Here is a 115,343-nt window from a genome sequence, read left to right as displayed (position 1 = left end):
CATCAGGCGATTGCCTTCGCGCCATGAGTGCCATGCCCGGCTGGGACGCCAGAAGCGCTTGAGCCAGTGACTGAAGCTTTTGATGTTGTAACGCTTGATGACCAGAGTACGACCACTGACGTCGACACGACCGACACTGGCAGCGCCCCCTGTCTTGTACAGATGGCCCTTGTCGAGCAAGTCATCAGCCTGATCCAGTATCGGCAGCATCGCAGGTGCTTGCTCGCGACGAATGGCGCGAAATACCGAAGCGTTGTCATCGACACTGAACAGACTGCAATCGCGCACGGTCTTGCTCATGAAGTCCTTGAGCCGCCAGCTGCGAACCTTGTCGATCTGCTTTTGCAGCGCCTCCATCGGCAAACCGTGTTCGGCGTTGCTCAACAGATAATGCACCAGCAACTCTTCAGTGAAGGGCTCGAAAGACCTGGGCAACTGAGCAAAGAACACGCCCAGGTTTTCCAGCACCTTCTGCCGGGACAGCGGTTTGCCAGCCTGCTCGGCGCGGATGCCTGCACCGTCAATCAGGTACAACTGTCCTTTGTGGCGCAACAGGTTGTCCAGATGCAGATCTTCCTGCCACAAGCCTTTTGCGTGTTGCCGGGCAATAGCTGACAGCGCCTCGCCGAGCACGGCTTGCTGCGCGTCTGCCAGCGGTGGCAAATCCTGAACGGCGCTCCAGGCATCGCCCAGGCTTGACGCCTGCTCCAGAAACTCGAACAGCAGCCAGCCGCCCTCGCCATCCTGCAAACCGTCGGCCAGTAACAGCGGTGTGGTCAGGCCCTGTCCGGAAAGCAGACGCACCCCGGCCAATTCACGCTGAAAATGGCGGGCCGCCTTGTCGCCAACCAGCAGTTTTGCCAGAACCGGCCTGCCTCGCCAGACGCCTGCGCCTACATAGCGTTGCCCCGGCAATACCCGCAGCAGCGTCAACAGTTGCAGTTGCGCCGAACCGGCAGCATCGGCCAGCGTCAGGCTCATCGGTAACTCGGGGGTACGTCCGGCATTCTTGAGTTCAGACAAGCGCATCAACGGGTCTCTTTATCATCGCGGTGTTGAAGGTCTCGTTTGTGAGCGCTGCGCTTGCCCAGACGCGCACTCCAGGCGTCGACCAGCAAACTGTCCGGGGTGGCTTGCAGGTAAGCGGCCAGCAGCTCGCGCCGCTCGGTGTCATTCCACATCGGCGCACGGCGCAGCAGCGGCTCCAGGTCACGGGCAAGGTCGCGCTTGCCGAAAATCACCGGACGGGTTTTCTCCAGATCGATCAGTTGCGCCTGATACCCCCTGCCCACTGCCTGAAGAAAAATATGCTTGGGATAGAAGCAGCCATGAACCTGCCCGGCACCGTGCAGCGTGCGGGCCAACTGGCCGCAAGCGTGAAGTATTGCCAGACGCCGCGGGCTATCCATCTGGCCCCACTGTTGTAACAGCTCGTCGAGATCGGTCCAGCCGTCCAGCGCGCGCGTCATGAGGATCGCACGGTGTTCGCCGTCAACCTTGCGCTCGCCATAAAACACCGCTTGCAGCGCCGGGATACCAAGCTTGCGATAACGGCTGATGTTGCGAAACTCGCGCGAGAAGGACGGCTCGCCAAACGGATGGTGCAACGTGTGAGTCAGATAATTGCTCTGACGCTTGAGGTAAAAACCCTGACCGTCCAGGTCGAGGCGGAACACGCTGCTCCAGCCGCCACGCCCGGTGTTGGGCTCATCGACCGCATCAAGCCTGATATTCCAAAGCGATTCAAAATCAGCCAGATTGTGACGCGCCAGTAAAGGCTGATCGGCACTGGCAATAAAAACGCTCATTCACGGCCCTCGAAAAAGCTGACGATATGTCGAATACGTTTTTTGTCGGAGGCGTTCAAACGCGTTCGTTGACGGTACTGCAAGTAAAAGCGCAGGCGTTGGGTCGCCGACAAGTGATACTTGGCGACTTTGTCCAGGCACGCCAGATCCTTGGTGATCCGATAGCGCAGCATGAAGCTCCACCAGAATGCGCCATTGGGGCAATCGATGAAAAACAGGTGGCCTTCGTTATCCACTAACAGGTTGCGCCATTTCAAATCGTTATGTGTGAAATGGTTGTCGTGCATGGTCCGGGTAGAGGCCGCCAACTGCCGGCTGATAGCGTCGACCCAGCTCCGGTCGGCCAGCCGCGAATCCTTGCGCTGAGCCAGCGCAGACAAGTCTTCGGTGTTCGGCAAACCGCGCGTGATCAGTGCGCCGCGATCATACGCTGCGCCCTTGCGCTCCAGCCCCCAGGCCACGACCTCGGCCGTGGGGATGCCCCATTTGGCGAAGCGTTTGAGGTTCTGCCATTCGGACTTGACCCTGGGTTTGCCCATATAGCGACGCAGGCCTTTGCCCGCACCCACGTAGCGTTTGACGTAGTAGTAAACTCCGGAACGCTCCACGCGGATAACGTCGGAAAGCGGATCGCGGGTCAACTGCTGGCCCTGGAGGGCAAACACGGCATCCAGACTGCCGAAATCCTGCTCCAGAAAAGCGTATTCGGGTTCGAGCTTCCAGCCCGCCATCAGAGCGCGTCTCCGTAGCGCACTTTGCGCTGATACAACTTGTCGGCCTTTTTATCCAGCCAGCTCAGCAGCGCGGCTTCCTTGAGCAGTATTTCGCGCAGTGGCTGCTGGAAATAATCCTTGAGAAAACGCAGTTTGTCGCGCTTGGTCAGACCGATATCCAACGCTGAAAAGTACAGCGCGGCCAGGTCCTTGTTGCGCCAGCGCGGCGTGATCGCCCTGCGCGTCTGGGCGCGGTGCAGATCGATGACCGACAACCTGAAATCGTCGGCGGTGACCGGTGTGTCGGTGTGCAACAGAAAGTGACAGATGTAACAGTCGCGATGGTTGACTCCGGCACGGTGCATCATCCCGACCAATCGGGCGACTTCAGCAATGAACGCCCTCTTCAGGCGAGGTTCGGGCGGTTCGTTGCGCCAGTTGAGGCTGACGTCTTCCAGGCTGGTCGTAGGGGCCAGCTCTTCGGTGACGATAAACGAGTGCTGCGCGGCAGGGTTGCTGCCACGCTCGCCATAGGCCACCGCGGTCATGGTGGGCACACCGACCTGATGAAGACGCTCGATGGCGTCCCATTCCTTGCCCGCACCCAGCACCGGCAGCTTGGCGGTCGCCAGGTTCTTGGCAATCTCGGCCCAGCCGATGCCACGGTGGATCTTGACGAAGTAGCCACGCCCGTTGACCTCGGTGCGCAGCGTGCGGCGTCCTTCCAGCTCGCGGTAGACCTCGCCACTCAGACCTTCGACCTCGGCGAACGCATCGCGTCCGGCCCACAGGCTCTTGAACGGTTCAGCCAGGAACAGCTTCATCAATAGTGCTCCGCCAGAATCACATCCGCAGCGCGTTGCGGCATGCTGTAAAGGTCCGCTGTGTCAGCAAAGGCCAGGCCATTGCGGCCCCAGGCACTGCGCGCAGCATCGTCCTGAAGCATGTCCGACAGGTAGCGGTTGAGTTGCGCCTGATCGAACGGTTCGTCCAGCACCCGACCGCTATCAGCCTCGGCAATGTAATGGGCGTACCCGCAAACCGCGCTGACCAGCACGGGCAAACCGGCGACCAGTGCTTCGAGCAGAACGGTGCCGGTGTTTTCGTTGTAGGCCGGATGGATCAGCAGGTCGGCGCCCAGCAGAAAACGCGGAATATCACTGCGCCCTTTCATGAACGTCACCTGATCGCCCAGTCCCAGCGTCGTGCTCTGCAGCTGGAATACTTTGGGGTCGTCCTGACCGATTACAAACAGGCGTGTGCGTTTTTTGAGTTCTGCAGGCAGGGCCGCCAGCGCTTTCAGGCTGCGATCCACGCCCTTGGTCTTGAAACCGGAGCCGATCTGCACCAATAACAGGTCATTTTCGGCAAGCCCGAACTCCTTGCGAAAGCCCGCGCGGATGTCAGGGGCGTCCGGCGGGGCACGGCGATCCGGAGAAATACCAGGTGGCAGCAAGTGAAAGCGCGACAACGGTGTGTCGTAATACTTGATGAACAGCGGCTGCTGCACTTCGGAAATCATCAGCACCTGGGTTTTCGAGTCTCTGGCGAACACGGCGCGCTCATAATCGGCGAAGTGGCGGTAACGCCCCCACTTGCGGTACAGCGGGCTGCGCAGGTTCTGCGCCTTGTCCTCGAAGCAGCCGTCAGCGGCGTAATACACATCCAGCCCGGGCATCTTGTTGAAACCGATCAGGCGGTCCACCGGGCGTTTGGCCAGGTCTGCCTCCATCCACGCGCTGAGCTTTTCGTTGCGTCGATGATTGAAGAACGCCTTGACCGGTGCCACCAGCACTTCAAAACCGGGAGGCACATCGCCCTCCCAGATAAGGGTGTAGACGCGGATCTGATGGCCACGCTGCTGGCACTCAAGCGCAATGCGCATGAAATCGCGCTGCAGGCCACCGAACGGGAAGTATTTGTAGAGTACGAAAGCCAGTTGCATCAGCCAGGTTCCTTTGCCAGCAACAGCGCGCCCAGTTGGCTCGCTACTCGCTCGGGATTCAAGCGAGTGAAGCACATCGGCCACTCGCGTTTCAGGTCGAACCGGCGCTGATCGTCAACGGTCGGTTGGTACGTGCATTTCTTCTGCAGGCAGGGCGTGCAGCCCGGATAGTCGCTGGCCAGATGCACCTGCGACTTGCCATAGGCACCGGTGAGGCCGGGATTGGTCGGGCCGAACAGGGAAATGGTCGGGACGTCCAGTGCGGCTGCCAGATGCCCGATCCCGGTGTCCACCGCAACACAGGCCCGCGCACTGGCCAGTACCCGCGCAACACCTGCCAGATTCAGTCTGGGCAGCACATGCGCGCTGCTCAGCCCCTCGGCAATGCGCTCGGCGCGGGCCTTCTCGGCCGGGTTACCCCACGGCAGTTGCACTTGCAGACCGCGCGCCGCCATCAGCTCGGCCAGTTGTCGCCAATACAGTTCGGGCCAGTGCTTGGTGTCCCAGGTCGTGCCATGCAGGAACAGTACAAACGGAGCCCGCAACCTGTCATCCGGCGCCACCATAGGCTTCAGGCCATAGTCCCCTGTCCCGGACGGCTGTGGATAACCCAATGCCTGGGCGAACAACTGACGCAGCCGCTCGACCGCATGCTGTCCGCGCGCTACCGGGAACGTGCGGTCATAAAACCGGCTGGCGACCGGCTCGCGCGCCGACGCGCGGTCCAGGCCGGCAACGGGGGCGTCAATGTAACGCGTCAGCCAGGCACTCTTGAACAGGCCCTGAGCATCAATCACCAGGTCATAGCGCTGTTCGCGCACCTGCTGTTTGAAGCGTTGCCACTCACCGGACCTGACTGTCTGCCAGAGGTTCTTGCGCCAGCGGCGGATCGCCACGGGGATCACCCGGTCGACTGCCGGATGCCAGGCGGGAATCTCGGCGAAACCTTCCTCTACCACCCAGTCGAAGCGGATCCCGGGCAGCGCCCGTTGCGCATCGGTCAGCGCGGGCAAGGCGTGGATAACGTCACCCAGCGAAGACGTCTTGATCAGCAGTACCCGCAAAATCAGGCAACCTCCACCGGCGTACTGTTCAGACGGTTCAGCGCCTGAATCACAGCGTCCGGCTCAAGCAGACGCATGCAGTTGTAATGACCGAAACGGCAGGTGCGTTCAAAGCACGGGCTGCATTCGATGCCCAGCCGGACCACTTCGACCTCGTCGGCCAGCGGCGGCGTGAAGTCTGGCGAGGTCGAACCATAGACGGCCACCAGCGGGCGGTTCAGGGCGGCGGCCACATGCATCAGGCCGGAGTCGTTGGACACCACGGCATCGGCACACGAGAGCAGATCAATGGCCTCGGCCAGCGAAGTTTCGCCACTGAGGTTGACGGACTCCTCGCGCAGACCGGGAATCAACTCCTGTCGAATGCTCTCACCTACCGGATGGTCCTTTTTCGAGCCGAACAGCCAGATCTGCCAGCCTTCGCGAATACTGGCGTCAGCGACCTGTGCGTAATGCTCGGCAGGCCAACGCTTGGATTCGCCAAACTCCGCACCGGGGCATAGCGCCAATACCGGACGATCCAGGCTCAGACCAAATTTACTCAAGGCCGCCTCACGGGTCGTCGGGTCGATACACAGACCGGGACGGGGATAAGGACGCGGCAGTTCGCTGCCTTTTTCGAAAGCCAGGGCCATGAACCGTTCGATCATCAACGGATAGCGTTGCTTGTCGAGGGTGCGCACGTCATTGAGCAGACCGTAACGGAACTCGCCACGCCAGCCGGTACGTTTCGGGACACCGGCGAAAAACGGTACCAGCGCGGATTTCAACGAGTTGGGCAGCAGGATAGCCTGATCGTATTGGCCAGCCAGGGACTTGCCGATCCGGCGACGGGTTGCCAGTTCCAGCGCACCGTGGCCCAGCGGAAAACTGAGCGCAGCACGGACCTGCGGCATGCGCTCCAGTATCGGACGACTCCATTCCGGGGCCAGCACGTCGATTTCGCACTCGGGATGACGCTGTTTCAGACACTGGAACAGCGTTTGTGCCATCACCATGTCACCGACCCAGCTCGGCCCAACGATCAGAATTTTCATGTTCTATCCAAAAACGACCAGAAACGATCAGGGAGGCCGATCAGACTGCGTGACATTCCCACACAACCTGTCGCCTCCCTGTCATAGCTTTATAGAGTGTTGCATCGAAATATGGCGTTACCGTGAGGCTCAGCTCAACCCCATCTGCGTCCAGATCCGCATCACCTCACGCCGCTGGGCATGAAACTGATCGCCGCTGACCACGCCCGCCTGCTTCTGCAACGCCTGACGGTGCGCCGCCGAACGATACGCCTTATAGGCCTCGCGCAGCAGGCTGGCGTCGGTGTCAGGCAACAGCCCGGCCTCTTCCAGCCCTTCGAGAATCCGGATGTTGTCGGTGTATTGCAGCAGCGCAGGGTGCTCTCTGGACCACGCCAAGGCGGCGTATTGCACCATAAATTCGATATCGACGATACCTCCGGCGTCCTGCTTGAGGTCGAATGGCATCGCTGCCTCAAAGGCATTGACCGCCCGCCCGGCCGCAGTCACGCGGGTACCGAGGTTATCGCGCATTTTGGCGCGCATCTCGCTGACGTCGGCACGCAGTGTGTCCAGATCGCGCTCGCGCCCCAGAACATCGGCACGGACCTTCTCGAACTGCTCACCCACATCCCGACTGCCGGTCATCACCCGGGCGCGAACCAGCGCCTGATGCTCCCAGGTCCACGCTTCATTGGCCTGATAACGGGCGAAGGCTCCCAGAGAACTCACCAGCAACCCGGATGCGCCCGATGGCCGCAGGCGCATGTCTACATCGTACAACTGACCAGAGTTGGTCTGTGTGGTCAGCAAATGGATCACTCGCTGCCCCAGCCGGGTGAAAAACTGAGCACTGTCGATCGGCTTGGCGCCGTCGGTCTCGGCCTGCAGGTCGCCGTCATGAATGAACACCAGATCCAGATCGGAACCGTGTCCCAACTCGATGCCGCCGACCTTGCCGTAACCGACGATCACGAACCCCGGATCGCACAATGTGCCGTCCGGACGCAAGGGCGTGCCATGACGGGCCACGCTGTAGCGCCAGGCCAACGCCAGCACCTGATCCAGAATCGCCTCCGCCAGCCAGGTCAGGTAATCGCTGACCTTCATCAACGGCAGGCTGCCGGATATCTCGGACGCCGCGACCCGAAGGCTGTGGGCCAGTTTGAAATGCCGCAAGGCTTCCATTTGCTGCTCGAGGTCGTCCTCGGGGATACGAATCAGCCGCTCACGCAGTTCAGCCGCCAGCTCCGGTGCCAACGGCGGATTGAACAGACGACCTTCATTGAGCAGTTCATCGAGCAGCAACGGAAAGCGTGCGATCTGCTCCGCAATCCACGGACTGGCGGCGCACAGGGTGAGCAGTTGCCGCAATGCATCGGGGTTTTCGGTCAGCAGCACCAGATACGCCGAGCGCCGCGCGACCGCGTCTACCAGCGGCAGCACACGTTCCAGCACCAGATCGGGCTTCTCATGCTCCACCGCCTGAGCCAGCAGCCGGGGAATAAACGCATCCAGCCGTTCACGACTGAGACGTTGCATCGAACGCAGATTGGGGCTGCTGCGCAGGCCGGCCAGATTCTTCAGGGCTTTTTCGGCATCGACGAAACCGGCCTGCAACAGCTGACGACCAGCGGCTTCTTCGTCTTGGGACTCTTCCCACAAGGGCAGCCACTCACCACCGACCACAACGTCGCCGTCTTCATCTTGCTCGTCGTCCGGATCGGCGTCGGGGTCAGAAATGACCTGACGGAAATGCCAGGCAACCCGGCCACGCCAGTACATCAGTCGCTCATGAAAGGCAGCCCAGTCGGCAAACCCCATGATCAGGGCAATACGCGCCTGATCCTGTTCGTTGTCGGGAAGCATCTGCGTCTGGCGGTCGGCAATAGCCTGAATGGCATGTTCGGTGTACCGCAGAAATTCGTAGCCCTCGCGTAACTCTTCAGTCACGGCCGAAGGCAGATAGCCCTGTCCTTCAAGGGTTTTCAGCACTTTGAACAGCGGCCGCTGTTGCAGGCTCAGATCGCGGCCACCGTGAATCAGTTGAAAGGCCTGGGCGATGAATTCCACCTCGCGGATCCCGCCCGCACCGAGCTTGATATTTTCAGCCATGCCCTTGCGTTTGACTTCCTGCTGAATCAACTGCTTCATGGTGCGCAGCGCTTCAATGGCCGAGAAGTCCAGGTAGCGGCGATACACAAACGGGCGCAGCATCGCCAGCAACTCGGCACCGGCGGTCTGATCACCGCCGACCACACGCGCCTTGATCATCGCGTAGCGTTCCCAGTCCCGCCCCTGATCCTGATAGTACTGTTCCAGTGCATTGAAGCTGAGCACCAGCGCACCGGACGAGCCATAGGGCCGCAGACGCATGTCGACACGAAACACGAAGCCGTCTACAGTCACGGGGTCCAGCGCCTTGATCAGACGCTGCCCCAGGCGAATGAAAAACTCCTGGTTGTCCAGCGCGCGCTTGGTGCCTACCGTCTCACCGCCTTCCGGGTAAGCGAAGATCAGGTCAATGTCCGACGAAAGGTTCAGTTCGACCGCACCAAGCTTGCCCATGCCCAGAATGACCATATGCTGCGGCTGCCCGGAGTGACGACCGGTCGGTGTACCGAACTGCTGGCAATGCCGTGGGTACAGCCATTGGTAGGCCAGGTCGATTGACGCATCGGCCATTTCCGACAGGTCGCGGCAGGTTTCGATCAGGTTCGCCTGACGGGTCAGATCACGCCAGATAATCCGTACTTGCTGGCGTACGCGCTGTCGACGTAGATTACGCCCCAATTCGTCGTCGCTGGCAGCGCTCGACAAGGCATCGGCAATCTGGCTGCGCATCTGACCGGCCGAGAAGCTACGCTCCAGCTCGCCCGAATCGGCCAATTGCAGGAGCATCTGCGGGTCGCGGCAGATTTGTTCGGTTACAAAATCACTGGCGGCGCAGACCCGGTCGAACGCTGTAAGGCGCGCCTCCGGCCAGGCCTCGAAAGACGCCAGCGCGTCCTCCGACAAGGCAGAGAGCGCGGCCTGAAACGTCTGGCGGGCGCGGGCAATCAATGGCAGCAGAATGGCCGGAAATTCAGCCAGTAAAGGTAGGCTCATGGTCTATCCTTGATCGGCGTGCAAACGCCCGTCCGTCACGACGGCAAGACGCGTCTGCCAGCACCGTTTGTCGAACAAAGGTTATAAATTGCTGGAAAAATCAAATTAGAAGCATAAAAATCCGCTTTTTCCCTGCAAGATATTCAATAGCGATCAACAGTAACGTTTTAACTCACAAGACAACAGGAGCGATTGGGTCGCTTCTCTGTAGTTTTACTACTGGGTCCGATACTCGGAGGGCTGAAATCGTCGTCGATTTGTAGTAAAACTACACGCCGCCGGATCCCACCCTCCGGTAATCCAAGAATTTATGTCGTCTGCCCACAAGGCCAGTCGCAAACTCAGGCAACCGATTCTGGAAGCCTTTCCGCCCTGGAGCAAGCCATGCAAGACCTCGATCCCGTCGAAACCCAGGAATGGCTGGACGCCCTGGAATCGGTTCTCGACAAAGAAGGCGAAGACCGCGCTCACTACCTGATGACCCGTTTGGGCGAGCTGGCCACCCGTAGTGGTTCGCAACTGCCGTACGCCATCACCACGCCATACCGCAACACGATTCCCGTCACCCACGAAGCACGCATGCCTGGCGACCTGTTCATGGAACGCCGCATTCGCTCGCTGGTGCGCTGGAACGCATTGGCCATGGTCGTCAAAACCAACCTGAACGACCCGGATCTGGGCGGCCACATCTCCAGCTTCGCCTCCAGCGCGACGCTGTACGACATCGGTTTCAACTACTTCTTCCAGGCCCCGACCGACGAACACGGCGGCGACCTGATCTACTTCCAGGGTCACGCATCGCCAGGCGTCTACGCCCGTGCGTTCCTTGAAGGCCGCATTACCGAAGACCAGATGAACAACTTCCGTCAGGAAGTCGACGGCAACGGCCTGTCGTCTTACCCACACCCGTGGCTGATGAAGGATTTCTGGCAATTCCCGACGGTGTCCATGGGTCTCGGCCCGATCCAGGCGATCTACCAGGCACGCTTCATGAAGTACCTGGAGCACCGTGGTTACATCCCGGAAGGCAAGCAGAAAGTCTGGTGCTTCCTGGGTGACGGCGAGACCGACGAACCGGAATCCCTGGGCGCCATTGCGCTGGCCGGTCGCGAGAAGCTCGACAACCTGATCTTCGTCGTCAACTGCAACCTGCAGCGCCTGGACGGCCCGGTTCGCGGCAACGCCAAGATCATCCAGGAACTGGAAGGCGTGTTCCGTGGTGCTCAATGGAACGTCACCAAAGTCATCTGGGGCCGTTTCTGGGACCCGCTGCTAGCCAAGGACGTCGACGGTATCCTGCAACGCCGCATGGACGAAGTCATCGACGGCGAATACCAGAACTACAAGGCCAAGGACGGCGCGTTCGTCCGCGAGCACTTCTTCAACTCGCCTGAACTCAAGGCGATGGTTGCCGATCTGTCCGACGACGAGATCTGGAAACTCAACCGTGGCGGGCACGACCCGTACAAGGTCTATGCGGCCTACCACGAAGCCGTCAACCACAAGGGTCAACCGACCGTGGTTCTGGCCAAGACCATCAAGGGTTATGGCACCGGTGCTGGCGAAGCGAAAAACACTGCGCACAACACCAAGAAGGTCGATGTCGACAGCCTGCGTCACTTCCGTGACCGTTTCGACATCCCGGTCAAGGATTCCGAACTCGAAGCCCTGCCGTTCTACAAGCCGGAAGAAGGCAGCGCCGAAGCCCGCTACCTTAGCGAGCGTCGTGCCGCGCTGGGTGGTTTCGTGCCTCAGCGTCGTGCACAGAGCTTCAGCCTGCCGACACCGCCACTCGACACCCTCAAGGCCATCCTTGACGGTTCGGGCGACCGTGAAATCTCCACCACCATGGCTTTCGTGCGCATCCTGGCGCAGCTGGTCAAGGACAAGGAAGTCGGTCAGCGCATCGTTCCGATCATTCCGGACGAGGCCCGTACCTTCGGTATGGAAGGCATGTTCCGCCAACTGGGCATCTACTCGTCGGTCGGCCAGCTCTATGAGCCAGTCGACAAAGAACAGGTGATGTTCTACCGCGAAGACAAGAAGGGCCAGATTCTCGAAGAAGGCATCAACGAAGCGGGGGCCATGTCCTCCTTCATCGCTGCCGGTACTTCGTACAGCAACCACAACCAGCCGATGATTCCGTTCTACATCTTCTACTCGATGTTCGGTTTCCAGCGTATCGGCGATTTGGCATGGGCCGCCGGCGACAGCCGCACCCGTGGCTTCCTGGTCGGCGGCACGGCCGGTCGTACCACGCTGAACGGCGAAGGTCTGCAGCACGAAGACGGCCATAGCCATATTCTGGCATCGACCATCCCGAACTGCCGTACCTTCGACCCGACTTACGGTTACGAGCTGGCGGTCATCATTCGTGAAGGCATGCGTCTGATGTTCGAAGAGCAGCAGGACGTTTTCTACTACCTGACCGTGATGAACGAGTCCTATGCCCAGCCAGCCATGCCGGCCGGCGTGGAAGAAGGCATCATCAAGGGCATGTACCTGCTCGAAGAAGACACCAGGGAAGCGGCGCACCACGTCCAGTTGCTGGGCTCGGGCACCATCCTGCGTGAAGTTCGCGAAGCGGCGAAGATTCTCCGTGACGAGTTCAACATCGGTGCTGACGTCTGGAGCGTTACCAGCTTCAACGAACTGCGTCGCGACGGTCTGGCGGTAGAGCGCAACAACCGCCTGCACCCTGGCCAGAAGCCCGAACTGAGCTATGTTGAGCAGTGCCTGAACGCTCGCAAGGGCCCGGTCATTGCATCGACCGATTACATGAAGCTGTTCGCTGACCAGATTCGCCAGTGGGTTCCAACCAAGGAATACAAAGTCCTCGGCACCGACGGTTTCGGCCGTAGCGACAGCCGCAAGAAGCTGCGTCACTTCTTTGAAGTCGATCGCCACTTCGTGGTGCTGGCAGCCCTGGAAGCCTTGGCTGATCGTGGCGATATCGAACCTAAAGTCGTGGCGGAAGCCATCGCGAAGTTCGGCATCGATCCTGAAAAACGCAATCCGCTGGACTGCTAAGAGTCTGCTTCAAGAGCGCCGATCAGGGCGTAACAGCCGAGGATGCGGAATTTACCGAGCGTAAATGAGCATCCAACGCTGTTTCGTTGTAACTGAACCGGCGTATTCGTGAGTGAACAGGTTCTCCTAAGGAGAGACATAGTGAGTGAGTTAATTCGTGTACCCGACATCGGCAACGGTGAAGGCGAAGTCATTGAATTGATGGTCAAGGTCGGTGATCGCATCGAGGCCGACCAAAGCATTCTGACGCTGGAATCGGACAAGGCGAGCATGGAAATCCCGGCTCCCAAGGCCGGCGTCATCAAAACCATGAAGGTCAAGCTGGGCGATCGTCTGAAAGAAGGCGACGAACTGTTCGAGCTGGAAGTGGAAGGCGAAGCGGCTGCCGCTCCTGCCCCTGCTGCCGAACCCGCTGCTGCCCCTGCCGCAGCCGAAAAGCCGGCCGATGCCGCACCGGCACCTGCCGCCGCTGCTGCGCCCGCTCCAGCCGCCAGCGCCAGCGTTCAGGACATCCACGTGCCGGACATCGGCTCGTCAGGCAAGGCCAAGATCATCGAGCTGATGGTCAAGGTCGGTGACAGCATCCAGGCCGATCAGTCGCTGATCACCCTGGAGTCCGACAAGGCCAGCATGGAGATCCCGTCTCCGGCAGCAGGTGTTGTCGAGAGCATTGAAGTCAAGCTGGACCAGGAAGTCGGCACCGGCGACCTGATCCTCAAACTGAAAGTCGAAGGCGCTGCGCCTGCCGCTGCTCCGGCGCCTGCTGCCAGCGCTCCGGCTGCTGCTCCGGCCAAGGCTGAGGCGGCATCTGCTCCGGCTGCCGCACCGGCTCCCAAGGCAGAAGCTGCACCAGCCCCAGCTGCACCGGCAAAAGACGGTGCCAAAGTTCACGCCGGCCCGGCCGTTCGTCAGTTGGCCCGCGAGTTCGGCGTCGAGCTGAGCGCCGTCAGCGCCACCGGCCCACACGGCCGCGTGCTGAAAGAAGACGTTCAGGTTTACGTCAAAACCATGATGCAGAAGGCCAAGGAAGCTCCAGCTGGCGGCGCAAGCGGCGGCTCGGGCATCCCGCCGATCCCGGAAGTCGATTTCAGCCGTTTCGGCGAGATCGAAGAAGTACCGATGACGCGTCTGATGCAACTCGGCGCTTCCGGCCTGCACCGCAGCTGGCTGAACATTCCGCACGTCACACAATTCGACCAGGCCGACATTACCGACCTGGAAGCTTTCCGTGTTGCGCAGAAAGGCGCTGCCGAGAAGGCTGGCGTCAAGCTGACCGTGCTGCCGTTGCTGCTCAAGTCCTGCGCGCATCTGCTCAAGGAACTGCCGGACTTCAACGCCTCGCTGGCACCAAGCGGCAAGGCTGTGATCCGCAAGAAGTACGTGCACATCGGCTTCGCCGTGGACACCCCGGATGGCCTGCTGGTCCCGGTTATCCGCGACGTCGATCAGAAGAGCCTTTTGCAACTGGCCGCCGAAGCCGCCGCACTGGCTGAAAAGGCGCGAAACAAGAAGCTGACTGCAAACGACATGCAGGGTGCCTGCTTCACCATCTCCAGCCTCGGCCACATTGGCGGCACCGGCTTTACACCGATCGTCAACGCGCCGGAAGTGGCGATCCTGGGTGTTTCCAAGGCAACCATCCAGCCAGTCTGGGACGGCAAAGCCTTCCAGCCGAAACTGATGCTGCCGCTGTCGCTGTCCTACGATCACCGCGTGATCAATGGTGCAGCCGCTGCCCGCTTCACCAAGCGCTTGAGCGAATTGCTGGCGGACATCCGTACAATTCTGCTGTAAGCCACCAGGCAAGCCCGTCACAGCGACGGGCCTTGCTGTACACCTTTGCGAGCTGCCACGCTCGAACCTCAACCCCGCCCACCAGCGGGGATTTTTTTGCCCTGGATTACGTAGCGCGGCGCAAACGTGTGACGCAGAGCGTCACGAAAGGCATTCCCACGCTGAAGCGTGAGGAACGACAGGTGTTCTCCCGCACACCTATCGTACCGACGCTCCAGCGTCGGTACGCCGCTCTGGACGCTCTGCGTCCGATCTCGTCCTTATCGTCAGTGTGAGGTCTGACTGGCGGGTGATACACTACGCGACATTTTTGTTTTGCAGGTCCACTGTCGTGACTAACACCGCTTTCAATTCTCTGCCTCTGTCTGCTGCCATGCTGGCTAACCTGGAGTCGCTTGGTTACGCCGAGATGACACCGATTCAGGCACAGAGCCTGCCGGTGATTCTCAAGGGCATGGACCTGATCGCCCAAGCCAAGACCGGTAGCGGCAAGACCGCTGCGTTCGGCATCGGTCTGCTCAACCCGATCAACCCGCGTTTCTTCGGATGTCAGGCACTGGTCATGTGCCCGACCCGCGAACTGGCCGATCAGGTAGCCAAGGAAATCCGTCGTCTGGCGCGCTCGGAAGACAACATCAAGGTGCTGACACTCTGCGGCGGCGTGTCGTTCGGCCCGCAGATCGGCTCGCTGGAGCACGGCGCGCACATCATCGTCGGCACGCCGGGCCGTATTCAGCAACACTTGCGCAAGGGTTCGCTGGTGCTGGACGGCCTGAACACACTGATCCTCGATGAGGCCGACCGCATGCTGGACATGGGCTTCTACGACGCCATCGCCGACATCATTGAGCAGACGCCGCAGCGCCGCCAGACCTTGCTGTTCTCGGCGACCTATCCGGTGGGCATCAAACAACTGTCATCAAAATTCATGCGTGATCCACAGACCGTAAAGGTCGAAGCACTGCACGCCGACAGTCAGATCGAACAGATTTTCTACGAGATCTCTCCGGAACAGCGTCTGGAAGCGGTGGTCAGGGTGCTTGGTCATTTCCGCCCGACGTCCTGCGTTGCGTTCTGCTTTACCAAGCAGCAGGTTCAGGAAGTGGTCGATCATCTCACCGCCAAAGGCATGTCTGCTGTCGGCCTGCATGGTGACCTGGAACAGCGTGATCGTGATCAGGTACTGGCGATGTTCGCCAACCGCAGCACCTCGGTACTGGTTGCCACCGACGTGGCAGCACGCGGCCTGGATATCGACGCGCTGGACATGGTGATCAACGTCGAACTGGCGCGCGATTCGGAAATTCACATTCACCGTGTAGGCCGTACCGGTCGCGCAGGCGAGAAAGGCATCGCGGTCAGCCTCGTGGCTCCGTCGGAAAGCCAGCGCGCCCGCGCCATCGAAGAATTGCAGAAAGCCCCGCTGAACTGGCAGCAGTACGACAACCTGAGCATCAAGGAAGGCGGCAAGCTGCTGCCTGCCATGACCACCCTGTGCATCGGTTCGGGTCGCAAGGACAAACTGCGTCCAGGCGACATCCTCGGTGCGCTGACCGGTGAAGCGGGCATTCCGGGTACTCAGGTGGGCAAGATCGCCATCTTCGACTTCCAGGCCTATGTCGCCGTCGAACGCAGCATGGCCAAACAGGCCCTGGAGCGCTTGAACAACGGCAAGATCAAAGGCAAGTCGTTGCGCGTGCGGATTTTGTAAAGTTTATCGTTGACCCTGATAGTCCCTACACTCCGCGCCGAGCGTCATATACAGGCCCAGAAGGTCCTGAAAACGCGCTTTTCAGGCCTCTGCCCGTAGGGCGTGGGAGCGAACTTATTCGCGAAGACGGTAGTTCAGACGATAAATCTTCGGAGAACATACCGGCCCTTTCGCGAACAAGTTCGCTCCCACGGCCTTCGGCCAGAATCAAAAACAGGCTTGTATATAGCTTAGCGAGGAGCATGGGAACGATCATGACCTACAGATCGAGGAACCACGCTGTGCCCGTTACTGACGTTGTAATCATTGGCGCTGGCGCCGCAGGTCTGATGTGTGCGTTTACCGCGGCCGCTCGCGGGCGAAAGGTGATGCTGATCGATCACGCCAACAAGCCAGGCAAGAAAATCCTCATGTCCGGCGGCGGGCGCTGCAATTTCACCAATATGTACACCGAGCCGGCCAACTTCCTGTCGCAGAACCCGCACTTCTGCAAATCGGCCCTGGCCCGCTATACCCAATGGGATTTCATCGAGATGGTCGCCAGACATGGCGTGCCTTATCACGAGAAGAAACTCGGCCAGCTGTTCTGTGACAACAAGTCCAGCGACATTCTGGAGATGCTGCTGGAGGAATGCCGTCAGGCCGGTGCAAACCTGCACATGGACACCTCCGTACAGCAGATCGAAAAGACCGAGTCCGGCTATAGCCTGCAAACCACGCTGGGCACCCTGCACTGCCAGTCGCTGGTCATCGCCACGGGCGGGCTGTCGATCCCGACGCTGGGCGCGACCGGTTTCGGCTATCAGGTCGGCAAACAGTTCGGTCACACACTGCTGCCCACACGCGCCGGGCTGGTGCCGTTTACCATCACCGATCAGCTCAAGGAACTGTGCACCGAGCTTTCAGGCACGTCGGTGGATTGTCTGGTCAGTTGCAATGACACCAGCTTCCGCGAAAACATTCTGTTCACGCATCGCGGCCTCAGCGGCCCGGCGGTTCTACAGATCTCTTCGTTCTGGCAGCCCGGTGACACCGTGGAAATCAACCTGCGGCCCGATCACGATGTGCCCGCCTGGCTCAGCCAGCAGCAGGCAGAGCGTCCAAACAGCGAACTGAAAACCCTGCTGGGCGAGATATTCACCAAGAAAATGGCCAATTTGATTGCCGAGCACTGGTTTGTGTCGAAACCCTTGAAGCAGTACACCCACGCCGAACTGGCCGATATCGCTGAAAAGCTGTCGGGCTGGCAGGTCGTACCGGCGGGCACCGAGGGCTACCGCACCGCCGAAGTGACCTTGGGCGGTATTGATACCCGTGAAGTGTCGTCCAAGACCATGGAATCGCTGAAATCCCCCGGCCTTTATTTCGTTGGCGAAGTGCTCGACGTGAGCGGTCATCTGGGCGGTTTCAACTTCCAGTGGGCCTGGGCATCGGCCTATGCGGCCGCGCAGTACGTGTGACGTGGTACGCGCGGCGTAACATCACGACACTGCAAACCGGTATAAATTGTGCGAAGCGGATGTACAGCCAGTCATTTGGTCTGTACATATCCTCCTGCAGAATCGATCAATTGCGAACAGGGCCGTCAGCTTATCCATGGCATCGAAATCTCTCCGTCATACATTACGTCGATTGTGGGCGCTGGATAAATTCAGCTATAGCGTTCGAGTCTTTATCGCACTGACCGGCAGCATGGCGCTGTGCTGGTATCAAAACGAGATGGCGTTGCTGATCCCGCTTTTCCTGGGGATCATCGCCTGCGCACTGGCCGAAACCGACGACAGCTGGCAAGGCCGGCTCAACGCTCTGGCCGTGACACTGGTATGTTTCAGCGTTGCCGCACTTGCTGTAGAACTGCTCTTCCCCTACCCCTGGCTGTTTGTCTGCTCACTGGCGCTGGCGAGCTTCTGCCTGACCATGCTCGGTGCGCTGGGCGAACGCTATGGCGCAATTGCCTACGGCACGCTGATCCTCTCGGTGTACACCATGATCGGCGTCGATCAGCGAGGCGGCGAGGTACTGGACTTCTGGCACGAGCCGATGTTGCTGGTCGCGGGCGCAGCCTGGTACGGCCTGCTGTCGGTGCTGTGGCAGATGCTGTTTTCCAATCAGCCGGTGCAGCAGGCCCTGGCGCGATTGTTCCGTGAACTGGGCCAGTACCTGAAGCTCAAGTCGACCCTGTTTGAGCCGATCCGCACACTCAACGTCGAGGCTCGCCGCCTGGAACTGGCGCAGCAGAACGGCAAAGTGGTCGCCGCACTGAACTCCACCAAGGAAATCATCCTGCACCGCGTCGGTAGCGGCCGACCCGGCTCGAAAGTCAGCCGCTACCTGAAACTGTACTTTATCGCCCAGGACATTCACGAACGCGCCAGCTCGTCGCACTACCCTTACAACTCGCTGGCCGACGCCTTTTTCCACAGCGACGTGCTGTTCCGCTGTCAGCGCCTGCTGCGCCAACAAGGCGTTGCCTGTCAGGCGCTGTCGGAATCCATCCAGTTACGTCAGCCATTCGTGTACGACCCAAGCTTCGCTGAAGCCATGGAAGACCTGCACGCATCCCTTGAACACCTGCGCATCCAGAGCAACCCTGCGTGGCGCGGCCTGCTGCGTTCGCTACGTGCGCTGGCGGCCAATCTCGGCACGCTGGATCGACTGATCAGCGACGCCAGCAACCCGGACGCCGTGGCCGATGCCACTGACAGCAGCCTGCTGGACCGCTCGCCGCGCAACCTCAAGGATGTCTGGACGCGCCTGCGTCTGCAGATGACGCCGACTTCGCTGCTGTTCCGCCACGCCCTGCGCCTGCCGCTGGCGTTGACCGTCGGTTACGCGATGGTGCACCTGATTCACCCGTCACAGGGCTACTGGATCATCCTGACCACGGTGTTTGTCTGTCAGCCAAGTTATGGCGCCACCCGGCGCAAACTCGGCCAGCGGATCATCGGCACAGCCATTGGCCTGACGGTCGGCTGGGTGTTGTTCGATCTGGTCACCAGCCCGATTCTGCAGTCGATGTGCGCGGTATTGGCCGGCGTGGTGTTCTTCGTCAATCGCACCACGCGCTACACCCTGTCGACGGCCGCCATCACGGTCATGGTGCTGTTCTGTTTCAACCAGGTCGGCGACGGCTACGGGCTGTTCCTGCCTCGACTGTTCGATACGCTATTGGGCAGCCTGATCGCCGGGCTCGCGGTATTCCTGTTCCTGCCTGACTGGCAAGGACGGCGCCTGAACAAGGTGCTGGCCAACACCCTGACCTGCAACAGCATTTATCTGCGGCAGATCATGCAGCAGTACGCCAAGGGCAAGAGTGACGACCTTGCCTACCGACTGGCACGGCGCAACGCCCATAATGCCGACGCTGCGCTGTCGACGACCCTCGCGAACATGCTCATGGAGCCCGGCCACTTTCGTAAGGAGGCAGACGTCGGTTTCCGTTTTCTGGTGCTGTCACACACGCTGCTGAGTTACCTTTCCGGCCTCGGCGCGCACCGTGATACCCAGTTGCCGAGCGATGTCCATGAACATCTGATCGATAACGTCGGCGCAACGCTTGCAGCCAGCATTGACGAAATCGCCGCCGGGCTGGCCGAAAAGAAACCTGTCGCGGTACAAAGTGATGCAGAGGAGGCACTGGCCACGCAGCTGGAACAGCTCCCCGAGGAAATGGACGAAAGCCAGCGTCTGGTGCAGGCCCAACTGGCGCTGATCTGCCGCCAACTGGCACCGCTGCGTACGCTTGCCGCCCACCTGATCAAGGCTCCGGAGGCTGTTGCAGCCCGTGCAGTCTGAGCAGTTCGTCGTAGGTACCGTCGGCTTTCATCGCGGCAATTTCACGATCAAAATCAGCAACGATTCTGGCGTGATGAGGATTCTTCAGACTGACCAGAATATGCAGGCTGTTCTCGCTCAGTGAGCCAGGGATGAATTCAACACGGTCACGAACCTCATCCGGCTCCATCGCCAGGTTGTAACGGGCTACGTATTCGTCCTCCAGTGTCAGGTCTACACGCTCGGCGGCAAGCATGCGCACGGCGGTGGAGAAGTTTTGCACGGGGACTTTCTTGAGCAGGCTGTCGCTGTCAAAGGCGGGGGCATAGGCGTAACCCCGAACAACCGCAATCATGTACTGGTGCAAATGCTCGTGAGTCAGGGTTTCAATGGTCGACTCCCTGCGTTTGATGAAGCGCACCCGATTAAGCAGGTATTCAGCTGAAAACTGGCCAATTTTTGTGCGATCTTCACTGAACCACGCGTTGATCAGCACATCGTGACGCCCTTCGCTCAGCCCCAGCATCGCTCGCGCCCAAGGCACCTGTTCATACAGGGTGGTATATCCGGCACGGCGCAAGGCGGTGTTGACGATATCGGTCGCAAGCCCGCCATTGAGCAGAAGCGCATCGGTAAACGGCGGCCATGGGTCTGCGACCAGACGCAGCTTTTCAGCTGCGTTGGCGTGCGCCATCAGCAGAAAGACCAGCACCCCAACCGCTCGACGCAATCGCGACATGCTCAGGTTCCTGAAAAGGGCAGCACGCCCGATTTAACCCTATCGGCAGCAAAACGGTCACTCATGAGAGTGCCTGCAGCTTTTAATTGAAGACCTGAAGCCGTCAGTACACAAGCCAGGAGAGGAACATACTCAGTAAAGCTGCACCTACATCGTTGAAGGCGTTTATTGGGAATGTCGCCGGATACGTTTAGACTTCGCTTCTGATTTCCCTGCGAGTCTGCGACATGTCTATCAAATGGATCTGCAAACACCACACCGAGCTGAGCATCGAGCAGCTCTACGCGGTGCTGCAACTGCGCGCCGAGGTGTTTGTAGTTGAGCAGCAATGCGTATATCTGGACGTGGACGGGCAGGACCTGACGGGCGATACCTGCCACCTGATGGCCTGGCAGGAAGACAAACTGGTCGCCTACCTGCGCCTGCTTGACCCTATCCAGCAGGGCGGCGACGTCACCATTGGCCGGGTAGTGACAGCACCCTCGATTCGCAGCAGGGGCATTGGCCATGAATTGATGGAGCAGGCTCTGGAAAATGCCGAACGCAAATGGCCCGACCAGCCGATCTATCTATCGGCACAAGCACACCTGCAGGGCTATTACAGCCGCTACGGCTTCAACCCGGTAGGCGACATATACCTGGAAGACGACATTCCCCATATCGGCATGCGCCGCGACCTGGACTAGAAACAGCTGTCAGCTTTGAGCGGCAAGTTGAATGGATTGAAAAAAGGATTCGTCGATGGAGATCAGCAAGACCAGGAGCAGTTTCTATCGCCGACTGTATGTGGCGTACCTGATTGATTCGAAACTCGCCAGCAGCGTACCCGAACTGACGGCCGTGACCGGCATGCCACGTCGCACCGCGCAGGACACCATCAGCGCGCTTTCCGATCTGGACATCGAGTGTGCGTTCGTACAACAGGAAGGTGCTCGCAATCACTCGGGCAGTTATTGCATTCGCGACTGGGGCGCCATCGACAAGACCTGGATCGCGCGCAACCTGCCCCGTATCAAAGCCGTGCTCGGGTATCCCTGAAGGCAGCCGCAAGTTTCAAGCTGCAGGCCAACGGCACAAAGCAATACGCTTGCCGCTGAAGGCTAGCCCCTTGAAGCTTGCAGCTCGTTATAGGTCAAATACACACGCAAATCGAATTCCAGCTGGTGATAACCGGGCAGCATGTGCTCGCACAACTGGTAGAACGCCTTGTTGTGGTCCGACTCGCGGAAGTGCGCCAGCTCGTGCACGACAATCATTTTCAGAAATTCCGGTGGTGCGTCCTTGAACAAGGCTGCCACACGAATCTCGTTGCTGGCCTTGAGCTTGCCGCCCTGCACTCTGGAGATTTTAGTGTGCAACCCAAGCGCACGATGGGTCAGGTCGAGACGATTGTCGAAAAGGACCTTTCTGATGGCCGGCGCGTTGCGCAGATGATCCTGCTTGAGCGCCAGCGCATACGCGTACAGGGCTTTGTCGCTCTGAATCTGATGGCGCGCGGGGTAGCGTTGCTGCAGGTACTCCGCCAGGCGATCCTGGACAATCAGCTGATGCACCTGATCCTGCAGGGCCTGCGGATAGGCCTGCAGGTATTTGAGCGGAACATGGCTGGATGCAGTCATGGTGCCTTTTGCATGAGGTAGAAAGCCGCCATTCTACAACAATCCGCCCTGCCTCAAGCCCGCCCCTTCAAAGTGCCCGGGAAAATGCAGCGCTTCTTCGGCCACCATCGGATGAGCGATCAGAAAGCCCTGCATGACTTGGCAACCATTATCCGCCAGCCACCGGTATTGCTCGGCAGTCTCGACCCCTTCGGCAATGACCAGCATATCGAGGTTACGGCTCAGGTCGATGATACTGCTGGCCATCGCAGCCTCGCGCCTGGACCCGACGATGTTGGCGACAAACCGCCGGTCAAGCTTCAAGGTGTCGAGCTGGAGGTTGCGCAGGTGCGACAGCGAACATTCACCGGTCCCGAAGTCGTCCAGCGCAATGCGCACACCGACATCATGCAGCGACTTCAGCTGTTTATGGCTGTGCGTAAGGTTATGCACCAGCGAGCTCTCGGTGATTTCCACCTCGATCTGCCCGGGCTTCAGCTCGAAGCGATCCATGGCGCGTTTTAATTCCGAGGCCAGGTTGGGCATGCAGAATTGCGTGGGGCTGACACAGACACTCAGCACCACGTCGGGGGCAAAGACCCGGCTCCATGCCTGACGCTGCTCGGCACCCTGATCGAAGATCCAGCTGCCGAGCCGGTTGATCAGCCTGGTCTCCTCAAGCAGGGGAATGAACAGCGCAGGAGGCACTTCACCGACCGCAGGATGCTGCCAGCGCAGCAAGGCCTCGAAACCGCGCAAGCGACCATCCGCCACATGCACCTGAGGCTGATACACCACTGAAAAATCCTTGCCGTCGATGGCCGTGCGCACACTTTCCTCAAGCATCAGCCGCGAGCGGGCGCGTCCGTTCATGTTCTGGTCGTAGAACCGGTATTGTTGGCGTCCCGCGCGCTTGGCCTCATACATGGCGATATCTGCCGCACGCAGCAAACCGTCGAGGTTCGAACCGCAGTCCGGAAAGGTCGCGATACCGACACTGGCGCCCAGAGTGATATCGACACCATCGACCTGGCGCCTTCCCGATACCCGCTCAATCAGCTTTTCGGCGATCTTGGCGGCCTGTTCCGGGTAATCAAGCCCATCGATCACAACTGTGAATTCGTCGCCACCAATGCGCGCCAGAACATCGTAGGGGCGCATGCTGTCCTTGAACTGCTCGGCGACCCAGAGCAATACCTGATCGCCCGCATCATGGCCCAACGCGTCATTGATCTGTTTGAAGCCATCCAGGTCCATGAACAGCACAACCAGGTATTTATCCGCACGCTCGTTGCGCAGCAGCATGCTTTCAACCGCCTGATAAAGCCCTCGACGGTTGAGCAGCCCCGTCAAGGCGTCGGTTACTGCCTGCTTTTCAAGTTGCTGATAAAGATCACGGACCACCGACATATCGAGGACAGTCAGTACCATCGCTTTCTGTTCAGCGGGCAGTGCTGCACAGGACAGCGCGACCGGTAACTGCGTGCCTTGTGCAGTGCGCAAAATGGCATCGTGCACCCGGTAGGTGTCGGCCTTGCGATAGTGCTGGTAAAAGCCTGACTCCAGCCAACTGCCAACTTGCGGTTCGATGATGTAATCCAGCACTTGCGTACCGCGCAGTTGATCCACCGATGTGTTCAACAACTGGCAAATGGCGGGATTGGCAAAGCTGATCGTACCGGCCTCATCCACGACCAGAATGCCTTCGGCGACATTGGCCAACACCGACGCGTTGAACGCGCGGGCCGATTCCAGTTCCAGCGAGAGCTGTTGCAGCGCACGACGATTGCGCTGCTGCTCAAGCAGGGTCTGCACTTTGGGCTTGAGCACATTAGGGTCGAAGGGCTTGAACAGATAATCCGTCGCACCATTCGCATACCCTTTCTGCACGGCATCCTGAGTCTGCTCATTGGCGGTCAGAAAGATAATAGGGGTAAGACGGGTCCGCTGACTGCCACGCATCAACCGGGCGACCTCGAAGCCATCCATGCCCGGCATCTGCACATCCAGCAGTACCAGGTCGACTTCCTGCTCAAGAAGTACCGTCAATGCTTCGATTCCTGAACTCGCCGTCACAATGTGCCAGTCCGTTCTTTGCAGAACAGCGCACATCGTCACCAGATTTTCCGGGTAATCGTCTACAACCAGTAAAACCGAAGAGCCATCATGTGGCTGGGTTGGCACGCGTTCCATGCTGCTTCTCTGTGTGGGCATGACGCCTGACTTTCAGGACGACCGTCATACTTTGGAATAACTCTAGCCCCGTCTCGCCAAAAGCAGAAGCAAGGCACCTCTTCCCTACCATCAAAGTTCGATCTACCCGACTAACGGTCATTCGCTACACGCCATGTGGAATCTGCCCTGCAGGAAAAGTGACAGCACTTTGACGCCATCCGTTCGACAATTTTTCATTAACAAATTGTCCTACAAGTCGTATAAAACCCGTCTAAAGCCTCGTCCCAGAGGCTTTTTTCCTTGAGCGACAAAGACATTTACGGACGGAGATAAAATGATAGATCTTGGATCGTGGAATCTCAGCATTCCGGTGGGGTCGCCCCCCAAGACCATCGAAACCCCTCAGTTGGTAAAAGGCTATGACGGTAAATATTTCAAATCAAAATCAGACTCCATCGTGTTCTGGTCACCCGTCACTGGAAGTAAAACCGAAAATGCGAAATATGCTCGCAGCGAACTTCGCGAAACCTGGTCTGATGGCTCACTGCACAACTGGGTATATCCGGACGCCGACAATTATCTGAATGCGAAACTGGAAGTCGACCAAGTGCCTTCCACGGGCAAGATCGTTATCGGACAGATACACGCGTACGAAAGTACCGAGCCTCTTCTGAAAGTCGAGTATCAGTACAAGGAAGACACCAAGACCGGGGATATTGTTGCAAAAGTCCGTAACCGTTATGACGACAATGAGAGCAAGGTCTACACCCTCGTGGAAGGTGTGAAGCTGAATGAGACCTTCAATTACGTTATTCATCTGAGCAAAGGCGGAAAATTGTCCGTCAGCGTCAAGGATAAGGACTGGAGCATCCGCATCAGTAAGACCTGGCGGGACAAGCCTCTGTACTTCAAGGCGGGGGTCTATACCCAGGACAATACCGGGTATACCTCAGAGGGCGGCAAGGCTACGTTCTACAACCTCGATATCGACCATAACAAGAGCTGAACGCTACGCACGCTCAAGCCCAGACAAAACGGCCCGCACTTCTCACCGAAGAACGGGCCGTTTTTTGTGTAGCCTGCGTTATCAGCGGTTTGCCTTGAACTCCTGCTCGGCTGCCAGGAAACGTGTCTGCATCGATGCCGACGCAGGCTTGCCGATCAGGCTGAATATCACGATGGCGAGGCTGGCGAGGATGAAGCCGGGAATGATTTCATACAGCCCCAGGGTACTGAACTGCTTCCACAGCACGACAGTCGCGGCCCCCACGATCACACCGGCCAACGCACCGTTGCGTGTCATGCCTTTCCACAACACCGAAATCAGCACCACAGGACCGAACGCTGCGCCGAAGCCTGCCCAGGCATAGCTCACCAGCCCCAGTACACGGTTCTCGGGGTTGGCAGCCAGCAGAATCGCAATGACCGCGATCAGCAAGACCATCGCACGCCCGACCCATACCAGCTCAAGCTGCGAAGCGCCCTTGCGCAGATACGCCTTGTAAAAGTCTTCTGTCAGCGCACTGGAGCACACCAGCAACTGGCAGCTCAGCGTGCTCATCACGGCAGCCAGAATGGCCGACAGCAGCACACCGGCGATCCACGGATTGAACAACAGCTTGGCCAGCTCGATGAACACACGCTCCGGATTCTCGGTTACCGGCCCGGCCACCTCCGGGTGCGCAGAGAAATAAGCGATACCGAAAAAGCCCACCGCCACAGTGCCACCCAGGCACAGGATCATCCAGGCCATGGAGATGCGCCGGGCGCTGGCAATCGACTTGACCGAGTCAGCTGCCATGAAGCGCGCCAGAATATGCGGCTGACCGAAATAACCCAGGCCCCAGCCCAGCAGGGAAACGATGCCGATGAAAGTGGTGTTCTTGAACATGTCGAAGCTGGTCGGATCTTTGGCTTCAATCGCAAGGAACGTGGTGTCGACTCCTCCCGTCGCCAGCAGGACGATGATCGGCGTCAGGATCAGGGCGAAGATCATCAGCGTGGCCTGCACGGTGTCGGTCCAGCTCACGGCCAGAAAACCACCGACGAAGGTGTAGGCAATGGTCGCCGCAGCACCGGCCCACAGTGCAGTTTCGTAGGACATGCCGAACGTACTTTCGAACAGACGCGCTCCCGCAACGATGCCGGAGGCGCAATAGATGGTGAAGAACACCAGAATCACGATGGCCGAAATAATGCGCAGCAGGCCGCTGTTGTCTTCAAAGCGACTGCTGAAGTAATCCGGCAGGGTCAGTGCGTCGCCGTTGTGCTCTGTCTGCACACGCAGACGACCTGCCACGAACAGCCAGTTCAGGTAGGCGCCGATGATCAGACCGATGGCGATCCAGCTTTCCGACAGGCCGGACATATAGATGGCGCCCGGCAACCCCATCAGTAACCAGCCGCTCATGTCCGAAGCACCTGCTGAAAGTGCTGTTACCACACTGCCCAGGCTGCGCCCGCCGAGGATGTAATCCGAAAGGTTGTTGGTAGACCGATAGGCCATCAGGCCGATCAATACCATTGCCGCTATATAGATCACGAACGTGATCAAGGTAGGGTTGCTGACACTCATGAGTTCTGCCTTGGCATTGTTTTTATGTTGGCACCCGATGCCAAAGGGAATGGCGACCGGTATCCGGCGCATCCGTGCTTTTGCACCCGACACCGCGTTGACTGATCGCTCCGCAAGGATCGGCAATCGATGACTGGCGGTTGCACCGCGGGCATGAATCCTATTAAACAAACCAGACAAGGTGCAACCCATTTCACCATGCAAGTTGCACCTGTTACAAAAAAACAGGCACAAGCACTTTTCTGCGCCATTTTAGGGCGTTTTCAGCGTAATCCACAAATAATCGCGCACCATGCTTGGGCGGACAGGTGCCATTTCCACGCGCTCGCCGTAAATGTCACAAAATATTCTCGAAACAGGGTTGCACTCGGTTGCACCTGACCCCGCCACGGCGCTAATCTGCGCCAAAGCCGATGCCACTTGCGTGTGGCTATAACGAGGACAATCCATGGCCACCACTACTCTGGGCGTCAAGCTCGACGACCCGACCCGCGAGCGATTGAAAGCCGCTGCCCATTCGATCGACCGTACCCCACACTGGTTGATCAAGCAGGCGATTTTCAATTACCTGGAAAAGCTGGAGAGTGGTGCAACCTTGCTGGAGCTCAACGGTGCCTTGGGCAAAGACCATGAAGACCGGGGCGAAGTGGCGGAAGACCCGGGGCTGCAATGTTTTCTGGAATTTGCCGAAAGCATTCAGCCGCAGTCGGTCTTGCGTGCAGCCATTACCTCGGCCTACCGTCGCCCCGAACAGGAAGTAGTGCCGATGCTGCTGGAGCAGGCACGTCTGACCGCGCCTGTTGCCGAAGCCACCAACAAGATGGCCGCGTCGATTGCCGAAAAACTGCGCAATCAGAAAAGCGCCGGTGGCCGCGCAGGCATTGTTCAAGGTCTGCTGCAGGAGTTTTCACTGTCCTCTCAGGAAGGCGTTGCGCTGATGTGTCTGGCCGAAGCGCTGCTGCGCATTCCAGACAAGGGCACGCGTGATGCCCTGATTCGCGACAAGATCAGCAATGGCAACTGGCAGCCGCACCTGGGCAACAGCCCGTCGCTGTTCGTCAACGCCGCCACATGGGGCCTGTTGCTGACTGGCAGGCTGGTCGCCACGCACAACGAAGCAGGCCTCACATCCTCGCTGAGCCGCATCATCGGCAAGAGCGGCGAACCGATGATCCGCAAGGGCGTCGACATGGCCATGCGCCTGATGGGCGAGCAGTTTGTCACCGGCGAAACCATCGGCGAAGCCCTGGCCAACGCCAGTCGCTTTGAAGCCAAGGGCTTTCGCTACTCCTACGACATGCTGGGTGAAGCGGCACTGACCGAACATGACGCCCAGAAATATCTGGCGTCCTACGAGCAGGCCATTCACTCCATCGGCAAGGCCTCCCACGGGCGCGGCATCTACGAGGGGCCGGGAATCTCCATCAAGCTGTCGGCACTGCACCCACGCTACAGCCGCGCCCAGTATGAGCGCGTGATGGAAGAGCTGTACCCGCGCCTGTTGTCGCTGACCCTGCTGGCCAAACAGTACGACATCGGCCTGAACATCGATGCCGAAGAAGCCGACCGGCTGGAGCTGTCGCTGGATCTGCTCGAACGCCTGTGTTTCGAGCCGCAATTGACCGGCTGGAACGGCATCGGCTTTGTGATTCAGGCTTACCAGAAGCGCTGCCCTTATGTAATCGATTACGTGATCGATCTGGCACGTCGCAGCCGCCACCGTCTGATGATCCGCCTGGTCAAGGGTGCGTACTGGGACAGCGAAATCAAGCGTGCCCAGGTCGAAGGTCTGGAAGGCTATCCGGTGTACACACGCAAGGTGTATACCGACGTGTCGTATATCGCCTGCGCCCGCAAACTGCTCGCAGCACCAGAAGTCATCTACCCGCAATTCGCTACGCACAATGCTCACACGCTGGCGGCTATCTACCAGATCGCCGGGCAGAATTATTACCCCGGCCAGTACGAGTTCCAGTGCCTGCATGGCATGGGCGAGCCACTGTACGAACAGGTCGTAGGCAAGGTCGCCGACGGTAAACTGAATCGCCCATGCCGCGTTTATGCGCCGGTCGGCACTCATGAAACGCTACTGGCCTATCTGGTGCGTCGCCTGCTGGAAAACGGTGCCAACACGTCGTTCGTCAACCGCATTGCCGACCATTCGATCTCCATTCAGGAGCTGGTGGCCGATCCGGTCAGCCAGATCGAGCGTATGGCCACACAGGAAGGCGGATTCGGCCTGCCGCACCCTCGCATCCCGCTGCCGCGTGACCTTTACGGCAGCGAGCGCGCCAACTCCAGCGGCATCGACATGGCCAACGAGCATCGCCTGGCTTCGCTGTCCTCAGCTCTGCTCGCCACCGCGCACAACGATTGGAAAGCTGCCCCCGTACTGGGCTGCCCTTCGAGCGCTGGCACACTGACTGCTGCGTTGAACCCGTCGGATCTACGTGACGTGGTCGGCCACGTCCAGGAAGCTTCGCTTCAGGATGTCGATAACGCCATCCAGTGCGCCTTGAGCACCGGCCCGATCTGGCAGGCCACACCACCTGCCGAACGAGCCGCGATTCTGGAACGTGCCGCTGACCTGATGGAGGCCGAAATACAGCCTTTGATGGGCCTGCTGGTCCGTGAGGCGGGCAAGACTTTCGCCAACGCCATCGCCGAAGTGCGCGAAGCCGTGGATTTTCTGCGTTATTACGCCGTGCAGGCGCGCAATGATTTCACCAATGATGCTCACCGTCCGCTGGGGCCGGTGGTCTGCATCAGCCCGTGGAACTTCCCACTGGCCATTTTCAGCGGTCAGGTAGCAGCGGCACTGGCTGCAGGCAACCCGGTGCTGGCCAAACCGGCTGAGCAGACACCGCTGATCGCCGCCCAGGCCGTGCGCCTGCTGCTTGAAGCGGGGATCCCGGAAGGCGTCGTGCAATTGCTGCCGGGGCGCGGTGAAACGGTAGGTGCGGGCCTGGTAGGCGACGAACGTGTCAAAGGCGTGATGTTTACCGGCTCCACCGAGGTCGCCCGCTTGTTGCAACGCAACGTAGCCGGTCGGCTCGACTCGCAGGGCCGACCGATCCCGCTGATCGCCGAAACCGGTGGCCAGAACGCAATGATCGTCGACTCCTCAGCGCTGACCGAACAGGTCGTGATCGATGTAGTGTCCTCCGCGTTCGACAGTGCGGGGCAACGTTGCTCGGCATTGCGCGTGCTGTGCATGCAGGAAGACTCAGCCGACCGCGTCATCGAAATGCTCAAAGGAGCGATGGCCGAGAGCCGTCTCGGTAACCCGGAGCGTCTGTCCGTCGACATCGGCCCGGTGATCGACGCCGAAGCCAAGGCCGGAATCGAAAAACACATCCAGACCATGCGCGACAAGGGCCGTACGGTTTATCAGGTGGCCATCGCCGACAGCTCTGAACTCAAGCGCGGCACCTACGTGATGCCGACCCTGATCGAGCTGGAAAGCTTCGATGAGCTGCAGCGCGAAATCTTCGGCCCGGTGCTGCACGTGGTGCGCTACAAGCGCAAGGAACTCGGCCTGTTGATCGACCAGATCAATGCATCGGGTTACGGCCTGACCCTCGGCGTTCATACCCGCATCGACGAGACCATCGCCAAGGTCATTGATAACGTCAACGCGGGCAACGTCTACGTCAACCGCAACATCGTCGGTGCGGTAGTGGGCGTGCAGCCATTTGGCGGCGAGGGGTTGTCCGGCACAGGCCCCAAAGCCGGTGGTCCGCTGTACCTGTACCGCCTGCTGTCGACGCGCCCGCAGGATGCTATCGAGAAATCGTTCGTGCGCAGTGACGCGTTGTCCGCACCGGACATCCGTCTGCGTGAAGTCTTGAGCAGACCGTTGCAAGCCTTGAGGAACTGGGCGACCAGCAACCAGCAAACAGAACTGGATGCCCTGTGCGGTCAGTATGCCGAGCAGTCGCAAAGCGGCATTACTCGTCAGTTGGCGGGCCCGACCGGCGAGCGCAACAGTTACACCATCCTGCCGCGCGAGCACGTGCTTTGCCTGGCGGATGACGAGAACGATCTGCTGATTCAACTTGCTGCGGTGCTGGCTGTCGGCAGCGCTGCCGTGTGGCCGGAAACAGACATCAGCAAGCCACTGCGCGCCCGTTTGCCAAAGGACGTTCAGGCACGCATCAAGCTGATACCTGACTGGACCAAGGACGAAGTCGCTGTAGATGCCGTCCTGCACCACGGCGACTCCGATCAGCTACGCGCCATCTGCCAGCAGATCGCGCAACGCAGCGGCGCGATTGTCGGCGTCAACGGCCTGTCCCACGGCGAAACCAACGTACCGCTGGAACGTCTGGTGATTGAGCGCGCCTTGAGCGTCAATACCGCTGCAGCAGGCGGGAATGCGAGCTTGATGACGATCGGGTGATGCCGCGCTGCAACAGGTGACGCAGAGCGTCACGAAGGCGTTGCCATGCTGGAGCGTGCGGAACGAGAGGTGCCTGGAGCGCACCACTCGTCCCCATGCTCGGCGTTGGCAAGCACTGCATTCATCTCGATTCCTCTCGCACACGCTGGACCATCACCCGAATCAATCTTGCTACCCTCCCCCCTGAACCCGACATAGACTTGAGCCATTCCAAGAATAGGTACGCCATCATGTCCGAGTCGTTGCTCAGTTCCAGAAATCTGGCTTTCGAGCTGTATGAGGTGCTGGACGCCGAAGGGCTGATACAGCGTGAGCGCTTTGCCGAGCATTCGCGGGAAACCTTTGATGCAGCGCTGGGCACAGCGCGTACCCTGGCGGAAAAGTATTTTGCGCCGCACAACCGCAAGGCCGACGAAAACGAGCCGCGCTATGAAAATGGCGAAGCGATCCTGATACCGGAGGTCAAACCTGCGGTGGATGCGTTTCTGGCTGCCGGTTTCCTGAATGCATCGCGTGATTTCGAGGCGGGCGGCATGCAGTTGCCGACCTTGCTGTCCCAAGCCTGTTTCGCGCATTTCCAGGCTGCCAATGTCGGCACCACCGCCTATCCGTTTCTGACCATGGGCGCGGCGAATCTGATCGAAAGCTTTGGCAATGACAAGCAGAAACAGCGCTTCCTGCAACCCATGATCGAGGGGCGCTTCTTCGGCACCATGGCGCTGACAGAGCCACATGCGGGATCGTCGCTTTCGGACATTCGCACCCGCGCAGAGCCGGCAGAGGACGGCACGTATCGACTGCGTGGCAACAAGATTTTCATCTCCGGCGGCGATCATGCTTTGTCGGAAAATATCGTGCACATGGTATTGGCGAAACTGCCCGATGCACCGGGTGGGGTGAAAGGCATCTCGCTGTTCATCGTGCCCAAATTTCTGGTCAATGATGATGGCAGTCTCGGCAAGCGCAACGACGTATTGCTGGCTGGGCTGTTTCACAAGATGGGCTGGAAAGGCACCACCTCCACCGCCTTGAATTTCGGTGATAACGGGGAATGCGTCGGCTACCTGATCGGCAAACCTCATCAGGGTTTGAGTTACATGTTCCAGATGATGAACGAAGCGCGAATCGGTGTAGGCCTGGGCGCGGTCATGCTCGGTTATTCAGGGTATCTGTATTCCCTGGATTACGCCCGTGACCGTCCGCAGGGTCGGCTGCCAGACAGCAAGAGCCCCGAGAGCAAGCCCGTGCCGATCATTCAACACGCCGACGTGCGGCGCATGCTGCTGACTCAGAAAGCGTACGTGGAAGGTGCTTTCGACCTGTGCCTGTACGCCTCGCGACTGTTCGATGACACGCAAACCGGTGAAACCGAAGACGTCCGCAAGCACGCCCATGAGTTGCTGGACTTGCTGACACCCGTGGTCAAATCCTGGCCTTCGGAGTTCTGCCTGAAAGCCAACGAGGTGGCGATTCAGGTGCTCGGCGGCCACGGCTATACCCGCGAATACCCGGTCGAGCAGTATTACCGGGACAACCGTCTCAATCCGATTCATGAAGGTACTCATGGCATCCAGTCGCTGGACCTGCTTGGCCGCAAGCTGGCGCAGAATGGCGGCACGGGCCTCAAACAACTGCTGCGTCTGATCTCGGACACCGGCGAGCGCGCGCAGGCCTATCAGTCACTGGACGAGCTGCGCCAGCCTCTGGAGCAACTGGTTGCACGCATGCAGATTGTCACGCTGGGGCTGTTGACGGATCTGGCACAGGGCAGAATCACCAGCACACTGGCCAATTCGGCGCTGTACCTCAAAGCCTTCGGCCACACGGTAATAGGCTGGCGCTGGCTGGAACAGGCGATCCGCGCCGAGGAAGGGCTGAGCAAAGGCAGTCAGCCCGACAGCGCCTTTTATCACGGCAAACTGCAAGCCGCCCGGTACTTCCTGACTTGGGAAGTACCGGGCTGCCATCACGAACTGGCAATTCTGGAAAGCCGTGATACGACCTGCCTGTCGATGCGCGATGAGTGGTTTTAATCAACACAGAGAGGCTCGACGGGCTGCTCAGTGAGGGCTGAACAGATCAGCCGATGCCTCCTGAGGAAAAAACCGGTCGATCAATACCTTGGCATCAGCGCCCAGTTTAAGGGCGTACTGTTCCCGACTGAAGGGTTCACCCGAGCGCATGTCGTAAAGCGGCTGCCCCTGGGTGGGACGATCCACTTCCTGCATCTGGATTTTCATGATGCGATAAAACTCGCCACGCACTTCTTCGATGCTGTCGATCTGGAAGTAGCATCCCGGCAGAAAAATCGATTCAGCCTCATTGGGAGAGGCTGAAAAAGGCGCAATCGGCGTGGCCCGAAGGTATCGCCCCTTGGGCAAAACGAAGACCACCGAGCTGTCATCAAACGTCACCGGGGCAGAGATTGCGGTGGTGGGCTCGCCAGCCCGACTGCTGGCGAAGGCACCGACTACATAAGGGTTTTCACTGAACGAAGTGACATCGGTATTGACCAATACATCGCCGACCTTGATCTGCCCGCTGCGGAACACGGCGCCCGAGGTACCCCGACTCCCACTGCCGCCACGATACAAATCGACATCATTGTTGTACCCCACCACGTGGATATCTTCGGCCAGCCGTTCGATGATTCTTATCTGATTGGCATCCTTGAACTGACCTGTGCGCAGGAACTGATTGAATTCCGAATCTTTATAGGTATAAAGCGTGATATTAGCGCCGTAATAGTCGTCCTCGCCCAACTTGAATACCCGGTGTTTACCCTGCCAGGGGTCCCTGTACACTTCATTGCCTTCGGAAGACGAATCAGACTCCAGACCATCCTCTGAAGTGGGCTCCCAAATCGCCATGACCTCTTTTTGCCGAGCCACAGCCGCCTCCGCGTAACGTTGCTCAGCGAACACGTCCGTTTGCAGGTACCTGTCCCAAAACGTCGAGCGCACCGTCTCGTAAGCCTTGCCTGCCAAGACAGATGCGCTGGTTGAAGGCACCTGCTGTTCCATAGGCGCGCCGCCCTGCAAGCCGAATGGTTTCATTAACGTCCACTCTCCGTCAGCACCCAGGCGGACAGGCTTGGTGGCGATGAATGCAAAAGGGTTCTCAGGGTTGACGATAAACCAGCATTGCTGCTGCTCATTGAACATCACGCGATACGGCAGTTGCGCAAGCCTGATCCAGGTTTCGCCATTATCCAGCGTGTAAATGCCACGAAGCCTGCCCTCTTCAGCTGAGGGCGTGAGGTTATCCAGCAGCAGGTTGCCTTCCAGGTTGTCCAGTCGGTCGACAGCCACGCTGCCGCCCTCCACCGCTTCGCCGGCGATTGGCCCGATGTCCGTTGCCGTCGCAGGCACTGACTGGGGAATGGCACGTATGGAAAGCAGCAGAGGAAGATTGAAAAGCAGATAAACGGCGTTAATGATTGCGCCCAGCACGCCAGCCTTGCGTTGCGCGGGGGTCTTGCCACTGACCGCCTGATCGATGTTCAACCCGGTGTTGGCAAGGCTGGCCCCAACCAGTGCCAAAGCGATCGGCCAACCCAGCGGGGCAAGTCCGCCAAAAGCCTGCATGAAGGCGCTGAGATAACCGATCCACACTTGCTTGCGCAGCTCGGCATTGGACGTCAGCAGTTGATGTGCATCGGCAGTCATGACCTGACAGGCAATGTCACGCAGGTAAACAAAGGGGTCGCCTGCAATAGCCGCGTGCGCCCTGTTTATGAGCTGAACGTCAGCACGCCAATCGTGCGCGAGCAAATCGCTTACCCCACGAGCAAACCTGGCGCTGTCTTGTGCCCGGGACGCTTCACCGCGCAGGAAATGCCCCTCTATAACCCTGGCTGCCTTCTTGTCCATGAACTGACCCTTGAGCCAGTTATACAAGGCGCGCTCGCCATCGAAGGCCAGAAAAGGCTGCTCGGCACCTGGCCAGTAGATCACCTGCCGCCCCTCGGCCGTGACGATACGCAGCAGGTCATGGGCTTTGATGCCATCGATATCCAGAGTATGGACCGAAACGCCGGAAGGTAACGCAAGCGTGGCCTGCAATGCCTTCAACGTAGGCGTCTGTAGTGGATCCGCGATAACGATGCCGGAGACCTGTTTGAAGTCGTCAGTCGACAACTGCCCCTTGCGCAGGCAATTGCCGGCTGCGACCAGATATTGCGCCTTGGCCAGAAGGCAAAAGTTTTCACTGTGCCTGCTCCAGAAGCGCTCCATCCGGCGGGTGTACTGAGCGCTGAAATCAAGCGTCCACATGTCTTTGAGCACATCCTCAGACAGCATGGGTACCTCATTGCGCTCGTCAAAGACTCCGTGGTCCGGGCCATCAGTATAAAAACCACTGTACAGGGAGAGCTCGTCGACGGTTTGCTGGTCATGGGCGCTGAATTGCCGCATCAGCAGCTCGATCAATGTCATCGACTGCACCGGTTTTCCGGAGTGTCGCCAGCCGGTAAAGGTTCGCGGGCTGCTGCTCGCGCCACTGAAACGATGCCAATACACATGCTCCGGGGAGAGCGCTCTGCGAGTGTGTTGAAGAATGATCTTGCTGGCTGCAGCACAGGCCAGGTTGTGCAGGTCGGGATAATCGAGAACAAACTGCCGCGCGCGTTCGCGCAGCAGTTGCTGATCGGTTTTGCGTGTTTCCGGGGGAGTGGATGTCATGACGTCTTCCTGCAAATTGAGAAGTCATGCACGTAATCATTCATCGGAGCGTTCGTGGCACTAACTATCTATACCGTCACTGATCTGCCGATGCATAAGGCTGATTCAGCAAACGGCCCACCCTGAATAGCGGCGAACCACTGCAAACACTGAACGCGTTACCCACGTTGACAGGGGGTCGGTCGGGAGTAATCGCTGACCGAAAAGTCCTGACGCACCCGCGCCCAGAACCTGGTATCAGGATCCTGATTATTGCCAGACAGGATTCCGGTGTCCTGATTCACAGCAAACTCATCGTCCTTGATGAAAACCTTCCTGTGGTCGGGACCTCGACAGCAGGGCTCAGGAGGGTCTGGTCTGCGGTACATACGTATGTGTCAGCCGGCGGATTGCAACGAGTGATGCGCGCTGAAGCGCGGGTCTGTGGCGACTGGTTGAAATTGCTCTTTGACAGCCAAGCAATTCAACAGGTTAAATCGCTTGGCACGCGGACTGCATGATCAGTTCTCGCCCTCTCGCTTCAATTCAGTTTTCTACGGAGTACCGCCCTTGGACGCCACCACCATCAACAGCCTGTTCCTGGTCGGCGCGTTGCTGGTAGCCGCAAGCATCCTGGTCAGTTCTCTTTCATCACGTCTGGGCATCCCGATCCTGGTCATCATTCTGGCCGTGGGCATGGTCGCAGGTGTCGACGGCGGCGGGATCATCTTCGATAACTACGCCACCGCCTATCTGGTCGGCAACCTTGCACTGGCTGTTATCCTGCTCGACGGCGGGCTGCGCACACGGGTGGCCAGTTTCCGGGTAGCACTGTGGCCTGCCTTGTCGCTGGCAACGGTAGGTGTACTGATCACCACTGTACTGACCGGCATGGTGGCTGCCTGGCTATTCAGTCTGAGCGTCATCCAAGGGCTGTTGATTGGCGCGATCGTTGGCTCGACAGACGCTGCGGCGGTGTTCTCCCTGCTGGGCGGCAAAGGCCTGAACGAGCGAGTCACCGCCAGCCTTGAGATCGAATCGGGCAGCAACGACCCTATGGCGGTGTTCCTGACCGTTACCCTGATCGGCATGCTGGCCAGTGGTCAGACCGGGCTGCACTGGGGGCTGTTGGGGCATTTGATCCAGGAATTCGGCATCGGCAGTTTCATCGGCCTGGGTGGCGGCTGGATCCTGCTGCAACTGGTCAACCGCATCAATCTGGCGGCGGGCCTGTACCCCATTCTGGTGATTGCCGGTGGTCTGGCGATCTTTGCCCTGACCAACGCCATTCACGGCAGCGGCTTTCTCGCGGTCTACCTGTGCGGCCTGGTGCTTGGCAACCGCCCTATCCGCAGCCGCCACGGCATTTTGCACATGCTCGACGGCATGGCCTGGCTGGCGCAGATCGGCATGTTTCTGGTACTAGGTCTGCTGGTCACGCCTCACGACCTGCTGCCGATTGCAATACCCGCACTGGGCCTGGCGCTGTGGATGATTCTGGTCGCACGCCCGCTGTCGGTGATGGTCGGACTGCTGCCGTTCAAGGCTTTCCATGGCCGCGAAAAAGCGTTTATCGCCTGGGTCGGGCTGCGCGGCGCGGTGCCGATCATCCTGGCGGTCTTTCCGTTGATGGCAGGGTTGCCGAACGCTCAGCTGTATTTCAACCTGGCGTTCTTTATCGTATTGGTCTCGCTGTTGCTGCAAGGTACCAGCCTGCCGTGGATGGCCAAATTGTTGAAAGTGACGGTTCCACCCGATCCTGCGCCTATCTCGCGGGCAGCGCTGGAGGTCCATGTCACCAGTGAGTGGGAGTTGTTCGTTTACCGCCTGGGCGCTGAAAAGTGGTGCATCGGTGCGGCGTTGCGCGAACTCAAGATGCCGGAAGGCACTCGTATCGCGGCGCTGTTCCGAGGCCAGCAGTTACTCCATCCATCCGGCAGCACGACGCTGGAAGTGGGTGACCTGCTGTGTGTGATCGGCCACGAACATGACCTTCCCGCGCTGGGCAAACTGTTCAGCCAGGCACCGCAACGCGGTCTGGACCTGCGCTTCTTCGGCGACTTTGTACTGGAAGGTGATGCACGACTGGGTGAAGTCGCGGCGCTTTATGGTCTTAAACTCGACGGTATCGATCCCGGGATGCCGCTCAGCCAGTTCATCGTGCAGAAGAACCGCGGTGAACCGGTGGTAGGCGACCAGATTGAATGGAATGGAACTATTTGGACAGTTGCAGTCATGGACGGGAACAAGATCCAGAAAGTGGGCGTCAAATTCCCCGAAGGAACCCGCCCGGGCCCCGGACTGTTCCTTTAAACTGCCAATCCACACGTATCATCATGCGACCGGTGTCTATGTTTTCCCTGCGTTCCATTTGTGCTGCCGCACTGTTTGCGCTTTGCCTGTCCACCTTCCCGGCGCTCGCCGCCGATCCGCCCAGCAGCGATGCCGTACAGCAAAGCCTCGACAAGATTGCCGACCGCAAGCTGCCTGACGCCGAGCAAAAAGCGCTGCAACAGGTGCTCGAGCAGACACTGGCCTTTCTGAACAGCAAGGAGGACAGCGAACAGAAACTGGCAGCACTCAAACAGCAGCTCGCCCAGGCCCCCAAACAGACATCGGAAAACCAGCGTGAGCTGGCCCGCCTGAAAGAAAGCAAAATAGTGCCCGTCGCCCAGCGCTATGGCGGCCTCGACGTGCCGCAACTGGAGCAGCTTCTAAGCCAGCGCAGCACCCAGCAAAGTGACTTGCAGAGCGAACTCAACGATGCCAACAGCCTGGCCATAACGGCGCAAACCCGGCCGGAGCGGGCGCAGACTGAAATCAGCGCCAATCAGACGCGCATTCAGCAGATCAACGCCATCCTCAAGAATGGCAAGGACAACGGCAAGACCCTGAGCGCCGACCAGCGCAATCTGCTCAATGCGGAACTGGCCTCGATCAATGCCCTCAATCTGCTGCGCCGTCAGGAACTGGCCGGCAACAGCCAGTTGCAGGACCTGGGCAACAGTCAGCACGACTTGCTGACTGAAAAAGTCGCACGTCAGGAACAGGAAATTCAGGACCTGCAAACCCTGATCAACGACAAGCGTCGTGCCCAGTCGCAGAAGACGGTCGCCGATCTGTCCCTGGAGGCACAGAAGTCCGGCGGCAGCAGCCTGCTGGCGACTGAAAGCGCCGCCAACCTCAAGCTGTCCGATTACCTGCTGCGCGGCACCGATCGCCTCAACGAACTGACCCAGCAGAACCTCAAGACCAAACAGCAACTCGACAACCTGACCCAGACCGATCAAGCCCTCAGCGAGCAGATCAACGTACTGAGCGGCAGCCTGCTGCTGTCCAAGATTCTCTACAAGCAAAAGCAAGCGTTGCCGCATCTGGAGCTGGACAAGGGTCTGGCCGACGAAATTGCCAACATCCGCCTGTATCAGTTCGACATCAACCAGCAACGCGAACAGATGAGCACACCCACGGCTTATGTCGAACGGCTGCTCGCCACTCAACCGCCGGAAAACGTTACCCCGCAATTGCGCAGGACGCTGCTGGACCTGGCCATCACCCGCAGCGATCTGCTGGAGCGCCTGAACCGCGAACTGAGCGCGTTGCTGAACGAGTCCATCACGCTGCAACTGAATCAGAAACAGCTGACCAGCACCGCTCAGGGCTTGCGCTCGACGCTGGACGAGCAGATGTTCTGGATCCCCAGCAACAAACCGCTGGATGTGGAATGGTTTCAGAATATCTGGCCGCGCCTGCAAAAGCAGATCGCTACCCTGCCGTGGACATCCAGCCTCACCGAGCTGTCAGACGGTCTGACCCAGCGGCCGCTGCTGTTCCTGCCGTTATTGCTGCTGATCGGCGTACTGACCTGGAGACGCAAGGCGCTGTACCAGAAACTCAATCGCCTGCACGCCGACATCGGCCACTTCAAACGTGACAGCCAGTGGAAAACCCCGCTGGCGCTGCTGATCAATGTGCTGCTGGCCATGCCCGTGGCGCTAGGACTGGCGCTGTGCGGTTATGCCCTGCAAATCGATGCCCGCGGGCAAAACGCCAACCTGGGCGAGGCATTGCTGCAGATTGCCCTTGCGTGGCTCGTGTTCTACACCGCTTACCGCGTCCTCGCCCCGTCCGGGGTTGCACAACTGCATTTCCGCTGGGAAACGGCGCAGGTCGAGTTCCTGCGTGGCTGGGTCCGTCGCCTTGGTCTGGTGGTGCTGGCGCTGGTGGCCGTGGTGGCGGTAGCCGAACACCAACCAGCCGCACTGGCCGACGATGTGCTGGGCATCGGCGTAGTCCTGACCTGCTACGCCCTGATGACCTGGCTGCTCGGCCGATTGTTGATCTCCAGCCCCACTCACCATAACGCCTCGCTGTTCCGCAAGACCGTCGGCGTGGTGTTCACGGCATTGCCCGTCGCTCTCTTCCTGGCAGTGTGCTTTGGCTACTACTACACGGCGCTCAAGCTCAGCGACCGCCTCATCGACACGCTGTACCTCATGATGATCTGGCTGATGGTCGAGGCGACTTTCGTCCGCGGTCTGAGTGTCGCTGCAAGGCGACTGGCCTACCAGCGCGCGCTGGCCAAGCGTCAGGCAGCCAGAGAAAACGGCGACAGTGATATTCCGGTCGAAGAGCCCAAGCTGGACATCGAACAGGTCAACCAGCAATCACTGCGTCTGATTCGTCTGGCCCTGCTGGCGGGTTTCGTCGGCGCGCTGTATCTGGTGTGGGCCGAGCTGATCACGGTATTCGCGTATCTGGACAACATCATCCTCTACGAATACACCAGTGGCACCGGTGCCAACATGAGCATGGTGCCGATCAGCCTGAGCGACTTCCTCGGAGCCGGGGTAATCATCGTCATCACCTTCGTGCTCGCTGGCAACCTGCCCGGCCTGCTGGAAGTGCTGGTGCTGTCACGCATGAACCTCGCGCAAGGCAGTGCCTATGCGACCACTACGCTGCTGTCGTACACCATCGCCGGGATCGGTTTCGTGACCACGCTGTCGACGCTGGGCGTGAGCTGGGACAAGCTGCAGTGGCTGGTCGCGGCGCTGTCGGTGGGCCTGGGCTTCGGCATGCAGGAGATCTTCGCCAACTTCATCTCCGGGATCATGATCCTCTTCGAACGCCCGGTGCGTATCGGCGACACCATCACCATCGGTGCCCTGTCGGGGACGGTCAGCAAGATCCGCATCCGTGCCACGACCATCACCGACTTCGACCGCAAGGACATCATCGTCCCGAACAAGACCTTCATCACCGGCCAGCTCATCAACTGGTCGCTGACCGACACCGTCACCCGCGTAACCCTCAAGCTGGGCGTGGATTACGGCTCGGACCTGGATCTGGTCCGCTCCCTGCTGCTACAAGCCGCCCGGGAAAACCCTCGGGTGCTCAAGGAGCCAGAACCGATTGTCTACTTCCTGAACTTCGGCGAAAGCACCCTCGACCACGAACTGCGCATGCACGTACGCGATTTGGGCGACCGCAACCCGGTGCTCGACGAAATCAACCGTTTCATCAATCGCGAGTTCAAGAAGCAGCACATCAACATCTCGTTCCGCCAGATGGAGATCTACCTCAAGAACACCCAGGGCCTGGAATACAAACTGGTGCCCGCCGAACCAGGCGAAAAGAGCGGTGCGCCGACCGGGCAAACGACGCTGCAACCGGTGAACACCACAGTGACCCCGGCGACCAAGGATGCACCGGAACCGCCTGAGCTGCGGCTGGATTGAGACGAATGCTTGCAACGGTAGCGTGCATCAACCGGGCTCCAGCCCGGTTGATGCACATTAGCGGATAAATCAGGCCTCAACCCGCCCAATCACCACCTTCGCCTCCAGATACTCCCCAGGCGCTTTGCTGGTCAGCACCGTCCCGGCACACGGTGCCAGAATCGATGTTTCCATCTTCATCGCCTCCATGATCGCAATCACCTGACCCTTCTCTACCGTCGCACCGTCTTCAACCGCCCATGCATGCAGGTTGCCCGCTACCGGCGTCAGCACTGCGTGCGGGTCCGGGGCCTCGGCCGCTGGCTGGCTGGCGTCAGCCGGTGCGGCAGTGTTCAGGCTCATGCCCCGCAGCAGCGCAGCAGGCAGGCCCAGTTCGTGGCGCTTGCCGTCGATTTCGACGAAGGTGCGCAGTACGCCCGTGTCGACCGGCACCGTGTTGCGCGGGGCGATTGTGACCTGTTCGGCGAAGTCGGTTTCGATCCAGCGGGTGTGAACGGCGAAGGTATCGGCTGCGGTGAAGTCGTCGTGGTCCATGACTGCCCGATGGAACGGCAGCACGGTGGCGATACCTTCCACCTTGAACTCGGCCAGCGCACGACGGGCGCGGCTGATGGCCTGCTCGCGGGTTGCGCCGGTGACGATCAGCTTGGCAATCATCGAGTCGAAGTTCGGTGATACGCGTGAGCCTTCTGTCACGCCGGTGTCCAGACGCACGCCCGGACCGGACGGCGGCTGGAATACATCGATCGCGCCCGGCGTTGGCAGAAAGCCATTGCCTGCATCTTCGGCGTTGATGCGAAATTCAAAACTGTGGCCGCGCGGCACAGGTGTGCCTTCAAACGACAGTGGCAAACCGTCGGCCACACGAAGTTGTTCGATAACCAGATCCACACCACTGGTTTCTTCAGTGACCGGGTGTTCCACCTGCAAGCGCGTGTTGACCTCCAGAAACGACAGGGTGCCATCTCCGCTGAGCAGGAATTCCACCGTACCGGCACCGACATAGCCCGCTTCGGCGCAGACCGCACGGGCCGACTCGTGAATGCGCTGGCGCAGTTCGTCATTCAGATAAGGCGCTGGCGCCTCCTCGATCAGCTTCTGGTTGCGACGTTGCAGCGAGCAATCGCGGGTGCCGACCACGACCACCCGGCCATGCCGGTCAGCGATGATCTGCGCCTCGATGTGCCTTGGGCGATCCAGAAAGCGTTCGACGAAACACTCGCCACGGCCGAATGCGGTCACCGCCTCACGCACGGCAGACTCGTACAGTTCGCGGACTTCATCGAGCTTCCAGGCAACCTTCAAGCCACGACCGCCGCCACCAAATGCGGCTTTGATGGCAATCGGCAAGCCATGTTGTTCGGCAAACGCGACCACTTCAGAAGCATCGCTCACCGGGTTTTCAGTACCGGCCACCAACGGCGCGCCGACTTTCAGGGCGATACGCCGGGCCTGAACCTTGTCACCCAGTGCATCGATGGTTGCGGGGTCCGGGCCGATCCAGGTCAGGCCTGCGTCGATCACGGCGCGAGCGAAATCGGCGCGTTCGGAGAGAAATCCGTAGCCTGGGTGAACCGCGTCGGCACCGGCACGAGCGGCTACTGCCAGCAGTTTCTCGATATTCAGATAGGTGTCGGTCGGGCGCTCGCCCTGCAGACCATAGGCCTCGTCGGCCTGATGCACATGCAGCGCATCGATATCGGCATCGGCATACACCGCCACCGAGGCAACTCCGTAGTCACGGCAGGCACGGGCAATACGAACGGCAATTTCGCCACGGTTGGCAATCAGAACCTTTTTCATCTGTTATTGGTCTCGTCTGAAGTGGCGGGGCGCACTGGCTCGAAGGCGCTCAGCGGGTTGAAACGAATGCGGGCGTTGACCGGGATCTGCCCGGCCTTGTCCAGGTGGTAAGTGGCAACTGCCCCAATAACCGGGTAGCCGCCGGTCAGCGGGTGATCGGCCAGAAAAAGCACCGGCTGGCCACTGGGTGGCACCTGAATGGCGCCGACCGTGGTGCCTTCGCTGGGCAGTTCGCCACTGACGGCGCGCTCCAGCGACTGCTCTCCGGCCAGGCGGATACCGATCCGGTTGGATTGCGGCGTGACCAGCCAGGTCTGTTGCGCGAGCAACGCCTGCGCCTCGGCGGTGAACCAGTCACTGCGCGGGCCCATGACCACATCCAGCGTGATGACCTGATCGGCACGCGGCATATCGAATGCCGGTTGTTCGGCCACTGACACGGCAACGCCGCCTGCCCTGCGTTTAAAGCCCAGTCGATCGCCGGCCGCCAGCGCGGCAGGTCCAACCTGGGCCAGCGTGTCGGTAGAAAGACTACCCAGCACTGGCTCATGGACAAAACCGCCACGAACCGCCAGGTAACTGCGCAGACCTGCGGTGGGCGAACCGATGTTTACCTGATCGCCGCTGTGCAATACAAATGGTACGTAGAGCGACGGCTGTAGCCGCTGACCATCGACAGTCATGACCTCTACCGATACCTGCGCGCCAGTTATCGCGACGACGGTCTGCCCCTGGCAGGTGAACGTCAGACCGCCCATGAGAATTTCCAGGCAAGCGGTGCCCGGATCATTGCCGACTGCGCGATTGGCCGCCCGCAGTGCGCCACGATCCAGTGCGCCCGATGCGGAAACACCCTGCCCCGCACGACCGGGGCGACCCAGATCCTGAAACAGCGTCTGCAGACCCGGAGCCACGATCTGCAGATAGTCTTCAGTGATCGTCGAAACCTGCTGACGAGCGGGCGTAGCCACCGACACGCTTGTCACTGGCAGCGGTCCGGCGTCTTGAAAACGCACACGGTAGCCAGGCTGGAGCAAGGCTGGCTCGTCCCGGCCCAGATCCCACATTGTCGAGTGAGTCACACCGATGATCTGCCAGCCGCCAGGGCTGGCCTGTGGATAAATACCGCTGAAACCACCGGCCAGCGCCACTGCGCCAGCGGGAATGCGCGTACGTGGCGTACTGCGCCGCGGCACCATGAACCCGGCACCGCCGCTCAGATAGGCGAAACCGGGCGCGAAGCCACAAAACGCGACGTTGTAGTCGCTGCCGGTGTGGCGCTTGATCACTTCTTCGACGCTGATGTCCAGTTCCCGGGCGACATCGCCCAGGTCTTCGCCGTTGTAATGCACGGGTATTTCAATCAGCTTGCCGGGCTCGCGAGCGGTGCCGCGAATGTCACGCGAAGCAATCTGCGCCGCCAGTGCTTCGAAGCTGACGGCTGCGGGGCGAAAATGCACCAGTAACGTTCGCGCTGCCGGAACGATTTCCTCCACGCCAGCGACAGGTTGCTGCTGCAGCGATTCGAACAGGGCCAGGGTCTCGTCCAGATTCGACAGTTCAACCAAGAGCGCATCCAGGTTGGCCGGGTAGAAACGCATGAGCCTCTCCTATACGTGGTAGTAGCTGTCCGGGATATCGGTGATGAACATGTGGCCCGGTGCGTGGGAAATCGCAAACGGTACGCGAGACGCCATGACCACCGCCTGGGGCGTCACGCCGCAGGCCCAGAACACCGGAATCTCGCCGGGCCTGATCGTCACGGCATCGCCAAAGTCAGGGCTCGCCAGGTCTTTGATGCCGAGCAGTCCAGGCTCACCGACATGTACCGGCGCGCCGTGCACACCGGGATAACGCCCGGTGATGCGCGCCGCTTCGGCGACCCTGTCTGCCGGGATCGGTCGCATCGACACCACCATGTTGCCCTGCAGACGCCCGGCCGGGCGACAGACCCGATTGCTGCGGTACATCGGCACATTGCAGCCTTCGCTGATATGCCGCACATCGATACCGGCGTTCATCAGGTCGGTCTCGAAAGTAAAACTGCAACCGATCAGAAAGCTGACCAGATCAGTGTGCTGCGCCCATATGTGGCTAACGTCACTCAGCTCTTCGGCCAGTTGGCCATCGCGCCAGACGCGATACAGCGGCAGATCGGTGCGCAGATCTGCCTGCTCGGCCAGAAGTGTGGTGTGGCTGCCGGGCTCTGTCACATCAAGCACAGGGCAGGCTTGCGGGTTGCGTTGCGCGAACAACAGAAAGTCATACGCCCACTCACGCGGCAGCGTGATCATGTTGCATTGGGTCAGACCGGGAGCTTCGCCAGCGGTCGGTGAGACGAATCCATCGCGGTAGCGGGCACGGGCAGCGCTGGCAGCCTCGCGGGCGTGTTGCAGTGAGTTCATGATCAGCCTCGAGTGAATGCGCGGACGGTGATGCCTGCGTCGTGCAAACGATCTTTCAGGATGCGGGCGATGTTCACCGCGCCCGGACTGTCGCCATGGACGCAGATCGAATCGGCCTGCAGGCTGATTTCGCGGCCATCTTCAGCCTCGATAGTGCCTTCGCGAACCAGGCGCAGCATGCGCTCGGCGATCAGCTCGGCATCGTGCAGAACGGCACCGGGACGCGAGCGGGACACCAGCGTGCCTTCAGGGGTGTAGGCACGGTCAGCGAATGCCTCGGCTACGCAGGACAGCCCCGCTTCACGCGCCCAGTCGAGCAATGGCGAATTGGCCAGACACACCAGTTTCAGCGCAGGGTCAATGCGTAATAGCGCCTGAATGACCGCCGCCGCCTGACGCTGATCGCCAGCGATGGTGTTGTACAGCGCACCGTGCGGTTTGACGTAGCTCACGGACGTCCCGGCGCTGCGGGCCAGGCCCTGAAGCGCGCCGATCTGATAGATGACATCGGCGGTCAGTTGGTCGCTCGGGATGTCCATGTTGCGGCGGCCAAACCCTACCAGGTCCGGGTAGGCCACATGCGCGCCGATGGCAACGCCCCGGGCCGCAGCGGCCTCAAGGGTACGCAGAATGCCGGCCGGGTCACCGGCATGAAAACCGCAGGCCACGTTGGCGCTGCTGACCACATCGAGAATCGCCTCGTCGTCGCCCATGCTCCAGGCGCCGAAGCTTTCACCGAGGTCACTGTTAAGGTCTATCGCAGGCATTTCTTGTTCTCCGAAATCAGGCTGCATTGATAAAGGCAAAGATGGCTCCTGCCGATTTGAACGCCATGTACCACGACAACAGGCAAGTCAGAACACCCAGTACCAACAGCCAGCGAGGGTAGTGATAGCCGTCCATCAGGTCGGAACGACGCCAGCCGACATACATGAAAATGCTCAGGCCCAGAGGCAGGATCAAGCCGTTGAAGCCACCGGCAAACACCAGCAGCGCGGCCGGTGGCTTGCCCCACATCACGTATACGACCACAGTGATGAGAATAAAGCCGACCGTCGCCAGATTGCGCGCTCGCTCGGTGATGCGCTTGGAAAACACCGTGATGAAGGACATGGAAGTATAGGAGGCACCGATAACGCTGCTGATACCGGCAGCCCAGAGCACCAGACCGAACATCATCAGACCGAAGTTGCCGGCAGCAGCACCAAAGGCCTGGGCTGCGGGGTTTGCGCCCTGGCCGGACACGTCAATGACGACCCCGCTGGCAACCACACCCAGGATCGCCAGAAACAGCACGTAGCGGGCGATGCCGGTGACCAGAATCCCGGTGAGTGCAGCCTTGGATACCACATCAATGTTTTCCACCCCGACCGTACCGCGGTCCAGCAAACGGTGGGCACCTGCGTAAGTGATATAGCCGCCGACGGTCCCGCCGACAATGGTGGTGATGGCCGCGAAGTCGACCATGTCCGGCAATACTGTCTGGCGCAGCGCTTCGCCCAACGGCGGATGCGATGCAAAGGCAGCGAAGAGGATCAGGCAGACTTTCAACGTGCCCAGTACCATCATGATGCGGTCCATCGCGATGCCCGCACGGTGCGACGAGAAGATCGCGATGGCGATCAGCGCGCTCAAGGCACCGCCCCATTTGGGATCAAGACCGGTCAGCGCATTCAAGCCCAGGCCCGCACCGGCGATGTTGCCCAGACTGAACACCAGACCGCCGAAGATGACCAGCACCGCGAGCAGATAACCGCTGCCGGGAATTGCCGCGTTGGCCAGGTCAGATGCACGCATTCTGGTCAGCGTAACGATACGCCAGACATTCAGCTGGACCACGAAGTCGATCAGGATCGACGCCAGGATGCCGAAGGCAAACGCCGCTCCCAGAGTCGCGGTGAACGTGGCTGTCTGGGTCAGAAAGCCAGGACCGATGGCAGAGGTCGCCATCATGAAGATCGCGGCGATCAAAGAGGCGCGGCGCGCCTTGGTGAACTCATTGGCAGTCTGTGTCACGGCGGCATTCCTGAGGTGAGGGGGTAACCTGCCAGAGCAATGAGCATGCCAACGATCAATCAAGTGCGCCAAGCTGTAGATACATAAGGATAATATTGTTGAACAATCTATTATCAATGATTCAACCATATGCACCATGTTGTTACGCAGTGACTAATATGTGCTACCTCATGAAGCATCGGACGGCCTTGGTCCTTGCCAGCCAATGAGCTGTCGTGGAATATCGACTCGGCTTTTATCTCTCTGGACCCTTTATGAATGACGCTGCTTCTGCCCTCCCTCGCACCCTTGGAGAATCCATCACCACAGAGCTTCGCAGAATGCTGGTTGAGGGCGAGCTGGTCCCCGGTCAACGCCTCTCCGAAGCCGCGTTGGCCGAAAGCCTGCAGATTTCCCGTAACACCTTGAGAGAAGCCTTCAGAATCCTGACCCGCGAGGGGTTGCTCACTCATGAGCCCAATCGCGGAGTGACCGTGGCCAAGCCCGACATAGCCTCTATCATCGATATTTACCGTATTCGGCGCTTCATCGAGTGCAGGGCGATTGCCCAGGCGTACCCACAGCATCCGGGCGTGCTGCACATGCGCGATGCGGTCGAAGCAGGCGTGCGCGCCCGCGAAGCCAATGACTGGATTGCCGTGGGCACTGCCAACATGATGTTTCACAAGGCCATCGTCGAACTGTCCGACAGCCCGCGACTGGTGGCCTTTTATGCGCAGATATCGGCCGAGTTGCGGCTGGCCTTCGGCCTGCTCAACAATCCCGAGCTGATGCACTCGCCTTATCTGGACATGAACGCCGCCGTGCTCGGCCGCCTCGACGCTGGCAAGACCGATGAAGCGACCCGTATGCTCGAAGATTATCTGGTGCAATCGGAGCGCACGATTCTGGCCGCCTACGAGCGAAGCCGGAACCGATAGTCCAGGCGGCGGGCTGATCACCAGAACTACCACCCAAGGGCCCGGTCTACGGGTTCTGACCGTTGAAACACGCCCGACGAGCCAGGCAGGCCGCCGCTTCGTTGAAAGCCTGAAATTCCCCTCTGGAGGCGACACGCTTTGAAAGCACTCGACGAACTCATTTTCGACAACCGCTTTGCCCGTCTGGGCGATGCGTTCTCCACATCCGTGCTGCCCGAGCCCATCGACGCGCCGCAGCTTGTGGTCGCCAGCCAGTCGGCTCTGGCGCTATTGGACCTGGCCCCTGAACAGGCCGATCTGCCGTTGTTCGCAGAAATATTCAGCGGCCACAAGCTATGGTCCGAAGCAGAGCCACGGGCGATGGTTTATTCCGGGCATCAATTTGGCTCCTACAATCCGCGCCTGGGCGACGGCCGCGGGCTGTTGCTGGGCGAAGTCTATAACGATGCAGGCGAACACTGGGACTTGCACCTCAAGGGCGCAGGCCGCACACCCTATTCGCGGATGGGCGATGGACGCGCCGTGCTGCGTTCGTCCATCCGGGAATTTCTGGCATCTGAAGCCCTGCACGCTCTGGGTATTCCCAGCAGCCGTGCAGGTTGTGTGGTCAGCTCCAGCACGCCGGTATGGCGTGAAACCCAAGAGCATGCTGCCATGGTGCTGCGCCTGGCACAGAGCCATGTACGCTTTGGCAGTCTTGAATACTTTTTCTATACCAAACAGCCGGAGCAGCTGAAGACACTGGCCGAACATGTGCTGGCGATGCATTACCCGCATTGCCAAGAGCAGCCCGAGCCGTATCTGGCGATGTTCCGCGAAATAGTCGAGCGCAACGCCGAACTGATTGCCAAGTGGCAGGCCTACGGTTTCTGCCACGGCGTGATGAACACCGACAACATGTCGATTCTGGGCATCACCTTCGACTTCGGACCGTTTGCGTTTCTGGATGATTTCGACGAGCACTTCATCTGCAACCACTCCGATCACGAGGGCCGCTACTCCTTCAGCAATCAGGTGCCTATCGCACAGTGGAACCTGAGCGCACTGGCGCAGGCGCTGACGCCGTTCATCAGCGTGGAAGCGTTACGCGAGACTATCGGCTTGTTCCTGCCGCTTTATCAAGCGCACTACCTGGACCTGATGCGTCGTCGCCTGGGCCTGACCATTGCCCAAGAGCAGGACGAACAACGGGTCAGCCAATTGTTGAAGCTGATGCAGAACAGTGGCGTGGACTACACCCTGTTTTTCCGCCGCCTGGGTGATCAGCCAGCCGCAGAAGCGCTGCGCACATTGCGCGACGACTTTGTCGACATCAAGGGCTTCGATGGCTGGGCAGAAGCGTATCTGGCACGTATTGCCAGCGAGGACAACGGCACCGAGCAGGAGCGTCAAACACGCATGCACGCGGTCAATCCGCTGTATATCCTGCGCAACTACCTGGCCCAGAACGCTATCGCCGCAGCGGAAAAAGGTGACTATGCAGAAGTCCGCCGCCTGCACCAGGTGCTCTGCACGCCCTTCACCGAGCAAACCGACATGCAAGGCTACGCCCAGCGCCCACCGGACTGGGGCAAGCACCTGGAAATCAGCTGTTCGTCGTGAGGCTTTTGCTTTCCTATCCTGCCCATGCTCCGCGTGGGCGATAACCTGACTATCGTGGGACGCTCCGCGTCCGATCTTGACGGTGTGGTGCGGCACAGATTTGTGACGCGGAGCGTCACGCACGGCATTCCCACGCTGGAGCGTGAGGAACGATAACCTGACTATCGTGCGACGCTCCGCGTCGCATGCCGTTTTGGACGCTCTGCGTCCGCTTCACCTATGACAGCCCCGCATCCACCAGCCACTGCTCCAGCCCTTCCAGGTCGGGAATGCGTGCCACGGTTTCGCCGATCTGGACCGCGGCCAGTTCCAGTTCCGCCAGCGGTACATCGACGTAACTCAGCTGGCTGTCGACCTTGCACGAGCGTGGAATGCCTTGGGTCAGCAGGGCGATGAACCTGACGTCGTTGCGCCCGCCCAGCGCATTGAGCACGACAATCCGGGCCCGCCCCCCCACACGGGTGCGGCCTCCGCAAGCGGCTTCGAAGCTGAGCAGCGGCAAGGTCAGCTCGCGCCAGCTGATAGGCCCCAGATACCACTCGGGAGCGTCCGGCTCTGCGCTGCAGTCCTGGTAGTCGATCAACTCGGCAACGGCGACATTGGGCAGCAGCAGGTGGCGGTCGCTCAACGGCAGCAGCAGCCCGGTCAGACTGGTCAGGCGACTGGTTTGGAACGTACCTTCAGACATGAACCTGACTCCAGTAAGCGAAGCTCTCCAGCAACACGGTCTCCTGATAAGGCTTGCTCAGGTACTCGTTGACGCCCACTGCCATGGCCCGGTCGCGGTGTTTCTGGCCCGAGCGGGAGGTGATCATGATGATGGGCAGTGCCTTGAGCTGTTGGTCCTGACGGATCTGGCTGGCCACTTCAAAGCCATCCATGCGCGGCATTTCGATGTCGAGCAACATGATGTCAGGCGTGTGTTCCTGCAACAGGGTCATGGCGTCAATACCGTCCTTGGCCGTCAGCACATGCATGCCATGGCGCTCAAGCAACCGGCTGGTGACCTTGCGTACTGTCACCGAATCGTCCACCACCATCACCAGCAACGGTCTGGCGTGCTCGACTTCGTGGTAGACAGGTGCCATAAGCCCCCTGAAAGGCAAGCCCTGCAGGGTGCGAATCTGCGCCATCAAGTCAAGAATCAGGACCACACGACCGTCACCGAGAATGGTTGCGCCAGAGATGCCCTGCACCCTGGAGAACTGCGTGCCAAGACTCTTGACCACAATCTCGCGCGAACCGGCCAGCGCATCGACCTGCACCGCCACCCATTGATCCTGAAGGTGCACCAGCAACACCGGCAGCGGCTGCAATTGCCCGGCCAGTCTGGGCGGACTGCTGCCCAGCAATTCGCCCAGGTAGCGCAACTCGTAACTGCGCCCGCCGTATTGATAGCGCGGCGGGCTGGCCTGGTAATAGCCGTCCAGCTCATTGGCCATGACCCGCACGATGCCATCGACGGTATTGAGCGGTACCGCGTACTGCTCTTCACCACAGGTCACCATCAACGCCCGGTTGACCGAGACTGAAATCGGCAGACGAATACGAAAGCGCGTGCCCTTGCCCGGCACCGAGTCGATGACCATAGAGCCGCCCAGCTGTTTGACCTCGGCATGCACCACATCCATACCGACGCCGCGTCCGGAAATCTGGGTGATGATCTCGCTGGTGGAAAAACCCGCCTGCAGAATGAACGGCAACACTTCATGGTCGGACAGATCGGCATCCGGATGAATCATGCCGCGCTTGATGGCCTTGCGGCGAACTGCTGCCAGATCGACCCCCGAGCCGTCATCGCTCAGTTCGATGACCATATCGCCGCCTTCGTACATCAGTTCCAGACTGATATGGCCCTCTGCCGACTTGCCGGCAGCGATGCGTTTTTCAGTGCTTTCAAGGCCATGATCAACCGCGTTGCGCAGCATGTGCTCCAACGGCGCAACCATCCGTTCCAGCACATTGCGGTCCATTTCACCGTCGGCATTGCCAACCTCGAAATGGACCTTCTTGTGCAACTCCGAAGCGACCTGGCGTACCACGCGGCGCAGGCGCGGCACCAGCCGCTCGAACGGCACCATGCGCGTACGCATCAGGCCTTCCTGAAGCTGGGTGTTGACCCTGGCCTGCTGCGACAGCAGTGTTTCAGCGTCGCGTGCCCGAGCACCGAGGGTTTCCTTGAGGTCCATCAGATCGGAGGCAGACTCGAAAAGCGCCCGCGACAACTGTTGTAATTGAGAATGGCGGTCCATTTCCAGCGGGTCGAACTCTTCATACCCCAGCCGCTCGGCCTGGACCTGTTCCCGGCTGAGAATACGGCCCTGGGTTTCCATGTCCAGACGACGCAATTGATCGCGCATCCGCTCGATAGTGGTTTCCATCTCTACAAGTGCAACCTGAGAATCCAGAATCTGCTGTTCGATCCGGCCACGGAAAATAGATGTTTCACCGGCCAGATTGACCAACTCCTCCAGTTGCTCGGCAGGCACCTTGACCATTTCCGGCCCACTGCGCTCGACCTCGCCATCGGCCGCAGGGGCAACCGCCACGACGGGCTCCAGACCGGCTTCCTGGGCTTGTGCAACCACCGGTTTTTCACCCACCGGCTGGTCGCTGGCCAGCCTGCGGATGCTGTCAATCAACAACGTGGCATCAGGCAGCGGCTTTTCGTTACGCACCGCGTCGAGCATGTCGGCCAGTACATCGTGTCCGCTTTGCAACAGGCCGATCATCAATGGCGCAGGTTGCAGACTGCCGGTCGAAAGCCCCTCGTAAAGCGTTTCCAGCTCGTGTGCCAGGTCACCTATCGGGGCGACTTCAACCATGCGTGCGCCCCCCTTGAGGGTGTGCAGGTCGCGCAACAGGTTTTCGACTTCCAGCAGATTGTGCGGATCGGCTTGCCACCGGGCCAGCGCAGCGCCGGAGCTTTCAAGGATATCGAATCCCTCCTCGAGGAAGGTTTCTCGCAGCTCGCTGTCGTGTTCAGGAACAGCTTCGCTGGCGGCAGGCGGCACCTGCATATCGGGTCCGGTGCTCTCAATCGTGCGACAGCGGCGCAGCGCCTCGATCAACGCCGACGGGTCGCCGAGCGCTTCCTGCCGATACAGTTGCTCCAGCAGAATCGCCAGGTGGTCGTGACTCTCATGCAGCAGTTCGGCCAGCGTCGGCGAATGGTTGAAGCGCCGGTCGATCAGGCCTTCATAGAGGTTTTCAAGCTCGTGGGCAAGGTCGCCGACCTCGGCGACTTCAGCCATTCGTGCACCGCCCTTCAGGGTATGCAGGTCGCGCTGCAGCGAGGCCAGCGGTGCCGGGTTTTCCGGATCGGCCAGCCAGCGTTGCAGCGCCTGACCGGCGCTGTCGAGAATATCGACGGCTTCTTCGAGAAATATCTCGACGATCTCATCGTCCGGACCGGCAGTCTCGGCGGGCTCGGCCTCACTGGCCAATTGTTCGGTGGCCGCGTTGAGTTCGGTAACGCTCAACGTCCGATGACCATCGCTCTTGACCAGCCCGGTCGCCGACGGATCCAGCGCCTGATCCAGCAATTGATTCAAGGCACGCACGCATTCGGGACGCGGTTCGACATCCTGCCCCGCCGCTACCTGATCAAGCATGTTGATCAAGGCTTCGTGGGCGTTCTCTGCCGCATCGAAAAAACGTTCGCTGACCGCCAGGCTGCTTTCCTCGACCGCACCATAGAGGTCGAGCAAGGCTTCGCACAGCTCATCGACCTGCGGCAGATCGGCCAGATGCGCACCATGACCAAGCGTGGTCAGTTCATCGAGCAGCGCGCTCAGCTCCTGGCGTTCGCCCGGGTGCTGACGCCAGCGTCGCAACAGGTTTTCAGCGTCCAGCACGATGTCCATGCCTTCGGCCAGAAAACTGGCCAGCAGCGTGGGGTTACGCTTTATCCGCAGACCACTGTCCGACTCGCGCAGCACCACGGTGAGCCGGTCATTGAGCAGCGCCAGGGCCGCTTCGATCAGCTCTGCCGCACCCGGAATGGCCGCCAGCGGGATCGTGTCCAGTTGCTCGAGCCCTCTGTGCAGCAGCGGCTCTGCACTGCGCAGCAGACCGAGTTCAGGCGCACCGATAGCAATCAGGTTGGCCTTGTATTCACGCACCATCTGGTCAAGCGGGCTGGCCAGCTCGGCAATCGGCAGCACGCCGGCCATATGCGCGCTGCCCTTGAGCGTGTGCAGCGCACGCAGCACTGCGTCGCTTATCGAAGGCGATGCCGATTGTTCGGCGCTGTCGAGGAAGCGGGCAAGGGTATTCAGATGCCCAAGGGCTTCCTGACGGAAAATATCCAGCAACTGCGGATCAAGCGTTTCGCCTGCCACCGGATCATCGGACGCAGGCAGCACCGGCGGTTCAAGCCCATTGGCCAGCGCGTGGGCACGCGCCGCGAGCAGGTCGACATCGTTACGCTGGCGCTGCGCATCATCGGCAAAATCGCAAATCACCGACGGCAACAGTGCCAGCACGTCGCTCATCAGTTGCTGAACTTCAAGCCCCGGCAGCACATCGCCTTCCAGCACCCGGTTGAGCAGGTTCTCCACCGACCAGGCCAGTTCGCCGAGGATCAGCGCACGCACCATCCGGCCGCTGCCCTTGAGGGTATGAAATGCCCGGCGTACTTCAGTGAGTGCGGTGCTGTCCCAGTGGCCGCCGCTGCCGAGCGAGGCAAACCAGCGCGGCAGGTACTCGCGCAGCGCGTCGAGCACCTCGTCAGCTTCCTCCAGGAAAACATCGCGCAGCTCTTCATCTACCGCCTCTTCTCCGGCCGAAGGCGGCAGCAGGCTGGTAGGCGCGTTGCGCGCGGGCGGATTGACTGCAGAAACCGGGCTGGCCAAAACCTGAGCAATGGTTTGCGTAGGGCTGACCAGCGCCTTGCGATCGTCCAGCTCCAGCAATTCGTCCTGAGTGATGATTTCTTCGAGCAACGGCACCTCAAGGGTGTCCGCAGCAGGCGTGTAGCCCAGACGCGCCAGGCTTTGCTGGGCCATGTCGAGGACTTGATCACCCGGCGCTTCATGGTCCTCGAGCATGCGCTCAAGGTAATACTCGATGCCGGTAATGGTGTCGGCCAGGCAATCGAGCTGAACCCAGGCAGGACGGGTTTCGTCCACCAGCAAGTGTTCCTGAATGTATTCGTTGCACGCGGCCAGCAGGCTGGCGGCACGGGCCAGCGGGATCATGGCCAGGGCACCGCGAACCTGTACGATCAGCGCGCAAAGCGGGTCGAGCCGCTGCCGGTCCCACTCGCCATCGATGTAATCGAGAATAACGTCCTTGGCCTGCTGCAATACCGCACGGGCTTCGCGAATCACCAGTTGATGAATCTGTGTCAGATCAGTGGTTGGCAGGCGGCTTTCTTCGCGACTGACCTGCTCGTTGCTCCCGGCCATACCCGCCAGGGTGGATTCGACGTAGAGCAAGGCACCCGCGACGTCCATCAGCGCACCGTCACTGGGCTCGCGCTGGCCTTGGGCAAGACCGAGGACGACAGACAGCTGATCGATGATTACCTTGCGCGGCTGGCCGAAGCCTAGCACTGCCAGGGTATCGGCAATCTGCCGCAACGGCGGCAGTAACGCATTGAGCTCGCTGACATGCTGGCGGTCTCCGCGTACGAACACGTCGAGCCGTTCCTTGACCCTGACCAGCCCTTCGCACAAGGCCACGATCACCGAGCGCATCGCATCGCGATCCGGGCCAGCCATTCGCGCACGCTCTTCATTGACCACGTCACTGCCGGGCAAGGCATCGGCCAAGGCGTACTGGTCCTTGAGATCGAGCATCTTCGGCGCCAGGCTGTCGGACTTGGCGATGTAGAACAGCAGGCTTTTCAGCAGCTCTTCAGGGGCGGGCTGGTTGATGCCGGTCACGCCCTGCTCGGCCAGGCGCTTGAGTTCCTTGTCGGCATCCTTCAGCAGGCTGCGCAGGGCCGGGCTGTTGGTGAAGTTGCCGTTGAGCATGGTTTCGACCAGTGCCGACGCGATTCGCCAGAGCGGACCGAGCGGCGCGTCTTCGCATAACTGTTCCAGCCGGGCAAAGACCTTGGCCATGTAACCGAGCTGGGTCTGAACGCCCTGCTCGCGCATCAGCCCCGCCAACGCCGCCTGCAGGGTCTGACGCAGTTTGCGCAGCAGGTTTGGCAATTCCGGGGTATTACGCCGCGCCAGCTCCTGGTCGTCGAGCGCCGGGACGACGACCAGTTGCGGGGCGAACAGGCTGGTTTCCGAGAGCAGACTTTCGCCGCGCGCACTGCGCAAATCATTGAGCAATGGCAAGACCACCAGCGGCAGGTCCCGGCGCGCCGAGTGAATACGTTCCAGATAAACCGGCAACTGACTCATGGCCTGGATCAACAGTTGCTCGGACTCGACGGGATGACTGACGCGGTTCTGCTGGACCGCCAGCGCCAGTTGCTCGATTTCCTCGGCCAGCAACGCAGCACCATAAAACTCGATCATCTGCAGGCTGCCGTGAACCTGGTGCACCAGGTTCAGGCACTCGGCCATCGCCGCACTGTTGGCCGAATCCTCGATGAAAGCATCCAGCTCGTTGCGTGCCTGACGCAGCGTTTCGGCGATTTCGCCCTTCAGCCATTCAAGGGCCACGTAATCGTGACGATCAGCCATGACGAGTACCGCCTGTTACCCAATCAAGGTTGTTCATTGGTTGTACATCATCCGGCTTTTTTCGATGGCGGCAGGGCAAAACCCGATACCGAACGACGCATTTCGCTGGCCATTTTTGCGAGGTTGCCAATGCTTTCAGCCGTGGCCGACGTGCCCGAGGTGGTCTGCGAGGTGGTCTGCTGAATCACAGTCATGATCTGTGAGATCTGGCCGGCCGACTCGGCCTGCTGATGGGCGGCATCGGTGATACTTTCGATAAGCTCGGCAAGCACTCTGGAAACCCCTTCGATTTCCCCGAGCGCAACGCCGGCGTCCTGCGCCAGCCGCGCGCCGCGCACCACTTCGCTGGTGGTCTGCTCCATGGAGATGACCGCCTCGTTGGTGTCGTTCTGAATGGCCCGCACCAGCGTCTCGATCTGCTTGGTGGCAGACGACGAACGCTCGGCCAGCCGCTGCACTTCGTCGGCCACCACGGCAAAGCCCCGTCCGGCATCGCCAGCCATGGACGCCTGAATGGCCGCGTTGAGAGCGAGAATATTGGTCTGATCGGCAATATCGTCGATCAAGCTGACAATGTCGCCGATTTCCTGAGAGGACTCACCCAGGCGTTTGATGCGCTTGGAGGTGTCCTGAATCTGTTCGCGAATGTTATCCATGCCGTGGATAGTGTTATGCACAACCTCGTTGCCCTTGTTGGCAATCGCTACCGAACGCTCGGCTACCGCAGAGGATTCCGAAGCATTGGTCGAGACCTGATCAATCGACGCCGCCATGTCGTTGATTGCGGTCGAAGCAGCACTGATCTGCAACGCCTGATGCTCGGAGGCGGCAGACAGCTGCATCGCCGTAGCCTGGGTTTCGGTGACGGCAGCAGCCACCTGCTCGGCCGTCAGGTTGATCGTCACGACCAGCTCGCGCAGTTGATCAATGGAGTAATTGATGGAATCGGCAATCGCCCCGGTAAAGTCCTCGGTCACAGAGGCCGTCACCGTCAGGTCGCCATCGGCGAGGTTTTCGATCTCGTCCAGCAGACGCATGATCGCCGTCTGGTTACGCTCGCTTTTCTGCGCGGTCTCGCGCAACTGGCGGTTGGTTTCGCGAACCATGACCAGACCGATGAGGATGATCGACATCAGCGCCAGCAAGCCCAGTACATAGCCACCGACAGTATTCACGGTGCGGCGCTTGGCCAGGTTTTCCAGGCTGTTGGCGAGCACCGAGGTTTCATCCAGCAGGGTCTGGGAGGTGTTGAAAATGTTGCCGGAAGCTTCACGCACCTGATACAGCTCGGGAGAGGTTTCGAGAATCTCGTCCACCGAGCCCGAGACGAACTCGAACAGTTCGGCGATTTCCGCCAGCCTTGCCCGTGCATCACGGTCCTCGACCTGAGAGATTCGCAGTGTCGCGTTGCCCTCCAGCATGCCGTTGAGCACGCGACCAAACTGACTGGCATCACGGCCAAAAGCATCAGCGGCCTGCACGGCCGTTTCATCACCGGCGAGCACGGTATTGACCGAGCCGAGGATTCGCTCTGCGAGCAGCGCCTGACGCTGCGCCACCACCACCTGGGCGGCAGGCGCACGGCTTTGCAGCAGGTTTTCGACCACCTTTTCGTATTCGGCCTGCAACTGCGGGATGGTTTCGGCCAGCGTTGCCGCCACCTGATGCAGCGACAGCACCGTCTGTTCGCTGGCCAGAATCACGTCGGTGCTCTTGCGCAGCCCTTCCCAGTCGCGCTGGACGGCGCGCAACTCGTCGCGTATCAGATCGGGAGCTGCAGGCAGCCCGGTGGCCGGATCGCCTTTTTTCAGGTAGCCCCAGCGCACGTCGAAATCGTTACGCGCATCGGCCAGCAATTTGAACGCCTGGGTCTTGCCGGCCGCCGCTTCGGTGGCGTTTTTCGCGATGCGCTGGGATAACACGCGCAGCTCGCCGGCATGCCCGATGTACTGTTTGTCGTAGTTCGACTGGGTATTGAGGTAGGCGAAGTTGGCGAACAGCAACATGATGAAAATAATCAGCGCAACGAACAGCAGAATAATCTGCGTACGGCTTCTTGCGCCTTCCCTTGACCGGTCTGTACTACTCATTAATCAGGCCCCCGCCTGGATCAATTGTGAAACACACCAGGCCCGACATGCTAGGACGCCAGGTCCATGAAGTCGGCAGACTGCACCAGAGCCCACGGGCTGAATATCTGCCACGCCTGCTCGCGAATGAACTGCCCGCGCAGGAACGGCGCGATGCGTTGATCGGTGTCTTGCGACGTCTGGGGTATGAGGCTCAACTGACTGAAACGTTGCATGCCGAACACCTCATCGACCAGCAGACCGGCAAAAACGTCGTTGTGCTCGACAACCAGTACCCGTCGCTGCTTGCGCACTACAACCAGCTCGTGACCGAAAAATCCGCATAAATCCAGAAGCGGCAACAGTCGGCCACGCAGATTGGCGATGCCCGCCACCCAGAATTTCACACCCGGCATGACCGCATGATGGGGTTCGTGAAGGATTTCGGCGATTTCGCCGATAGGCGCCACGAAGCGCTGCTCACCCATCCGGAAACCGATGCCGACCCAATCCTGCTGATGGGCTTCCTGCAGCGGCAGGCCCGCCGCCAGCGAGCGACAGCGTCGATCCATATCCAGAAGCAGTTCGAAGGCGGTACGTGGCTCAGCCATGGCGATCCCGGCAATCAGCCGGCGAGCACCGCATTCAGGGTCTTCATCAGGGTTTCTTCATCCACCGGCTTGGTCAGATAATCCCGCGCGCCCTGGCGTTTGCCCCAGACCTTGTCGGTCTCCTGATCCTTGGTGGTGATCATGATCACCGGAATCATGCTGGTGTCGGCATCCTTGGTCAGCTGGCGGGTGGCCTGAAAGCCGTTGAGCCCCGGCATGACGATGTCCATCAGCACTGCATCGGGCTTTTCCTGACGGGCCAGGGCCACTCCATCAGCGCCATTTTCGGCTTTCAACACTTCATGACCGTGCTTTTCCAGCATGCCGGTGAGTTTGTACATTTCAGTCGGCGAGTCATCGACGATCAATATTCGAGCCATGGGTGTTCCCCGTCGGATTACGAGCGCGCTACATCAGGCGCGGGCGTCATGGTATGTGTTGTTCTGCTGCAACGAAGCCCGGCACATGAGCCTTGATCGCGCTGAGCAGTTCTTCCTTGCTGAAAGGCTTTGTCAAAAACTGATCGGAACCGACAATCCGCCCTTTGGCCTTGTCGAACAGTCCGTCCTTGGAGGACAGCATGATGACCGGCGTGGACTTGAATGCCCGGTTGTTCTTGATCAGCGCGCACGTCTGATAACCGTCCAGACGCGGCATCATGATATCTACGAATATGATTCGTGGGTGGTTATCGGCAATCTTGGCCAGCGCGTCGAAACCGTCTATCGCAGTGATGACTTCACAGCCTGCATTTTTAAGCAGCGTTTCGGCGGTGCGGCGGATGGTCTTCGAGTCATCGATGACCATGACTTTCAAGGCGGAGGCGTGTTGTTCCATAGCTGCTCTTCCATCGCCGCAGCGAATTTTTGCGCATTCTGCGAGGCACTGGGAGCCTGACGGTATCGCTTCATTGATCCACAGGGATCGAAGACCGGATGCCGAGCCTTTTTAGCATACTCTCCAGACTCAATCCATAAAGCACACCGTGGCGGGCCTGCCCCTTGACCGGGAGCAAACGGAACGCCACCCTGATGCCAATTTTACGGCCGTTGCGGCCCTTACCGATCAGAGGATATTGCCCATGAGCGTTCGCCTAGGGATTGTCATGGACCCCATTGAGCGCATTTCCTATAAAAAGGACAGCTCGCTGGCCATGCTCCTTGCCGCACAGAACCGCGGCTGGTCACTGTTCTATATGGAACAGAAGGATCTGTATCAGAACGCGGGCCAGGCCCGTGCACGCATGAAGCCGCTCAAGGTGTTTGCCGACCCGGCCAAATGGTTCGAGTTCGAAGCCGAAGTCGATGCAGGTCTCGACGATCTGGACGTGATCCTGATGCGCAAGGACCCGCCTTTCGACATGGAATTCGTCTACGCCACCTACCTGCTGGAACAGGCAGAGCGTGCAGGTGTGCTGGTCGTCAACAAGCCACAGAGCCTGCGTGACTGCAATGAGAAGCTGTTCGCCACCCTGTTTCCGCAGTGCACGCCGCCAACGCTGGTCAGCCGTCGTGCGGACATCATTCGCGAATTCGCCGAACAGCACGGCGACGTAATCCTCAAGCCGCTGGACGGCATGGGCGGCGCGTCGATCTTCCGCCATCGCGCGGGCGACCCGAACCTGTCGGTGATCCTCGAAACCCTGACGGCTCATGGCACCCAGCAAATCATGGCGCAAGGCTACCTGCCGGCCATCAAGGACGGTGACAAACGCATCCTGATGGTCGACGGTGAACCGGTCCCGTATTGCCTGGCGCGCATCCCCGCCGCTGGCGAGACGCGCGGCAACCTGGCCGCCGGCGGGCGTGGCGAAGCCCGTCCGCTGAGCGACAAGGACCGCTGGATCGCCGAACAGATCGGCCCCACCCTGCGTGAAAAAGGCCTGCTGTTTGTCGGCCTGGACGTGATCGGCGAGCACTTGACCGAAATCAACGTCACCAGCCCGACCTGCATCCGCGAAATCGACAATGCCTACGGCACTGATATTGGTGGCCTGCTGATGGATGCGATCGAGAAAAAGCTGCAAGCGCGCAAGGGCTGATAAAGCACTGAGTTGTTCGCGAAGACGGTGGTTCGGAACATGCACTTCCAACGATTGTACCGACCCCTTCGCGAACAAGCGAAGCGTCGCCCGGTCCGCCCCCCCACAAAAGCCCTGTTTTTTTGGGTGTTTCAAGACGTGTGTATAACGATGAACGGTGTGCAGACGCATCACTTCGTCTGATCCGCAGCAAAGTTGCACCGTACATTGCGTTATCATGCGCCACCTGTAACACGACACGGATTTTGACATGCAGGCTGACGAGATACTGAACCGCCAATGACATCCATGGCCAGAAACGACCTGCCCCTCGAACTCGCCAATGTGGGTGTGCGTCCTGCCGATCGGCTGGGCTTTACCATGATGATCGCGGCGCTGATCCATCTCGCGGTGATCCTTGGCGTGGGTTTCACTTATGTAAAGCCGGAGCAGATCTCGCAGACCCTGGAAATCACCCTCGCCACGTTCAAGAGCGAAGAAAAGCCCAGGCAGGCCGACTTTCTGGCGCAGGACGATCAGCAGGGCAGCGGCACACTGGACAAGGCCGAAACGCTCAAGACCACCGAGCTTGCACCCTATCAGGACACCAAGGTCAACAAGGTCACTCCGCCACCGGCCAGCAAGCCGGTGGTCAAGCAGGAAGCACCTAAGACTGCCGTCGCGACCACCGCGCCCAGCCAGCAGAAAACCGTCGCCAAACGTGACGAGGTCAAGCCCGAGCCGACTACAAAGGCCGCACCGACCTTTGACAGCTCGGAGCTGAGCAACGAAATTGCCAGTCTGGAAGCCGAACTGTCGAACGAGCAGCAACTTTACGCCAAGCGCCCGAAGATCCACCGCCTCAATGCGGCCTCGACCATGCGCGACAAAGGTGCCTGGTACAAGGACGACTGGCGCAAGAAGGTCGAGCGGGTCGGAAACCTGAACTATCCTGAGGAAGCACGGCGCAAGCAGATCTACGGCAATCTGCGACTTCTTGTGTCAATCAATCGGGACGGCTCGTTGTATGAAGTGCTGGTGCTCGAATCCTCAGGGCAGCCTTTGCTGGATCAGGCCGCACAACGAATCGTGCGTCTGGCGGCGCCTTTTGCGCCGTTCACCGGCGATCTGGCCGACATCGACCGGCTTGAGATCATTCGCACCTGGAAATTTGCACGCGGCGACAAGCTGTCAAGCAACTGAATTTTTTGCCAACTGATGCCCGACATGTACAAGTGTCAGTTGTCAGGCTGGCAAGGCAACGCCAAACTAGGACTCATGAAAAAAGTCTCTCCGAGTTATCTAAAGCACCAGTTCCTGATCGCCATGCCCCACATGCACGACGAGAACTTTGCTCAGACCTTGACCTACGTTGTCGAGCACAACGCCAATGGCGCAATGGGCCTGGTGATCAACCGCCCGCAAAGCCTGACCCTGGCAGACGTACTCGAACAGCTTCGACCTGAGCTTCCTGCACCGAAACGCTGCCAGGAAATCGCCATTCATTCGGGCGGGCCGGTACAGACCGATCGCGGGTTTGTCCTGCACCCGAGCGGCCAGGTGTTTCAGGCTACGGTCAATCTCCCGGGCGGAATTTCGCTTTCGACCTCGCAGGATGTGCTGTTTTCCATCGCCGATGGTTATGGGCCTGATCAAAATGTAATCACCCTTGGCTACGCTGGATGGGACGCCGGTCAACTGGATGCCGAAATGGCCGACAACGCCTGGCTGACCTGCTCGTTCGACCCGGCCATCCTGTTCGATGTCGACAGCGAGCAGCGCCTCGATGCGGCGGCAAGACGTCTGGGCATCGATCTCAATCTCATCTCGACCCAGGCAGGACACGCTTGATGGCCGCTTTACGGCTATTGCTGGGGATTGATTACGGCACCCGCCAGATCGGCGTTGCGGTCGGCCAGGCGATTACCGGCCAGGCGCGCGAACTCTGTACCCTCAAAGCGCAGAACGGCGTGCCGGACTGGGACAAGGTTCAGGCACTGATCAACGAATGGAAACCTGATGCGATTGTGGTCGGTCTGCCGCTGAACATGGACGGCACGCCCAGTGACATGAGCGCCCGCGCCGAAAAGTTTTCGCGCAAACTCAATGGCCGGTTCGGCGTGACGGTCTACACCCACGACGAACGCCTGACCACCTTCGAGGCCAAGGGCGAGCGCATGGCTCGCGGCGGGCAAAAAGGCAGCTACCGCGACAATCCGGTGGATGCCATTGCCGCTGCGCTCCTGCTGCAGGGCTGGCTGGACGAACACCCCGATCTGTTGAATGTGTGACTTTTTCAGCCCTTATCGCTTCGAGATACCCGGATTCCACGTTATCGCTTGAGCATCGCGCCATGGACCAGGCTGTGTAAAAACGTCACGAGCGAAGGCAAGACAAGGCAAAAACAGCCGGGGTCGCGATCGACTCCAGGTGTTCTAAATGAGCATTTTTCGCCTGTTTTTAACGCAGTATTGCCAAGTGCAGTAGTTTTTACACAGTCTGGGAAGGACGCTGCCCGAGCCTCAAAGGAGCAAATATGAGCCTGCCCGATCCCGCCGGACTGATTCGTCAGATGGCCACTGACCTGAACGCTCACCTGAGCAAGCGCGGCATCAGCGATCCTCGTTTCATCGGCATCCGCACGGGCGGTGTGTGGGTTGCCCAGGCGCTGCTCAAGGCACTGAACAACCCCGCGCCGCTGGGCACACTCGACGTTTCATTCTATCGCGATGATTTCAGCCAGAACGGCCTGCATCCTCAGGTGCGCCCTTCGGACCTGCCGTTCGAGATCGAAGGCCAGCATCTGGTGCTGATCGACGATGTGCTGATGAGCGGGCGCACCGTTCGCGCCGCCCTCAATGAACTGTTCGATTACGGCCGACCGGCCAGCGTCACGCTGGTCTGCCTGCTGGACCTGAACGCCGGTGAACTGCCGATCCGCCCGAACGTGGTCGGGGCGACTCTGGCACTGGCACCGAATGAACGCATCAAGCTGTCCGGCCCCGAGCCGTTGGCGCTCGAACTTCAAGACCTCTCCACCGCCCTTTAAGAGTCCATTGCGATGACGCCTCTCGACGCCAAGCGCCCGCTGCAGCTCAACCACCTGGGCCAGCTTCGCCATTTTCTGTCTCTGGACGGCTTGCCACGCGAGCTGCTCACCGAAATTCTCGACACCGCCGACTCGTTCCTTGAGGTCGGTGCTCGAGCGGTAAAGAAGGTCCCGCTGTTGCGCGGCAAGACGGTGTGCAATGTGTTCTTCGAGAACTCCACACGCACCCGGACCACCTTTGAACTGGCGGCCCAGCGGTTGTCGGCCGACGTAATCTCGCTGAACGTCTCGACCTCGTCCACCAGCAAGGGCGAAACGCTGTTCGATACCTTGCGCAACCTTGAGGCGATGGCCGCCGACATGTTCGTCGTGCGCCACGCAGACTCGGGTGCAGCGCACTTCATTGCCGAACATGTATGCCCGGACGTTGCGATCATTAACGGCGGCGACGGCCGCCATGCTCACCCGACTCAGGGCATGCTAGACATGCTGACCATCCGCCGGCACAAGGGCGGCTTCGAAAACCTGTCGGTGGCCATCGTCGGCGACATCCTGCACTCACGGGTTGCGCGCTCCAACATGCTCGCGCTTCAGGCGCTGGGCTGCCCGGACATCCGCGTGATCGGGCCGAAAACCCTGCTGCCGGTCGGCGTCGAACAGTACGGCGTCAAGGTCTATACCGACCTCAACGAAGGCTTGAAGGACGTTGACGTGGTCATCATGCTGCGCCTGCAACGCGAGCGCATGACCGGCGGCCTGCTGCCCAGCGAAGGCGAGTTCTATCGCCTCTTCGGCCTGACCACCGCACGCCTGGCCGCCGCGAAACCGGATGCGATTGTCATGCACCCCGGCCCGATCAACCGCGGGGTTGAAATCGAATCGGCGGTGGCCGACGGCGCGCATTCAGTCATTCTCAATCAAGTGACCTATGGTATTGCGATCCGCATGGCGGTGCTGTCCATGGCCATGAGCGGACAAAACGCACAACGCCAATTCGAACAGGAGAACGCCCAGTGAAGCTCAGCATCCTAGGCGCTCGCGTCATCGACCCGGTCAGCGGGCTGGATCAGATTACCGACCTGCACATCGAAGCAGGCAAGCTCACCGCTCTCGGTGCCGCACCGGCAGGGTTTGAGCCGACTCAGACCATCGACGCAGCCGGGCTGGTCGCCGCGCCCGGTCTGGTTGACCTCAACGTGTCCCTGCGCGAGCCGGGCTACAGCCGCAAAGGCAGCATCGCCAGCGAAACCCGTGCGGCGGTGGCAGGCGGTGTGACCAGCCTGTGCTGCCCGCCCCGTACCTGTCCGGTGCTCGACACCTCGGCGGTGGCCGAATTGATTCTGGACCGTGCCCGCGAAGCCGGTTTCAGCAAGGTGTTCCCTGTCGGAGCCCTCAGCAAGGGGCTGGAAGGCGAGCAACTGGCAGAGCTCATCGCGCTGCGCGACGCAGGTTGTGTCGCGTTCGGCAATGGCCTGAGCAGCTTCAGCAATACCCGTACGCTGTGCCGGGCACTGGAATATGCCGCCACCTTCGACCTGACGGTGATTTTCAATTCGCAGGATCGCGATCTGGCCGAAGGCGGTCTGGCGCACGAAGGCCCGACTGCCAGCTTTCTGGGCCTGGCGGGCATTCCCGAGACTGCCGAGACAGTGGCGTTGGCTCGCGACCTTTTGCTGGTCGAGCAAAGCGGTGTCCGCGCGCACTTCAGCCAGCTGACCAGCGCGCGTGGCGCAGCATTGATTGCTCAGGCGCAGGCGCGTGGTCTTCCAGTGACCGCGGATGTGGCGTTGTACCAGCTGATTCTGACTGACGAAGCGCTCATTGATTTCTCCAGCCTGTATCACGTCCAGCCGCCGCTGCGCACCCGCGCCGACCGCGACGGCCTGCGTGAAGCGGTGAAGAGCGGTGTCATTCAGGCGATTTCAAGCCATCACCAGCCGCATGAGCGCGATGCCAAGCTGGCACCGTTTGGTGCCACTGAACCGGGCATCAGCAGCGTGGAACTGCTGCTTCCGCTGGCGATGACGCTGGTGGACGATGGCCTGCTGGACCTGCCGACCCTTATTGCACGCCTGAGCAGCGGCCCCGCCGCCGCCTTGCGCCTGCCGGCCGGCAAGCTGAATGCCGGTTCACCTGCGGACATCGTGCTGTTCGACCCGGCGGCCTCGACGGTTGCAGGCGAAACCTGGCTGTCCAAAGGTGAGAACTGCCCTTTCATCGGCCACTGCCTGCCGGGCTCGGTACGCTACACACTGGTGGATGGACGGATCAGCTACAGTCGTTGAGGTACCACGCTCCGACCTACGGTGGACAAGGCTTGTGTAGGAGCGAACCGGGCGACGCTTTGCTTGTTCGCGAAGACGGTGTTTCAGTCGATGCATTCTCGGCGATCATAAAGACCCCTTCGCAAACAAGTTCGCTCCCACGCCCTGCGGGCAGAAGCCCGAATGATGGGGCTTTTGTAGGAGCGGACTTGTCCGCGAAGACAGTGTGTCAGTCGATGCATTCTCGGCGATCATAAAGCCCCCTTCGCAAACAAGTTCGCTCCCACGCCCTGCGGGCAGAGGCCCGAATGATGGGGCTTTTGTAGGAGCGGACTTGTCCGCGAAGACAGTGTGTCAGTCGATGTATTCTCAGCGATCATAAAGACCCCTTCGCAAACAAGTTCGCTCCCACGCCCTGCGGGCAGAAGCCCGAATGATGGGGCTTTTGTAGGAGCGGACTTGTCCGCGAAGACAGTGTGTCAGTCGATGCATTCTCGGCGATCATAAAGACCCCTTCGCGAACAAGTTCGCTCCCACGCCCTGCGGGCAGAGGCCCGAATGATGGGGCTTTTGTAGGAGCGGACTTGTCCGCGAAGACAGTGTGTCAGTCGATGCATTCTCGGCGATCATAAAGACCCCTTCGCGAACAAGTTCGCTCCCACGCCCTGCGGGCAGAAGCCCGAATGATGGGGCTCTTGTAGGAGCGGACTTGTCCGCGAAGACAGTGTGTCAGTCGATGCATTCTCGGCGATCATAAAGACCCCTTCGCGAACAAGTTCGCTCCCACGCCCTGCGGGCAGAGGCCCGAATGATGGGGCTTTTGTAGGAGCGGACTTGTCCGCGAAGACAGTGTGTCAGTCGATGCATTCTCGGCGATCATAAAGACCCCTTCGCAAACAAGTTCGCTCCCACGCCCTGCGGGCAGAGGCCCGAATGATGGGGCTCTTGTAGGAGCGGACTTGTCCGCGAAGACAGTGTGTCAGTCGATGCATTCTCGGCGATCATAAAGACCCCTTCGCAAACAAGTTCGCTCCCACGCCCTGCGGGCAGAAGCCCGAATGATGGGGCTTTTGTAGGAGCGGACTTGTCCGCGAAGACAGTGTGTCAGTCGATGCATTCTCGGCGATCATAAAGACCCCTTCGCGAACAAGTTCGCTCCCACGCCCTGCGGGCAGAAGCCCGAATGATGGGGCTCTTGTAGGAGCGGACTTGTCCGCGAAGACGGTGTTTCAGTCGATGCATTCTCGGCGATCATAAAGACCCCTTCGCAAACAAGTTCGCTCCCACGCCCTGCGGGCAGAAGCCCTGACGCTCTGCGTCCGCCTCTGAGCAAGCCTCACCCGCGCTGGGCGTTTTTCATCGAGATCTGGTCATTCATTGTCCAGAAGTCATACAGAATACCCACCAGAAACAGCCCGCCGGTAAACAGGTAGATGATCCCGGTAATCCACTTGCCCTGATACATGCGGTGTACGCCGAACAGGCCGAGGAAGGTCAGCAGCACCCACGCCACGCTGTAATCGGTGGAGCCAGGTGTAAAGCGCAGGTCAGCGTCACGGTCCATCGATGGAATCAGAAACAGGTCGATGAGCCAGCCGATACCAAACAGACCGAATGTGAAGAACCAGATGGTCCCGGTGACCGGCTTGCCATAGTAGAAGCGATGCGCGCCCAGAAACCCGAAAATCCACATCAGGTAACCCATGACCTTGCTGTGCGTGTCTGAACGATAGGCGTTCATTTTTGCCCTCTTTATGTTGATAGAAAAAAATACATAACAAATTTGTGACTTCGTTTCCCCTATCCGACGTATGGCACCTGAGGCATTTTTATGCCGCCAAGCCCTTGTCGTTAAAGGGATTAGCAAGAAAAAAGAAAGAGTCTGTCGCATAAAACGCAATGATGCCAGTGTGATGCGCTCGACAAATGGGGTCAGGTTTTCCGAAAAAGCTGTTATAAAGTTGCGCGCTGACCACTACGAGCCCTGCCGAATGCGTCCTTTTTTCAAGACATGGCTAACCATTTGCCTTTTTATGCCTCTGGCCGCCCACGCCACCAATCGTGAGCAACAACTTCCTGCGAGCTTCACGGGCTACACCGCCAAAAGTCATTCTTCACCGGCACTCGCGACTCGCAATGCACCCCAGGAAGCCACACCAGTATCCAGCCACCCCAAGAACTTTCGCGCTGCCAAGCCGCTCTCACGCAAGAATGCCAGCAAGACCACCTTGCAGGCCTCGGCCGCCGTCCCTGTCAAACAGGGCAACGCCGTCGTGAAACGAGCCTTGCAGGCTGTCGGAACGCCTTACCGCTGGGGCGGCACGACGCCCGGTAAAGGTCTGGACTGCAGCGGGCTGGTCAAATATGCCTACACGGATGTCCGTGAAGTCGACCTGCCGCGCACCTCCAATGCCATGGCCCAGGGTCATGGGCAGACAGTGGACCGCAAGGATCTGAAGCCGGGTGACCTGCTGTTCTTCAACATCAAGAGCCGCAACATCAATCACGTGGCCATCTATCTGGGCGACAACAAGTTCGTTCATGCGCCGCGTCGTGGCAAGGCTGTCACTGTCGATACGCTGAACAAACCTTACTGGAATAGCCACTACAAGATCGCCAAACGCGTTCTGCCCAAGCAGCCAGGGCAAATGCGCGTGGTTCAGCGCTGAGCCGATCCGGATCCGCACCTGAACCTGCCTTTGGAAACAGTATGAAAAAGGGGGCCTGAATTCGTTCAAGGCCCCCTTTTCATTCCTGCCACGCCTCCGCATCAGGACAGCATCAGAAATTGTCCGGCACCTTGGCCCGTTCCCTGGCGCTTTCGCGGGTGATCAGGCCCTTCTTCACCAGATCCGCCAGACACATATCCAGCGTCTGCATACCCACCGAACCACCGGTCTGGATCGATGAATACATCTGTGCCACCTTGTCCTCGCGAATCAGGTTACGGATCGCTGGGGTGCCCATCATGATTTCATGCGCTGCTACCCGTCCGCCGCCAACCTTCTTGAGCAGCGCCTGGGAGACGACTGCGTGCAGCGATTCGGAGAGCATTGAGCGAATCATCGATTTTTCCTGGGCCGGAAATACATCCACGATCCGGTCGATGGTCTTGGCCGCCGATGTGGTGTGCAGCGTGCCGAACACCAGATGGCCGGTTTCCGCAGCGGTCAGCGCCAGGCGGATGGTCTCCAGGTCGCGCATTTCACCGACCAGAATCACATCCGGATCTTCGCGCAAGGCCGAACGCAGTGCCTCCGAGAAGCCCAGCGTATCGCGGTGAACCTCACGCTGGTTGACCAGGCACTTCTTCGACTCGTGGACGAATTCGATCGGGTCCTCAATGGTCAGGATGTGGTGGTGCTTGTTGCAGTTGAGGTAGTCGATCATTGCCGCCAGGGTCGTCGACTTGCCTGATCCGGTTGGCCCGGTGACCAGAATCAGGCCACGCGCCACGTCGGTAATCTTGCGAAACACACTGCCCATCCCCAGGTCTTCCATGCTCAGGATTTTCGAGGGGATGGTCCGGAATACCGCGCCTGAACCGCGATTCTGGTTGAATGCGTTGACCCGAAAGCGCGCAACGCCCGGTACTTCAAACGAAAAGTCGGTCTCCAGGCGCTCTTCGAAATCCTGGCGCTGCTTGTCGTTCATGATGTCGTAGATCAGCGCCTTGACCTCCTTGGCGTCCAGCGGGGGCAGGTTGATACGCCGCACATCGCCGTCAACGCGGATCATCGGTGGCAGACCTGCAGAGAGGTGCAAGTCCGACGCGCCCTGTTTGGCACTGAAGGCCAGCAGCTCGGTAATATCCATACAGCTCCTCAATCACATAGAATGCCGCAGACTTTAGCCCTGCTGGCGCAAATCAATGTCCACGATAGCAGCGAACATTTCAACGCTCGAACAGCGAATTCGCGACGCAGCACTCGCTGCCCATCGCGAGCCGGCGTCCGTCGGCCTGCTGGCGGTGAGTAAGACCAAGCCCGCCAGTGACCTGCGTGAAGCTTACACTGCAGGCTTGCGCGACTTTGGCGAAAATTATTTACAGGAAGCGCTGGGCAAACAGCTCGAACTGAGCGACCTGCCCTTGTGCTGGCACTTCATCGGCCCCATTCAGTCGAACAAGACGCGCGCTATCGCCGAAAACTTCGCCTGGGTACATTCCGTGGACCGCCTGAAAATAGCTCAACGCCTGTCCGAGCAACGCCCCGAGGCGCTTGAACCTCTGAACATCTGCATTCAGGTGAACGTCAGTGGCGAAGCCAGCAAGTCAGGCTGCACAGCCCAGGACCTGCCTGCACTTGCCGCCGCCATCATCGCCCTGCCGCGACTGAAGCTGCGGGGCCTGATGGCCATCCCCGAGCCCACAGACGATCCTGCGGCGCAGGACGCCTCGTTCGCTGCGGTGCGTACGTTGCAGGAGCAGCTGAATCTGCCGCTCGACACCCTTTCCATGGGCATGAGCCACGACCTGGAAGCTGCCATTGCACAAGGCGCGACCTGGGTGCGTATCGGCACTGCTCTCTTCGGCGCCCGCGACTATGGCCAGCCCTAACCTTCCTCACAAGGACCCCTTCATGAGCAAGACTCGTATTGCCTTCGTCGGTGCCGGAAACATGGCCGCCAGCCTGATCGGCGGCCTGCGCGCCCAAGGTGTGGACGCAACATTGATCTGTGCCAGCGCGCCGGGCGCCGAAACCCGCGAACGCATCGCAAACGATCATGGCATCCAGGTATTTGCCGATAACATCGATGCGATCAAGGGCGCGGACGTCGTAGTGCTGGCGGTCAAGCCGCAGATGATGAAAAACGTCTGCCAGGCCTTGAAGTCCGGCCTCGAGCCTCACCAACTGATTGTTTCGGTTGCGGCCGGCATCACCTGCGCCAGCCTGACTCAATGGCTTGGCGATCAGCCGGTCGTGCGCTGCATGCCCAATACGCCCTCATTGCTGCGTCAGGGTGCCAGTGGGCTGTACGCGACCGACAAGGTCACGGCCGAACAGCGCGAGCAGGCCGAGCATCTTCTGTCGGCCGTCGGGGTGGCTGTATGGGTCGAGCAGGAGAAACACATGGACGCCGTGACGGCGGTATCCGGCAGTGGTCCTGCGTATTTCTTCTTGATGATGGAAGCGATGACGGCGGCAGGCGTGAAACTGGGCCTGCCGGAGGACATTGCCAAAAAGCTTACCCTGCAAACCGCACTGGGCTCAGCCCTGATCGCGACTGGCAGTGATGTGGATGCGGGCGAACTGCGTCGTCGCGTTGCCTCACCGGGCGGGACGACCGAGGCGGCAATCAGGGCGTTTCAGGCGGGCGGCTTCGAAGCACTGGTGGAAACGGCACTGAGCGCCGCAGACCATCGTGCAGCCGAACTGGCTGAGCAACTAGGCAAATAATTTTCGGGTTTTCTGGAGCAGATCGATGATCGGATTGAACACCGCTGCAATTTACGTCCTGCAGACGCTCGGCAGTCTTTACCTGCTGATCGTGCTGTTGCGCTTTGTGCTGCAACTGGTGCGGGCCAACTTCTACAACCCGCTGTGCCAGTTCATCGTGCGCGCCACCCAGCCGCTGCTCAAGCCGCTGCGACGCATCATTCCCAGTCTGTTCGGTCTGGACATGTCGTCGCTGGTGCTGGCGATCATCGTGCAGATGATCCTGATGGCCCTGACCCTGCTGCTGATGTTCGGCACTACGGGCGACCCGCTGCACCTCCTGCTCTGGTCGATCATCGGCGTAACGGCACTGTTCCTGAAGATATTCTTCTTTGCCCTGATCATCAGCGTGATTCTGTCGTGGGTAGCACCGGGCAGCAGCAATCCCGGCGCAGAGCTGGTCAACCAGATCTGCGAACCGGCACTGGCCCCTTTCCGCAGGATCGTGCCGAACCTGGGTGGGCTGGACATCTCGCCGATCCTCGCGTTTCTGGTACTCAAGCTGCTGGACATGCTGGTCATCAACAACCTCGCCGCCATGAGCGCCATGCCGGATGTACTGCGGTTGCTGATGTAAGCATTCCCGCGCCCACCGGAGCGTGAGGAACGATCACCCTGTAACTATCGTGCCCACGCTCCGCGTGGGCATGCATTTCTGGACGCTCTGCGTCCGATCCTGATCGTGCAGAGCGGCGCAGATCTGTGACGCGGAGCGTCACCCAAAGCATTCCAGCGCTGGAGCGCGAGGAGCGATAGTTCTGTAACTATCGTGCCGTTGATTTACGCCTCACAACATCCCTTATTGCCGCTGCACCCCGCGGTCTTTAGACTTACGCCTCATTCACGCGAGAGCAGGGTCGATGCCCACGGTATTCCCCCACGATTCTGTCGGACTGGTCACACCGCAAACGGCGCATTTCAGCGAGCCTCTGGCGCTGGCATGCGGTCGTTCGTTGCCAGCCTATGACCTTATTTACGAAACCTACGGTCAACTCAACGCCGCACGCAGCAACGCTGTGCTGATCTGCCACGCGCTGTCCGGCCATCACCATGCCGCAGGCTTTCACAGCGCCGATGACCGCAAACCCGGCTGGTGGGACAGTTGCATCGGCCCTGGCAAGCCGATTGACACCAACAGGTTCTTCGTCGTCAGCCTCAACAATCTGGGCGGCTGCAACGGCTCGACCGGCCCGAGCAGCATTGATCCGGACACCGGCAAGCCATTTGGTGCCAATTTCCCGGTCGTAACCGTCGAAGATTGGGTCAACAGTCAGGCGCGGCTGGCCGATCTGCTGGGTATCGATACGTGGGCCGCAGTGATTGGCGGCAGCCTGGGTGGCATGCAGGCACTGCAATGGACCATCAGCTATCCGGACCGTGTGCGCCATTGTCTGGCAATCGCCTCTGCGCCCAAGCTGTCGGCACAGAATATTGCGTTCAATGAAGTCGCCCGCCAGGCGATCCTCACCGATCCGGAATTCCACGGCGGTTCGTTCCAGGAACGCGGCGTGATCCCCAAACGCGGCCTGATGCTGGCGCGCATGGTCGGGCACATCACGTACCTGTCGGATGACTCGATGGGCGAAAAATTCGGCCGTGGCCTGAAGAGCGAAAAACTCAATTACGATTTCCACAGCGTCGAGTTTCAGGTGGAAAGTTATCTGCGCTATCAGGGTGAAGAGTTTTCCGGCCGTTTCGACGCCAATACCTACCTGTTGATGACAAAAGCGCTGGACTACTTCGACCCCGCCGCCAACTTCAACGATGATCTGGCCAAGACGTTTGCCAACGCCACCGCCCGATTCTGCGTGATGTCGTTCACCACCGACTGGCGCTTCTCGCCGGCGCGCTCGCGCGAACTGGTGGACGCGCTGATGGCGGCGCGCAAGGACGTCTGCTACCTGGAAATCGACGCACCTCAAGGCCATGACGCCTTTCTGATCCCGATTCCGCGCTACCTGCAGGCTTTCGGTAATTACATGAACCGAATTTCGTTGTGAGGACGTCATGAGAGCCGATCTGGAAATCATCCAGGAATGGATCCCCGCAGGCAGCCGCGTGCTCGACCTGGGTTGTGGCGACGGCGAATTGCTGACCTGGCTGCGTGATCACAAGCAAGTCACCGGCTACGGTCTGGAAAACGACGCGGCCAATATTGCCGAGTGTGTCGCCAAGGGTATCAACGTCATCGAACAGGACCTCGACAAGGGGCTGGGCAACTTTGCCAGCAACAGCTTCGATGTCGTGGTCATGACCCAGGCCCTGCAAGCGGTGCACTACCCGGACCGGATTCTCGACGAGATGCTGCGCGTCGGCCGCCAATGCATCATCACCTTCCCGAACTTCGGCCATTGGCGCTGCCGCTGGTATCTGGCGAGCAAGGGGCGCATGCCGGTCTCCGAGTTCCTGCCGTACACCTGGTACAACACACCGAACATTCACTTCTGCACCTTTGGCGACTTTGAAGAACTGTGCCGTGAGCGGGACGCCCAGGTGCTCGACAGGCTGGCGGTCGATCAACAGCACCGTCACGGCTGGGCCAGCAAGCTCTGGCCCAATCTGCTGGGCGAGATAGGCATTTATCGCGTCACCAGTCCAGGGCTGACGGACCACAAGATTGCCGTTTAACCGAACGTTTTCAGGCACCACGACAGGCCAACCATGAACCTTGCACAACTCGTACTGGCCAGCCACAACGGCGGCAAACTCAAAGAACTCCAGGCCATGCTCGGCGGCAGCGTGACGTTGCGCTCGGTCAGCGAGTTCAGCCTGGTAGAGCCGGAAGAAACCGGCCTGTCGTTCGTCGAGAACGCGATCCTCAAGGCACGCAACGCCGCACGCCTTTCGGGTCTGCCTGCGCTGGCCGACGACTCAGGACTGGCGGTGGACTACCTCGGCGGTGCGCCGGGCATCTATTCCGCACGCTACGCCGACGGCCAGGGCGATGCTGCCAACAATGCCAAGCTGCTGGAGGCGCTGAAAGATGTGCCGGACGAGCAGCGTGGCGCGCAGTTCGTTTGTGTACTGGCGCTGGTAAGGCACGCCAACGATCCGCTGCCGATCCTCTGTGAAGGCTTGTGGCACGGACGTATCCTGCACTCAGCCAGCGGCGAACACGGTTTTGGCTACGATCCGCTGTTCTGGGTGCCGGAGCGTAACTGCTCCAGCGCCGAACTCGGCCCGAGCGAGAAAAACCAGCTCAGCCATCGCGCCCGCGCTATGGTCCTGTTGCGTCAACGCCTGGGTTTGCAATGACCCACGATTCGCCTGCGCAACCGCTGTTTCTCGGCGAGAGCGGTTTCTCGTCAGAGATGCCACGCGCTGCACTGCCGCACCTGCCACCACTGTCGCTGTACATCCACATTCCGTGGTGCGTGCGCAAATGCCCGTACTGCGACTTCAATTCGCACACCGCAAGCCCCGTATTGCCGGAACAGGAATACGTCGACGCCCTGCTCGCCGATCTGGACCTTGACCTGCCGCACGTCTACGGCCGCGAGCTGCAATCGATCTTCTTTGGCGGCGGCACGCCGAGCCTGTTCAGCGCCGACGCTTTGGGTCGCCTGCTCCAAGGTGTGGAACAACGCATTCGCTTCGCCAGCGATATCGAGATCACGCTGGAAGCCAACCCCGGCACCTTCGAGCAAGCCAAGTTCAGCGCCTATCGCCGTCTGGGGATCAATCGGCTGTCCATCGGCATTCAGAGCTTTCAGGCATCCAAACTCAAGGCACTGGGGCGGACTCACAACGGTGACGAAGCGATTCGCGCCGCCGACATGGCGCGCCAGGCCGGTTTCGACAACTTCAACCTGGACCTGATGCACGGTCTGCCGGACCAATCACAGGATGAGGCGCTGGATGATCTGCGTCAGGCCATTGCCCTCGCACCGACTCATCTGTCCTGGTATCAACTGACCCTGGAACCCAATACGGTGTTCTGGAATCAGCCACCGGTGCTGCCGGAAGACGACATTCTCTGGGACATTCAGGAAACCGGACAGCAGTTGCTGGCCACTCAGGGTTACGCGCAGTACGAAGTGTCGGCTTATGCGCAACCCGGAAAACCGGCGCGGCATAACCTCAACTATTGGGCGTTCGGTGATTTCATCGGCATCGGTGCAGGCGCACACGGCAAGCTGAGCCATCCGGACGGACGCATTATTCGCACCTGGAAGACCCGGCTGCCCAAGGATTACCTGAACCCGGACAAGCCGTTTCAGGCCGGTTCAAAGCTGTTGCCGCTGGACGAATTGCCGTTTGAATTCTTGATGAATGCATTGCGACTGACAAATGGTGTGGACGCTGCGTTATTTCGGGAAAGGACGGGTCTAAGCCTCGATTCGCTCGCCGAGGCACGCCGTCAGGCCGAACGAAAGGGTCTGCTGCATAAGGATCCGAGCCGTCTGATCGCCACGCCACAAGGCCAGTTGTTCCTCAATGACCTGCTGCAATACTTTCTGATCTAAGGACCCTGCATGGATTTCGTACTCGATCTGCTCGCCACCGTTTCGCGCTGGAGTCGCAGCAATCTTTCGGAAATCGCCCTGGCACTGGTGGGCTGCCTGCTGGTGCTGTTCGGCTCGGACATAAAAGGCTGGCTGGAACAGCGCATCAGCGGCATTACAGGCGCCTTGCGCATCCCGCTCATCGCCCTGCTGTGCGCCGTCGGCAGCGGCGCGGCACTGATCTACGCCACACCGTGGGTCGTGCGCGGCCTCAGCCAGTTCAACAACTACAGCCTGGCACCGGTGCTGTTGGTGGTGCTGGTGTTGATCGGGGTGATTGCGGACCGCAAGTAAGCGCTCCTTTTCGGTCGCCTGCGTTAAATCAGCGGCCAACAAAAAGCCCGGCATCTCTGCCGGGCTTTTTGGTTTTTACGGTGCAGATCAAGGCACCAGCTTGTCCAGCAGAGCCTTGTCGCGCACAGCACCCTTGTCGGCACTGGTTGCCAGCAGAGCATAGGCCTTGAGCGCGGTGGTCACTTTGCGTGGACGCGACTCGACCGGCTTCCAGCCTTTCTTGTCCTGTTCGGCACGACGCTCGGCCATTTCCGCATCGTCGATCAGCAGGTTGATCGAGCGATTCGGGATGTCGATCAGCACTTTGTCGCCATCGCGGACCAGACCAATCGCACCACCCGCCGCTGCTTCCGGCGAGGCGTGGCCGATGGACAGCCCGGATGTACCGCCAGAAAAGCGACCGTCGGTGAGCAGTGCGCAATCCTTGCCCAGCCCTTTGGACTTCAGGTACGAGGTCGGGTAGAGCATTTCCTGCATGCCCGGACCGCCTTTGGGGCCTTCGTAACGGATGATCACGATGTCGCCCGCCTTCACCTCGTCAGCCAGAATCCCGCGCACGGCGCTGTCCTGGCTTTCGAAGATCTTGGCGTTGCCTTCGAAGACGTGGATCGACTCGTCGACACCGGCGGTTTTCACCACGCATCCATCGAGCGCGATGTTGCCGTACAACACCGCCAGGCCACCTTCTTGCGAATAGGCGTGCTGAACGCTGCGGATGCAGCCGTTTTCGCGGTCGTCATCCAGGCTGTCCCAGCGGGTCGACTGGCTGAACGCAGTTTGCGTCGGGATGCCCGCCGGGCCTGCCTTGAAGAAGGTGTGCACGGCTTCGTCGTCAGTCTGGGTGATGTCCCATTTGGCAATGCCTTCGGCCAGCGTCCTGCTGTGTACCGTCGGCAGGTCGGTGTGCAGCAGACCACCACGGGCCAGCTCGCCGAGGATGCTGAAAATCCCGCCGGCACGGTGCACGTCTTCCATGTGGTACTTCTGGATGTTCGGCGCGACCTTGCACAACTGCGGCACCTTGCGCGACAGACGGTCGATGTGGCGCAGGTCGAAATCGATCTCGGCTTCCTGAGCCGCTGCCAGCAAGTGCAGGATGGTGTTGGTCGAACCGCCCATGGCGATATCCAGCGTCATGGCGTTTTCGAACGCCTTGAAGTTGGCGATGTTGCGCGGCAACACCGAGTCATCGTTTTCCTTGTAGTACTGGCGGCACAGATCAACGATGGTCCGGCCAGCCTGCAGGAACAGTTGCTCGCGGTCGCTGTGGGTGGCGAGCGCAGAACCGTTGCCCGGCAACGCCAGGCCCAGCGCTTCGGTCAGGCAATTCATCGAGTTGGCAGTGAACATGCCGGAACACGAACCACAGGTCGGGCAGGCGCTGCGCTCGTACTCCGCGACTTTTTCGTCGCTGGCAGTCGAATCGGCAGCGATGACCATCGCGTCGACCAGATCCAGGCCGTGACTGGCCAGTTTGGTCTTGCCTGCTTCCATCGGCCCGCCAGAGACGAAAATCACCGGAATGTTCAGGCGCAACGACGCCATCAGCATGCCGGGGGTGATCTTGTCGCAGTTGGAAATACACACGATGGCGTCGGCGCAATGCGCGTTGACCATGTATTCGACGGAGTCGGCGATGATCTCGCGGCTTGGCAGCGAATACAGCATGCCGTCGTGACCCATGGCGATGCCGTCATCGACCGCAATGGTGTTGAATTCCTTGGCCACGCCACCGGCGCGTTCGACTTCACGAGCGACCAGCTGGCCCATGTCCTTGAGGTGGACATGGCCGGGTACGAACTGGGTGAAGGAGTTGGCGATGGCGATGATCGGTTTCTTGAAATCTTCGTCCTTCATGCCCGTGGCGCGCCAAAGGGCACGGGCGCCGGCCATGTTGCGGCCGTGGGTGGAGGTTTTCGAGCGGTAATCAGGCATTGGAGCACTCCGGCAAAAATAAGGCTGATCAGGAAGGGAGTGAGCTTCTATTGACGTCGCAGGCGAGCGGCAGTGACCGCAGGCAGCGAAGAAACCGAACACCACGGGATCACCGTGTACTCGGCCTGAGCTCATAAACCCGCCGGGGGATGACTGGCGATGAATAGCGCCGATTCTACACCGCCGGGTCGTTTGGTGGGGTCCGAATATCGCTATCGGTGCTGCGCCGCAAATCCCGATGGACAAAATGCTATCAGGCCATTTATCTTCTCGGCAGGCCGCCTCATGTGGCCACGTCGCTCGGACGGTTCCGGGCGCTTACGTACGCGAGATACTCATGGCAGACCAAGGTTCGCCGCGCCGCTTTGCGCGCATCGATCGACTCCCCCCTTATGTATTCAACATCACCGCCGAGCTGAAAATGGCTGCGCGCCGCCGTGGTGAGGACATTATCGACCTGAGCATGGGCAACCCCGACGGGGCCACACCGCCCCACATCGTCGAAAAACTGGTGACCGTGGCCCAGCGCGAAGACACTCACGGTTACTCCACCTCACGCGGTATTCCACGCCTGCGCCGGGCTATTTCCAACTGGTACAAGAAGCGCTACGAGGTCGATATCGACCCCGAAAGCGAAGCCATCGTCACCATCGGCTCCAAGGAAGGCCTGGCGCACCTGATGCTCGCCACGCTGGATCAGGGCGACACGGTGCTGGTGCCCAACCCCAGTTATCCGATCCACATCTACGGTGCCGTGATTGCCGGCGCCCAGGTAAGGTCGGTGCCGCTGGTGCCCGGTGTGGACTTCTTCGCCGAACTGGAGAAGGCCATTCGCGGCTCGATTCCCAAGCCGAAGATGATGATCCTGGGCTTCCCGTCCAACCCGACCGCGCAGTGCGTAGAGCTGGATTTCTTCGAGCGCGTTGTCGCGCTGGCCAAACAGTATGACGTGCTGGTGGTCCACGATCTGGCCTACGCCGACATCGTTTACGATGGCTGGAAAGCCCCGTCGATCATGCAGGTGCCTGGCGCAAAGGACATTGCCGTCGAGTTCTTTACGCTGTCCAAGAGCTACAACATGGCTGGCTGGCGAATCGGCTTCATGGTTGGCAATCCCGAGCTGGTGAGCGCGCTGGCGCGGATCAAGAGTTACCACGACTACGGCACCTTCACACCGCTGCAGGTGGCGGCCATTGCGGCACTGGAAGGTGATCAGCAGTGTGTGCTCGACATCGCCGAGCAGTATCGTCAGCGCCGTAACGTACTGGTCAAAGGTCTGCACGAACTGGGCTGGATGGTCGAAAACCCGAAAGCCTCCATGTACGTCTGGGCAAAGATTCCCGAGGCCTACGCGCACCTGGGCTCACTTGAGTTCGCCAAGAAGCTGCTGGCCGAAGCCAAGGTCTGCGTCTCGCCGGGCATCGGTTTCGGTGAGTATGGCGACGATCACGTGCGCTTCGCCCTGATCGAGAATCAGGACCGTATCCGCCAGGCCGTACGCGGGATCCGCAGCATGTTCAGGGCCGACGACAAACTCAAGTCCTGAGTTCGCCCCAGCAACACAATGCGTGCAAGGCCATGCCTGCTGACTGAATACGGTCGGCAGGCATGGACCTTGCGAGCGTTTCCCCGCGCCCCGCCTGACCGACAGTCGCCTCGACAATTTTTCCTTACTGCAAATGGCCGCGGACCGGTATGATCGCGCGCCCCGATACACCCGGAATTCTGAAATAAAATGAAACCCACCTTGATCGCCGCCGCAGAACTCGATCGCATCGACACCTGGGCCAAATACTCCAGCCACATGTGCGGGGGCTGCGTGTCCAGTTGCTGCACGCTGCCGGTAGAAGTGAAGATCAAGGACCTGATCCGCATCGGCATCGTCGATGAGTTCGAACGCGGCGACCCGGCCAAGAACATCGCCAAGCGTTTGCAGAAGGAAGGCATCGTCGAGCGTTACAACCAGAAGTCGGAAATCTTCACGTTGCAGCGCATGAGTAACAACGACTGCCTGTATCTGGACCGTAAAAGCCGCTTGTGCACCATCTATGACAAACGCCCGGACACCTGCCGCAACCACCCGAAAATCGGGCCGCGCCCAGGTTACTGCGCGTACAAGCCCAAAGAAGTCGTGCGTCAGGAAAGCGGTTCGCTGAGGAACGCCACCAGCGCGCCAGTGCCGAAATTCTGACCCGTGAAGGGCGGCACCAGCGCCGACTGCCAACGCACCTCAATCAAGCCCCGGTCAGGGGCTTTTTTGTGCGCGATGGAAAAAGCCTATCGATGTTAATTTTTGTGAAAAATAAAAATACTTCACATTATTTACTCATTGATTCACTATCCGATTCACAGATCAGAACAATAACGCTCGAATGCCAGCTTCACAGGCATCGGCACTGACGTTGAGGATTACTGCATGACCGGCAAAAATGTTGGCGTTATCGGCTTGGGTGCAATGGGTCTGGGCATTGCCCGCTCGCTGCTGCGCAGCGGCTTCAAGGTGCACGCCTGCGATGTGCGCACCAGCGTGACCGAAGCATTCGCTCAGGAAGGTGGCATTGCCTGTGATTCTCCGGCCAGCATGGCCGCTGCCTGCGATGTGATCATCACTGTCGTGGTTAACGCCGAGCAGACCGAAACCGTCCTGTTTGGCGAAAACGGTGCCATTGCCGCGTTGCGCCCGGGCAGCCTGGTCATCGGTTGCGCCACCGTCGCGCCAACCTTTGCGGTCGAACTCGGCGAGCGCCTGGCGGCACAGAACCTGCTGTACCTCGACGCGCCGATCTCCGGTGGCGCAGCCAAGGCCGCTGCCGGTCAGATGACCATGATGACCTCCGGTCCGGCTGAGTCCTACGCCAAGGCAGAAGCCATTCTCGACGGCATGGCCGGCAAGGTGTACCGCCTGGGCGACGTCCACGGGCTGGGCTCGAAAGTCAAAATCATCAATCAGTTGCTCGCCGGCGTGCACATCGCGGCCAGCGCCGAAGCCATGGCGCTGGGTCTGCGCGAAGGCGTCGACGCTGACGCGTTGTACGAAGTGATCACCAACAGTGCCGGTAATTCGTGGATGTTCGAAAACCGCGTGCCGCACATTCTCAATGCCGATTACACCCCGCTGTCGGCTGTGGATATCTTCGTCAAGGACCTTGGGCTGGTGCTGGATACCGCACGCAGCAGCAAATTCCCGCTGCCGTTGTCGGCCACTGCGCATCAAATGTTCATGCAGGCGTCCAGCGCCGGTTTCGGCCGCGAGGATGACTCGGCCGTGATCAAGATTTTCCCGGGCATCGAATTGCCGAAAGCCAAGCCAGAAAAAGCCTGAGGAGCGATTGATGAGCCTGAATAACGCTCGCCCGTTGCTGGGCTGTATTGCCGATGATTTCACCGGCGCGACCGACCTGGCCAATATGCTGGTGCGCGGCGGTATGCGCACTGTACAGAGCATTGGCATCCCCGGAGCCGAAATGGCAGCGGGTCTGGACGCGGACGCGATTGTCATCGCCCTGAAATCCCGCACCACACCAAGCGCCGAGGCGGTGGCTGAGTCCCTCGCGGCACTGGAGTGGCTGCGCGAGCGCGGTTGCGAGCAGATCTTCTTCAAATACTGCTCGACCTTCGACTCCACGGCGGCGGGCAACATCGGCCAGGTCAGCGAAGCACTGCTGCAACAACTGGGCAGTGACTTTACCCTCGCCTGCCCGGCCTTTCCGGAAAACGGCCGTACGATTTTCCGGGGTCACCTGTTCGTACAGGACCAGTTGCTCAGCGAGTCCGGCATGCAGAACCACCCGCTGACACCAATGACCGACGCCAATCTGGTGCGTGTACTGCAAGCGCAGACCACCGGCAAGGTTGGCCTGTTGCGCTACGACACAGTCGCCAGCGGCGTGGACAGCGTGCGCAGCAAGATAGCCGAACTGCGTGCCGAAGGCGTGAGCATGGCGATTGCCGACGCCCTGTCGGATGCGGATTTGTACACCCTGGGCGAAGCCTGTGCCGACCTGCCGCTGCTGACCGGTGGCTCGGGTCTGGCGCTGGGCCTGCCGAGCAATTTCCGCAAAGCGGGCAAGCTGCGTGACATCGACGCTGCCAGACAGATCGTCATCGGTGGCGGTGAGGTGGTTCTGGCCGGCAGCGCATCGGTTGCCACCAACGGTCAGGTTGCGGCCTGGCTGGAAGCGGATCGACCTGCGCTGCGCATCAATCCGCTGGAGCTGGCCGCAGGCAAGCCGGTGGTCGAGCAGGCGCTGGCGTTTGCCCGAGATGCCGGGCAGACCGTGTTGATCTACGCCACCAGCACCCCGGAAGAAGTCAAAGCCGTGCAGAAAGAACTGGGCGTTGAGCGCTCCGGCGCGATGGTCGAGGCCGCACTCGGCGAAATCGCCAAGGGGCTGCTGGACGCCGGCGTACGCCGCTTCGTGGTCGCCGGTGGCGAAACCTCCGGAGCCGTGGTTCAGGCGCTGGGCGTGCAATTGCTGCAGATCGGCGCACAGATCGATCCGGGTGTTCCGGCCACCGTCAGCAGCGGCGCGCAACCGCTGGCACTGGCACTCAAATCCGGCAATTTCGGCGCTCGCGACTTCTTCGCCAAGGCCCTCAAGCAATTGGCGGGGGCAGCCTGATGATCGATGAAAACGCCCTGCGTCAGGAAATCTGCGACGTCGGCCGGCTGCTGTATGGCCGCGGCTACACGGTGGGCAGCGCAGGCAACATCAGTGCACGGCTCGACGATGGCTGGCTGATCACCCCGACCGATGCCTGCCTGGGCCGTATGGACCCGACAGAGATTGCCAAGGTCAATCTTGCCGGTGAATGGGTATCGGGCAGCAAGCCCTCCAAGACCCTGGCCCTGCACCGCGAAGTCTATGACCGCAACCCACAGGTCGGCGGCGTGGTGCATACCCACTCGACCCATCTGGTTGCTCTGACGCTGGCAGGCGTGTGGCGTGAAGACGACATTCTGCCGCCACTGACGCCCTATCAGGTCATGAAGGTCGGGCACATCCCGCTGATCGGCTATCAGCGTCCAGGCTCGCCGAAAGTCGCCGAGCGCGTGGCCGAACTGGCCAACAGCGTGCGCGGCGTGATGCTCGAACGGCTCGGTCCGGTGGTCTGGGAGAGCTCGGTGGCCAAGGCTTGCTATGCCCTGGAGGAGCTGGAGGAAACCGCCCGGTTATGGCTGATGAGCAACCCTAAACCTGCGCCGCTGGACCCGGCGGCGCTTGAGGAACTGCGTCAGGTGTTCGGCGCGAAGTGGTAACGGACACACATTGATCGAGGGGCGCACTGCGCCTCTCGGCCGAAAAACAATAACAACAGGAATCGAGAGCATGACTCACCCCTATCCCGCTGTTTCGTTGTCAGTCTTTATCACCATTGACCGGAGTGCACGGGCATGACGCCGCTCATGTTGATGGTTGTGGCCGGTGCGGGCATCGCACTGCTGTTGTTTCTGGTGCTCAAGTATAAATTCCAGCCCTTTGTTGCCCTGATGCTGGTCAGCATCATCGTGGCGCTGATCGCAGGTGTTAAACCGGCCGACCTGGTTGCCACCATTGAAGGCGGCATGGGCAAGACGCTCGGCCATATCGCGATCATCATCGCCCTGGGCGCGATGATCGGACGCATCATCGAGCTGTCGGGCGGCGCAGAAGCGCTGGCCCGGACCCTGATCAACCGCTTCGGCAACAAGCGCACGCCGCTGGCGCTGACCGTTGCAGGCTTCATGGTCGGCATCCCGGTGTTCTTCGAAGTCGGCGTGATCATCCTTATGCCCCTGGCGTATGGCGTGGCCCGTGCGGCGCGCAAGCCGTTGCTGATTTTCGCCCTGCCGATGTGCGCCGCACTGCTGGCAGTGCATGCGTTTCTGCCGCCTCACCCAGGCGCAGTCGCCGCGGCCAGTCAGCTGGGAGCGGATCTGGGCCGAGTGCTGATGCTGGGTATTCCGATCGTGGCGGTATTGTGCGCAATCGGTTACTTCGTGGCAGGCCGCATGACCCGCAAGACCTACCCGATGACGGATGACATCCGCGCCGAAGTCTATGGTCCGCACATCACCAATGAAGACCTGGAAGCCTGGGCACGCAATGATTACTCCGGCGTGCGCGAGGCCACCGAAACCAGAACAATGGGCCTCGAAGAGAGCGCCAGCAGCCTGGCGGGCAAACTGCCGCCAGCGCCTGCACCCGGCTTCGGGCTGATCATCGCCCTGATTCTGCTGCCGATCGTGCTGATTCTGCTGGGAACCCTGGCCACCACCCTGCTGCCAGCAACGTCAACGTTGCGTGCCGTGCTGACCGTTCTCGGTGCACCCTTGGTTGCGCTGTTGATCGATACCTTGCTCTGCGCCTGGCTGCTGGGTTCGCGTCGCGGCTGGAGCCGTACTCAGGTGTCTGACGTGATCGGCTCGGCATTGCCGGGTGTGGCGATGGTCATCCTGATTGCCGGTGCCGGTGGGGTATTCGGCAAGGTGCTGGTCGATACCGGTATTGGTGCAGTGGTGTCCGAGGCACTGCGCAACACCGGTCTGCCGGTGCTGGCGCTGGGCTTCCTGCTAACGCTGTTGCTGCGTGCGGTTCAGGGCTCGACCACCGTAGCGCTGGTGACCACTGCCGGTATTCTCAGCCCGTTGATCGCCACGCTGGACCTGAGCGCCAATCACCTGGCCCTGCTGTGCCTGGCAATGGGCGGCGGCGGTCTGGCCATGTCGCACATCAACGATGCCGGCTACTGGATGTTCACCAAGCTGGCGGGCCTCAATGTCGCCGACGGCTTGCGCACCTGGACCGTACTGGTCACGCTGCTCGGCACGCTGGGCTTCGTGATCACCCTGCTGCTTTGGCCATTCGTCTGACCCTTTGAAGACTGGAGTTAACATGCCTCGTTTTGCCGCCAACCTCAGCATGCTGTATCCGCAGCATGATTTTCTTGAGCGCTTCGCCGCAGCCGCTGCCGATGGTTTCGGCGCGGTCGAGTACCTGTTCCCTTATGCCTACAGCCCTCAGGAACTCAAACAGCGACTGAGCGATAACGGTCTGGTGCAGGCGCTGTTCAATGCCCCGCCGGGTGACTGGGATGCGTGCGAGCGAGGCATCGCCACGTTGCCGGGCCGTGAAGCGGAGTTTCGCAGCGGTATCGAGCAGGCGCTGGAATATGCGCAGGTGCTGGGCAATGACCGCGTGCATGTCATGGCTGGTCTACTGCCGAGCGAAAGCCTGCGTGAACGTCATCAGGCGGTCTATCTGGAAAACCTGGCGTTCGCGGCTGAGCAGGCCAGGTCTGTAGGCGTCACCATCCTGATCGAGCCGATCAACACCCGTGACATGCCGGGCTTTTTCCTCAACCGCCAGGATCAGGCACAGGAAATCTGCAGGCTGGTGGGCGCTGACAACCTGAAGGTGCAGTTCGACTGCTACCACTGCCAGATCGTCGAGGGCGACCTGACCACCAAGCTGCGCCGGGATTTTGCAGGCATTGGGCATATCCAGATCGCAGGCGTACCGGATCGTAATGAACCGGATCTGGGCGAACTGAACTACCAACACCTGTTCGACGTTATTGACGAACTGGGCTACACAGGCTGGGTTGGCTGCGAATACCGCCCCAAAGGCGACACCAGCGAAGGGTTGTCGTGGTTGCGGGCGTTGCAGGCGAAGGGCTGAACCCAGCGGCATGGAAGACGCGGAGCGTTGTGAACGGCATTACCACGGAGCGTGAGTAATCTGAACCATCGTGCGACGCTCCGCGGCGGCATGCCGTTCTGGACGCTCTGCGTCCGATCCTGACTGTGTAGTGCGGCGCAGATTTGTGACGCAGAGCGTCACCCAAGGCATTCCCACGCTGGAGCGTGAGGAACGATAATCTCAACTATCGTACCCATGCTCTGCGCCCGGTTTTAAGAGATTGGAAACATCAATCGTCTACGTCGAACTGGTCCTTTATATAGCGGATTTCAGTACGACCATGCGGCACGGGCTGGCCGTCTTCGTCGAGGTTGACGAAGACGATCTTCTCGACCGTCAGAATGCTTTTGCGGGTGATCTTGTTGCGCACCTGGCACTTGAGTGTGATCGAGGTGCGGCCGAATTCTGTAGCGGTGATGCCCAGTTCGATGATGTCGCCCTGACGCGACGCACTGACGAAATTGATTTCCGATATGTACTTGGTCACCACCCGCTGATTACCCAGCTGGACAATCGCGTAGATCGCAGCCTCTTCGTCGATCCAGCGCAGCAGGCTACCGCCGAACAACGTGCCGTTGGGGTTGAGGTCTTCGGGCTTTACCCACTTGCGGGTGTGGAAATTCATGGTCATTCCTGAGCGTCTGGCCGATAGAGACCAGCATGATGGCAGAGCCAGCGGCCCGCGCCCATGCCTGCGTCATAACGACTATGCATCGACCCGATTACAGGCCAATGGCAATTGTGTGGCCTTTAAACCGACAGAAAGCCTTGGGAAGAATCGCGAGCGCCGCTATACTGCCAAACGTTTCAAAACGGTCATCTACGCTTGATACCGTTCCCGCCACCTGTCCGAGGGGCGCTGCAGCAGGTTTTCCCTGTCAGGCTCGGATGGGGCGTTGTTTGCCAGGACGATCCCGACCGGCAAACCTTAAACGCACAACGGCGCCCATTCGCATTTTTATGGAATGGAGACTCTCAATGAGTGCTGTAATCACGCCCGCAGAATTCAACGACTACAAGGTTGCCGATATTTCACTGGCTGCCTGGGGTCGTCGCGAAACCATCATTGCCGAATCCGAAATGCCTGCCCTGATGGGCCTGCGCCGCAAGTACGCCGGTGAGCAGCCGCTCAAAGGCGCGAAAATTCTCGGCTGCATCCACATGACCATTCAGACCGCCGTGCTGATCGAAACCCTGGTTGCGCTGGGTGCCGAAGTTCGCTGGTCGTCGTGCAACATCTTCTCCACCCAGGACCAGGCTGCTGCGGCCATCGCCGCTGCGGGCATTCCTGTGTTCGCCTGGAAAGGCGAAACCGAAGAGGAATACGAGTGGTGCATCGAGCAGACCATCCTCAAGGATGGCCAGCCATGGGACGCCAATATGATCCTCGACGACGGCGGCGACCTGACCGAGATCATCCACAAGAAATACCCGGCGATGCTGGATAAGATCCATGGTGTCACCGAAGAGACCACCACGGGCGTGCATCGCCTGCTGGACATGCTTGCCAAGGGCGAGCTGAAAATCCCGGCCATCAACGTCAACGACTCGGTGACCAAAAGCAAGAACGACAACAAGTACGGCTGCCGTCACAGCCTGAACGACGCCATCAAACGCGGTACCGACCACTTGCTGTCCGGCAAGCAGGCGCTGGTGATCGGTTACGGTGACGTGGGCAAGGGCTCGGCCCAGTCCCTGCGTCAGGAAGGCATGATCGTCAAAGTGACCGAAGTCGACCCGATCTGCGCCATGCAGGCCTGCATGGACGGTTTCGAGCTGGTCTCCCCGTTCATCGACGGCGAAAACGACGGCACCGAAGCAAGCATCGACAAGGCGCTGCTGGGCAAGATCGACCTGATCGTGACCACCACCGGCAACGTCAACGTCTGCGATGCGAACATGCTCAAAGCGCTGAAAAAACGCGCTGTGGTGTGCAACATCGGCCACTTCGACAACGAAATCGACACCGCTTTCATGCGCAAGAACTGGGCATGGGAAGAAGTGAAGCCACAGGTGCACAAGATCCACCGCACCGGTCCTGGCGCGTTCGACGCACAGAACGACGACTACCTGATCCTGCTGGCCGAAGGCCGTCTGGTCAACCTGGGCAACGCCACTGGCCACCCAAGCCGCATCATGGACGGCTCGTTCGCCAACCAGGTTCTGGCGCAGATCTTCCTGTTCGATCAGAAGTACGCTGACCTGGCTCCTGCCAAGAAAGCCGAGCGTCTGACCGTTGAAGTACTGCCGAAGAAACTCGACGAAGAAGTGGCCCTGGAAATGGTCCGCGGTTTCGGCGGCGTGGTAACCAAGCTGACCAAGACCCAGGCCGACTACATCGGTGTGACCGTCGACGGTCCGTTCAAGCCGCACGCTTATCGCTATTGATTGATAGCTGTAAGCGGTAAGTTTCAAGCTGCAAGCAAGTGCGCTTTTCTTGTTTGCAGCTTGGGCTTTAAGCTCGTTTCTTTATCGTTACTAAACAGCCGTGAGCGGCAAGCGTAAGACTGCGGAGCCAGGCATACAGCCCTCTTGCAGCTTGCAACTTGCAGCTAAAAGCTGGAGGTCTCCTCCCCCATGTCTCAAGAACGCCGCTTCAGCTTCGAGTTTTTTCCTACCAAGACCGACGCTGGACATGAAAAGCTGCTGACCGTTGCTCGTCAGCTAGCCACCTACAACCCCGATTTTTTCTCCTGCACCTACGGTGCCGGTGGCTCGACCCGCGACCGCACGCTCAATACCGTGTTGCAGCTGGAAAACGAGATCAAAGTACCTGCTGCGCCGCATTTGTCTTGTGTAGGCGACAGCAAGGACGACTTGCGCAGCTTGCTGACGCACTACAAGGATGCGGGCATCAAACGCATCGTGGCCCTGCGCGGCGACCTGCCTTCGGGTATGGGTATGGCCAGCGGTGAGCTGCGCCATGCCAATGACCTGGTGAGTTTCATTCGCCAGGAAAGCGGCAGCCATTTCCATATCGAAGTGGCCGCCTACCCGGAAATGCACCCGCAGGCGCGCAACTTCGAAGACGACCTGAAGCACTTCGTCAACAAGGCCAATGCCGGTGCCGACAGCGCGATCACTCAGTACTTCTTCAACGCCGACAGCTACTTCACCTTTGTCGAGCGCGTCGAGAAGATGGGCGTAAGCATTCCGATCGTGCCGGGCATCATGCCGATCACCAATTACAGCAAGCTGGCGCGTTTCTCGGATGCGTGCGGTGCGGAAATCCCGCGCTGGATCCGTAAGCAGCTGGAGGCCTATGGCGATGACGTGCAAAGCATTCAGGCGTTTGGCGAAGAAGTCATCACGCAAATGTGTGAGCGACTGCTGCAAGGCGGCGCCCCCGGTCTGCATTTCTACACCCTGAACCAGGCAGAGCCGAGCCTGGCCGTGTGGAACAACCTGCAACTGCCGCGCTGAAAACGGCCTCAGGACCGCGATCCAGCCGGGTATTCCCGGGAGATCGCGGCCCGATACACCGTTGGGCAGCAGGAAAGCGGCGTATTGCGTTCGCTCTGTTATACTCCAGCCTTCCCGCCAGGCTTACGCCCGGACGCCCGGTCTTGCAATCGTCACCCGTTCACGCCAACAGCGCAATTTTCATCAAGCGCAGACGTCACGGAATGCACTGAAGACCCGGCAGGACCGGACGGGATCGCGTTGTCTTTACACGCCATTCGCGCCAGGCAAGACATCCCTTGAGCTTAAGCTCCAACAGAACAGGATTACTCATGTCCTTTGCTTCCCTCGGTCTCTCCGAGGCTTTAGTCCGCGCCATCGAGGCAGCGGGCTATACCCAGCCTACCCCCGTGCAACAGCGGGCCATTCCCGCCGTGTTACAAGGTCGCGACCTGATGGTTGCGGCACAGACCGGTACTGGTAAAACCGGCGGTTTCGCCCTCCCTATCCTGGAGCGGCTGTTTCCCAACGGTGTTCCGGACAAATCCCAGCGTCACGGCCCGCGCCAACCACGCGTGCTGGTCCTGACCCCGACCCGCGAACTGGCCGCACAAGTGCATGAGAGTTTCAAACTCTATGCCCGCGACCTGAAATTCGTCAGCGCCTGCATCTTCGGCGGCGTTGGCATGAACCCGCAGGTTCAGGCCATGTCCCGTGGTGTAGACGTATTGGTGGCCTGCCCCGGTCGCCTGCTTGACCTGGCCGGTCAAGGCAGCGTCGACCTGTCCCACGTTGAAATCCTGGTGCTCGATGAAGCAGACCGGATGCTCGACATGGGCTTCGTGCATGACGTCAAGAAAGTCCTCGCGCGCCTGCCTGCCAAGCGTCAGAACCTGCTGTTCTCGGCCACCTTCTCCAATGACATCACGTCGTTGGCTGGCAAGCTGCTGCACAACCCCGAGCGCATCGAAGTCACACCGCCAAACACCACGGTCGAGCGTATCGAGCAACGGGTTTTCCGCCTGCCAGCCAACCACAAGCGTTCGCTGCTGGCGCATTTGATCACTGTCGGTGCCTGGGAACAGGTACTGGTCTTCACCCGCACCAAGCACGGTGCCAACCGTCTGGCCGAGTACCTGGACAAGCACGGCCTTGCGGCGGTCGCGATCCACGGCAACAAGAGCCAGAACGCACGCACCAAGGCACTGGCCGATTTCAAGGCGGGTGATGTACGCATCATGGTTGCGACCGATATCGCGGCACGTGGCCTGGATATCGATCAGTTGCCGCATGTCGTCAACTTCGAGCTGCCCAACGTCGACGAAGACTATGTTCACCGTATCGGCCGTACTGGCCGCGCCGGTCGTTCCGGCGAAGCCATTTCGCTGGTTGCGCCGGACGAAGAGAAGCTGCTCAAAAGCATTGAGCGCATGACCAAACAGAAAATCGCCGACGGCGACCTGATGGGCTTCGACATCACTGCCGTCGAGGCTGAAAAGCCGGAAGTGCGCGAGCGTCCGGATGTTCGCAACTCCCGTGGTGCACGTCCTGCCGGCGACAAGAACAACGGTGGTCGTCGCGACAAGGGCAAGGACAAAGGCAAGGAAAAACCCGCCGCTGCGGCCGCTACCGGCGAACGCCCTGCCCGGCAGCCACGCGAAAAAAAACCTCGTGAGGGCACGCCTCGCAGCGAACAGCGTGCATCGCAGCCTGCCATACCGCGTCCGACGGCGGATCGTGCCCCGGATGAGTTCCGCGATGACGAAGTGGATAACTTCGGCAATCGCGCTGACTACGTCAGTCCTTACCAGGGCAAAGGGCAGAACCGTGGTCGTCGCCCGGCTGCCGCGCCTGGTGCTGCACCGGCTACCGGTGGCGCAGCTCGTCCGGCCAATCAGGGTCGACCTGCGGGCGGCGCTCGCAACGGCTCAGGCTCAGGCGCGCCAAAGCGCAACGGTTCGGGTTCGTCGGCACCGCGCTCACGTGATGGCCAGCCTCGTGGTCGTCGCCCGGCACGTGACGATCAGCCCTTGCCGCGTGAAGGTCAGGAGCCAGCCGTGCGTGCACCACGCGACGGCCAGCCTCAGCCAAAGATCGTGCACAAGGAATCAAAGATCGACCGCTTCCCGTCAGCCGAGCAACTGGACCAGTTGCCAAGCCGCCCGCGCGGTGAAAAACCGGCCCTGCTGACCCGCAACCGCGACAGCTGACAGCCACGCAACACTAAAAACGCCCCGACCTGCTCGGGGCGTTTTTGTTTGTTGTATCGTTTGTTGTGTCGATGATCGCTCCCACGCTCCGCGTCCGATCTTGAGCGGGTGGCGCGGCGCCGATCTGCGACGCAGAGCGTTACGAACTGCATGCCAACGCAGAGCATTGGCACGATAGTCACCTCAGGAAGTTTCATCGCACCAATAAAAACGCCGACCCAAAGGTCGGCGTTCTGTCGATCAAACGTGCAATTACTTCTTCTGCACGCCTTCGAAGGTGATGTCCAGGTCCAGCGTCTGCGATGTCGGGCCTGGGCCTTTGATGCCGAAGTCGTTCAGGTTCAGCGTCGAAGTACCGTTGAAACCGGCACGGTAGCCGCCCCACGGATCCTTGCCTTCGCCGTTGAAGGTTGCCTTGATCACGATCGGCTTGGTAACGCCGTGCAGGGTCAGGTCACCGGTCACGTCAGCCGTTTTCTCGCCGGTCGATTTGACGCTGGTGGAGACAAACTTGGCTTCCGGGTACTTGGCAACGTCCAGGAAATCCTTGCTGGCGATGTGCTTGTCGCGCTCGGCGTGGTTGGTGAACAGGCTGGCAGTTTTCAGCTCGACATTGATTTTGCTGGCCTCAGGCTTGGCAGCATCAAAGCTAAACGTGCCGTCCCAGTCCTTGAACGTACCGTGGATGAAGCTGTAGCCCAGGTGGCTGATCTTGAAGTCAACGAATGCGTGTTGACCTTCCTTGTCGATAACGTAGTCGGCAGCCATGGCCTGGCCAGCAGACAACAGTGCGGTACCCAGAGCCAGAGCGGCGAGAGACTTCTTCAGCATGCTTTTATTCCCGTTTTGGTTGAACAATCAATTACGACCCAGCATACGCTTGAGGGTCACATCGCGATCGATGAAGTGGTGTTTCAATGCTGCAAGACCGTGGAGCCCCGCGAATATCACGATGACCCAGGCCAGATACAGGTGAATCCAGCCAGCCGTTTCTGCCTGATCAGGAAGGCCCGAAACCAGCGCAGGCACATCGAACAGGCCGAATACCGGTATCCCCACGCCGTCGGCAGTGGAAATGAGGTAACCGGCGAACATCACGGCAAACAGAGCGACATACAAAAACAGATGGCCGAACGCAGCCCCGATGCGCGTCAACTTACTGTAGCTGGTCAACGGCGGCGGTGGCGGGCTGAGCAGACGCCAGACCACGCGGATCAACATGATCGCAAACAGGGTGATGCCAATGCTCTTGTGCAGATCAGGCCCGGCCTTGCGCCATGTATCGTAGTAATCCAGCCCGACCATCCACAACCCCAGCGCAAACATGCCAAACACGACAGCAGCCACGCCCCAGTGCAGCACCATGCTGACCAGACCGTAGCGAGAGGATGAGTTACGTAGCTGCATTACCAGTACCTTGTCAGAAGTGTTACCAGACTAGCTTTTTATCTATCGAATGAAAGCGCAAAATTTTGCTTGGACATATCAAACAATACGATGAGTCCAATGGACGTTTCGTCTGTCGATTCTGTTGGCTTTGCCAACACCTGACCTGCTCTTCAGCAAACCAGACTGTCCTCGCTGCGGCAGCATCTCGATAATTTGCCGTCAGTAACACTTTGCATTGACCATCGGCCGTTCGATACCGATGAACGGCATGATCCGCTCCACTGACGCCAGCCTGGATAGAGAGAACGGATTCAACGCGCACAAAAAAAGGGACGCGGCCATGAGCCGCGTCCCTTTCATTCAGCTATCGCCGGGTCAGTTGTTGACGCCTGCGGGGGCTGTTTCAGCAGGTGTTTTGGCCGGAGACGGTTTAGTCTGGGCCTTTTTCGCCGCTTCTTTTTTGGCCGCCTCTTTCTTCGCAGCCTCTTTTTTGGCGGCTTCCTTGCTCTGCGGCTTTTTCGCAGGTTCGGCCTTGGTCGCGGGCTTCTTCGCGGGCTCGGCTTTTACCGGCGGCCTGGCAGGCTGGACAGCCGGCGCAACCACAGGTGCTGGCGCGGCAACAGGCGCTGGAGCTGGAGCCGGTTCCGCGGCCTTTTCTACCGGAGCAGGGGCCGGTGCGGGTTCTTCGGCACCACCAAACAGACGCGAGAAGAAGCCTGGTTTGTCAGCCTGAGGCTTGGCGGGCTCAGCCGGCTTGTCGGACGAACCACCGAACAGGTTACTGAAAAAATTGCCTTCGGATTTCTGCGAAGCCGGCGTCGGCGCTTTCGGCGGTGCAACCTTGACCGGTTCGAACGATTTGCCCGCTGCCAGATCCTGCACCTGACCGGCCGCACGCTGACCACTGCGCAGCGCACCTTCCAGAGTGCCAGGGTACAAGGTGTCAGTGTGCTCGCCAGCGAACGCTACGCGCAGAATCGGCCGCTCCCACAGACGCCAGTATTTGCTGATCTGGCCAGGGCCGAACGCCAGGTAAGAGCCACCAGTGGACGGGTCGACGCTGTAACGACGGATTTCATAGCCGGTGTACGCACCGCGCGCTTCGGGATAAAAAGCATGCAGCCGGATCAATACCTGATCGACCATCTGCTTGTCGCCGAAGGCCTGCATGATGCGTGCGTTGTCGCCGGACAGGTTGATCACCACATTGGCGCCGCCTTTGAGCGCTGGCTCTACCCACAACATGCCCAGACCGGTGTTGCTGAACACTTCACCGGACATGCGCGCCTTGCTGTCCCAGACCGGGGTCTTGAACTTGAGCATGATCTGGTCGCGCCAGCCGTAGTTGGTGCTCTTAATGGCACCCATGTGCTGAGCGTCGAGCGCAGGTGTCATCTGGATCTTGCCCAGCGAGCGCAACGGCACGGCCATGACCACATAATCAGCGGTGTAACTGGTTGCGCCGGTTTTGACCGTGACCTTGTCTTTCTCCTGAATGACGGCTGTCACCGGGGAGTTGGTCTTGATGGTCTTGAGCTGCTTGACGAACGCCTGAGTCAATACCGCGCTGCCACCGGGCAGGCGCGCAGCGCGCAAGTCACGCTCGTCAACCGAGCGATACACCCGCGATTGCTGGGCAAGGTACAGCAGCGACAGGCGCGAAGGCTCGTCATAGCGCGTACGAATCTGCTGGTTGATCAACTGCCGCGCCGTGGCAGGCAGGCTCAGGCGGTCCAGCCAGTTGGCGACGTTGATCTGGTCCAGCGCGAACAGGGTGCTGTTGGATGCCGGGTTTTCCGGGTCATCGACGGATCGGGCCAGGTTGTCCAGAGTGTCGTTGTAGCGTTTGATGGCTTCAGCGGTCGCGGGCTGCTTCACGGCCAGGTCAGCCTGGGTGAAATATACGCCGTCGATCAGGTAACCGGGCGTACGCACAAATTCAGGCGCCGGCACGGTAGGCAGCTTGAAGCTGTCCAGGTAGCGGTTCAGCACCGGCTGAGCCTTGGTGTTGCCGATCCACTCGCTGGTCGCCAGGCCGGAGCGGCCGCCCAGGCTGGATTTGGCCTCCAGCAGCGTCACCTGCCACCCCTTGGTTTGCAGTTCGTAGGCGGCAGTCAGACCTGCCAGCCCACCGCCGACGACAATGGCGGTTCGTTGTTTTTCATCGGCGAGCGTAGAAACGCTGACCAACCCCGCCACGATCAGCGCACACGCGCGCAGCCACCCAGAAAGCATTCGGCGAACTCCAGAAAACATAGGGAAGATTGGGCAAGTCAGCCCGGCACATCGACTTGCTGCGCAGGATACGCGAGCCATCAAATAGCCGCCAGCAATGTCCATCGGCCTTTAAAACTGCATCAAAGGTTGTCCCGCAGCCGGGCATTGCATAGGCTTGCGCGATTGTTCGTCCTCGCATCAAGCGAGTCGCTACCCGGAGATTGAAAATGGGCCTCAATGACCAGTGGATGCAACGTGACCTGAAGGTCCTGTGGCACCCCTGCACCCAGATGAAAGACCACGAAAATCTGCCGTTGATACCGATCAAGCGTGGCGAAGGCGTATGGCTGGAAGACTTCGAGGGCAAGCGTTATCTGGATGCTGTCAGCTCCTGGTGGGTCAACGTTTTCGGGCACGCCAACCCGCGTATCAACCAGCGCATCAAGGATCAGGTCGATCAACTCGAGCACGTGATACTTGCCGGCTTCAGCCATCAACCGGTCATCGAGCTGTCCGAACGGCTGGTCAGCCTTACACCTGAAGGTCTGACCCGCTGCTTCTACGCCGACAACGGTTCCTCCTGCATTGAAGTCGCGCTCAAAATGAGCTTTCACTACTGGCTCAATCGCGGCCAGCCTGACAAAAAGCGCTTTGTCACCCTGACCAACAGCTACCACGGCGAAACGATGGCGGCGATGTCGGTGGGTGATGTGCCGCTGTTTACCGAAACCTACAAGGCGCTGCTGCTCGATACCATCAAGGTGCCAAGCCCCGATTGCTATCACCGCCCGGACGGCATGAGCTGGGAAGAGCATTCGCGCAACATGTTCGCGGCCATGGAGCAGACCCTCGCGGAACACCACGCCAGCGTTGCGGCGGTGATCGTCGAACCGCTGATTCAGGGCGCGGGCGGCATGCGCATGTATCACCCGGTCTACCTCAAGCTGCTGCGCGAGGCCTGCGACCGTTATGGCGTGCACCTGATCCACGATGAAATCGCGGTAGGCTTCGGCCGTACCGGGACGATGTTCGCCTGCGAGCAGGCTGGCATCCGTCCGGATTTTCTCTGCCTGTCCAAGGCGCTGACCGGGGGCTACCTGCCACTGGCGGCCTGCCTGACCACAGACGATGTATACGACGCGTTCTACGATGACTACCCGACGCTGCGTGCGTTTCTGCACTCCCACAGCTACACCGGCAATCCGCTGGCGTGTGCTGCTGCGCTGGCGACGCTGGATATCTTCGAACAGGACAACGTCATCGAGAACAACAAGGCCCTGGCGCAGCGCATGGCAACGGCCACCGCGCATCTGGCGGATCATCCGCACGTCGCGGAAGTGCGCCAGACCGGCATGGCTATCGCTATCGAAATGGTTCAGGACAAAGCCGGCAAGATCGCCTACCCGTGGCAGGAACGCCGTGGCATGAAAGTCTTCCAGCATGCGCTGGAGCGTGGCGCATTGCTGCGGCCGCTGGGCAGCGTGGTGTATTTCCTGCCGCCGTATGTGATTACGCCGGAGCAGATCGACTTTCTCGCAGAAGTGGCCACCGAAGGTATTGATATCGCGACGCGCAGCAGCATCAGTGTGGCGGTGCGGGAGAACTTTCATCCGGATTTCAGGGATCCGGGCTAGGGGCTGGAATTTGCGGCGTCGCGACTGACTTCTTCGCGGACAAGTCCGCTCTCACATGTGTAGCATCTTTGCGGACAACGCCGCCCTACTGTGGGAGCGGACCGGGCGACGCTTCGCTTGTCCGCGAAAGGGCCATCACAGAACAAACACCGGAACCGAGACACACCATGAGACTGTCGCGCTTTTTCACTGAGACGCCGCTGAGCCTGGGCGAACACGAACTGCCTGAGGCCCAGGCGCACTACATCAGCCGCGTGCTGCGCATGACCGAAGGTGACGCGCTGCAACTGTTCGACGGTTCGGGCCTGGAATTTCGCGGCACCTTGCTCGATGTCGGCAAGAAACGCGTGCATGTGCAACTGACTGAGCGCTTTGCCGGGCAGGTCGAGTCAGCCCTGCGCGTCCATCTGGGTCAGGGGCTGTCGCGTGGCGAGCGGATGGACTGGGCGATTCAGAAGGCCACTGAGCTGGGCGTTAGCGAAATCACCCCGATCGTCAGCGAACGCTGTGAAGTGCGGCTCAAGGACGAGCGCGCCGAGAAACGCCAGGCGCACTGGCAGCAGATCGCGATCAGCGCTTGTGAACAGTGCGGTCGCTCTGTGGTGCCGGTGATTCATGCACCGATGCCGCTGGCCGAGTGGATCAAGCGTACCGAGGCCGACTTGAAGCTGGTTCTGCACCCGGTGGCCGAACCGCTGACCAGCCATGACAAACCAGCCAGCCTGGCCTTTCTGATTGGTCCTGAAGGGGGCCTCAACGATGCGGAAATCGATCAGGCGCAAGCCGCCGGTTTCCACGCTGCCCGCCTCGGCCCGCGCGTTCTGCGCACCGAAACCGCGCCGGTGGTCGCACTGAGCGTGGCACAGCAGTTGTGGGGCGATTTCTGATCGCAGATGATCGTCCCCACGCTCCGCGTCATCTGCGCCACATTGCAGGCTCAAGAGCAGGCGCGGGAGCGTCCAGAACTGCATGACCACGCTGGAGCGTGGTCATGCTAATCGAGCCCAACGAAAGCCTGACGTCAGCGGCCACTTTCACAGCACATAAAAGCAGATCGCCACGAAGTGCATCAAGCTGCCGCCAATGACGAACAGGTGCCAAATGCCGTGAAAGTGGCGAATCTGGTCGTAGGCGAAGAACAGGATGCCGACGGTATACAGCACGCCACCACCGGCCAGCCAGATGAAACCCGCCAACCCCAATGCAGCCAGCAGCGGTTTGACAGCCACCAGAACGATCCAGCCCATCACGGCGTAGATCACGATGGACATGATGCGCGCTTCGGAACGGGGTTTTATTTCCTGCACAATGCCGATCAGCGCCAGCCCCCAGACGATGCCGAACAGGGTCCAGCCCCATGCACCGCGCAGTGTGACCAGACAGAACGGTGTGTAACTGCCCGCAATCATCAAGTAGATCGAAAAGTGATCGACCTTTTGCATGATCGATTTAGAACGGCCCTTCACGCTGTGATAAACCGTGGAAACGCTGTACAGCGTGACCAGGCAAGCGCCGTAGATCGCGATACTGACGACCTTCCAGACGTCGCCATGCAGGCTGGCCATCACCAGTAGCCAGATCGCGCCGACGGCGGCAAGCACCGCGCCGACCAGATGAGACCAGGCGTTGAATTTTTCTCCGTAGTACATCCGCTCACTACCCTCTTATGGCGAAAACACTTGGTGCAGAGGCTCCGGGTTATTGAAACAAAGTGCAACATCCATGTCAGTGACGGATATTTTAAGCAGCTATCCGCGCATGAGTTGTGCACAATCAGCGCACGTAAATAACAAGCGCCACGACATGCAGATCGATGACGAACTGACGCTCAAGAAACTGGAAATATTCCTGGCCTTCATGCGCACCGGCAATCTGGCGCGGGCGGCGGAGGAGTTGCAGACCAGCAACGTCAGCGTGCACCGCGCCATCCACTCGCTGGAAAGCGCCTTGCGCTGCCCGCTATTCAAGCACGAAGGCCGCAACCTCACGCCGCTTGAAAGCGCCTACGTGCTGGAAGAGCGCGCACAGAAGCTGGTGCAGGACGTGCTCGCCACGGTGGAGCTGACTCGTCAGGCGGCGGGCTTTTCGGCGGCGCGGTTCCGGCTCGGGGCCTTGTATTCACTGACGGTCAAGACTGTGCCACAGCTGATCATGGGCTTGAAGATACGCCGCAGCGAGCTGAATATCGACCTGATTCTGGGCTCGAACATGGACCTGCTCTACAAGCTCAAGAACATGGAAGTCGACGCCATGCTGGTGTCGCTGGATGAAAGCACCCACGACCCGGACTGCGAGCACCTGGCGCTGTTCTCCGACGATATCTTTCTGGCTGTGCCCACCGACTCGCCATTTGCCGAGCACCATGAAGTAGACCTGGCCGACCTGCGCGAGGCGACGTTCATCACCCTGACACAGGGCTTCGCAACTCATCGCGATGGCATACGCGTATTTCAGCAGGCCGGGTTCGAGCCCAAGGTGGCGATGCAGGTCAATGACATCTTCACCCTGCTGAGCATGGTCAGCTCCGGCGTTGGCTATGCACTGCTGCCTGGACGGATCGCCGCGGTTTATGAGAACCGCGTGCGACTGATTCCGTTGCAGAGCCGATACCGGATGCAGCAACACATCGGCATGGTCTTTCTCAAGTCCAGAGAGCGGGACCCCAACCTGCTGGCGCTGCTCGCCGAGTGCCGGATGTATGCGAATCGTCTGCTGGAGCAGACGACCTGACCTAGCCGACGATAGCACGCACGATGAAATACAACACCGACGGCCCCAGCAGACAACCAAGCCCGGTATGGAAAGTGGCCGTCAACGCGCCATAGGGCACCAGACGCCGGTCTGTCGCGGCCAGCCCGGCGGTAACGCCGCTGACGGTACCCGCCAGGCCGCCGAAGACCATCGCCGAGCGCGGGTTGTCCAGCCCCATCCAGCGTGCAGCTACAGGTGTGCCGACCATCACCAGAATCGCCTTGATCAGGCCGGTGGCAATCGATAACGCCATGACGTCGGAAGTAGCGCCCAATGCAGCCCCCGTCACCGGGCCGACAATGTAGGTCACCGCCCCGGCACCGATAGTGGTCATGCTGATTGCGTCACGATAGCCAAACGTCCAGGCAATGCTTGCACCGACGATAAACGGCAGAATGGTGCCCAGCAGCAAGGCAACGGCTCCGATCATCCCCGCCTTGCGCGCTTCGGTGGCTTGAACTTCAAAGGCGGTGGCGACGATGGCAAAGTCACGCAGCATCGCGCCGCCCATCAGGCCGATGCCGGAAAACAACGCCATATCGGCCAGACCTTTCTGGCCTCCGGTCAAGGTCCCGCCCACCCAGGCCAGAATCAGCCCGATGACGATCGCGATGGCCGAGCCGTGTACCCGGCCAAACGTCAGCCGTCTGGAAAGCACCACCGAGACCCACATGATGATGCCGACAAAGGCAAATGCGGTGATCAGACCGTTGTGTTCAAGTCCCTGCTCGATCAGTGGCCACATGTCAGCGACCTCCAGCCGGGGCGACATCGGGCGTCAGCAACGGCTCTTCCTTGGGGAGAGGCTCGCCACGGTTGGTGCGGCTGATCACTGCGATGGTGCAGGCACACAGCACCACCGAACCGACAGCGGCCAACACGGCGACCGGCCCGCCCTTGAGCGCAGTCACGACATTCTGTTGCGCAGCCATCGCCACCACGACCGGTATGTACAGCGCGCCCCAGAAACCGACGCCCATTTCACAGTCCTTGGTCATACCGCCGTGTTTCTGCATCCACAGACGCGCGCAGATCAACAGGATCATTGCGATCCCGACCCCGCCTACATTGGATTTCACGCCCAGCAGAACGCCGAGCATATCGCCGAGAATCACGCCCGCAAGCGTGCAGATAGCCAGTAGTGCAACACCGTAGATAATCATTGTTGTTATTCCTCTGTTTGCATTGCTGAAGTTGTTGTTTTTGTCCTTCGTAGCAGCTGCACGGCGGCTCTATAGGGTGCGGCAGCCCTCCTCGCGCGATAGAGCGACCAGGCTGTCCAGACGCGCGGCCTGAAAGGCCAGCGCCGTTCCTTGCTGAAATACCTTGCGCGCCAGCCCGGTCAGCACCGCACCGGGTGGCAATTCGATGTGCAGGCGCACGCCTCGCTCCCAGGCGGTTTCCACAGTGCTACGCCAGTCGATGACCCGGCACATGTTGAAGGCCAGGTCGTCGCGCAGTTTCTCGGCACTTGGCACAAGTCGCGCGCTGCTGCCACTGAGGTAACGTATCTTCGGAGCCTGAAGCGCAACCTGTGAAAAGGCCTCGTCCAGTTGATGCGCGGGCGCGTCCAGCAGCGCGCAATGCGATGGCACGCTGACTGCCAGACGCTTGACCGCAGCAGCGCCAGACGCCTTGGCCAACTGACCGACCTTATGCATGGCCTCGGCGCTGCCTGATATCACCATTTGATTGTCGGCGTTGATATTGGCGAGAAAAACCGGTGCCTCCGGGCTGTGAACCTGGCCGATCAGCGCCTCGACCTGCGCCTGATCCAGGCCGATCAGCGCAGTCATGCCGTAGCCTTGCGGCCATGCGTTCTGCATCAGTTCGCCACGCAACGCGACCAGCCGAACCGCATCGTCGAAGGCCAGCGCCCCCGCAATCACCGCTGCCGGATACGCACCGATGGACAGTCCTGCCAAGTAATCCGGCACACAGTCCTGCACTTGCAACACGCGGGCACAGGCAACACCGGCGATCAGCAGACAGAGCTGAACGGCGCGGGTCGATTGCAGCGCCTGAGCGCTGTCCAGTGCCAGTACGTCTTCGCCCAGCGCGTCGGCGGCTTCCTGCAGACAATCGCGAGCAACGGCATCGTCCGGCAACCGATGCAGCATGCCTGCCTGCTGTGCGCCCTGGCCGGGAAACACCCATAGACTGCTCATGCGTACACCTCGACCCGATGCCACGGATCTGCAACCAGCCGCGCGCCCTCGGAAGTCTTGAGCAGTACCCGACCCGTTGGTCGGGCCCATTCGCGCAGTGCCACGCCACCGTGATCAAGTTGTAGCTGGACATCGACTCGACAGACCGATGTTTCCAGCGCTTCGACCAGTTCGGCTGCGCAACGGCGACTCAACGGCTCGGGCGTGCGCAGAATCAGGTCCAGATCGCTGTCCTGATTCAGCGCCGCGATACCGCTGGCCAGTTCGAAACCGGCACTGCCACCGATGCCCCAGACCCGTTCCAAAGCATCCATGACTGGACGGACCTGGCGCAGCGCCCGCAACGCCGGCCAGTCCTGAATGTGCCCGGTCGGGCAGGCGACCAGTTGCTCGGGGCTGACTTGCCTGTAGACGTCCGCCAGCGACATGTTCGCGGCATAGCGCTGCTCACGCCCCCGGCCACGCAACCCCACCGCCACCTGACCAGCCGTCACTGCCTGACGACGCACGACCACAGGGTGCCCGGCCAGCACCGCCTCGACCGCCCATGCGGGCGCGTCGTCCGGCAAGCAAGACAACGGCATGCCCCATAGCAAATCATGGGGCCGCGCTGCAAAGGCGCTGTCAGTCACCATTGCGCCCGCAATAACTGGCGTACAGTGGCCGATGCCGCACGGTTGCTCGCGCCCAGACGGCTGCTCAAGTCCACTCCGCCGGCCTGCACATCGTTGATCGCGTTACTCAGTACATTACGAACCTGGGTCAGGTCATCCGCAGCGGGCTGTTCGATCTGGCTGACCGAGAGGGTTTCCCACAGCAGTCCCAGACTGGCGTAGCTGTCGATATCGTAGGCCATCGGCGGGATGCTGGCGGCCAGCTTTTCCAGCTCGTCGACACTGCGCAGCGTTACACGCGCAGCCGAAGCCTTGCCCATTGCATGCACCATCACACCCGGATCACGCAACGCAATCAGCCGATTGGCCTGGTAACCATGGGCCAGGAAGGCACCGGACATTGCCTTGCCGACCAGCAGGCCAATGACCGGATGACCGGCGAGGCGCGCTCGCGCGTAGCTGTCCACTGCCCCGGCCAGCGCCTGGTGAATGCCGAGCGCTTCCTCGCGACGGCCGTAGGCCTGACTGGGCACGTCGACAATAGCGATCAGTGCGCGTTTCGCGGCGCGATCGCGATCCTCTTCGATGGCGTCATCCACCGCCTTAGCCAGGCCCCAGCCTTCCAGCAGGCCCACTTCGCCCTGACGCGCCCGGGGAAAACGGTTGGCGGTATCGGCAACTACTGCCAGAAAGCGTACCGGCTGCTCGCCCAGAACCCCGTCGGCCACTTTCAGCGAGGCAGGCAGGCCGCTCACTTCGCTCGCGCCTGCGCTCAGTGCGTTGAACCAGTTCAACCCCCGTTGTGAATAGCTCATGACCGGGCTCCTTGATAAAGGGTGCGTACCCCTTGCGCATCGATTTGCGGTTCGGTGTCGAGGCTCGCCAGGCGTTGCAGGAACAACGCGTACTGGCTACTGCGATGCGTTGCCGGTACGCCCTGTTTGAGCCAGCCGCTGACCTGCTGCCTGACATCGGCCACATCGTCTGCGGCAAAACCGTCCACCAGATCGCTGGCAAAGCGCTGTTCGCCACCGGTCAGGCTCCAGATAAACGGACGGTCGCGGGAGTCGTATTCTTCGATGCCGGCTTCCTGCTCGATCACCTGCGGACCATTCAGACCAAGACGGGCTTCCTGAGTCACCAACAGATAGCTGCACAGCCCGGCAGCAATGGACATCCCGCCAAAACAACCGACACTGCCCGCCACCACGCCGATGACCGGCTGGTACTGACGCAGATCGACCATCGCGGCATGAATCTCGGCAATCGCCGCCAGCCCCAGATTGGCTTCCTGCAAGCGCACACCACCGGTTTCCAGCAGCACGATTGCCGCAGTGGGAACGCCGTTGCGGTTGTCTTCGGCAGCCAGCTCCAGGGCACCCGCCATTTTCGCGCCACCGACCTCGCCCATGCTACCGCCCTGAAAGGAACCTTCAATGGCCGCGATGACTACCGGCAGTCCATCGACAGTGCCCTTGGCGACTACCACACCATCGTCGGCCTGAGGCACAACACCTTGCCGGGCCAGCCAGGGCGACATGACACGGTCGAACGGGCCGAGCAATTCCCGGAAGCTGCCAGCATCCAGCAAGGCGCGGGCACGCTGGCGGGCACCGAGCTCGATGAAGCTGTGCTGGCTCAGCAAGCGTGCGGTATCAGTCATGGCCGATCTCCTCGAAACCCTGCTCCAGACGCAAGCGCACGACGCCGGGCGTCGCACCGAAGTCATGAATATCGATACTCAAAGCCGGTGGGGTCTGGCCGTCGAACATACGCTCGAACAGGTGTTTCCAGCGCAGCGAGGCACCATTGACCGATGTCACCACCTGAATCGACAGGGTGCCCGGCTGGCCGGGCTGCAGCAGTACCTCCAGATCACCGGAGCCCACAACGCCCACCAGTGCACGGCCTTTGGGTGGCTGGCCGGCAGGAAATTCAAAAGACAGGGTTTCCATTTCAGACATTCCTCGAAACAGGGCCGAGCGCAGGCTCCAGGCCATCGATGAACAGGCAGGCAGCCAGCAGATCGGCCGCACCGCCAGGCGAAGCATTAAGTGCCAGCAGTTGTTGATCCAGTTCGTTCAGTGCGCGGCGACCGGCCAGGCTGGCACTGCCTCCCGCGTCAAGCACCCGCTGTGCGCCGTGCTGCATGGTGCGCAACCCTTCGATGCCGGCGCGATGCAGCACGCAGGTGTCGGCCAGGGTGGTCATGATGGCCAGCAGTGCATCCAGCCGGGCGTTCTGTTCGCCACCGCCAGCCGCACGGCTGCGCTGCAACTGCGGCAGAGCGAAATGCCTGACGGCCGGGAAGCCTTGTTGCGCCTGCTCTCTGGCCCCCATGACGCCGTAGCGGCGAACCACTGCATGACCGTGGCTGTTTTGTGCGATTACCTGACGATCCGTGATCTGTGCCAGACCGGCAGCACGTGCGCAGACGGCCTCGGCTGAACAATCCTGAACATCCAGCGCGACAGCCGTCACCAACAGGCCCAGCGCCCAGATCGCACCGCGGTGCGTATTCACCCCGGCGGTAGTGCGCAACATCGTGGCCTCGCCTTCGCGACCGAGACGCCCCAGCGCTTCACGCAATGGCTGGCCCACCACGCCGAATTGCAGAGCGGCGTCGGCCATCGACTTGAAGGTCGGCCAGAGTGACAGCGCCGAGGAATGCATCAGGCCCAGGTGAAGGTCGGTGTGCGCGCCGCTGCCACGCCGGTCTACCAATGCAGGTTTGGGCGACAGGTCGGCTTCGTCGATCAGGGCATCCACGGCCCGATCAGCCAGTCGCTCGGCCAGCGAAGCCGGTTGCGGTGTCAATTGGAGTGCGCTCATTACCAACTCCTGAATTTGGCAGGCGGGTTATAAAGACCACCGGACCACTGAACCAGATCGGCAATGCTCTTGGCAGCCAGCAGTTCACGGTTGGCATCGGTACGCCGGATACCCAGGTCCTCCGGCAGCGCAATCAGCCCTTCACGGCGCATGCGTGCCGTGTCTTTGGGGTCGTGGCGCAGGCCGATCACCGTCACACCGGCCACCGCCGCAATCATCGCCTGACGCTCTTCAAGGCTGCGCGCCTTGTACAGGTAGGCGATGCCTTCCTCTGTCAGCAGATGGGTGACGTCGTCGCCGTAGATCATGATCGGTGCCAGCGGCATACCACTTTTTTTCGCCACCTCAACGGCATCCAGTGTTTCGACGAAGGTCGGTTTACCGCCTTCCTGGAACGTCTCGACCATCTGCACCACCAGCTTCTTGCCGCGTTCCAGATAAGCCGCCGGGCCATCGTCATGCTGCTGGCGCATGTCGAGCCAGGCCGGTGTGGCGTGACGCCGACCGCGTGGGTCATGGCCCATGTTCGGCGCACCACCAAAGCCTGCCAGACGGCCACGGGTGACGGTTGAAGAATGTCCGTCACCATCGACCTGCAGGGTCGCGCCGATAAACAGGTCCACTGCGTATTGCCCGGCCAGTTGGCAGAGCTGGCGGTTGGAACGCAACGAACCGTCGCGTCCGGTGAAGAACACGTCCGGACGGGCGGCGATGTAGTTCTCCATGCCCAGCTCGGTGCCGAAACAATGCACGCTCTCGACCCAGCCGCTTTCGATGGCCGGGATCAACGTCGGGTGCGGATTGAGCGTCCAGTTGCGGCAGATCTTGCCTTTCAGACCCAGCGACTCACCATAGGTCGGCAGGATCAGTTCAATGGCGGCGGTGTTGAAACCAATACCGTGGTTCAGGGACTGGACGTTATGTTTTTCGTAGATGCCGCGAATCGCCATCATCGCCATCAGCACGTGCACCGGCTTGATATGACGCGGGTCGCGGGTGAACAACGGTTCGATATAGAACGGCTTGTCAGCGACCACCACAAAATCTACCCACGAAGCCGGGATGTCCACCCGTGGCAGCTCGCTGACGTCGTCGACCAGTTGATTGACCTGGACGATGACGATACCGTCGCTGAATGCGGCCGGCTCGATCAGCGCCGGAGTGTCTTCAGTGCTGGGCCCGGTGTAGATGTTGCCGGCGCGGTCGGCCATGAAACCTGCCGCCAGCACCACGTTGGGGATGAGGTCCACCACCAGCCGTGAATAGAGTTCGATGTAGGTGTGGATCGCGCCGATTTCCAGCAGGCCGTCTTCCAGCAACTGACTGATGCGCAGGCTTTGCGTGCCGGCGAACGAGAAGTCCAGCTTGCGCGCAATGCCCTGTTCGAACAGGTCCAGATGCTCGGCACGGCCAACGCTGGGCATGATCATGTGCAGGTCATGCACCTTGCCCGGATCGACTTTGGCCAACGCGCGGGACAGAAAGTCCGCCTGCTTCTGGTTGTTGCCTTCAAGCACCACACGATCACCGGAAACCAGCAGGGCCTCCAGTGCCGCGACGATTTTGTCGGTCGGCAACAGCACACCATCGGCCAACGCCCGCACTTGCTCCAGACGCCGCTGCTTCTCGCTGCGACGACGAGTCCAGCGTGCGTCAGGGGAAGTTGTTGTTGTCATGATCGCTCCACGATTTTGCTGTCGTGGGCCACCTTAGGAGCGATGGGGGGCGAGCATCAATCAAGCGGCGAGCGGAATCGTTACGGCTGGAGTAACGATGGGAATCGTGATCATTTTTTGCCGGACTGCGTAACATTTGCGAAACGCCCTGCTGATGTTTGCGTAGGACCGGTCTTTAACAGGGCTTTTGCACAATCGGGCAGCCGATTTTCGCCTAGCCTTGAGGCTTCCAGAACCCACAGGAAGCACTGCCATGTCGTTTATAGTCAGGGAAGGCGATCCAACCACCGCCGGCGGGTTTGTGCTGAGCGGGTCTTCAAGCGAAGTCATCGACCAGCGCCGCGTTGCCCGCATGGGTGATCCGGTATGGTGCCCGATGTGCACGAGCATCGGTTTCATTGCTCAGGGCAATCCGACGTATGTCGACGATCTGGTGGCGGTTGCCACGCAGGGGCACGCAGTGGAGTGCGGCTGCAAACCCGGCAGCAACCGGCTGAACGCCTCGCAGGAACACGTCCACGCCGACATGGACGCTGCTGTCACCATTTCCACCGAACGGGCCTTGGCCGCGCGGCTGCATGCCGAGCATCTGGCCTGCTCACTCAGAGACGGCAGCTACACTCCCGAGGTGCTCAGGTCGCGATGATTTCTGTGTCTGAGCGTTTTGCTGCCGGTTCCCGGCAGTTCGCGGACAAGTCCGCTCCTACAAAACCTAGATATCGCGTACAAGCAAAGCGCCGCCCGATCCCCACATCATCCGGCAGATTCGGCTTCGGCCCAGAGGGCGTGGGAGCGGACTTGTCCGCGAAGGGCTGCGAAGCGGCCCTGAGACAGGTTATCTCGGTCGCGCCTGATGTACCGTATGCATCGGTTTTGCTGCCGGTTCCCGGCAGTTCGCGGACAAGTCCGCTCCTACAAAACCTAGATATCGCGGACAAGCAAAGCGCCGCCCGATCCCCACATCATCCGGCAGATTCGGCTTCGGCCCAGAGGGCGTGGGAGCGGACTTGTCCGCGAAGGGCTGAGAAGCGGCCCTGAGACAGGTTATCTCGGTCGCGCCTGATGTACCGCATGCATCGGTTTTGCTGCCGGTTCCCGGCAGTTCGCGGACAAGTCCGCTCCTACAAAACCTAGATATCGCGGATAAGCAAAGCGCCGCCCGATCCCCACATCATCCGGCAGATTCGGCTTTGGTCCAGAGGGCGTGGGAGCGGACTTGTCCGCGAAGGTCTGCGAAACGTCCCTGAGACAGGTTATCTCGGTCGCGCCTGATGTAACGTATGCATCGGTTTTGCTGCCGATTCCCGGCAGTTCGCGGACAAGTCCGCTCCTACAAAACCTAGATATCGCGGACAAGCAAAGCGCCGCCCGATCCCCACATCATCCGGCAGATTCGGCTTCGGTCCAGAGGGCGTGGGAGCGGACTTGTCCGCGAAGGTCTGCGAAACGTCCCTGAGACAGGTTATCTCGGTCGCGCCTGATGTAACGTATGCATCGGTTTTGCTGCCGGTTCCCGGCAGTTCGCGGACAAGTCCGCTCCTACGTCTCGCGAGGTCGTGGACGAGCGAATACGGTATTTCAGACGATACATGTTCGGTGACTTTACAGGCCCTTTCGCGGACGAGGCCGCTCACACTGCTTTCGGCCAGAATCAAAAGCAGACTTGTGTATAACGCTGGGTGCTACGCGCGGTACATACCCATCACGGATGAGCATTGGTCTCCAGCAGGTGATGCAGGTCAACGAACTGCTGTGTCAGCTTGTGCCGTGGGTCGAGGTGGATGAGGGGCAGGTTGGCCTGGTGCGACTCGCGCATTTTCACTGAGGCGTTGAGGTAGACCGGCAGCACCGGCAGGCCCTCGGCGATCAGTTCGTCGAGCATCTGCTGCGGCAGGCTGGCCCTGGGCTGAAACTGGTTGACGATGATGCCTTCAACCTGAAGATCCTCGTTGTGATCCTCTTTCAGCTCTTCGATCTCGCGCATCAGCCCATACAGCGCCTGCCGGGAGAAGCTGTCGCAGTCGAATGGAATCAGGACGCGATCAGACGCGATCAACGCCGAAACCGCATAAAAATTCAGTGCCGGGGGCGTATCCAGGTAAATACGCTCGTAATCCTCACTCAGTTCGTCCAGCAATTTGCGCAGCTTGTTGATCTTGTGCTTGGCCTCGAGTTTGGGCTGCAAGTCGGCAAGCTCCGCAGTGGCCGTGACCACATGCAGATTGTCGAACGGGGTTTCATAGATATCGACGTGGTTCTTCTTGGCGAACGGAGCTGCCGACAGTGTGTTCTTGAAGAACTCGGCAATCCCCATCGGAATATCCTGTCCGGTAAGACCTGTGAGGTACTGAGTCGAGTTTGCCTGGGCATCGAGATCGATCAACAACGTCCGATAGCCTTCGTGAGCGCTGACTGCAGCCAGATTGCAGGCGATGCTCGATTTGCCGACACCGCCCTTCTGATTGAATACCACGCGACGCATGCTTTGGATTCCTTGAAAGATGAAGAAACAGCAGGAGTGGCCGATAACGACCTTGAAGGGTCGAGTCTAGGCAATGCATATGACAGCGGCGAGCTTATCGCAAAACGGCACTTGTCTGTCTGTCTCGCGGGATCAGACTTGAACTTTAAAATACACGCCTGTAAACGATTTTTATGTAACAAATTTGCTAGTCATGACCCCCATCGGGATAATGCGCGCACTCGGTCAAATTACCGCACCCAGGCTGATATCGACCTGATATCGATGTAGCGAGAAACAAGCCCGCAGGGGCGGGAAGAGAAGCCTTGATCACCTTCAACATTGCACGATGGCACGCTTGGGCTCCGGGCCTGGCGAGCGCAGACGACTGGCTGCAATGGAGCCTTGATCCGACGCTGCTGGAAACCAGTGACGCCGCGCCGGACGTGTCTTTTCTGCCTGCCATGCAACGTCGCCGCCTGGGCCGCATGGCGAGAATGGCATTTGCCGTCGGCTGGCCATTGACTGAAGGCCTGGGGCGCGTACCGCTGGTGTTTGTCTCGCGCCACGGAGAAACCCCGAGAACATTTGAAATCCTGCGTGATCTGGCCGCAAACGAACCGCTTTCGCCGACCCAGTTCAGCCTTTCGGTGCATAACGCGGTGATTGGTCTGTGGTCGATCATGCGCGGTGAAACAAGTGAGATGACAGCCCTGGCCGCCGCAGGTGACGGGCTGGAGTATGGAGCGTTCGAGGCCGCTGCGTTGCTGGCCGAGGGTGCAGAAGCAGTCTTGCTTGTGGTGACTGAAGAGCAGCCACCGCAGGCTTATGCCCAATGGATTGATGACGTGCCCTTTCCCTACGCCGTCGGCTTGCTGCTGACCGCCGGGAATGAGTGGCAATTGTCTCTGAACACCGATACGCAAGGCACCGAGCGGCCCCAGTGGCCACATGCACTGAACCTGCTGCGAGCCTTGCACACCCATCAGTCCGTCTGCCTGCACCCCTGGAATAACCGGTTATGGAACTGGCAACGCAACAACTGAAAAAAGGTCGGGATGCTTATTACTGGCGTCTGCTGGCAACCGCTTTCAGCTTTGCCCTGTTCGGGGTGAGCGGTCTGTGCCTGCGATTGTTCGTTTTTCCGCTCCTGAGTTGCCTGCCCGGGAGTGCGGCCAGTCATCAGCGCCGCGCCAGACGGACCATCAGCCGGCTGTTCTGGCTGTTCATCCGCATCATGGCGCGCATGGGTGTGCTGACCTATGAAGTGCAGGGTGCCGAAAAGCTTGGCCGTGCCGGGCAGATGATCATTGCCAACCATCCGTCGCTGATCGACGTCGTGTTCCTGATCGGTCTGGTACGTGACGCCAACTGCGTGGTCAAGCGCAGCCTGTGGGAGAACCCGTTCACCCGCGGCCCGGTGCGCTCCACCGGTTACATCAGTAACGATGGCAGCATGGACATGCTCGACGCCGCCGTGGATCGCCTGCAGACCGGCCAGACACTGATCATCTTCCCGGAGGGAACACGCACCCAGCCCGGCCAGCCACCGGTCTTTCACCGGGGCGCGGCTGCCATTGCACTGCGTGGGGCGAGCGTTATCACACCGGTGACCATCAAGGTCCAGCCAACCACCCTGACCAAGGCCGAACCCTGGTATCGCATTCCGCAACGCCGCGTGCACTTCATTTTGCGCGTCGGTGCCGATATAGACCCGACCGCCTTCAGTGCGCTGGGCCCCGCGCCCGTAGCGTCCCGCAAGCTCAACGATTACCTGCATGACTATTTCACCAAGGAGCTCGCCTCAGATGAGCGATCTGCACCAGGACATTAAATTGTTGATCATCGATGCCATGGGCCTCGAAGACATCACCCCGGAGGATATCGGCAACGATATGACGCTGTTTGGCGAAGGACTGGGACTGGACTCGGTGGATGCGCTCGAACTGGGCCTGGCCATCCAGAAGCGCTATGGCATCAAGATCGATGCCGACGCAAAGGACACCCGTAACCATTTCGCCAGCGTCGACAGCCTTGCGGCCTTCGTCAGCGCCAGACAACCGGCCTGAGAATTGAACATGCAAACCCGTGAAGACATCTTCGAAATCCTGCGTACCGCCATGGTGGAACTGTTCGAACTGGAACCCGAGAGGGTCGCGCTTGACGCCAACCTTTATCAGGACCTGGAAATAGACAGCATCGATGCCGTGGACCTGATCGACCACATCAAACGCAAGACCGGCAAGAAGATTGCCGCTGAAGAGTTCAAGTCGGTCAGGACCGTGAACGACGTGGTAGAGGCCGTCTACAAACTGGTCAACACCACCGAATGAAGCGGCTGATTGGCCTGATTCTGGTGCTGGCCGGTGTGCTGTATCCATTTGCCGTTTACTGGGGAACCGAGCACTTTGCGCCATGGCAGTTCGCGCTGCTGCTGGGCGGCCTGTGGCTGGCGCGTGCGCTGACGGGCGAGCGCAAGCCCGGCAGCCTGGCAATGGCGGTTGTCGCCCTGGTCTTTTGTATGGTGCTCGGCACGCTCGACAGCCATGTGATGCTGCGCTGGTATCCGGTACTGGTCAGCACATTCATGCTGGGCCTGTTTGGCTCAAGCCTTGTTTACGGCCCGCCGATCGTGGAAAAAATGGCGCGCATAAACCGCCCCGAACTGCCTGAATCGGGCATCCGCTACACCCGTAAAGTGACACAGATCTGGTGCCTGTTCTTTCTGGCCAATGGCCTCACTGCAGCCATCCTGACACTGTGGGCACCGTTGTCCTGGTGGACGCTGTACACCGGCCTGATTTCCTACGGGTTGATGGGCCTGTTGTTCTCTGTTGAATGGATCGTCCGCCCATCCGCTGCGGGCGGCAAATGAAATGGATCGCATGAACTGGTTGAACCTGGAACACTTGCTGCTCGACGCCCTTCCCGACCGGCTGCTGGCTCTGACCCCAAGCCTGAACCACGCGCAGTTTCGTGACCAGGCACTGAGCGTGGCCGCCGGTCTGCAAGCCCGAGGCATCACGCGCCTCGCCGTACACCTTGAGGATGCGGCAGACCTGGCCATCGCCTTGTTTGGCGCCTGGCGGGCGGGCGTGCATGTGCTGTTGCCCGCAGACTTGCAGGGCCAGACCCGTGAGCGCTGGGCGAGTCAGGTGGACCTGTGGCTGACCGACCTGACGGATGACACACCGCTAAGCGACCTGTACGCCACGCAGCTCGCTCCGGCAGAGCTTGACCTTGATGAGTGCCGGTTGAGCCTGTGCACCTCCGGTTCCAGCGGCGAGTCCAAGCTGATCGAAAAGCGCCTGCGTCAACTGGCCAGCGAAGTCTGCGGGCTGGAACAACTGTGGGGCGCGGAGCTTGGTTCGGCGTGCATGATCGGCAGTGTCGCCACTCAACATATTTATGGCCTGCTGTTCCGTTTGCTATGGCCGCTGTGCGCTGCGCGTCCGTTCCTGCGCCGTCAGTTGCCGTTCGCCGAAGACCTGCAACGCGCCAGCCGCGAATACCCCTCATTTGCCTGGGTTGCCAGCCCTGCGCTGCTCAAGCGCATGGGCGACAACCTCGACTGGAACCGCCTCAGTGCCGTGCGCCGGGTGTTTTCATCCGGCGGCGCATTGCCGGCTGAAGCCGCGCAGAGCCTGCAGCAACGTCTTGGCCAGTGGCCGACGGAAATTCTCGGCAGCTCGGAAACCGGCGGCATCGCCTGGCGTCAGGGCGAGCAACATTGGCAAGCCTTCGACGGTGTAGAGCTGAGCCAGGACAGCGAAGGTGCCCTGCGCATCAGCTCGCCCTATCTGCCGCCCGGTCATGTCGAGCAGACCGCCGATGCGGTGCTGATCGGCGCAGACGGGCGCTTTGAGCTGCTGGGCAGGCTGGACCGTATTGTCAAACTCGAAGAAAAGCGCATTTCACTGCCACTGATCGAGCAGGCGCTGGCAGCTCATGACTGGGTCTGCGAGGCGCGCCTTGGCGTGGTTCAGGAGAACCGTGCGTCACTCGGCGCGCTGCTGGTCCTCAGCGATGAGGGCTTGCTGGCCCTGCGTAATCAGGGCCGTCGGGCGCTGACCGAAACGTTGCGGCAGCACCTGCGACCGCATTGCGAAACCATTGCCCTGCCGCGTCGCTGGCGTCTGCTGCGGCAGATGCCGCTCAATGCACAGGGCAAACTGGTGCAGACGCACGTTCAGGCCTTGCTCATGGCACCACGACCGAAACAGCCGGAAGTGCTTGACCAGCAGGCTGTCGACGGCGAATTGCATTTGCGGTTGATCGTCCCGCCCGATCTGGCTTTTTTCAGCGGCCATTTCCCCAAGGCTCCGGTCTTGCCGGGCGTGGTGCAGGTTGACTGGGCGTTCAGCCTGGGCCAGCGCCTGCTCGCCCTGCCATCCGGGTTTGCCGGAATGGAAGTGCTCAAATTCCAGCAACTGGTGCGCCCGGGTGACCGCCTCAAACTGACGCTGCGTTTCGATGCGGCGCGTTCCAAGCTGTATTTCGCCTTTCACAACGCCGACGGCGCCCCCTGCTCCAGCGGCCGCATCGTGCTGGAGGGTGAGCATGCATAAACCTTGCGTGATCATTCCGGTGTTCGACCACGAACTGGCCGTGCCCGACGTGGTCAAGGCCGTCCGCGGCACCGGCCTGCCCTGCATACTGGTGGACGATGCCAGCAGCCCCGCCTGCGCCGTCGTGTTACAGCAACTGGCGCAAGGTGAGGCTGTTTATCTGTTGCGTCTGCCAGTCAATCAGGGCAAGGGTGGCGCTGTCATGGCAGGGTTCCGCGAGGCGGCGCGCCTGGGTTTCAGCCATGCGTTGCAGGTCGACGCCGACGGCCAGCATGACCTGAGCGATATTCCGCTGTTTCTGGCGCAG

General features: G+C 60.2%; 94 protein-coding genes and 1 riboswitch (2 of these 95 running past the window's edge). Of the genes, 52 read left to right on the top strand and 42 right to left on the bottom strand.

Going from position 1 to position 115,343, the window contains the following annotated elements:
• From MME58_RS02265 to glnE, 8 genes are all read right to left on the bottom strand, one after another.
• Window positions 1-1,029 carry the 5' portion of a lipopolysaccharide kinase InaA family protein gene (locus MME58_RS02265; protein ID WP_055005442.1) on the bottom strand. The gene continues 417 nt to the left of window position 1, outside the view, so the window shows 1,029 of its 1,446 coding nt (coding positions 1-1,029); the start codon lies at window positions 1,027-1,029; the stop codon falls past the left edge of the window.
• On the bottom strand, window positions 1,029-1,808 hold the full coding sequence (locus MME58_RS02260) for a lipopolysaccharide kinase InaA family protein (RefSeq protein ID WP_054986109.1): 780 nt from the start codon (window positions 1,806-1,808) through the stop codon (window positions 1,029-1,031). The genes MME58_RS02265 and MME58_RS02260 overlap by 1 nt, the downstream gene beginning before the upstream one ends.
• A complete protein-coding gene (locus MME58_RS02255) occupies window positions 1,805-2,539 on the bottom strand; it encodes a lipopolysaccharide kinase InaA family protein (RefSeq protein ID WP_054986108.1) in 735 nt (244 codons plus the stop codon). The genes MME58_RS02260 and MME58_RS02255 overlap by 4 nt, the downstream gene beginning before the upstream one ends.
• A complete protein-coding gene (gene rfaP, locus MME58_RS02250) occupies window positions 2,539-3,345 on the bottom strand; it encodes a lipopolysaccharide core heptose(I) kinase RfaP (protein ID WP_054986107.1) in 807 nt (268 codons plus the stop codon). Before rfaP ends, MME58_RS02255 begins: the two co-directional genes overlap by 1 nt.
• Window positions 3,345-4,466: a glycosyltransferase family 4 protein gene (locus MME58_RS02245; protein WP_055005441.1), complete on the bottom strand. Its 1,122-nt coding sequence runs from the start codon at window positions 4,464-4,466 to the stop codon at window positions 3,345-3,347. Before MME58_RS02245 ends, rfaP begins: the two co-directional genes overlap by 1 nt.
• Window positions 4,466-5,530, bottom strand: a complete 1,065-nt coding sequence (gene waaC / locus MME58_RS02240) for a lipopolysaccharide heptosyltransferase I (RefSeq protein ID WP_055005440.1) — start codon at window positions 5,528-5,530, stop codon at window positions 4,466-4,468. The genes MME58_RS02245 and waaC overlap by 1 nt, the downstream gene beginning before the upstream one ends.
• A 2-nt stretch (window positions 5,531-5,532) precedes the next feature.
• Entirely contained in the window at window positions 5,533-6,567 is a 1,035-nt protein-coding gene (gene waaF / locus MME58_RS02235; RefSeq protein ID WP_055005439.1) for a lipopolysaccharide heptosyltransferase II, read from the bottom strand.
• Window positions 6,568-6,696: 129 nt separating this feature from the next.
• Window positions 6,697-9,654 (bottom strand): bifunctional [glutamate--ammonia ligase]-adenylyl-L-tyrosine phosphorylase/[glutamate--ammonia-ligase] adenylyltransferase, encoded by a 2,958-nt coding sequence (gene glnE / locus MME58_RS02230; RefSeq protein WP_055005438.1) that lies wholly within the window; start codon window positions 9,652-9,654, stop codon window positions 6,697-6,699.
• Window positions 9,655-10,038: 384 nt separating this feature from the next.
• On the opposite strand from glnE, the gene aceE reads away from it, so the two are divergent.
• The 5 genes from aceE (at window position 10,039) to yccS (ending at window position 19,984) form a co-directional block, all read left to right on the top strand.
• Window positions 10,039-12,684 carry a pyruvate dehydrogenase (acetyl-transferring), homodimeric type gene (aceE, locus tag MME58_RS02225; RefSeq protein ID WP_054986102.1) on the top strand — a complete coding sequence of 882 codons (2,646 nt, stop codon included), beginning with the start codon at window positions 10,039-10,041 and terminating at the stop codon, window positions 12,682-12,684.
• Window positions 12,685-12,825: 141 nt separating this feature from the next.
• On the top strand, window positions 12,826-14,478 hold the full coding sequence (gene aceF, locus MME58_RS02220; RefSeq protein ID WP_055005437.1) for a dihydrolipoyllysine-residue acetyltransferase: 1,653 nt from the start codon (window positions 12,826-12,828) through the stop codon (window positions 14,476-14,478).
• 331 nt (window positions 14,479-14,809) lie between these two features.
• A complete protein-coding gene (dbpA, locus tag MME58_RS02215) occupies window positions 14,810-16,189 on the top strand; it encodes an ATP-dependent RNA helicase DbpA (protein WP_082427220.1) in 1,380 nt (459 codons plus the stop codon).
• Between the two features lie 281 nt (window positions 16,190-16,470).
• Window positions 16,471-17,649, top strand: a complete 1,179-nt coding sequence (locus tag MME58_RS02210) for a BaiN/RdsA family NAD(P)/FAD-dependent oxidoreductase (protein WP_054986100.1) — start codon at window positions 16,471-16,473, stop codon at window positions 17,647-17,649.
• A 136-nt stretch (window positions 17,650-17,785) separates the two neighbouring features.
• Window positions 17,786-19,984: a YccS family putative transporter gene (gene yccS / locus MME58_RS02205; protein WP_055005436.1), complete on the top strand. Its 2,199-nt coding sequence runs from the start codon at window positions 17,786-17,788 to the stop codon at window positions 19,982-19,984.
• Here yccS and MME58_RS02200 read toward each other — a convergent pair.
• Window positions 19,947-20,702 (bottom strand): substrate-binding periplasmic protein, encoded by a 756-nt coding sequence (locus tag MME58_RS02200; protein WP_055005435.1) that lies wholly within the window; start codon window positions 20,700-20,702, stop codon window positions 19,947-19,949. The two genes, yccS and MME58_RS02200, sit on opposite strands and share 38 nt — an antisense overlap.
• 227 nt (window positions 20,703-20,929) lie before the next feature.
• Here MME58_RS02200 and MME58_RS02195 point away from each other — a divergent pair, with 227 nt between their 5' ends.
• Both MME58_RS02195 and MME58_RS02190 read left to right on the top strand, forming a co-directional pair.
• Entirely contained in the window at window positions 20,930-21,388 is a 459-nt protein-coding gene (locus MME58_RS02195) for a GNAT family N-acetyltransferase (RefSeq protein WP_054986097.1), read from the top strand.
• Between the two features lie 55 nt (window positions 21,389-21,443).
• Window positions 21,444-21,740, top strand: a complete 297-nt coding sequence (locus tag MME58_RS02190; RefSeq protein ID WP_055005434.1) for a winged helix-turn-helix domain-containing protein — start codon at window positions 21,444-21,446, stop codon at window positions 21,738-21,740.
• Window positions 21,741-21,802: 62 nt separating this feature from the next.
• On the opposite strand, the gene MME58_RS02185 is transcribed toward MME58_RS02190, so the two are convergent.
• The gene (locus tag MME58_RS02185) at window positions 21,803-22,321 is read right to left on the bottom strand and encodes a M48 metallopeptidase family protein (protein ID WP_054986095.1); all 519 of its coding nucleotides are present in this window, start codon (window positions 22,319-22,321) and stop codon (window positions 21,803-21,805) included.
• Between the two features lie 33 nt (window positions 22,322-22,354).
• A complete protein-coding gene (locus MME58_RS02180) occupies window positions 22,355-24,493 on the bottom strand; it encodes a two-component system response regulator (protein ID WP_054986094.1) in 2,139 nt (712 codons plus the stop codon).
• A gap of 316 nt (window positions 24,494-24,809) precedes the next feature.
• On the opposite strand from MME58_RS02180, the gene MME58_RS02175 reads away from it, so the two are divergent.
• Window positions 24,810-25,481, top strand: coding sequence for a polysaccharide lyase family 7 protein (locus MME58_RS02175; protein WP_054986093.1), 672 nt, complete (start codon window positions 24,810-24,812; stop codon window positions 25,479-25,481).
• An 81-nt stretch (window positions 25,482-25,562) separates the two neighbouring features.
• Here MME58_RS02175 and putP read toward each other — a convergent pair whose 3' ends face one another.
• The gene (putP, locus tag MME58_RS02170; protein WP_055005433.1) at window positions 25,563-27,050 is read right to left on the bottom strand and encodes a sodium/proline symporter PutP; all 1,488 of its coding nucleotides are present in this window, start codon (window positions 27,048-27,050) and stop codon (window positions 25,563-25,565) included.
• Between the two features lie 448 nt (window positions 27,051-27,498).
• Here putP and putA point away from each other — a divergent pair, with 448 nt between their 5' ends.
• Window positions 27,499-31,452, top strand: a complete 3,954-nt coding sequence (gene putA / locus MME58_RS02165) for a trifunctional transcriptional regulator/proline dehydrogenase/L-glutamate gamma-semialdehyde dehydrogenase (protein ID WP_055005432.1) — start codon at window positions 27,499-27,501, stop codon at window positions 31,450-31,452.
• A 230-nt stretch (window positions 31,453-31,682) separates the two neighbouring features.
• Window positions 31,683-33,485, top strand: a complete 1,803-nt coding sequence (locus tag MME58_RS02160) for an acyl-CoA dehydrogenase (RefSeq protein WP_055005431.1) — start codon at window positions 31,683-31,685, stop codon at window positions 33,483-33,485.
• A 27-nt stretch (window positions 33,486-33,512) separates the two neighbouring features.
• Here MME58_RS02160 and MME58_RS02155 read toward each other — a convergent pair whose 3' ends face one another.
• Window positions 33,513-36,134 carry a dermonecrotic toxin domain-containing protein gene (locus tag MME58_RS02155; RefSeq protein ID WP_055005430.1) on the bottom strand — a complete coding sequence of 874 codons (2,622 nt, stop codon included), beginning with the start codon at window positions 36,132-36,134 and terminating at the stop codon, window positions 33,513-33,515.
• A 549-nt stretch (window positions 36,135-36,683) separates the two neighbouring features.
• Between MME58_RS02155 and MME58_RS02150 the strand changes: the two genes are divergently transcribed.
• Window positions 36,684-38,426 carry a potassium/proton antiporter gene (locus MME58_RS02150; protein ID WP_054986089.1) on the top strand — a complete coding sequence of 581 codons (1,743 nt, stop codon included), beginning with the start codon at window positions 36,684-36,686 and terminating at the stop codon, window positions 38,424-38,426.
• A gap of 38 nt (window positions 38,427-38,464) precedes the next feature.
• Window positions 38,465-41,854, top strand: a complete 3,390-nt coding sequence (mscK, locus tag MME58_RS02145) for a mechanosensitive channel MscK (protein WP_055005429.1) — start codon at window positions 38,465-38,467, stop codon at window positions 41,852-41,854.
• 69 nt (window positions 41,855-41,923) lie between these two features.
• Here mscK and MME58_RS02140 read toward each other — a convergent pair whose 3' ends face one another.
• From MME58_RS02140 to MME58_RS02120, 5 genes are read right to left on the bottom strand one after another with little or no spacing between them, the layout of a single operon-like run.
• A complete protein-coding gene (locus MME58_RS02140; RefSeq protein ID WP_055005428.1) occupies window positions 41,924-43,657 on the bottom strand; it encodes an acetyl/propionyl/methylcrotonyl-CoA carboxylase subunit alpha in 1,734 nt (577 codons plus the stop codon).
• Window positions 43,654-45,258 carry a 5-oxoprolinase subunit B/C family protein gene (locus tag MME58_RS02135; RefSeq protein ID WP_055005427.1) on the bottom strand — a complete coding sequence of 535 codons (1,605 nt, stop codon included), beginning with the start codon at window positions 45,256-45,258 and terminating at the stop codon, window positions 43,654-43,656. Before MME58_RS02135 ends, MME58_RS02140 begins: the two co-directional genes overlap by 4 nt.
• 9 nt (window positions 45,259-45,267) lie before the next feature.
• On the bottom strand, window positions 45,268-46,062 hold the full coding sequence (locus MME58_RS02130; RefSeq protein WP_055005426.1) for a putative hydro-lyase: 795 nt from the start codon (window positions 46,060-46,062) through the stop codon (window positions 45,268-45,270).
• A 2-nt stretch (window positions 46,063-46,064) separates the two neighbouring features.
• Entirely contained in the window at window positions 46,065-46,829 is a 765-nt protein-coding gene (locus MME58_RS02125; RefSeq protein WP_055005472.1) for a LamB/YcsF family protein, read from the bottom strand.
• Between the two features lie 16 nt (window positions 46,830-46,845).
• On the bottom strand, window positions 46,846-48,078 hold the full coding sequence (locus MME58_RS02120; RefSeq protein ID WP_054986144.1) for an NRAMP family divalent metal transporter: 1,233 nt from the start codon (window positions 48,076-48,078) through the stop codon (window positions 46,846-46,848).
• A 254-nt stretch (window positions 48,079-48,332) separates the two neighbouring features.
• On the opposite strand from MME58_RS02120, the gene MME58_RS02115 reads away from it, so the two are divergent.
• Both MME58_RS02115 and selO read left to right on the top strand, forming a co-directional pair.
• Window positions 48,333-48,998, top strand: coding sequence for a GntR family transcriptional regulator (locus MME58_RS02115; protein WP_082427215.1), 666 nt, complete (start codon window positions 48,333-48,335; stop codon window positions 48,996-48,998).
• Window positions 48,999-49,136: 138 nt separating this feature from the next.
• A complete protein-coding gene (selO, locus tag MME58_RS02110) occupies window positions 49,137-50,600 on the top strand; it encodes a protein adenylyltransferase SelO (RefSeq protein WP_054986083.1) in 1,464 nt (487 codons plus the stop codon).
• A 217-nt stretch (window positions 50,601-50,817) separates the two neighbouring features.
• Here the strand turns inward: selO and MME58_RS02105 are convergent, their stop codons facing one another.
• From MME58_RS02105 to pilG, 6 genes are read right to left on the bottom strand one after another with little or no spacing between them, the layout of a single operon-like run.
• The gene (locus MME58_RS02105) at window positions 50,818-51,288 is read right to left on the bottom strand and encodes a chemotaxis protein CheW (protein ID WP_044344666.1); all 471 of its coding nucleotides are present in this window, start codon (window positions 51,286-51,288) and stop codon (window positions 50,818-50,820) included.
• A complete protein-coding gene (locus MME58_RS02100) occupies window positions 51,281-57,247 on the bottom strand; it encodes an Hpt domain-containing protein (protein WP_055005424.1) in 5,967 nt (1,988 codons plus the stop codon). The genes MME58_RS02105 and MME58_RS02100 overlap by 8 nt, the downstream gene beginning before the upstream one ends.
• A 47-nt stretch (window positions 57,248-57,294) precedes the next feature.
• On the bottom strand, window positions 57,295-59,337 hold the full coding sequence (locus tag MME58_RS02095) for a methyl-accepting chemotaxis protein (protein ID WP_054986081.1): 2,043 nt from the start codon (window positions 59,335-59,337) through the stop codon (window positions 57,295-57,297).
• Window positions 59,338-59,387: 50 nt separating this feature from the next.
• A complete protein-coding gene (locus tag MME58_RS02090; protein ID WP_054986080.1) occupies window positions 59,388-59,927 on the bottom strand; it encodes a chemotaxis protein CheW in 540 nt (179 codons plus the stop codon).
• Between the two features lie 14 nt (window positions 59,928-59,941).
• Complete coding sequence (gene pilH, locus MME58_RS02085) at window positions 59,942-60,307, bottom strand: twitching motility response regulator PilH (protein ID WP_003316741.1); 366 nt, start codon at window positions 60,305-60,307, stop codon at window positions 59,942-59,944.
• Between the two features lie 46 nt (window positions 60,308-60,353).
• Window positions 60,354-60,764: a twitching motility response regulator PilG gene (gene pilG, locus MME58_RS02080; protein ID WP_003366149.1), complete on the bottom strand. Its 411-nt coding sequence runs from the start codon at window positions 60,762-60,764 to the stop codon at window positions 60,354-60,356.
• A 244-nt stretch (window positions 60,765-61,008) separates the two neighbouring features.
• Between pilG and gshB the strand changes: the two genes are divergently transcribed.
• From gshB to MME58_RS02045, 7 genes are all read left to right on the top strand, one after another.
• A complete protein-coding gene (gshB, locus tag MME58_RS02075) occupies window positions 61,009-61,968 on the top strand; it encodes a glutathione synthase (RefSeq protein WP_054986079.1) in 960 nt (319 codons plus the stop codon).
• Window positions 61,969-62,247: 279 nt separating this feature from the next.
• Entirely contained in the window at window positions 62,248-63,150 is a 903-nt protein-coding gene (locus MME58_RS02070; RefSeq protein WP_054986078.1) for an energy transducer TonB, read from the top strand.
• Between the two features lie 75 nt (window positions 63,151-63,225).
• The gene (locus tag MME58_RS02065) at window positions 63,226-63,798 is read left to right on the top strand and encodes a YqgE/AlgH family protein (protein WP_054986143.1); all 573 of its coding nucleotides are present in this window, start codon (window positions 63,226-63,228) and stop codon (window positions 63,796-63,798) included.
• The gene (ruvX, locus tag MME58_RS02060) at window positions 63,798-64,238 is read left to right on the top strand and encodes a Holliday junction resolvase RuvX (RefSeq protein WP_054986077.1); all 441 of its coding nucleotides are present in this window, start codon (window positions 63,798-63,800) and stop codon (window positions 64,236-64,238) included. Before MME58_RS02065 ends, ruvX begins: the two co-directional genes overlap by 1 nt.
• Window positions 64,239-64,483: 245 nt before the next feature.
• Window positions 64,484-64,996, top strand: coding sequence for a bifunctional pyr operon transcriptional regulator/uracil phosphoribosyltransferase PyrR (gene pyrR / locus MME58_RS02055; protein ID WP_054986076.1), 513 nt, complete (start codon window positions 64,484-64,486; stop codon window positions 64,994-64,996).
• Between the two features lie 12 nt (window positions 64,997-65,008).
• Window positions 65,009-66,013, top strand: a complete 1,005-nt coding sequence (locus MME58_RS02050; protein ID WP_054986075.1) for an aspartate carbamoyltransferase catalytic subunit — start codon at window positions 65,009-65,011, stop codon at window positions 66,011-66,013.
• Window positions 66,010-67,281: a dihydroorotase gene (locus MME58_RS02045; RefSeq protein WP_055005423.1), complete on the top strand. Its 1,272-nt coding sequence runs from the start codon at window positions 66,010-66,012 to the stop codon at window positions 67,279-67,281. The genes MME58_RS02050 and MME58_RS02045 overlap by 4 nt, the downstream gene beginning before the upstream one ends.
• A 1,315-nt stretch (window positions 67,282-68,596) precedes the next feature.
• Here MME58_RS02045 and MME58_RS02040 read toward each other — a convergent pair.
• Window positions 68,597-69,001, bottom strand: a complete 405-nt coding sequence (locus MME58_RS02040) for an NINE protein (RefSeq protein ID WP_054986073.1) — start codon at window positions 68,999-69,001, stop codon at window positions 68,597-68,599.
• A 250-nt stretch (window positions 69,002-69,251) separates the two neighbouring features.
• Between MME58_RS02040 and MME58_RS02035 the strand changes: the two genes are divergently transcribed.
• Window positions 69,252-69,929 carry a C40 family peptidase gene (locus tag MME58_RS02035; protein WP_054986072.1) on the top strand — a complete coding sequence of 226 codons (678 nt, stop codon included), beginning with the start codon at window positions 69,252-69,254 and terminating at the stop codon, window positions 69,927-69,929.
• 112 nt (window positions 69,930-70,041) lie between these two features.
• Here the strand turns inward: MME58_RS02035 and MME58_RS02030 are convergent, their stop codons facing one another.
• Entirely contained in the window at window positions 70,042-71,076 is a 1,035-nt protein-coding gene (locus MME58_RS02030; RefSeq protein ID WP_054986071.1) for a type IV pilus twitching motility protein PilT, read from the bottom strand.
• 55 nt (window positions 71,077-71,131) lie between these two features.
• On the opposite strand from MME58_RS02030, the gene MME58_RS02025 reads away from it, so the two are divergent.
• The 8 genes from MME58_RS02025 to MME58_RS01990 all read left to right on the top strand — a co-directional run bounded on the left by MME58_RS02025 (window position 71,132) and on the right by MME58_RS01990 (window position 77,497).
• Window positions 71,132-71,818: a YggS family pyridoxal phosphate-dependent enzyme gene (locus MME58_RS02025; protein WP_054986070.1), complete on the top strand. Its 687-nt coding sequence runs from the start codon at window positions 71,132-71,134 to the stop codon at window positions 71,816-71,818.
• A gap of 22 nt (window positions 71,819-71,840) precedes the next feature.
• Window positions 71,841-72,659 carry a pyrroline-5-carboxylate reductase gene (gene proC, locus MME58_RS02020; protein WP_055004873.1) on the top strand — a complete coding sequence of 273 codons (819 nt, stop codon included), beginning with the start codon at window positions 71,841-71,843 and terminating at the stop codon, window positions 72,657-72,659.
• Between the two features lie 25 nt (window positions 72,660-72,684).
• A complete protein-coding gene (locus MME58_RS02015) occupies window positions 72,685-73,275 on the top strand; it encodes a YggT family protein (RefSeq protein ID WP_054986068.1) in 591 nt (196 codons plus the stop codon).
• A 283-nt stretch (window positions 73,276-73,558) separates the two neighbouring features.
• Window positions 73,559-74,698 carry a homoserine O-succinyltransferase MetX gene (metX, locus tag MME58_RS02010; RefSeq protein ID WP_054986067.1) on the top strand — a complete coding sequence of 380 codons (1,140 nt, stop codon included), beginning with the start codon at window positions 73,559-73,561 and terminating at the stop codon, window positions 74,696-74,698.
• A gap of 7 nt (window positions 74,699-74,705) precedes the next feature.
• Entirely contained in the window at window positions 74,706-75,326 is a 621-nt protein-coding gene (gene metW, locus MME58_RS02005; RefSeq protein ID WP_003414343.1) for a methionine biosynthesis protein MetW, read from the top strand.
• A 33-nt stretch (window positions 75,327-75,359) separates the two neighbouring features.
• Complete coding sequence (gene rdgB, locus MME58_RS02000) at window positions 75,360-75,953, top strand: RdgB/HAM1 family non-canonical purine NTP pyrophosphatase (protein ID WP_055004874.1); 594 nt, start codon at window positions 75,360-75,362, stop codon at window positions 75,951-75,953.
• Window positions 75,950-77,164, top strand: coding sequence for a radical SAM family heme chaperone HemW (hemW, locus tag MME58_RS01995; protein ID WP_055004875.1), 1,215 nt, complete (start codon window positions 75,950-75,952; stop codon window positions 77,162-77,164). The genes rdgB and hemW overlap by 4 nt, the downstream gene beginning before the upstream one ends.
• A gap of 9 nt (window positions 77,165-77,173) precedes the next feature.
• Complete coding sequence (locus MME58_RS01990) at window positions 77,174-77,497, top strand: DUF3392 domain-containing protein (RefSeq protein ID WP_002551720.1); 324 nt, start codon at window positions 77,174-77,176, stop codon at window positions 77,495-77,497.
• Between the two features lie 87 nt (window positions 77,498-77,584).
• On the opposite strand, the gene ilvD is transcribed toward MME58_RS01990, so the two are convergent.
• Complete coding sequence (gene ilvD / locus MME58_RS01985; RefSeq protein WP_055004876.1) at window positions 77,585-79,432, bottom strand: dihydroxy-acid dehydratase; 1,848 nt, start codon at window positions 79,430-79,432, stop codon at window positions 77,585-77,587.
• Between the two features lie 337 nt (window positions 79,433-79,769).
• Here ilvD and alaC point away from each other — a divergent pair, with 337 nt between their 5' ends.
• The 7 genes from alaC to otnI all read left to right on the top strand — a co-directional run bounded on the left by alaC (window position 79,770) and on the right by otnI (window position 87,093).
• Window positions 79,770-80,978: an alanine transaminase gene (gene alaC, locus MME58_RS01980; protein ID WP_054988377.1), complete on the top strand. Its 1,209-nt coding sequence runs from the start codon at window positions 79,770-79,772 to the stop codon at window positions 80,976-80,978.
• Between the two features lie 189 nt (window positions 80,979-81,167).
• Window positions 81,168-81,623 (top strand): YkgJ family cysteine cluster protein, encoded by a 456-nt coding sequence (locus tag MME58_RS01975; RefSeq protein ID WP_003422458.1) that lies wholly within the window; start codon window positions 81,168-81,170, stop codon window positions 81,621-81,623.
• Window positions 81,624-81,848: 225 nt separating this feature from the next.
• Window positions 81,849-82,754: an L-threonate dehydrogenase gene (gene ltnD / locus MME58_RS01970; RefSeq protein WP_055004877.1), complete on the top strand. Its 906-nt coding sequence runs from the start codon at window positions 81,849-81,851 to the stop codon at window positions 82,752-82,754.
• Between the two features lie 10 nt (window positions 82,755-82,764).
• Entirely contained in the window at window positions 82,765-84,054 is a 1,290-nt protein-coding gene (otnK, locus tag MME58_RS01965) for a 3-oxo-tetronate kinase (protein WP_055004878.1), read from the top strand.
• The gene (gene otnC / locus MME58_RS01960; protein ID WP_054988381.1) at window positions 84,054-84,692 is read left to right on the top strand and encodes a 3-oxo-tetronate 4-phosphate decarboxylase; all 639 of its coding nucleotides are present in this window, start codon (window positions 84,054-84,056) and stop codon (window positions 84,690-84,692) included. Before otnK ends, otnC begins: the two co-directional genes overlap by 1 nt.
• A 135-nt stretch (window positions 84,693-84,827) precedes the next feature.
• Window positions 84,828-86,285 carry a GntT/GntP/DsdX family permease gene (locus MME58_RS01955; protein WP_055004879.1) on the top strand — a complete coding sequence of 486 codons (1,458 nt, stop codon included), beginning with the start codon at window positions 84,828-84,830 and terminating at the stop codon, window positions 86,283-86,285.
• A gap of 22 nt (window positions 86,286-86,307) precedes the next feature.
• On the top strand, window positions 86,308-87,093 hold the full coding sequence (gene otnI, locus MME58_RS01950; protein WP_055004880.1) for a 2-oxo-tetronate isomerase: 786 nt from the start codon (window positions 86,308-86,310) through the stop codon (window positions 87,091-87,093).
• A 250-nt stretch (window positions 87,094-87,343) separates the two neighbouring features.
• Here otnI and MME58_RS01945 read toward each other — a convergent pair whose 3' ends face one another.
• The gene (locus tag MME58_RS01945; protein WP_054988384.1) at window positions 87,344-87,739 is read right to left on the bottom strand and encodes an acyl-CoA thioesterase; all 396 of its coding nucleotides are present in this window, start codon (window positions 87,737-87,739) and stop codon (window positions 87,344-87,346) included.
• Between MME58_RS01945 and MME58_RS01940 the strand changes: the two genes are divergently transcribed.
• The 4 genes from MME58_RS01940 (at window position 87,738) to MME58_RS01925 (ending at window position 92,726) form a co-directional block, all read left to right on the top strand.
• Window positions 87,738-87,944, top strand: a complete 207-nt coding sequence (locus MME58_RS01940; RefSeq protein WP_054988385.1) for a hypothetical protein — start codon at window positions 87,738-87,740, stop codon at window positions 87,942-87,944. The two genes, MME58_RS01945 and MME58_RS01940, sit on opposite strands and share 2 nt — an antisense overlap.
• A gap of 15 nt (window positions 87,945-87,959) precedes the next feature.
• A riboswitch (S-adenosyl-L-homocysteine riboswitch) is annotated at window positions 87,960-88,069 on the top strand.
• A 23-nt stretch (window positions 88,070-88,092) separates the two neighbouring features.
• Window positions 88,093-89,502 carry an adenosylhomocysteinase gene (gene ahcY, locus MME58_RS01935; protein ID WP_055004881.1) on the top strand — a complete coding sequence of 470 codons (1,410 nt, stop codon included), beginning with the start codon at window positions 88,093-88,095 and terminating at the stop codon, window positions 89,500-89,502.
• A gap of 189 nt (window positions 89,503-89,691) precedes the next feature.
• On the top strand, window positions 89,692-90,537 hold the full coding sequence (gene metF, locus MME58_RS01930; protein ID WP_054988387.1) for a methylenetetrahydrofolate reductase [NAD(P)H]: 846 nt from the start codon (window positions 89,692-89,694) through the stop codon (window positions 90,535-90,537).
• A gap of 311 nt (window positions 90,538-90,848) precedes the next feature.
• Window positions 90,849-92,726, top strand: a complete 1,878-nt coding sequence (locus MME58_RS01925) for an RNA helicase RhlE2 (protein WP_054988388.1) — start codon at window positions 90,849-90,851, stop codon at window positions 92,724-92,726.
• Window positions 92,727-92,978: 252 nt separating this feature from the next.
• On the opposite strand, the gene MME58_RS01920 is transcribed toward MME58_RS01925, so the two are convergent.
• The 3 genes from MME58_RS01920 to MME58_RS01910 form a co-directional block, all read right to left on the bottom strand.
• The gene (locus MME58_RS01920) at window positions 92,979-93,557 is read right to left on the bottom strand and encodes a YceI family protein (protein WP_054988389.1); all 579 of its coding nucleotides are present in this window, start codon (window positions 93,555-93,557) and stop codon (window positions 92,979-92,981) included.
• 27 nt (window positions 93,558-93,584) lie between these two features.
• Complete coding sequence (locus tag MME58_RS01915) at window positions 93,585-94,133, bottom strand: cytochrome b (protein WP_002551706.1); 549 nt, start codon at window positions 94,131-94,133, stop codon at window positions 93,585-93,587.
• Between the two features lie 357 nt (window positions 94,134-94,490).
• Entirely contained in the window at window positions 94,491-96,350 is a 1,860-nt protein-coding gene (locus tag MME58_RS01910) for a flavin monoamine oxidase family protein (protein ID WP_055004882.1), read from the bottom strand.
• Window positions 96,351-96,559: 209 nt separating this feature from the next.
• Here MME58_RS01910 and MME58_RS01905 point away from each other — a divergent pair, with 209 nt between their 5' ends.
• Entirely contained in the window at window positions 96,560-97,966 is a 1,407-nt protein-coding gene (locus MME58_RS01905) for an adenosylmethionine--8-amino-7-oxononanoate transaminase (protein WP_054988391.1), read from the top strand.
• A 167-nt stretch (window positions 97,967-98,133) separates the two neighbouring features.
• A complete protein-coding gene (locus MME58_RS01900) occupies window positions 98,134-98,853 on the top strand; it encodes a 16S rRNA (uracil(1498)-N(3))-methyltransferase (protein ID WP_054988392.1) in 720 nt (239 codons plus the stop codon).
• Window positions 98,854-99,000: 147 nt separating this feature from the next.
• Here the strand turns inward: MME58_RS01900 and trhA are convergent, their stop codons facing one another.
• On the bottom strand, window positions 99,001-99,615 hold the full coding sequence (gene trhA, locus MME58_RS01895; protein ID WP_054988393.1) for a PAQR family membrane homeostasis protein TrhA: 615 nt from the start codon (window positions 99,613-99,615) through the stop codon (window positions 99,001-99,003).
• A 154-nt stretch (window positions 99,616-99,769) separates the two neighbouring features.
• Between trhA and MME58_RS01890 the strand changes: the two genes are divergently transcribed.
• Window positions 99,770-100,696, top strand: coding sequence for a LysR family transcriptional regulator (locus MME58_RS01890; RefSeq protein ID WP_054988394.1), 927 nt, complete (start codon window positions 99,770-99,772; stop codon window positions 100,694-100,696).
• A gap of 1 nt (window position 100,697) precedes the next feature.
• Here MME58_RS01890 and madM read toward each other — a convergent pair whose 3' ends face one another.
• The 9 genes from madM to mdcA form a co-directional block, all read right to left on the bottom strand.
• The gene (gene madM / locus MME58_RS01885) at window positions 100,698-101,462 is read right to left on the bottom strand and encodes a malonate transporter subunit MadM (RefSeq protein WP_054988395.1); all 765 of its coding nucleotides are present in this window, start codon (window positions 101,460-101,462) and stop codon (window positions 100,698-100,700) included.
• Between the two features lies 1 nt (window position 101,463).
• Window positions 101,464-101,880, bottom strand: a complete 417-nt coding sequence (gene madL, locus MME58_RS01880) for a malonate transporter subunit MadL (RefSeq protein ID WP_054988396.1) — start codon at window positions 101,878-101,880, stop codon at window positions 101,464-101,466.
• 69 nt (window positions 101,881-101,949) lie between these two features.
• Window positions 101,950-102,885 (bottom strand): malonate decarboxylase subunit epsilon, encoded by a 936-nt coding sequence (mdcH, locus tag MME58_RS01875; RefSeq protein ID WP_054988397.1) that lies wholly within the window; start codon window positions 102,883-102,885, stop codon window positions 101,950-101,952.
• Window positions 102,882-103,520 carry a malonate decarboxylase holo-ACP synthase gene (locus tag MME58_RS01870; protein WP_054988398.1) on the bottom strand — a complete coding sequence of 213 codons (639 nt, stop codon included), beginning with the start codon at window positions 103,518-103,520 and terminating at the stop codon, window positions 102,882-102,884. The genes mdcH and MME58_RS01870 overlap by 4 nt, the downstream gene beginning before the upstream one ends.
• Window positions 103,514-104,314 carry a biotin-independent malonate decarboxylase subunit gamma gene (mdcE, locus tag MME58_RS01865; protein WP_055004883.1) on the bottom strand — a complete coding sequence of 267 codons (801 nt, stop codon included), beginning with the start codon at window positions 104,312-104,314 and terminating at the stop codon, window positions 103,514-103,516. Before mdcE ends, MME58_RS01870 begins: the two co-directional genes overlap by 7 nt.
• Window positions 104,311-105,162: a biotin-independent malonate decarboxylase subunit beta gene (locus MME58_RS01860; RefSeq protein WP_054986810.1), complete on the bottom strand. Its 852-nt coding sequence runs from the start codon at window positions 105,160-105,162 to the stop codon at window positions 104,311-104,313. The genes mdcE and MME58_RS01860 overlap by 4 nt, the downstream gene beginning before the upstream one ends.
• Window positions 105,155-105,454, bottom strand: a complete 300-nt coding sequence (locus MME58_RS01855) for a malonate decarboxylase subunit delta (RefSeq protein ID WP_054986811.1) — start codon at window positions 105,452-105,454, stop codon at window positions 105,155-105,157. Before MME58_RS01855 ends, MME58_RS01860 begins: the two co-directional genes overlap by 8 nt.
• Window position 105,455: 1 nt before the next feature.
• Window positions 105,456-106,331, bottom strand: a complete 876-nt coding sequence (locus MME58_RS01850; protein ID WP_054986812.1) for a triphosphoribosyl-dephospho-CoA synthase — start codon at window positions 106,329-106,331, stop codon at window positions 105,456-105,458.
• The gene (gene mdcA / locus MME58_RS01845; protein WP_054986813.1) at window positions 106,331-108,007 is read right to left on the bottom strand and encodes a malonate decarboxylase subunit alpha; all 1,677 of its coding nucleotides are present in this window, start codon (window positions 108,005-108,007) and stop codon (window positions 106,331-106,333) included. Before mdcA ends, MME58_RS01850 begins: the two co-directional genes overlap by 1 nt.
• A 253-nt stretch (window positions 108,008-108,260) precedes the next feature.
• On the opposite strand from mdcA, the gene MME58_RS01840 reads away from it, so the two are divergent.
• Entirely contained in the window at window positions 108,261-108,653 is a 393-nt protein-coding gene (locus tag MME58_RS01840) for a PAAR domain-containing protein (protein ID WP_054986814.1), read from the top strand.
• Between the two features lie 1,056 nt (window positions 108,654-109,709).
• Here the strand turns inward: MME58_RS01840 and MME58_RS01835 are convergent.
• Complete coding sequence (locus MME58_RS01835) at window positions 109,710-110,489, bottom strand: ParA family protein (protein WP_054985129.1); 780 nt, start codon at window positions 110,487-110,489, stop codon at window positions 109,710-109,712.
• 305 nt (window positions 110,490-110,794) lie between these two features.
• Here MME58_RS01835 and MME58_RS01830 point away from each other — a divergent pair, with 305 nt between their 5' ends.
• The 7 genes in view from MME58_RS01830 to MME58_RS01800 are tightly spaced (at most 10 nt apart) and all read left to right on the top strand, a layout consistent with a single transcriptional unit that may run on beyond the window.
• Window positions 110,795-111,514: a beta-ketoacyl synthase chain length factor gene (locus tag MME58_RS01830; RefSeq protein WP_054985130.1), complete on the top strand. Its 720-nt coding sequence runs from the start codon at window positions 110,795-110,797 to the stop codon at window positions 111,512-111,514.
• The gene (locus MME58_RS01825; protein ID WP_054985131.1) at window positions 111,490-112,302 is read left to right on the top strand and encodes a lysophospholipid acyltransferase family protein; all 813 of its coding nucleotides are present in this window, start codon (window positions 111,490-111,492) and stop codon (window positions 112,300-112,302) included. The genes MME58_RS01830 and MME58_RS01825 overlap by 25 nt, the downstream gene beginning before the upstream one ends.
• Window positions 112,277-112,537 carry a phosphopantetheine-binding protein gene (locus tag MME58_RS01820; RefSeq protein ID WP_055004884.1) on the top strand — a complete coding sequence of 87 codons (261 nt, stop codon included), beginning with the start codon at window positions 112,277-112,279 and terminating at the stop codon, window positions 112,535-112,537. The genes MME58_RS01825 and MME58_RS01820 overlap by 26 nt, the downstream gene beginning before the upstream one ends.
• Before the next feature lie 9 nt (window positions 112,538-112,546).
• Entirely contained in the window at window positions 112,547-112,801 is a 255-nt protein-coding gene (locus MME58_RS01815) for an acyl carrier protein (RefSeq protein WP_054985132.1), read from the top strand.
• Entirely contained in the window at window positions 112,798-113,343 is a 546-nt protein-coding gene (locus MME58_RS01810) for a COG4648 family protein (RefSeq protein ID WP_055004885.1), read from the top strand. The genes MME58_RS01815 and MME58_RS01810 overlap by 4 nt, the downstream gene beginning before the upstream one ends.
• A gap of 10 nt (window positions 113,344-113,353) precedes the next feature.
• Window positions 113,354-115,036: an acyl-CoA synthetase family protein gene (locus MME58_RS01805; protein WP_054985134.1), complete on the top strand. Its 1,683-nt coding sequence runs from the start codon at window positions 113,354-113,356 to the stop codon at window positions 115,034-115,036.
• Window positions 115,029-115,343 carry the 5' portion of a glycosyltransferase family 2 protein gene (locus MME58_RS01800; protein ID WP_055004886.1) on the top strand. Its footprint extends 420 nt past the window's final position, so only the first 315 of its 735 coding nucleotides appear in the window; the start codon lies at window positions 115,029-115,031; its stop codon lies off the right edge, out of view. Before MME58_RS01805 ends, MME58_RS01800 begins: the two co-directional genes overlap by 8 nt.

Origin of the sequence: Pseudomonas syringae pv. tagetis (assembly GCF_022557255.1) — a bacterium.
In the GTDB taxonomy this organism is placed as follows: domain Bacteria; phylum Pseudomonadota; class Gammaproteobacteria; order Pseudomonadales; family Pseudomonadaceae; genus Aquipseudomonas; species Aquipseudomonas caricapapayae.
This window is presented reverse-complemented; position numbering and strand designations above follow the sequence as displayed.

Coding starts and splice junctions, on each gene's coding strand:
- metF (WP_054988387.1), top strand. CDS start 89,692: ATGTCTCAAGAACGCCGCTTCAGCTTCGAGTTTTTTCCTACCAAGACC.
- MME58_RS02155 (WP_055005430.1), bottom strand. CDS start 36,134: ATGACATCCACTCCCCCGGAAACACGCAAAACCGATCAGCAACTGCTG.
- MME58_RS01915 (WP_002551706.1), bottom strand. CDS start 94,133: ATGCAGCTACGTAACTCATCCTCTCGCTACGGTCTGGTCAGCATGGTG.
- MME58_RS01905 (WP_054988391.1), top strand. CDS start 96,560: ATGGGCCTCAATGACCAGTGGATGCAACGTGACCTGAAGGTCCTGTGG.
- mscK (WP_055005429.1), top strand. CDS start 38,465: ATGTTTTCCCTGCGTTCCATTTGTGCTGCCGCACTGTTTGCGCTTTGC.
- ruvX (WP_054986077.1), top strand. CDS start 63,798: ATGGCCGCTTTACGGCTATTGCTGGGGATTGATTACGGCACCCGCCAG.
- MME58_RS02245 (WP_055005441.1), bottom strand. CDS start 4,466: ATGCAACTGGCTTTCGTACTCTACAAATACTTCCCGTTCGGTGGCCTG.
- MME58_RS02035 (WP_054986072.1), top strand. CDS start 69,252: ATGCGTCCTTTTTTCAAGACATGGCTAACCATTTGCCTTTTTATGCCT.
- MME58_RS01870 (WP_054988398.1), bottom strand. CDS start 103,520: ATGGTGACTGACAGCGCCTTTGCAGCGCGGCCCCATGATTTGCTATGG.
- metW (WP_003414343.1), top strand. CDS start 74,706: ATGAGAGCCGATCTGGAAATCATCCAGGAATGGATCCCCGCAGGCAGC.
- MME58_RS01955 (WP_055004879.1), top strand. CDS start 84,828: ATGACGCCGCTCATGTTGATGGTTGTGGCCGGTGCGGGCATCGCACTG.
- MME58_RS02125 (WP_055005472.1), bottom strand. CDS start 46,829: ATGCCTGCGATAGACCTTAACAGTGACCTCGGTGAAAGCTTCGGCGCC.
- MME58_RS01890 (WP_054988394.1), top strand. CDS start 99,770: ATGCAGATCGATGACGAACTGACGCTCAAGAAACTGGAAATATTCCTG.
- MME58_RS02160 (WP_055005431.1), top strand. CDS start 31,683: ATGTCCGAGTCGTTGCTCAGTTCCAGAAATCTGGCTTTCGAGCTGTAT.
- ltnD (WP_055004877.1), top strand. CDS start 81,849: ATGACCGGCAAAAATGTTGGCGTTATCGGCTTGGGTGCAATGGGTCTG.
- MME58_RS01860 (WP_054986810.1), bottom strand. CDS start 105,162: ATGACTGATACCGCACGCTTGCTGAGCCAGCACAGCTTCATCGAGCTC.
- gshB (WP_054986079.1), top strand. CDS start 61,009: ATGAGCGTTCGCCTAGGGATTGTCATGGACCCCATTGAGCGCATTTCC.
- MME58_RS01805 (WP_054985134.1), top strand. CDS start 113,354: ATGAACTGGTTGAACCTGGAACACTTGCTGCTCGACGCCCTTCCCGAC.
- pyrR (WP_054986076.1), top strand. CDS start 64,484: ATGAGCCTGCCCGATCCCGCCGGACTGATTCGTCAGATGGCCACTGAC.
- mdcA (WP_054986813.1), bottom strand. CDS start 108,007: ATGACAACAACAACTTCCCCTGACGCACGCTGGACTCGTCGTCGCAGC.
- MME58_RS02190 (WP_055005434.1), top strand. CDS start 21,444: ATGGAGATCAGCAAGACCAGGAGCAGTTTCTATCGCCGACTGTATGTG.
- MME58_RS02175 (WP_054986093.1), top strand. CDS start 24,810: ATGATAGATCTTGGATCGTGGAATCTCAGCATTCCGGTGGGGTCGCCC.
- rfaP (WP_054986107.1), bottom strand. CDS start 3,345: ATGAAGCTGTTCCTGGCTGAACCGTTCAAGAGCCTGTGGGCCGGACGC.
- ilvD (WP_055004876.1), bottom strand. CDS start 79,432: ATGCCTGATTACCGCTCGAAAACCTCCACCCACGGCCGCAACATGGCC.
- MME58_RS02015 (WP_054986068.1), top strand. CDS start 72,685: ATGATCGGATTGAACACCGCTGCAATTTACGTCCTGCAGACGCTCGGC.
- MME58_RS02030 (WP_054986071.1), bottom strand. CDS start 71,076: ATGGATATTACCGAGCTGCTGGCCTTCAGTGCCAAACAGGGCGCGTCG.
- MME58_RS02115 (WP_082427215.1), top strand. CDS start 48,333: ATGAATGACGCTGCTTCTGCCCTCCCTCGCACCCTTGGAGAATCCATC.
- MME58_RS01925 (WP_054988388.1), top strand. CDS start 90,849: ATGTCCTTTGCTTCCCTCGGTCTCTCCGAGGCTTTAGTCCGCGCCATC.
- MME58_RS01900 (WP_054988392.1), top strand. CDS start 98,134: ATGAGACTGTCGCGCTTTTTCACTGAGACGCCGCTGAGCCTGGGCGAA.
- MME58_RS01855 (WP_054986811.1), bottom strand. CDS start 105,454: ATGGAAACCCTGTCTTTTGAATTTCCTGCCGGCCAGCCACCCAAAGGC.
- MME58_RS02130 (WP_055005426.1), bottom strand. CDS start 46,062: ATGAACTCACTGCAACACGCCCGCGAGGCTGCCAGCGCTGCCCGTGCC.
- MME58_RS02090 (WP_054986080.1), bottom strand. CDS start 59,927: ATGGCTGAGCCACGTACCGCCTTCGAACTGCTTCTGGATATGGATCGA.
- mdcH (WP_054988397.1), bottom strand. CDS start 102,885: ATGAGCAGTCTATGGGTGTTTCCCGGCCAGGGCGCACAGCAGGCAGGC.
- MME58_RS02260 (WP_054986109.1), bottom strand. CDS start 1,808: ATGAGCGTTTTTATTGCCAGTGCCGATCAGCCTTTACTGGCGCGTCAC.
- glnE (WP_055005438.1), bottom strand. CDS start 9,654: ATGAGCCTACCTTTACTGGCTGAATTTCCGGCCATTCTGCTGCCATTG.
- MME58_RS01975 (WP_003422458.1), top strand. CDS start 81,168: ATGAAACCCACCTTGATCGCCGCCGCAGAACTCGATCGCATCGACACC.
- MME58_RS01815 (WP_054985132.1), top strand. CDS start 112,547: ATGCAAACCCGTGAAGACATCTTCGAAATCCTGCGTACCGCCATGGTG.
- MME58_RS02100 (WP_055005424.1), bottom strand. CDS start 57,247: ATGGCTGATCGTCACGATTACGTGGCCCTTGAATGGCTGAAGGGCGAA.
- yccS (WP_055005436.1), top strand. CDS start 17,786: ATGGCATCGAAATCTCTCCGTCATACATTACGTCGATTGTGGGCGCTG.
- MME58_RS01920 (WP_054988389.1), bottom strand. CDS start 93,557: ATGCTGAAGAAGTCTCTCGCCGCTCTGGCTCTGGGTACCGCACTGTTG.
- MME58_RS01835 (WP_054985129.1), bottom strand. CDS start 110,489: ATGCGTCGCGTGGTATTCAATCAGAAGGGCGGTGTCGGCAAATCGAGC.
- alaC (WP_054988377.1), top strand. CDS start 79,770: ATGGCAGACCAAGGTTCGCCGCGCCGCTTTGCGCGCATCGATCGACTC.
- otnC (WP_054988381.1), top strand. CDS start 84,054: ATGATCGATGAAAACGCCCTGCGTCAGGAAATCTGCGACGTCGGCCGG.
- otnI (WP_055004880.1), top strand. CDS start 86,308: ATGCCTCGTTTTGCCGCCAACCTCAGCATGCTGTATCCGCAGCATGAT.
- MME58_RS02200 (WP_055005435.1), bottom strand. CDS start 20,702: ATGTCGCGATTGCGTCGAGCGGTTGGGGTGCTGGTCTTTCTGCTGATG.
- MME58_RS01910 (WP_055004882.1), bottom strand. CDS start 96,350: ATGCTTTCTGGGTGGCTGCGCGCGTGTGCGCTGATCGTGGCGGGGTTG.
- aceE (WP_054986102.1), top strand. CDS start 10,039: ATGCAAGACCTCGATCCCGTCGAAACCCAGGAATGGCTGGACGCCCTG.
- MME58_RS02040 (WP_054986073.1), bottom strand. CDS start 69,001: ATGAACGCCTATCGTTCAGACACGCACAGCAAGGTCATGGGTTACCTG.
- proC (WP_055004873.1), top strand. CDS start 71,841: ATGAGCAAGACTCGTATTGCCTTCGTCGGTGCCGGAAACATGGCCGCC.
- MME58_RS02180 (WP_054986094.1), bottom strand. CDS start 24,493: ATGGAACGCGTGCCAACCCAGCCACATGATGGCTCTTCGGTTTTACTG.
- waaF (WP_055005439.1), bottom strand. CDS start 6,567: ATGAAAATTCTGATCGTTGGGCCGAGCTGGGTCGGTGACATGGTGATG.
- hemW (WP_055004875.1), top strand. CDS start 75,950: ATGACCCACGATTCGCCTGCGCAACCGCTGTTTCTCGGCGAGAGCGGT.
- metX (WP_054986067.1), top strand. CDS start 73,559: ATGCCCACGGTATTCCCCCACGATTCTGTCGGACTGGTCACACCGCAA.
- MME58_RS02135 (WP_055005427.1), bottom strand. CDS start 45,258: ATGCGTTTCTACCCGGCCAACCTGGATGCGCTCTTGGTTGAACTGTCG.
- MME58_RS02025 (WP_054986070.1), top strand. CDS start 71,132: ATGTCCACGATAGCAGCGAACATTTCAACGCTCGAACAGCGAATTCGC.
- trhA (WP_054988393.1), bottom strand. CDS start 99,615: ATGTACTACGGAGAAAAATTCAACGCCTGGTCTCATCTGGTCGGCGCG.
- MME58_RS01825 (WP_054985131.1), top strand. CDS start 111,490: ATGGAACTGGCAACGCAACAACTGAAAAAAGGTCGGGATGCTTATTAC.
- MME58_RS02255 (WP_054986108.1), bottom strand. CDS start 2,539: ATGGCGGGCTGGAAGCTCGAACCCGAATACGCTTTTCTGGAGCAGGAT.
- MME58_RS02050 (WP_054986075.1), top strand. CDS start 65,009: ATGACGCCTCTCGACGCCAAGCGCCCGCTGCAGCTCAACCACCTGGGC.
- madM (WP_054988395.1), bottom strand. CDS start 101,462: ATGTGGCCACTGATCGAGCAGGGACTTGAACACAACGGTCTGATCACC.
- MME58_RS02065 (WP_054986143.1), top strand. CDS start 63,226: ATGAAAAAAGTCTCTCCGAGTTATCTAAAGCACCAGTTCCTGATCGCC.
- rdgB (WP_055004874.1), top strand. CDS start 75,360: ATGAACCTTGCACAACTCGTACTGGCCAGCCACAACGGCGGCAAACTC.
- pilG (WP_003366149.1), bottom strand. CDS start 60,764: ATGGAACAACACGCCTCCGCCTTGAAAGTCATGGTCATCGATGACTCG.
- mdcE (WP_055004883.1), bottom strand. CDS start 104,314: ATGAGCTATTCACAACGGGGGTTGAACTGGTTCAACGCACTGAGCGCA.
- pilH (WP_003316741.1), bottom strand. CDS start 60,307: ATGGCTCGAATATTGATCGTCGATGACTCGCCGACTGAAATGTACAAA.
- MME58_RS02195 (WP_054986097.1), top strand. CDS start 20,930: ATGTCTATCAAATGGATCTGCAAACACCACACCGAGCTGAGCATCGAG.
- MME58_RS02070 (WP_054986078.1), top strand. CDS start 62,248: ATGACATCCATGGCCAGAAACGACCTGCCCCTCGAACTCGCCAATGTG.
- MME58_RS01940 (WP_054988385.1), top strand. CDS start 87,738: ATGGTCATTCCTGAGCGTCTGGCCGATAGAGACCAGCATGATGGCAGA.
- ahcY (WP_055004881.1), top strand. CDS start 88,093: ATGAGTGCTGTAATCACGCCCGCAGAATTCAACGACTACAAGGTTGCC.
- MME58_RS01820 (WP_055004884.1), top strand. CDS start 112,277: ATGAGCGATCTGCACCAGGACATTAAATTGTTGATCATCGATGCCATG.
- MME58_RS02140 (WP_055005428.1), bottom strand. CDS start 43,657: ATGAAAAAGGTTCTGATTGCCAACCGTGGCGAAATTGCCGTTCGTATT.
- MME58_RS01810 (WP_055004885.1), top strand. CDS start 112,798: ATGAAGCGGCTGATTGGCCTGATTCTGGTGCTGGCCGGTGTGCTGTAT.
- madL (WP_054988396.1), bottom strand. CDS start 101,880: ATGATTATCTACGGTGTTGCACTACTGGCTATCTGCACGCTTGCGGGC.
- MME58_RS01850 (WP_054986812.1), bottom strand. CDS start 106,331: ATGAGCGCACTCCAATTGACACCGCAACCGGCTTCGCTGGCCGAGCGA.
- putA (WP_055005432.1), top strand. CDS start 27,499: ATGGCCACCACTACTCTGGGCGTCAAGCTCGACGACCCGACCCGCGAG.
- MME58_RS02105 (WP_044344666.1), bottom strand. CDS start 51,288: ATGTCTGAAGGTACGTTCCAAACCAGTCGCCTGACCAGTCTGACCGGG.
- putP (WP_055005433.1), bottom strand. CDS start 27,050: ATGAGTGTCAGCAACCCTACCTTGATCACGTTCGTGATCTATATAGCG.
- MME58_RS01990 (WP_002551720.1), top strand. CDS start 77,174: ATGGATTTCGTACTCGATCTGCTCGCCACCGTTTCGCGCTGGAGTCGC.
- MME58_RS01840 (WP_054986814.1), top strand. CDS start 108,261: ATGTCGTTTATAGTCAGGGAAGGCGATCCAACCACCGCCGGCGGGTTT.
- MME58_RS01945 (WP_054988384.1), bottom strand. CDS start 87,739: ATGAATTTCCACACCCGCAAGTGGGTAAAGCCCGAAGACCTCAACCCC.
- MME58_RS02095 (WP_054986081.1), bottom strand. CDS start 59,337: ATGAGTAGTACAGACCGGTCAAGGGAAGGCGCAAGAAGCCGTACGCAG.
- otnK (WP_055004878.1), top strand. CDS start 82,765: ATGAGCCTGAATAACGCTCGCCCGTTGCTGGGCTGTATTGCCGATGAT.
- MME58_RS02185 (WP_054986095.1), bottom strand. CDS start 22,321: ATGACTGCATCCAGCCATGTTCCGCTCAAATACCTGCAGGCCTATCCG.